At 59.3% G+C, this 90,912-nt stretch carries 80 protein-coding genes, 1 tRNA gene and 1 rRNA gene (2 of these 82 running past the window's edge); 41 read left to right on the top strand and 41 right to left on the bottom strand.

The genetic code is table 11. The annotated features are described in order from the left end of the window. Positions 1–662 (bottom strand): 16S ribosomal RNA (locus tag FHL16_RS02370); it reaches 875 nt to the left of the window's first position. A 552-nt stretch (positions 663–1,214) separates the two neighbouring features. Next, positions 1,215–2,414, bottom strand: coding sequence for a tyrosine--tRNA ligase (tyrS, locus tag FHL16_RS02360; protein ID WP_010467228.1), 1,200 nt, complete (start codon positions 2,412–2,414; stop codon positions 1,215–1,217). 212 nt (positions 2,415–2,626) lie between these two features. Between tyrS and FHL16_RS02350 the strand changes: the two genes are divergently transcribed. Then, positions 2,627–4,048, top strand: a complete 1,422-nt coding sequence (locus FHL16_RS02350; RefSeq protein ID WP_010467226.1) for a peptidoglycan DD-metalloendopeptidase family protein — start codon at positions 2,627–2,629, stop codon at positions 4,046–4,048. Positions 4,049–4,051: 3 nt separating this feature from the next. Further along, on the top strand, positions 4,052–5,143 hold the full coding sequence (locus tag FHL16_RS02345) for an anhydro-N-acetylmuramic acid kinase (RefSeq protein WP_077747325.1): 1,092 nt from the start codon (positions 4,052–4,054) through the stop codon (positions 5,141–5,143). Positions 5,144–5,210: 67 nt separating this feature from the next. Here FHL16_RS02345 and erpA read toward each other — a convergent pair whose 3' ends face one another. Both erpA and argC read right to left on the bottom strand, forming a co-directional pair. Beyond that, positions 5,211–5,561, bottom strand: coding sequence for an iron-sulfur cluster insertion protein ErpA (gene erpA / locus FHL16_RS02340; protein ID WP_007947969.1), 351 nt, complete (start codon positions 5,559–5,561; stop codon positions 5,211–5,213). 168 nt (positions 5,562–5,729) lie between these two features. Further along, complete coding sequence (gene argC / locus FHL16_RS02335) at positions 5,730–6,764, bottom strand: N-acetyl-gamma-glutamyl-phosphate reductase (protein WP_010467224.1); 1,035 nt, start codon at positions 6,762–6,764, stop codon at positions 5,730–5,732. A gap of 296 nt (positions 6,765–7,060) precedes the next feature. Between argC and hemJ the strand changes: the two genes are divergently transcribed. The 6 genes from hemJ to coq7 all read left to right on the top strand — a co-directional run bounded on the left by hemJ (position 7,061) and on the right by coq7 (position 11,582). After that, positions 7,061–7,489, top strand: coding sequence for a protoporphyrinogen oxidase HemJ (gene hemJ / locus FHL16_RS02330; protein ID WP_010467221.1), 429 nt, complete (start codon positions 7,061–7,063; stop codon positions 7,487–7,489). A 27-nt stretch (positions 7,490–7,516) separates the two neighbouring features. Continuing rightward, the gene (locus tag FHL16_RS02325) at positions 7,517–8,485 is read left to right on the top strand and encodes an NAD(P)H-dependent flavin oxidoreductase (protein ID WP_010467219.1); all 969 of its coding nucleotides are present in this window, start codon (positions 7,517–7,519) and stop codon (positions 8,483–8,485) included. 92 nt (positions 8,486–8,577) lie between these two features. Next, complete coding sequence (locus FHL16_RS02320) at positions 8,578–9,522, top strand: DUF805 domain-containing protein (RefSeq protein WP_077747324.1); 945 nt, start codon at positions 8,578–8,580, stop codon at positions 9,520–9,522. 95 nt (positions 9,523–9,617) lie between these two features. Then, the gene (locus FHL16_RS02315; protein WP_010467216.1) at positions 9,618–10,406 is read left to right on the top strand and encodes an SDR family NAD(P)-dependent oxidoreductase; all 789 of its coding nucleotides are present in this window, start codon (positions 9,618–9,620) and stop codon (positions 10,404–10,406) included. Between the two features lie 81 nt (positions 10,407–10,487). After that, a complete protein-coding gene (locus FHL16_RS02310) occupies positions 10,488–10,826 on the top strand; it encodes a histidine triad nucleotide-binding protein (protein WP_010467214.1) in 339 nt (112 codons plus the stop codon). Positions 10,827–10,934: 108 nt separating this feature from the next. Then, complete coding sequence (gene coq7, locus FHL16_RS02305) at positions 10,935–11,582, top strand: 2-polyprenyl-3-methyl-6-methoxy-1,4-benzoquinone monooxygenase (protein WP_010467212.1); 648 nt, start codon at positions 10,935–10,937, stop codon at positions 11,580–11,582. Positions 11,583–11,699: 117 nt separating this feature from the next. Here the strand turns inward: coq7 and speD are convergent, their stop codons facing one another. Then, a complete protein-coding gene (gene speD, locus FHL16_RS02300) occupies positions 11,700–12,494 on the bottom strand; it encodes an adenosylmethionine decarboxylase (RefSeq protein WP_010467209.1) in 795 nt (264 codons plus the stop codon). Positions 12,495–12,733: 239 nt separating this feature from the next. Then, positions 12,734–13,156, bottom strand: coding sequence for an OsmC family protein (locus FHL16_RS02295; protein WP_007941657.1), 423 nt, complete (start codon positions 13,154–13,156; stop codon positions 12,734–12,736). Positions 13,157–13,390: 234 nt separating this feature from the next. Between FHL16_RS02295 and crp the strand changes: the two genes are divergently transcribed. Next, positions 13,391–14,035, top strand: a complete 645-nt coding sequence (gene crp / locus FHL16_RS02290; RefSeq protein WP_008027103.1) for a cAMP-activated global transcriptional regulator CRP — start codon at positions 13,391–13,393, stop codon at positions 14,033–14,035. On the opposite strand, the gene FHL16_RS02285 is transcribed toward crp, so the two are convergent. From FHL16_RS02285 to FHL16_RS02270, 4 genes are all read right to left on the bottom strand, one after another. Beyond that, the gene (locus FHL16_RS02285) at positions 14,032–14,733 is read right to left on the bottom strand and encodes a lipoate--protein ligase family protein (RefSeq protein ID WP_077747323.1); all 702 of its coding nucleotides are present in this window, start codon (positions 14,731–14,733) and stop codon (positions 14,032–14,034) included. The genes crp and FHL16_RS02285 overlap by 4 nt on opposite strands. Before the next feature lie 145 nt (positions 14,734–14,878). After that, complete coding sequence (trpC, locus tag FHL16_RS02280; protein WP_010467200.1) at positions 14,879–15,715, bottom strand: indole-3-glycerol phosphate synthase TrpC; 837 nt, start codon at positions 15,713–15,715, stop codon at positions 14,879–14,881. Then, positions 15,712–16,761: an anthranilate phosphoribosyltransferase gene (trpD, locus tag FHL16_RS02275; protein WP_010467198.1), complete on the bottom strand. Its 1,050-nt coding sequence runs from the start codon at positions 16,759–16,761 to the stop codon at positions 15,712–15,714. The genes trpC and trpD overlap by 4 nt, the downstream gene beginning before the upstream one ends. Positions 16,762–16,770: 9 nt before the next feature. After that, positions 16,771–17,364 carry an aminodeoxychorismate/anthranilate synthase component II gene (locus FHL16_RS02270; RefSeq protein ID WP_077747322.1) on the bottom strand — a complete coding sequence of 198 codons (594 nt, stop codon included), beginning with the start codon at positions 17,362–17,364 and terminating at the stop codon, positions 16,771–16,773. 405 nt (positions 17,365–17,769) lie between these two features. Between FHL16_RS02270 and estP the strand changes: the two genes are divergently transcribed. Beyond that, positions 17,770–19,680: an esterase EstP gene (gene estP / locus FHL16_RS02265; RefSeq protein ID WP_077747321.1), complete on the top strand. Its 1,911-nt coding sequence runs from the start codon at positions 17,770–17,772 to the stop codon at positions 19,678–19,680. Between the two features lie 184 nt (positions 19,681–19,864). On the opposite strand, the gene trpE is transcribed toward estP, so the two are convergent. The 10 genes from trpE to FHL16_RS02205 form a co-directional block, all read right to left on the bottom strand. Continuing rightward, entirely contained in the window at positions 19,865–21,346 is a 1,482-nt protein-coding gene (gene trpE / locus FHL16_RS02255; RefSeq protein ID WP_010467190.1) for an anthranilate synthase component I, read from the bottom strand. A gap of 71 nt (positions 21,347–21,417) precedes the next feature. Beyond that, positions 21,418–22,236 carry a phosphoglycolate phosphatase gene (locus tag FHL16_RS02250; protein WP_077747320.1) on the bottom strand — a complete coding sequence of 273 codons (819 nt, stop codon included), beginning with the start codon at positions 22,234–22,236 and terminating at the stop codon, positions 21,418–21,420. Next, positions 22,233–22,907: a ribulose-phosphate 3-epimerase gene (rpe, locus tag FHL16_RS02245; protein WP_008035979.1), complete on the bottom strand. Its 675-nt coding sequence runs from the start codon at positions 22,905–22,907 to the stop codon at positions 22,233–22,235. The genes FHL16_RS02250 and rpe overlap by 4 nt, the downstream gene beginning before the upstream one ends. 80 nt (positions 22,908–22,987) lie before the next feature. Next, the gene (locus FHL16_RS02240) at positions 22,988–24,136 is read right to left on the bottom strand and encodes an iron-containing alcohol dehydrogenase (protein WP_077747319.1); all 1,149 of its coding nucleotides are present in this window, start codon (positions 24,134–24,136) and stop codon (positions 22,988–22,990) included. A gap of 219 nt (positions 24,137–24,355) precedes the next feature. Continuing rightward, a complete protein-coding gene (locus FHL16_RS02235) occupies positions 24,356–25,180 on the bottom strand; it encodes an ABC transporter permease (protein ID WP_010467184.1) in 825 nt (274 codons plus the stop codon). 12 nt (positions 25,181–25,192) lie between these two features. Further along, positions 25,193–26,440 (bottom strand): ABC transporter permease, encoded by a 1,248-nt coding sequence (locus FHL16_RS02230; protein ID WP_010467183.1) that lies wholly within the window; start codon positions 26,438–26,440, stop codon positions 25,193–25,195. A gap of 281 nt (positions 26,441–26,721) precedes the next feature. Next, positions 26,722–27,765, bottom strand: coding sequence for an ABC transporter substrate-binding protein (locus tag FHL16_RS02225; RefSeq protein ID WP_010467181.1), 1,044 nt, complete (start codon positions 27,763–27,765; stop codon positions 26,722–26,724). 48 nt (positions 27,766–27,813) lie between these two features. Continuing rightward, on the bottom strand, positions 27,814–28,938 hold the full coding sequence (locus tag FHL16_RS02220; protein WP_010467179.1) for an ABC transporter ATP-binding protein: 1,125 nt from the start codon (positions 28,936–28,938) through the stop codon (positions 27,814–27,816). A gap of 326 nt (positions 28,939–29,264) precedes the next feature. After that, complete coding sequence (locus tag FHL16_RS02210; protein WP_154501908.1) at positions 29,265–29,906, bottom strand: response regulator; 642 nt, start codon at positions 29,904–29,906, stop codon at positions 29,265–29,267. A gap of 146 nt (positions 29,907–30,052) precedes the next feature. After that, positions 30,053–32,449 carry a PAS domain-containing sensor histidine kinase gene (locus FHL16_RS02205; protein WP_077747318.1) on the bottom strand — a complete coding sequence of 799 codons (2,397 nt, stop codon included), beginning with the start codon at positions 32,447–32,449 and terminating at the stop codon, positions 30,053–30,055. A 73-nt stretch (positions 32,450–32,522) separates the two neighbouring features. Here FHL16_RS02205 and FHL16_RS02200 point away from each other — a divergent pair, with 73 nt between their 5' ends. Then, a complete protein-coding gene (locus FHL16_RS02200) occupies positions 32,523–33,515 on the top strand; it encodes an alpha/beta hydrolase family protein (RefSeq protein ID WP_077747317.1) in 993 nt (330 codons plus the stop codon). A gap of 125 nt (positions 33,516–33,640) precedes the next feature. Here FHL16_RS02200 and FHL16_RS02195 read toward each other — a convergent pair whose 3' ends face one another. From FHL16_RS02195 to FHL16_RS02185, 3 genes are read right to left on the bottom strand one after another with little or no spacing between them, the layout of a single operon-like run. Then, positions 33,641–34,408 (bottom strand): TerB family tellurite resistance protein, encoded by a 768-nt coding sequence (locus FHL16_RS02195; RefSeq protein WP_077747316.1) that lies wholly within the window; start codon positions 34,406–34,408, stop codon positions 33,641–33,643. Position 34,409: 1 nt separating this feature from the next. After that, positions 34,410–35,081, bottom strand: coding sequence for an N-acetylmuramate alpha-1-phosphate uridylyltransferase MurU (murU, locus tag FHL16_RS02190; RefSeq protein ID WP_077747315.1), 672 nt, complete (start codon positions 35,079–35,081; stop codon positions 34,410–34,412). Next, positions 35,078–36,097, bottom strand: coding sequence for an aminoglycoside phosphotransferase family protein (locus FHL16_RS02185; protein ID WP_077747314.1), 1,020 nt, complete (start codon positions 36,095–36,097; stop codon positions 35,078–35,080). Before FHL16_RS02185 ends, murU begins: the two co-directional genes overlap by 4 nt. Before the next feature lie 130 nt (positions 36,098–36,227). Here FHL16_RS02185 and FHL16_RS02180 point away from each other — a divergent pair, with 130 nt between their 5' ends. The 11 genes from FHL16_RS02180 (at position 36,228) to FHL16_RS02130 (ending at position 50,331) form a co-directional block, all read left to right on the top strand. Further along, positions 36,228–39,026, top strand: a complete 2,799-nt coding sequence (locus FHL16_RS02180; RefSeq protein ID WP_077747313.1) for an LPS-assembly protein LptD — start codon at positions 36,228–36,230, stop codon at positions 39,024–39,026. Next, positions 39,007–40,323 carry a peptidylprolyl isomerase SurA gene (surA, locus tag FHL16_RS02175; RefSeq protein WP_010467166.1) on the top strand — a complete coding sequence of 439 codons (1,317 nt, stop codon included), beginning with the start codon at positions 39,007–39,009 and terminating at the stop codon, positions 40,321–40,323. Before FHL16_RS02180 ends, surA begins: the two co-directional genes overlap by 20 nt. Further along, on the top strand, positions 40,320–41,309 hold the full coding sequence (gene pdxA / locus FHL16_RS02170) for a 4-hydroxythreonine-4-phosphate dehydrogenase PdxA (RefSeq protein ID WP_077747312.1): 990 nt from the start codon (positions 40,320–40,322) through the stop codon (positions 41,307–41,309). The genes surA and pdxA overlap by 4 nt, the downstream gene beginning before the upstream one ends. Then, positions 41,306–42,124: a 16S rRNA (adenine(1518)-N(6)/adenine(1519)-N(6))-dimethyltransferase RsmA gene (gene rsmA / locus FHL16_RS02165; protein WP_010467164.1), complete on the top strand. Its 819-nt coding sequence runs from the start codon at positions 41,306–41,308 to the stop codon at positions 42,122–42,124. Before pdxA ends, rsmA begins: the two co-directional genes overlap by 4 nt. Before the next feature lie 123 nt (positions 42,125–42,247). Then, positions 42,248–42,628, top strand: a complete 381-nt coding sequence (gene apaG / locus FHL16_RS02160; RefSeq protein ID WP_010467163.1) for a Co2+/Mg2+ efflux protein ApaG — start codon at positions 42,248–42,250, stop codon at positions 42,626–42,628. Then, positions 42,628–43,512, top strand: coding sequence for a symmetrical bis(5'-nucleosyl)-tetraphosphatase (locus tag FHL16_RS02155; protein ID WP_077747311.1), 885 nt, complete (start codon positions 42,628–42,630; stop codon positions 43,510–43,512). The genes apaG and FHL16_RS02155 overlap by 1 nt, the downstream gene beginning before the upstream one ends. A 33-nt stretch (positions 43,513–43,545) precedes the next feature. Beyond that, entirely contained in the window at positions 43,546–43,875 is a 330-nt protein-coding gene (glpE, locus tag FHL16_RS02150) for a thiosulfate sulfurtransferase GlpE (RefSeq protein ID WP_077747310.1), read from the top strand. 296 nt (positions 43,876–44,171) lie between these two features. Continuing rightward, positions 44,172–46,094: a PrkA family serine protein kinase gene (locus FHL16_RS02145; protein WP_010467160.1), complete on the top strand. Its 1,923-nt coding sequence runs from the start codon at positions 44,172–44,174 to the stop codon at positions 46,092–46,094. Positions 46,095–46,208: 114 nt separating this feature from the next. Beyond that, a complete protein-coding gene (locus tag FHL16_RS02140) occupies positions 46,209–47,480 on the top strand; it encodes a YeaH/YhbH family protein (RefSeq protein WP_010467159.1) in 1,272 nt (423 codons plus the stop codon). Next, the gene (locus FHL16_RS02135; protein WP_077747309.1) at positions 47,477–49,039 is read left to right on the top strand and encodes a SpoVR family protein; all 1,563 of its coding nucleotides are present in this window, start codon (positions 47,477–47,479) and stop codon (positions 49,037–49,039) included. The genes FHL16_RS02140 and FHL16_RS02135 overlap by 4 nt, the downstream gene beginning before the upstream one ends. A 62-nt stretch (positions 49,040–49,101) precedes the next feature. Continuing rightward, entirely contained in the window at positions 49,102–50,331 is a 1,230-nt protein-coding gene (locus tag FHL16_RS02130) for a multifunctional CCA addition/repair protein (RefSeq protein ID WP_077747308.1), read from the top strand. 108 nt (positions 50,332–50,439) lie between these two features. Here FHL16_RS02130 and folK read toward each other — a convergent pair whose 3' ends face one another. Further along, positions 50,440–50,958, bottom strand: coding sequence for a 2-amino-4-hydroxy-6-hydroxymethyldihydropteridine diphosphokinase (gene folK, locus FHL16_RS02125; RefSeq protein ID WP_010467156.1), 519 nt, complete (start codon positions 50,956–50,958; stop codon positions 50,440–50,442). Beyond that, the gene (gene folB, locus FHL16_RS02120) at positions 50,949–51,305 is read right to left on the bottom strand and encodes a dihydroneopterin aldolase (RefSeq protein WP_008051601.1); all 357 of its coding nucleotides are present in this window, start codon (positions 51,303–51,305) and stop codon (positions 50,949–50,951) included. Before folB ends, folK begins: the two co-directional genes overlap by 10 nt. Before the next feature lie 74 nt (positions 51,306–51,379). Here folB and plsY point away from each other — a divergent pair, with 74 nt between their 5' ends. Further along, positions 51,380–51,949 carry a glycerol-3-phosphate 1-O-acyltransferase PlsY gene (plsY, locus tag FHL16_RS02115; RefSeq protein ID WP_077747307.1) on the top strand — a complete coding sequence of 190 codons (570 nt, stop codon included), beginning with the start codon at positions 51,380–51,382 and terminating at the stop codon, positions 51,947–51,949. A gap of 23 nt (positions 51,950–51,972) precedes the next feature. On the opposite strand, the gene tsaD is transcribed toward plsY, so the two are convergent. Then, positions 51,973–52,998 (bottom strand): tRNA (adenosine(37)-N6)-threonylcarbamoyltransferase complex transferase subunit TsaD, encoded by a 1,026-nt coding sequence (gene tsaD / locus FHL16_RS02110; protein ID WP_010467153.1) that lies wholly within the window; start codon positions 52,996–52,998, stop codon positions 51,973–51,975. A 199-nt stretch (positions 52,999–53,197) separates the two neighbouring features. Here tsaD and rpsU point away from each other — a divergent pair, with 199 nt between their 5' ends. The 5 genes from rpsU (at position 53,198) to FHL16_RS02085 (ending at position 61,753) form a co-directional block, all read left to right on the top strand. Then, the gene (gene rpsU, locus FHL16_RS02105) at positions 53,198–53,413 is read left to right on the top strand and encodes a 30S ribosomal protein S21 (protein WP_002551877.1); all 216 of its coding nucleotides are present in this window, start codon (positions 53,198–53,200) and stop codon (positions 53,411–53,413) included. Between the two features lie 482 nt (positions 53,414–53,895). Next, the gene (dnaG, locus tag FHL16_RS02100) at positions 53,896–55,875 is read left to right on the top strand and encodes a DNA primase (RefSeq protein WP_010467152.1); all 1,980 of its coding nucleotides are present in this window, start codon (positions 53,896–53,898) and stop codon (positions 55,873–55,875) included. 67 nt (positions 55,876–55,942) lie between these two features. Then, positions 55,943–57,793: an RNA polymerase sigma factor RpoD gene (gene rpoD / locus FHL16_RS02095; protein ID WP_077747306.1), complete on the top strand. Its 1,851-nt coding sequence runs from the start codon at positions 55,943–55,945 to the stop codon at positions 57,791–57,793. 121 nt (positions 57,794–57,914) lie between these two features. Then, positions 57,915–61,661 (top strand): EAL domain-containing protein, encoded by a 3,747-nt coding sequence (locus tag FHL16_RS02090; RefSeq protein WP_077747305.1) that lies wholly within the window; start codon positions 57,915–57,917, stop codon positions 61,659–61,661. A gap of 15 nt (positions 61,662–61,676) precedes the next feature. Next, positions 61,677–61,753: transfer RNA gene (locus tag FHL16_RS02085), tRNA-Ile, on the top strand. A 321-nt stretch (positions 61,754–62,074) separates the two neighbouring features. Here FHL16_RS02085 and FHL16_RS02080 read toward each other — a convergent pair. Continuing rightward, a complete protein-coding gene (locus FHL16_RS02080; protein WP_077747304.1) occupies positions 62,075–62,260 on the bottom strand; it encodes a hypothetical protein in 186 nt (61 codons plus the stop codon). A gap of 125 nt (positions 62,261–62,385) precedes the next feature. Next, on the bottom strand, positions 62,386–62,580 hold the full coding sequence (locus tag FHL16_RS02075) for a hypothetical protein (protein WP_010467148.1): 195 nt from the start codon (positions 62,578–62,580) through the stop codon (positions 62,386–62,388). Between the two features lie 448 nt (positions 62,581–63,028). On the opposite strand from FHL16_RS02075, the gene FHL16_RS02070 reads away from it, so the two are divergent. After that, on the top strand, positions 63,029–63,337 hold the full coding sequence (locus FHL16_RS02070; RefSeq protein ID WP_010467147.1) for a DUF3077 domain-containing protein: 309 nt from the start codon (positions 63,029–63,031) through the stop codon (positions 63,335–63,337). A 79-nt stretch (positions 63,338–63,416) separates the two neighbouring features. On the opposite strand, the gene FHL16_RS02065 is transcribed toward FHL16_RS02070, so the two are convergent. Continuing rightward, entirely contained in the window at positions 63,417–64,094 is a 678-nt protein-coding gene (locus tag FHL16_RS02065) for a peptidase M41 (RefSeq protein WP_077747303.1), read from the bottom strand. 156 nt (positions 64,095–64,250) lie between these two features. Between FHL16_RS02065 and FHL16_RS02060 the strand changes: the two genes are divergently transcribed. From FHL16_RS02060 to FHL16_RS02015, 10 genes are all read left to right on the top strand, one after another. After that, the gene (locus FHL16_RS02060) at positions 64,251–64,712 is read left to right on the top strand and encodes an Lrp/AsnC family transcriptional regulator (protein ID WP_010467145.1); all 462 of its coding nucleotides are present in this window, start codon (positions 64,251–64,253) and stop codon (positions 64,710–64,712) included. A gap of 205 nt (positions 64,713–64,917) precedes the next feature. Beyond that, complete coding sequence (locus FHL16_RS02055; RefSeq protein WP_010467144.1) at positions 64,918–66,600, top strand: flavin monoamine oxidase family protein; 1,683 nt, start codon at positions 64,918–64,920, stop codon at positions 66,598–66,600. A 12-nt stretch (positions 66,601–66,612) separates the two neighbouring features. Further along, positions 66,613–67,407, top strand: coding sequence for a carbon-nitrogen hydrolase family protein (locus tag FHL16_RS02050; protein WP_010467143.1), 795 nt, complete (start codon positions 66,613–66,615; stop codon positions 67,405–67,407). 48 nt (positions 67,408–67,455) lie between these two features. Then, complete coding sequence (pqqF, locus tag FHL16_RS02045; RefSeq protein ID WP_077747302.1) at positions 67,456–69,882, top strand: pyrroloquinoline quinone biosynthesis protein PqqF; 2,427 nt, start codon at positions 67,456–67,458, stop codon at positions 69,880–69,882. Positions 69,883–70,037: 155 nt separating this feature from the next. Beyond that, positions 70,038–70,112, top strand: coding sequence for a pyrroloquinoline quinone precursor peptide PqqA (pqqA, locus tag FHL16_RS02040; protein ID WP_009045898.1), 75 nt, complete (start codon positions 70,038–70,040; stop codon positions 70,110–70,112). Positions 70,113–70,188: 76 nt separating this feature from the next. Further along, positions 70,189–71,100: a pyrroloquinoline quinone biosynthesis protein PqqB gene (gene pqqB, locus FHL16_RS02035; protein ID WP_010467139.1), complete on the top strand. Its 912-nt coding sequence runs from the start codon at positions 70,189–70,191 to the stop codon at positions 71,098–71,100. Positions 71,101–71,227: 127 nt separating this feature from the next. Continuing rightward, positions 71,228–71,980: a pyrroloquinoline-quinone synthase PqqC gene (gene pqqC, locus FHL16_RS02030; protein WP_010467138.1), complete on the top strand. Its 753-nt coding sequence runs from the start codon at positions 71,228–71,230 to the stop codon at positions 71,978–71,980. Continuing rightward, entirely contained in the window at positions 71,977–72,252 is a 276-nt protein-coding gene (gene pqqD, locus FHL16_RS02025; RefSeq protein WP_010467137.1) for a pyrroloquinoline quinone biosynthesis peptide chaperone PqqD, read from the top strand. The genes pqqC and pqqD overlap by 4 nt, the downstream gene beginning before the upstream one ends. A gap of 4 nt (positions 72,253–72,256) precedes the next feature. Continuing rightward, on the top strand, positions 72,257–73,399 hold the full coding sequence (pqqE, locus tag FHL16_RS02020; protein ID WP_167362294.1) for a pyrroloquinoline quinone biosynthesis protein PqqE: 1,143 nt from the start codon (positions 72,257–72,259) through the stop codon (positions 73,397–73,399). Next, positions 73,365–75,191: a S9 family peptidase gene (locus FHL16_RS02015; protein ID WP_077747300.1), complete on the top strand. Its 1,827-nt coding sequence runs from the start codon at positions 73,365–73,367 to the stop codon at positions 75,189–75,191. Before pqqE ends, FHL16_RS02015 begins: the two co-directional genes overlap by 35 nt. 105 nt (positions 75,192–75,296) lie before the next feature. On the opposite strand, the gene FHL16_RS02010 is transcribed toward FHL16_RS02015, so the two are convergent. Both FHL16_RS02010 and FHL16_RS02005 read right to left on the bottom strand, forming a co-directional pair. Continuing rightward, complete coding sequence (locus FHL16_RS02010; RefSeq protein WP_007904205.1) at positions 75,297–75,455, bottom strand: YqaE/Pmp3 family membrane protein; 159 nt, start codon at positions 75,453–75,455, stop codon at positions 75,297–75,299. Positions 75,456–75,659: 204 nt separating this feature from the next. After that, positions 75,660–76,901, bottom strand: coding sequence for an aspartate aminotransferase family protein (locus tag FHL16_RS02005; RefSeq protein WP_077747299.1), 1,242 nt, complete (start codon positions 76,899–76,901; stop codon positions 75,660–75,662). A gap of 169 nt (positions 76,902–77,070) precedes the next feature. Between FHL16_RS02005 and FHL16_RS02000 the strand changes: the two genes are divergently transcribed. Next, positions 77,071–78,000, top strand: a complete 930-nt coding sequence (locus FHL16_RS02000; RefSeq protein WP_010467132.1) for a LysR family transcriptional regulator — start codon at positions 77,071–77,073, stop codon at positions 77,998–78,000. A 227-nt stretch (positions 78,001–78,227) separates the two neighbouring features. On the opposite strand, the gene FHL16_RS01995 is transcribed toward FHL16_RS02000, so the two are convergent. The 10 genes from FHL16_RS01995 to bioB all read right to left on the bottom strand — a co-directional run bounded on the left by FHL16_RS01995 (position 78,228) and on the right by bioB (position 90,780). After that, the gene (locus tag FHL16_RS01995) at positions 78,228–80,006 is read right to left on the bottom strand and encodes an acyl-CoA dehydrogenase C-terminal domain-containing protein (protein WP_077747298.1); all 1,779 of its coding nucleotides are present in this window, start codon (positions 80,004–80,006) and stop codon (positions 78,228–78,230) included. A gap of 265 nt (positions 80,007–80,271) precedes the next feature. After that, on the bottom strand, positions 80,272–82,068 hold the full coding sequence (locus tag FHL16_RS01990; RefSeq protein ID WP_077747297.1) for an acyl-CoA dehydrogenase C-terminal domain-containing protein: 1,797 nt from the start codon (positions 82,066–82,068) through the stop codon (positions 80,272–80,274). A 90-nt stretch (positions 82,069–82,158) separates the two neighbouring features. Then, the gene (locus tag FHL16_RS01985) at positions 82,159–83,448 is read right to left on the bottom strand and encodes a GGDEF domain-containing protein (protein ID WP_010467125.1); all 1,290 of its coding nucleotides are present in this window, start codon (positions 83,446–83,448) and stop codon (positions 82,159–82,161) included. A 239-nt stretch (positions 83,449–83,687) separates the two neighbouring features. Further along, entirely contained in the window at positions 83,688–85,493 is a 1,806-nt protein-coding gene (locus FHL16_RS01980; protein ID WP_077747296.1) for a phenylacyl-CoA dehydrogenase, read from the bottom strand. A 276-nt stretch (positions 85,494–85,769) separates the two neighbouring features. Then, positions 85,770–86,066, bottom strand: a complete 297-nt coding sequence (locus tag FHL16_RS01975) for a hypothetical protein (protein WP_010467121.1) — start codon at positions 86,064–86,066, stop codon at positions 85,770–85,772. Positions 86,067–86,173: 107 nt separating this feature from the next. Continuing rightward, positions 86,174–86,854, bottom strand: a complete 681-nt coding sequence (gene bioD / locus FHL16_RS01970; protein ID WP_010467119.1) for a dethiobiotin synthase — start codon at positions 86,852–86,854, stop codon at positions 86,174–86,176. After that, positions 86,851–87,663 (bottom strand): malonyl-ACP O-methyltransferase BioC, encoded by an 813-nt coding sequence (bioC, locus tag FHL16_RS01965; RefSeq protein ID WP_077747295.1) that lies wholly within the window; start codon positions 87,661–87,663, stop codon positions 86,851–86,853. Before bioC ends, bioD begins: the two co-directional genes overlap by 4 nt. Further along, on the bottom strand, positions 87,656–88,387 hold the full coding sequence (locus tag FHL16_RS01960; protein ID WP_010467117.1) for an alpha/beta fold hydrolase: 732 nt from the start codon (positions 88,385–88,387) through the stop codon (positions 87,656–87,658). The genes bioC and FHL16_RS01960 overlap by 8 nt, the downstream gene beginning before the upstream one ends. Further along, the gene (gene bioF, locus FHL16_RS01955; protein WP_010467116.1) at positions 88,380–89,558 is read right to left on the bottom strand and encodes an 8-amino-7-oxononanoate synthase; all 1,179 of its coding nucleotides are present in this window, start codon (positions 89,556–89,558) and stop codon (positions 88,380–88,382) included. Before bioF ends, FHL16_RS01960 begins: the two co-directional genes overlap by 8 nt. 166 nt (positions 89,559–89,724) lie before the next feature. Then, positions 89,725–90,780 (bottom strand): biotin synthase BioB, encoded by a 1,056-nt coding sequence (gene bioB / locus FHL16_RS01950; RefSeq protein WP_010467114.1) that lies wholly within the window; start codon positions 90,778–90,780, stop codon positions 89,725–89,727. Between the two features lie 90 nt (positions 90,781–90,870). Here bioB and FHL16_RS01945 point away from each other — a divergent pair, with 90 nt between their 5' ends. Then, positions 90,871–90,912: the start of a ComF family protein gene (locus FHL16_RS01945; RefSeq protein WP_077747294.1), read on the top strand. Its footprint extends 699 nt past the window's final position; only the first 42 of its 741 coding nucleotides appear in the window; its start codon is at positions 90,871–90,873; the stop codon falls past the right edge of the window.

The raw sequence follows: 90,912 nt of genomic DNA, 5'->3' as shown, positions 1-90,912 counted from the left end.
CCCTCTACCATACTCTAGCTTGTCAGTTTTGAATGCAGTTCCCAGGTTGAGCCCGGGGATTTCACATCCAACTTAACAAACCACCTACGCGCGCTTTACGCCCAGTAATTCCGATTAACGCTTGCACCCTCTGTATTACCGCGGCTGCTGGCACAGAGTTAGCCGGTGCTTATTCTGTCGGTAACGTCAAAACAGCAAAGTATTAATTTACTGCCCTTCCTCCCAACTTAAAGTGCTTTACAATCCGAAGACCTTCTTCACACACGCGGCATGGCTGGATCAGGCTTTCGCCCATTGTCCAATATTCCCCACTGCTGCCTCCCGTAGGAGTCTGGACCGTGTCTCAGTTCCAGTGTGACTGATCATCCTCTCAGACCAGTTACGGATCGTCGCCTTGGTGAGCCATTACCTCACCAACTAGCTAATCCGACCTAGGCTCATCTGATAGCGCAAGGCCCGAAGGTCCCCTGCTTTCTCCCGTAGGACGTATGCGGTATTAGCGTCCGTTTCCGAGCGTTATCCCCCACTACCAGGCAGATTCCTAGGCATTACTCACCCGTCCGCCGCTCTCAAGAGAAGCAAGCTTCTCTCTACCGCTCGACTTGCATGTGTTAGGCCTGCCGCCAGCGTTCAATCTGAGCCATGATCAAACTCTTCAGTTCAAACATCTTTGGGTTTTTAAGAAACCCTAAACTTGGCTCAGCAATCGTTGGTTACATCTTTGATTTCTCGCGGAGTAACTTGTGATGCTGATAATCTTGTTGACTATCAGTCTGACTCCACAAGCACCCACACGAATTGCTTGATTCAGTTGTTAAAGAGCGGTTGGTTAAGATCTTTCGTCTCAACCGAGGCGCGCATTCTACAGCAGCCTCTGTTGCTGTCAAGCGGTTATTTTCAGAAGTTTTCAAAGTTTCCTTTGCAACTTCAACCACTTGCGCTTCCGATCTCTCGTTAGCGGGAGGCGAATTCTACAGCGTTACTCGCTGCTGTCAACACCTCTTTTTCTCCGCTTTCGACCGAGAAGATCGAACCGTCAATCAAGCCAAACAACCCCGCCTGATCAACTCCTTCTGGGCTTCGATGACCTGAAGCAACTCGCTGTCGAAAACTGCGTAACTCTTTGTTTACCAAGGAGTTTTCCGTTTCGACTGCGCCGGAAGTGGGGCGAATTATAGACTTCCAGAATCTGCCGTCAACCCCTAACTTAAGCTTTATTCAGATTTGAGCGTAATACGCGCAAACGCCTTCTTTCCGGCCTGGCAAACATGGGTCGCGCCCAGCACGTATATAAAGGTGCGATCAACAACCTCTCCATCTATACGCACACCGCCGGAGTTCAGCAGATCACGGGCCACCGCCGAGTTCTTCACCAGCCCTGCCTTATTAAGGACAGCAGCAATCGGCATGTCTTCAGTAGCCGTCAGCTCGATCTCCGGCAGATCGTCCGGCAACTCGCCATCCTTCATACGATTGCCCGCTGCACGGTGAGCATTGGCCGCAGCCTCTTCACCATGAAAACGCGCAACGATCTCCTCGGCCAGCTTGATCTTGATGTCACGAGGATTGGCGCCCGCCTCGACATCAGCACGGAATGCGTTGATTTCATCCATGGAGCGGAAGCTGAGCAATTCGAAGTAGCGCCACATCAGCGCATCCGGAATAGAGACCAGCTTGCCATACATGACACCCGGCGCTTCCTGGATACCGACGTAGTTGCCCAAGGACTTGGACATCTTCTTCACACCATCCAGACCTTCGAGCAGCGGCATCGTCAGAATGCATTGAGCCTCCTGACCATAACCGCGCTGCAGTTCACGCCCCATCAGCAGATTGAACTTCTGATCGGTACCGCCCAACTCGACATCCGCGCGCAAAGCGACCGAGTCATACCCTTGAACCAGCGGATAGAGGAACTCGTGAATAGCGATTGGCTGGTTGGTCGTGTAGCGTTTGTCGAAGTCATCGCGCTCAAGCATGCGAGCCACGGTGTACTGCGAAGTCAGACGAATGAAGTCCGCCGGCCCCATCTGGTCCATCCAGGTGGAGTTGAACGCCACCTCGGTTTTGGCCGGATCAAGAATCTTGAAGACTTGAGTCTTGTAGGTCTCGGCATTCTCGAGAACCTGCTCGCGAGTGAGCGGAGGACGCGTTGCGCTCTTGCCGCTCGGATCACCGATCATCCCGGTGAAGTCACCTATAAGGAAGATCACCTGGTGACCCAGTTCCTGGAACTGGCGCAGCTTATTAATAAGCACGGTATGACCCAGGTGCAAATCCGGCGCGGTCGGATCGAAGCCTGCCTTAATACGCAGCGGCTGGCCACGCTTGAGCTTTTCGATCAGCTCGGACTCGACCAACAGTTCTTCCGCACCACGTTTAATCAGCGCTAGCTGCTCTTCAACCGACTTCATAACAGACCCGCAAGGCTCGAATTCAAAGGGGACCAACCATACAAGATCACGCGTCAAATACAAAGTTTGGCCGGCGCAATGACGCCAATCCGCTGGCAGAGTGACCGCGGACTTGCTTCAGAGATGATTTGGTTATATTTTATACAGTTATTTCATCTTCATCATGTCATTCATCTTTTCCAATTCATCTATTTCAAAGTCAAAAATTACCTATGACCAAAGAATCGTCTAAAGCGCCACCGCTTTACCCGAAGACCCACCTGCTCGCAGCAAGTGGCATCGCCGCTCTTCTGAGCCTGGCGCTTCTGGTATTCCCTTCCAGTGATGTAGAAGCCAAAAAGACGACGCTGAGTCTTGAGCTGGAAAGCCCTGCTGAACAACTGACACAAGATCAAGACGCTGCTGAAGCCGTTCAAGCCACAAATGAACCGGCAGCCTCCCCTTTCGCGCAGATCGAAAACAGCGCTGAAGAGCCACAGGAAACCGCCCAGGCCGAGCCTGTACCTGCCCCGGTCACCGAAGAAAAGAAGACCCCAAACCACAGGGAAGTGATCGTTTCCAAAGGCGACACACTTTCCACGCTGTTCGAGAAAGTAGGCCTCCCCGCCACTTCGGTGCATGAAGTCATGGCCAGTGACAAGCAGGCCAAGCAATTCAGCCAGCTCAAACGCGGCCAGAAACTCGAATTCGAACTGACCCCCGACGGCCAGCTGAGCAACCTGCACAGCAAGCTCAGCGACGTCGAAAGTATTACCCTGACCAAGAATGACAAGGGTTATACGTTCAACCGCATTACCGCCAAGCCAACCGTGCGCTCCGCCTACGTTCATGGCGTGATCAACAGCTCGCTATCGCAGTCTGCCGCGCGTGCCGGGCTGTCCCACAGCCTCACCATGGACATGGCCAGCGTGTTTGGCTATGACGTCGACTTCGCCCAGGATATCCGCCAGGGTGACGAGTTCGATGTGATCTACGAGCAGAAAGTCGTCAACGGCAAGGCTGTCGGCAACGGCCCGATCCTGTCCGCACGCTTCACCAACCGCGGCAAGACCTACACCGCCGTGCGTTACACCAACAAGCAAGGCAACAGCAGCTACTACACCGCCGACGGCAACAGCATGCGCAAGGCGTTTATCCGCACGCCCGTGGACTTCGCCCGCATCAGCTCGAAATTCTCCATGGGTCGCAAACACCCGATCCTGAACAAGATCCGCGCTCACAAAGGTGTCGATTACGCCGCTCCACGCGGCACGCCGATCAAAGCGGCCGGTGACGGCAAAGTGTTGTTGGCCGGTCGCCGTGGCGGTTACGGCAATACCGTGATTATCCAGCACGGCAACACCTACCGTACGCTGTACGGCCATATGCAAGGCTTTGCCAAAGGCATCAAGACTGGCGGCAGCGTCAAGCAAGGCCAGGTAATCGGTTATATCGGCACAACCGGGCTCTCCACCGGCCCACACTTGCACTATGAGTTCCAGGTCAATGGCGTGCACGTCGACCCACTGGGCCAGAAAGTCGCGATGGCCGACCCTATTTCCAAAGGGGAACGCGCACGCTTCCTTTCGCAGAGTCAGCCGCTGATGGCGCGCATGGACCAAGAGAAAGCCACCATGCTGGCTTCGAAGCGCTAAATCATGACGCTCTATATCGGTGTGATGTCCGGAACCAGCCTCGATGGCCTGGACATTGCGTTAATCGAGCTGACCCCGGCGATCAACCTGATCGCCACGCACTACACCCCCATGCCTGACTCCCTGCGCGCCGAGCTGCTTGGCTTGTGCGCCAGCGGCGCGGACGAGATTGCCCGCTCCGCCATCGCCCAGCAGAACTGGGTGAAACTGGCGGCTCAGGGCATTAACACTCTCCTCCGCCAACACAACCTGAAACCCGAAGACATTCGCGCGATTGGCAGCCACGGCCAGACCATTCGCCACGAACCGGCGCGCGGCTTCACGGTACAGATCGGCAACCCGGCCCTGCTGACCGAGTTGACCGGCATCACCGTGGTCAGCGACTTCCGCAGCCGTGATGTGGCCGCTGGCGGGCAAGGCGCGCCTTTGGTGCCGGCCTTTCACGAAGCGTTGTTTGATGAACGTGCCGGCAATCGTGCGGTATTGAATGTCGGCGGATTCAGCAACCTCAGCCTGATCGAGCCCGGCAAACCTGTCGCCGGTTTCGACTGCGGCCCGGGCAACGTCCTGCTGGATGCCTGGATTCATCAGCAACGCGGCGACAATTTTGATCGTGACGGCCAATGGGCTGCCAGTGGCAAGGTTGAACCGGTTCTGCTGAATGAATTGCTGAGTGATCCATTCTTCGTAACCAAAGGCCCGAAAAGCACCGGCCGCGAAGTGTTCAACCTGCCATGGCTGACACAGCATCTCTCGAAGCTCCCGCCCTTCGCCGCGGAAGATGTGCAAGCAACCCTGCTCGAACTGACCGCACTGACCATCGTCGAGTCATTGCAGCACGCCCAATCGGACACGCAGGAACTGCTGGTCTGCGGTGGTGGCGCGCACAACGTCACGCTGATGAACCGTTTGGCCGCCCTGCTGCCGAACGCGAGAGTCAGCAGCACTGCCGCTTATGGTGTGGACCCGGACTGGGTCGAAGCCATGGCCTTCGCTTGGCTGGCTCATTGCTGCCTGGAAGGCATCGCCGCCAACCGCCCGAGCGTCACTGGCGCCCGCGGCCTGCGCGTACTCGGCGCCATCTACCCGGCATAAGCGCCGCACAGCAAAACGCCGCAAAGCCCTGAAGCCATGCGGCGCTTGATACTGCGGTGAAGCGCGATCAGATCGAGAACGAAGAGCCGCAACCACACGTGGTGCTCGCGTTCGGATTCTTGATCACAAAACGCGAACCTTCCAGACCTTCCTGATAATCCACCTCGGCACCGGCCAGGTACTGGAAGCTCATCGGGTCTACGACCAGACTCACACCTTCGCGCTCGACAATGGTGTCGTCATCGGCCACTTCTTCATCGAAGGTGAAGCCGTACTGAAAACCTGAACAACCGCCGCCCGTAACGAATACGCGCAGCTTCAAGCGATCATTCCCCTCTTCATCGACCAGGCTCTTCACCTTGTGCGCGGCACCGTGGGTGAATTGCAAAGCGGTGGGGGTGAAGGATTCGACGCTCATGCTGACTATCTCCCGGCGTTACGCCGCCATAATGCGTGATGACGCGCATTATCCGCTTCTCCTAGAAAATCGGTCAACTATTGTTACGGTATAGCAATAAACCCGATTGCCGGTTCGAAATGCAAAAAGGCCCGTCAGACGGGCCTTTTTGCTGAGCGGGATAAAGCCTTACGGCAGCATGCCGGCGTGGGACAGGCCCAGGCGCTCATCCAGCCCGAACAGAATGTTCAGGTTCTGCACCGCTTGACCCGACGCACCCTTGACCAGGTTATCGATTACCGACAGCACCACCACCAGATCGCCGTCCTGCGGACGATGCACGGCGATACGACAAACGTTGGCACCGCGAACACTGCGGGTTTCCGGGTGGCTGCCCGCCGGCATCACGTCGACGAACGGCTCGTTGGCGTAGCGCTTTTCAAACAACGCCTGCAGATCCACCGAGCGATCCACGACGGTCGCATACAGCGTCGAATGAATGCCGCGAATCATTGGTGTCAGGTGCGGAACGAAGGTCAGACCGACGTCCTTGCCCGCTGCACGACGCAGACCCTGGCGGATTTCCGGCAAGTGACGGTGACCTTTGACGGAGTAGGCTTTCATGCTTTCCGACGTCTCGGCGTACAGCGAACCGACCGAAGCGCCACGACCGGCACCGCTGACACCGGACTTGCAGTCAGCAATCAAACGCGTGGTATCGGCCAGGCCGGCTTCCAGCAATGGCAGGAAACCCAATTGCGTCGCCGTTGGATAGCAACCCGGCACCGCGATCAGGCGCGCATCCTTGATTTGCTCGCGATTGACTTCCGGCAAACCGTAGACCGCCTCCTCCAGCAACTCCGGCGCGCCGTGAGGCTGGCCGTACCACTTGGCCCACTCGGCAGCGTCTTGCAGACGGAAGTCAGCCGACAGGTCGATGACCTTGGTCCCCGCCGCGAGCAACTCACCGGCCAGTGCATGAGCAACACCATGAGGCGTGGCGAAGAACACCACATCGCAAGCGCCCAGCGTCTTGATGTCCGGAACACTAAAGGCCAGGCCGTCGTAGTGGCCTCGCAGGTTCGGGTACATGTCGGCCACGGCCAGACCGGCCTCGGATCGGGAAGTGATCACAACCACTTCAGCTTGCGGATGCTGTGCCAACAGACGCAGCAGTTCGACACCGGTGTAACCCGTGCCGCCGACGATACCGACCTTGACCATAAACCTGCCCTCAACGAACCCACTGGAAAGCCGTCGATAATAGGGGCCGCGCGGCCCTGCGACAACCGCTTAGGTGACGTGTGGCGGCTCATGTGTCCCTTCTCGGGCATATCGCCCAACTTTTGGCGAGTGGCTTTTGTGGCCTGGCAAGGCCCCGCGACGAGTCATAGCTCGCTATGGCGAGGAGCGGCAACGCAGTCTGGCCGCAAAAGACGCCGTCAAAATTGAACAGTTATGTCCGAGACGGGACACTTTCTCTACTATTCGGGCTACCGTGAACCTGGGAATAACTAAAAATGCTTTATCTATGGCTCAAAGCGCTTCATATCGTCAGCATGGTCTGCTGGTTTGCCGGCCTGTTTTACCTGCCCCGCCTGTTCGTTTATCACGCCCAAAGCGAAGACACCGTCAGCAAGGAACGCTTCAGCCTCATGGAGCGCAAGCTGTACCGCGGCATCATGGGCCCGGCGATGATCGCTACCCTGATATTCGGCATTGCACTGATCTGGCTTAACCCGAGCCTCTTCAGTCAAGGCGCGTGGATTCACGCCAAGCTGACCCTGGTGGTGATCCTGATCGGCTACCACCACATGTGCGGCGCACAGGTGAAGCGTTTTGCCCGTGGCGAAAACACCCGCAGCCATGTCTTTTATCGCTGGTTCAATGAAGTGCCGGTTCTGATATTGCTGGCTATCGTAATTCTGGTCGTCGTTCGGCCGTTCTAATAAGCACAACTCACCGGGGTACTTCCAATGTCGCTGCCCGCTTTGCTCGAACAACGCTTGCGTCTGCCGGTAGTGGCAGCGCCGATGTTTCTGATTTCCAATCCGCAATTGGTGCTCGCCTGCTGCCGTAACGGCGTCGTCGGCAGCTTTCCTGCGCTGAACCAGCGCGAGAGCAGCGGCTTCAAGGCCTGGCTGGAAGAGATCGAAGCAGGGTTGGCGACACTGGAGAACCCGGCGCCTTACGCGGTCAACCTGATCGTTCACAACACTAACCCACGGCTGCAAGCTGACCTTGCGATCTGCATCGAGCATAAAGTACCGATCGTGATTACCAGTCTCGGTGCAGTGAAAGAAGTAGTCGATGCCGTTCACAGCTATGGCGGACTGGTGTTCCATGACGTGACGACGCGGCGCCATGCCGAGAAAGCTGCCGAGGCCGGTGTGGACGGCTTGATCGCCGTGGCAGCGGGTGCCGGTGGACACGCTGGAACCTGGAGCCCGTTCTCGCTGATTGCCGAGATTCGCCAGTTTTTCGACAAGACCCTATTGCTGGCAGGCTGCCTTAACCACGGCCACGAGATCCTTGCTGCGCAATTGCTCGGCGCTGATCTGGCCTATTTCGGTACGCGATTTATCGGCACCACCGAAAGTCATGCGCCTGACGCCTACAAAGAGATGCTGCTGACGTCCAGAGCCGCGGACATCGTCCATACGCCGGCAGTGTCAGGCGTACCGGCGAGTTTCATGCGTCAAAGCCTGGAGGCTGCCGGTTTCGACATGGCGGCACTGCAAGGCAAGGGCGAAGTCGACTTCGGCTCCAAACTCAAGCCGATCAGCGATGAAGCCAAAGCCTGGAAAACCGTGTGGTCTGCGGGCCAGGGTGTCGGGGAAATCGATGATTTGCCGAGCGTCGATCAATTGGTCGCTCGACTTGACGCGGAATACCGCAAGGCTCTGGAACTGGCGGCCGAGCTGCCCAAACGCTGGCCACGATGAGATGAAAGTTTGGCCAGCCCGCCCCGGCTGGCCTTACAATCCACGCTTGAAACACACCCTATTACAAATTCTCGCGACAAGGATGCCTCGCAATGAGCGACAACCGTTTCAAGATCGTGTTCGACGGCGCTCTGCTGCCAGGCGTTGACGCCGCCAGCGCCAGAGAGAACCTGGCTAAACTCTACAACAGCCAAGTCGCAGCCGTCGAACGGCTATTCACTGGCAAGACGGTTACGCTCAAGAAAGACCTGTCGCACGCCGACGCGCAAACCTACCTTCAAGCGCTGACGAAAACCGGCATCGATGCTCGCATCGAAAGCGAATCGTCCATTGAGCTGAACCTGGACGAAGCCCACGAACACAGGCCTGTCGCCAGCCAACCGGCATTTGCCGACCCCGCATCCCCTTACGCACCACCCCGAGCCACTGTCGGCGAAAGCCTGCCCGCGTATGCTCCACTCAAGCCATTCAGCGTTGAAGGCCGCATCGGTCGTTTGCGCTATCTCGCCTGGACGATGGTCCTGACGCTGGTCACCCTGGCCGTCGGTTCGGTATTGGCCATTTTCGCCTTCGCCATCATCAGCGCCGATTCGACCGCAGGCCTGATACTCGGTGGCCTGGTTGCGTTCATGCTGTTCATTGCCATGGCGGTCGTGAGCATTCAGATCAGTGTCCAGCGCCTGCACGACATCGGCTGGTCCGGCTGGCTCTGGTTGCTGAACCTCGTACCCTTCGTAGGCAGCTTCTTCCCGTTCGTGATCATGATCGCCCCCGGCACCAACATCGCCAATCGCTATGGCGCGCCGCCTCCACCCAACACCACGGCGGTCAAAGTGTTGTCTTCGTTGTGGGTGGTGTTGATCGCCATCGTCTTGGTTGGTGCGCTGGCCGGAGGCCTTACGGCGATCCAGGAAGAGTATGAAACTGCTGCCGAAACCAGCTATGACAGCAGCTCGGTAATCACTGAAGAAGTGGAAGTCGAGCCGGCCGCAGAGGCTGAGCAGGCACCCGATTCTGCAGACGATGAAGCCGAATAAGCCCCGGCCCCTGTAGACTCTGCGAAAGAATGAACAGCGCTCCCCGCCCGTGACACCCGCGTCGCCGGCGCGGAGCTGTTGCGATGGAGAACTGCATGACCCGTTACGCTCTGATCACTGGCGCTTCCAGTGGGATCGGCCTGGCGATGGCCGAAGCGCTGGCCCGCCGAGGCCGCAGCCTGATTCTGGTGGCCCGACAACGTGATCAGCTGGAAAGTATTGCCATTGAACTGACCCAACGCTTTGGCGTGGAAGTGCTGTTCCGCGCCTGTGACCTCGGCGAACCGCTACGGCTGTCCGGGTTCCTGCTGGAACTGGAAGAAGGTGACCGGCAAATCGATTTGCTGGTCAACTGCGCCGGCATCGGCACCTGCGGACCCTTTCTGGCCCAGGACTGGATGACCGAGCAGGACCTGATCGAAGTGAACATCCTGGCCCTCACCCGCTTGTGCCATGCCATCGGGAACAGCATGGCCTTGCAGGGGGGCGGACAAATTCTGAACGTCGCTTCAATGGCGGCATTCCAACCCGGCCCGTGGATGAGCACGTACTACGCCAGCAAAGCCTATGTGCTGCATTTTTCCGAAGGGTTGCGCGTCGAACTGAAGAAATGTGCGGTCAAGGTCTCGGTGCTGTGCCCCGGCCCGACCCGTACCGGGTTCTTCCGTACCGCTCAACTGGACACCGGCAAACTGGCCGACAGCAACATGCTCATGAGTCCCGAAGAGGTTGCGCTGTATACGGTGCGCGCCCTGGAGAAAAATCGAGCGATCATCATTCCCGGTCGAGGCAATCGCTGGCGCGCCCTCCTGCCACGGCTGGGCTCTCGCTGGCTCAATCGGACAATCGCTGGCATGGTCAACAAGGCCTACTGCCCGCGCTGACCCGGCCTCAAGGTAAAAGGCTGGGCTCGGGGATAACCCATGAGTACACTCAAGCCAGCCCAAACAACGGAGAAAACAGCTGTGGATACTCTGTTCACCAAGATCATCAACCGGGAAATCCCGGCGAAGATCATCTACGAGGACGACCAGGTACTGGCCTTCCACGACATCGCCCCACAGGCACCGGTGCATTTTCTGGTCATTCCGAAAAAAGCGGTGCGCACCCTCAACGACCTCACCGAGGAAGACAAGGCTTTGGCCGGACATATTCTGTTCACCGCCCAGCGCCTGGCCCTTGAACTGGGCTGCGAAGAAGGTTTCCGTGTGGTCATGAACTGCAATGAACTGGGCGGGCAGACTGTCTACCACATTCATATGCATGTGCTGGGTCAGCGCCAGATGCACTGGCCGCCGGGCTGATTGCAAAAAGCTTCGAGGGAGTGGCCAGCCACTCCCGTATGACCCAGCGCAAACCTTCCCCGGCCGATTGGGTTAAACTGGCCGCCGAGATTCCTCCCGGAGGTCAGCATGACTACCCAGCGTCACTACTCGCCGATTGACCGTCTTCTGCTGCAAGCCGATGCCGCGATGCGAACGTTGCTGCCTTTCAGTGGCCAGCCATACCGTCCGTCGCCAGCCATCGTGCAGCCGGATGCGCAAATGAGTGACGAAGACACCCGCCACGTTGCTGGCTTGATGCGCATCAACCATACCGGTGAAGTCTGCGCCCAGGCGCTGTATCAGGGTCAGGCCCTGACTGCCAAGCTGCCGCACGTGCGGGCCGCCATGGAACATGCTGCCGAAGAAGAAATCGATCACCTGGTCTGGTGCGAGCAACGCATCCAGCAACTGGGCAGCCACACCAGCATTCTCAACCCGCTGTTCTACGGCATGTCGTTCGGGATTGGCGCAGTGGCCGGATTGATCAGCGACAAGGTCAGCCTGGGTTTTGTCGCCGCCACCGAGCATCAGGTGTGCAAACACTTGAACGAGCACCTCGAGCAATTGCCGGCGGAAGATGAAAAGTCCCGGGCCATTCTCGAGCAAATGCGGATTGATGAAGAACATCATGCCGAGAGTGCGCTGGATGCCGGAGGTTTTCGTTTTCCGGCGCCGGTGAAGTTCGGGATGAGTCTGTTGGCCAAGGTAATGACCAAGAGTACCTACCGGATCTGATCGATACGTTGCCTGACAGGGCCTCTTCGCGAGCAGGCTCGCCCCCACAAGGTTCTGTATTCCAGACATGAAAAAGGCGACTGCCGTGAGGAAGTCGCCTTTTTTGTGCTTGAAATCTTAGTTCGGCATGTTGCGCGCGTAGAAGATTTCCAGCATTTCGTGTTTCACACGGTCAGTCACCTGAGCACGCTGCTCGGAAGACAGGTTGCTGGTGGCATCGCCGAACAGGTAGTTATCCAGTTCGAAGTTCTTCAGCAGCATTTTGGTGTGGAACAGGTTTTCCTGGTACACGTTCACGTCGGTCATCTGGTACGCGCCGCGGGTGTCTTCGGACAGGTAGTTCTGGATCGAGTTGATCTCGTGGTCGATGAAGTGCTTTTTGCCTTCCACGTCACGGGTGAAGCCGCGCACGCGATAATCCACGGTCACGATGTCCGAATCGAACTGGTGAATCAGGAAGTTGAGCGCTTTAAGCGGTGAAATCACGCCACAGGTCGACACGTCAATGTCCACACGGAATGTCGCAATGCCGTCGTCCGGGTGGATTTCCGGGTAGGTGTGCACCGTGATGTGGCTCTTGTCGAGATGGGCCAGGATAATCTCGGGCAACGGGCCCGGCGATTCTTCGATCTGGCTGTCGGTCGGGGTTACCGGCTCTTCAGAGATCAGAATCGTGACGCTGGCGCCCTGGGGTTCATAGTCCTGACTGGCAATGTTCAGGATGTTGGCACCAATGATATCGACAACTTCCGTGAGGATCTGCGTCAGGCGTTTCGCGTTGTACTCTTTATTGATGTACTCGACGTAAGCCTGTTGGTCTTGCGGGGTTTCCGCGTAGCAGATGTCATAGATGTTGAAGCTCAAGGTCTTTGTCAGGTTATTGAACCCGTGGAGCTTGAGTTTGCTTTTCACCGTTAAAAACTCTCTATGTATTGCGGCCCGGGCCGCGTGATCAAGCATGCCCGTCAGATGCGAACAACGCAGCTGCGTAGGACGGTTAACACCTCTTCGCGATGGCGATTTTGGTTGTCTGTTCGGGTTCGCAGCCTGTCGATGACGAGGCCGTTACCCTGAAAAAAGTGGCGCATTATGCAGACGTCAGCTTGGGATCGCCAGAGTCTGCACTGCTTTTATGATAGTTGAATGTCGATTCAACCGAGTTCGATGATTTCGTAGTCGTGGGTAATGGCCACGCCAGCCGCGCCCAGCATGATCGAAGCCGAGCAATACTTCTCCGCCGACAGCTCGATGGCGCGTTTGACCTGGGCTTCTTTCAGCCCCCGGCCCTTGACCACGAAGTGCATGTGGATCTTGGTGAAGACTTTCGGATCCTCGGTCGCGCGCTCGGCTTCGAGAAAGGCTTCACAGCTTTCGACGGCCTGACGGGACTTCTTGAGGATGCTGACCACATCGAAATTGCTGCAACCGCCGACACCCAGCAGAAGCATTTCCATCGGCCGGACACCCAGGTTGCGACCACCTGCATCGGGCGGACCGTCCATGACCACGACGTGTCCACTGCCGGATTCACCGAGGAACATGGCTTCGCCAGCCCATTGGATGCGTGCCTTCATCGCCAGACTCCACTGCATAAAAAAGGGTCGCCAGCTTAGCACAGGGCCCCGGACTGACAGTGCCTTGCATTTGTAGGGCATAACCTTCTGAACCGTAGGTAAATTCTCGAATATTGCAGGAAGTGTCTGTTAAGCTGGCGCCAATTCGCTGGCGCATGGCCAGCCTTTGCGCAGCCGTCGTCTGCGACTCATAAAAAAACCAAACACACCGTGACGTCTTTTCGGGATACAACCATGGTTGCTATTGCCCCAACCCCCAAAATCAAGAACCTCGACAAGCTGTTGATGCATTGCCAGCGCCGTCGTTATGCGGCCAAGAGCAACATCATTTGTGCCGGTGATCGCTCGGAAACGCTGTTCTTCATCATCAAGGGTTCGGTCACGATCCTGATCGAGGATGACGACGGCCGCGAAATGATCATCGCCTACCTGAACTCCGGGGACTTTTTCGGTGAGTTGGGTCTGTTTGAACAAGCGGGGCTTGAGCAGGAACGCAGCGCTTGGGTACGCGCGAAGATCGAGTGTGAAGTCGCAGAAATCAGCTATGCAAAATTCCGCGAGCTGTCCCAGCAAGATCCAGACATTCTTTACGTGCTCAGCGGACAAATCGCACAGCGTCTGCGCAATACCACGCGCAAGGTCGGCGACCTGGCCTTCTTCGACGTAACCGGTCGTGTCGCCCGCTGTCTGCTGGAACTGTGCAAACAGCCGGATGCCATGACCCACCCGGACGGCATGCAGATCAAAGTGACCCGCCAGGAAATCGGCCGGATTGTCGGTTGTTCACGGGAGATGGTCGGTCGCGTGCTCAAGGATCTGGAAGAACGCAACCTGGTGGACGTCAAAGGCAAGACCATGGTGGTCTTCGGTACGCGCTAAGCCTCGAACATGTCTGCCAGCAACTGGCGATAAAGCGCATCAAGCCGCCCGAGCGCATCGGGTGCGGCAAATTTCTCATGCAGGGCAATGTGGCTTTCGGCGCGAACCCGCTGCTCCAGGCCGCAGGCTTCATTGAAGCGATTGACTGCGGCGACCATCGACTCGCGTTCGTTATCCAGCAACAACGCACCGTGTACCAACCCGACCGGACGTGTGCCGCCCTTGCTCTGGCGCCAGCGCTGGGCAGTGCCGACCATCTTGCGGCCGTCGAGGTTCACGTTGAAACGGCCATCGCAGAATGCGCCGTCGACTTCGCCCAAGGACGAAACGCCGCCCAGCTCATCCAGTAACTGACAGATCGGGTCGCAGAGTCGACGGTAAGCGCTTTCGATTCGATTTTGATCGCCTTCGCTACGCGGGGGTGCGTAGACAAGGGCGATATTGATGGTGGAAGCCGATTGCGGCACTGGCTCGCCGCCGGTTTCACGTAACAGCACCGGCCAACCGGCGGCGGCTGAGACTTCGCAGGCCGCTTCGAAGCCGGGTAGACGATTCAGGCGTCGGGGCATGACCAGTGCGCGGTCGCTGGGTTGCCAGAACAGCAGACCAAACTCAACATCACCGGCACAGACAGACGCCAGCAGATCCTGTTCGGCCTGTAAGCCGGCTTCGACAGTCAAAGAGACGATTGAGGTCATAAGGTATTCCGTTGGACATGGAGTCTGTGGTGCTACTTATGCCGCCATCGCGAGCAAGCTCGCTCCCACAAGGAGTTTGCGGACACCGCAGATCCAATGTGGGAGCGAGCTTGCTCGCGATGGGGTCGACTCGGCCTGAGCCTGATCAGTCGAGGGTCGAACCGCTGACCGGACCGCCGCGCTCAGGAAAGAACAGGCGCTGCAGTTCAGTGCCCGGGCTTTCAGCGCGCATGAATGCCTCGCCCACCAGGAACGCGTACACGTCGCTGATTTCCATCAGTTCCACATCCGCCCGGTTGAGAATGCCGCTCTCAGTAATCACCAGGCGATCACGCGGGATGCGTGGCAACAGGTCGAGCGTGGTTTCCAGGCTGACATCGAAGGTGTGCAGGTTGCGGTTGTTCACGCCGACCAGTGGCGTGTCGAGGGTTTTCAAGGCCCGCTCCAGCTCGTTGCCATCATGGACTTCTACCAGCACATCAAGGCCGACGCTTTTGGCCACGGCCGCCAGCTCGGCCATTTTCACGTCGTCCAGTGCGGAGACGATCAACAACACGCAGTCAGCGCCCAAGGCACGGGCTTCGACGATCTGGTACGGGTCGATCATGAAATCCTTGCGGATCACTGGCAGGTTGCACGCTGCCCGCGCCTGCTGCAGATACGCATCGGCACCCTGGAAGTAATCGATATCGGTCAGCACCGACAAGCACGTCGCGCCGCCCTTCTCGTAGCTTTTGGCGATGTCGGCGGGAACGAAGTGCTCGCGGATCACGCCTTTGCTTGGCGACGCTTTCTTGATTTCGGCAATGACGGCCGGTTGTTTCGACTTGGCCTGAGCAATCAATGCCTGGGCAAAACCACGGGGTGCATCGGCCGCCTTGGCCAGACTTTCCAGCTCCGCCAGACTCACACGGGCGCTACGCTCGGCGACTTCCTGGACTTTACGGGCCAGAATGTTTTCCAGAACCGTCGGTACACTCATCCCTCATTCTCCACTTTGAATACCGCGGTAAATGCACCCAACTCCTCAAGTTTTTCCCGTGCGAGGCCTGTGTGCAGCGCATCGTGCGCCAGGGCAACGCCTTCTTTCAAACTGGTCGCCAGGTCGGCGGCGTAAAGCGCCGCACCGGCATTGAGCACAATCATCTCGGCGGCTTTCTGACCGCTCTCGGTCTTGCGCTTGCCCAAAGCATCGCGAATCAGCTCAAGGGACGCCGCCGGACTTTCCACTGCCAGGCCGTGCAGGCTCTGGCTCTTCATGCCCAAGTCTTCTGGCTCGACCCAATATTCGGTGATCTGGTCATTCTTCAGTTCTGCCACATAGGTTGGCGCCGCCAGGCTGAACTCGTCCAGGCCATCCTTCGAGTGCACCACCAGCACGTGCTTGCTGCCCAGACGTTGCAAGACTTCGGCCAGTGGCCGGCACAACGCCTGACTGAACACACCCACCACCTGATGTTTCACGCCGGCCGGATTCGTAAGCGGGCCGAGCATGTTGAACAAGGTACGCAGGCCGAGATCCTTGCGCGGGCCGGCGGCGTGCTTCATGGCACTGTGATGGGTCTGGGCAAACATGAAACCGATGCCGACGTTATCGATGCAGCGAGCCACCTGCACCGGGGTCAGGTTCAGGTAGATCCCGGCCGCCTCCAGCAGATCGGCGCTGCCGCTTTTGCCCGACACCGCACGGTTACCGTGCTTGGCTACGGTGCAACCGGCTGCAGCGACTACGAAGGAGGAAGCCGTCGAGACGTTGAAAATGTTCGCACCATCACCGCCGGTGCCGACCACATCGACGACGCCGTCGAGGGTCTTGAGTTCGACCTTGTCCGCCAACTCGCGCATGACAGAGACCGCGCCGACGATCTCATCGATGCTTTCGCTCTTCATACGCATGGCCATCATGAACGCGCCGATCTGCGCATCCGTGCATTGCCCGGTCATGATTTCGCGCATCACATCGCGCATTTCATCGGTGCTGAGGTCGAGCTGATCGACGATACGGCTCAGGGCTGTCTTGATATTCATGAAAAGTCCTTAGCGCGTGCCGCCGGTTTGTTTGAGGAAGTTTGCGAACAGCTCGTGGCCCTGCTCGGTGAGGATAGACTCGGGGTGGAACTGCACACCCTCGATGTTCAATGTCTTGTGGCGCAAGCCCATGATCTCGTCGACCGAGCCGTCTTCGAGCTGGGTCCAGGCGGTCAGCTCCAGGCAATCGGGCAGGGTTTCGCGCTTGACGATCAGCGAGTGATAACGCGTCACCGTCAGCGGATGATTCAGACCTTCGAACACGCCCTTGTCCTCGTGGAATACCGGGCTAGTCTTACCGTGCATGACTTGGCGGGCGCGGACTACATCACCGCCAAAGGCCTGGCCGATGGACTGGTGGCCGAGGCAGACGCCGAGTATCGCCAGCTTGCCGGCGAAATGCTTGATCACGTCGAGCGAGATGCCGGCTTCGGTCGGTGTGCAAGGACCGGGGGACACGACGATGCGCTCAGGGTTGAGGGCTTCTATGTCGGCAATGGTGAGTTCATCGTTGCGCACGACTTTGACCTGGGAGCCGAGCTCACCGAGGTACTGCACAACGTTGTAAGTAAAAGAGTCGTAGTTATCGATCATCAGCAACATGGCGTTTGGAACCTCTTGAATTCACTGACTTTTAATACAGCCTTCGAATGATTACCCGCAGCGTCCTGCGCTTTTTCAGTCGCCGGGTGCGCCAGCAAAGCGGTATGTCATACGGGTGAAGAAGGCAAAGCGGTACAGGTCCGGCGGGGCCGGCAAAAGAATTCAGGCGCGCCAACGCCAGCGGGCGTGTGCCTTGATGACTTGATCCAGAAGTTTGCTGATGATCAACACGGGGAAGGTCTCATTCATACGTCTCGGCACAGTAACTTAGCTGGGCAGAGCGTGCAATATGGCCGTGGCGACTGGCTGCGAAACAATCGAAGGGTTCGCGACCGATGGCAAAAGGCCGGAAGTTTTTGGTACTGTCGTTTCGTTCACTACAACAATAAATAAACGGACTTGCTCATGATCAAACAGACGTTGTTTGTACCGCTCGCAGGATGCTTGCTCGCCGCAGCCTGCGCCCAGGCGATCGCCGCGCCTAACCCTTACTCCAATTTCGTCGTCTTCGGCGACAGTCTCAACGATGCCGGGACCTTTGCCGACACGGGCGGGCCTGCCGGCTCGACCCAGCGCTATACCAACCGCACGGGGCCGGTTTACCTGGATGGCAACGGTGAAGTCCGCTCGCTCAACTCCACGCAGATCCTGGGGGGGAAACTGGGGTTCTCGGCGGATCAGACCGCCTCATCGTCCTCGGCGGTACGTGCCAGCAATGGCCAGCCCGATGGCAACAACTGGGCCGTCGGCGGTTATCGTACCGACCAGATTCTCGACTCGATCACCAGCACCTCCGCCACGGGTGATCGCACCCGGGCAGGCTACCTGCCGTCGAACAATTTCCGCGCCGACCCGAATGCGCTGTATTACATTTCGGGCGGTGGTAATGACTTCCTTCAGGGGCGCGTGACCAGCCTGCCCCAGGCCAGCGCTGCCGCCGATCGTCTGGTCAGCAGCGTGCAAACCCTGCAACAGGCCGGTGCTCGCTACATCATGGTCTGGTTGCTGCCGGACATCGGCTTTACCCCGGCCTTCAACGGCACCCCGTTGCAAGCGTTCACATCCCAGCTCAGTTCTCAGTTCAACACCGAACTGGTGAGCCAACTGCAAAACGTCAATGCCAACGTCATCCCCCTCAACATTCCGGTGCTGCTCAAAGAGACGTTTTCCAACCCGGCGCAGTTCGGCCTGGCCACCGACCAGAACCTGAGCGCCACCTGTTTCAGCGGCAGCAGCTGTACCGAAAACGCCCGTTACGGCATCAACAGTGCGACGCCGGACCCGACCAAGCTGATCTACAACGACTCGGTGCACCCGACCGAAGCCGGGCAGCGTCTGATTGCCGATTACGCTTACTCGCTGCTGGCCGCGCCGTGGGAAGCCACCCTGTTGCCACAAATGGCCCAGGGTACGCTGCGCTCTCATCAGGATGAGTTGCGCAACCAATGGCTGGCCGATTGGGAAAACTGGCAAGGCGTGGGCCAATGGCGAGCGATTGTCGCCGGCGGCGGCCAGCACCAGGATTTCGACAGCCAGCGCAGTGGTGCCAGTGCTGACGGCAATGGCGCCAACCTCAACATCGGTGGCAGCTACCGGCTGAATGACGCGTGGCGTGTAGGTTTGGCGGCGGGCTTCTACAACCAGAAGCTCGAAGCCGGCGACAACGATTCGGACTACAAGCTCAATACCTACATGGGCACGGCGTTCGCCCAGTACCAGCAGAATCGCTGGTGGGGTGACGCGGCCGTGACGGCCGGGCATCTGGATTACGACAGCCTCAAACGTAAATTCCAGCTGGGGGTCAATGAACGCGGGGAGAAAGGCGATACCGACGGCTATCTGGTGGCTTTCAGCGGTCGCGTGGGGTACGACATCGCGCCGATGGCGAGCAGCCCGTGGCACTTGTCGCCATTCGTGAGCGCTGATTTCGCCAAAGTTGAAGTCGACGGTTACTCGGAGAATGGCGCCGACTCCACTGCGCTGACATTCGACGACCAATCGCGCATTTCCCGGCGTCTCGGCCTTGGCCTCCAGGGTAAGTACCAGATCACCTCGCAAACCCAAGTCTTCGGCGAACTGGCTCACGAGCGTGAGTACAACGACGATACCCAGAATGTGACCATGAACCTCAACAGCCTGCCGAACAACCGCTACACCCTGGCCGGCTATACCCCACAGACCAACCTGAACCGCCTGAACCTGGGCGTGAGCCACAACCTCACCAAGGACCTGGCTTTGCGGGCGAGTTATGACATTCGCAAGGATGATGACTTTACCCAGCAAGGCATTAACGTAGGCGTTGCGCTGGACTTCTAAACATCAGGCAAAAAAAACGCGGCGCCCTCACAGACGCCGCGTTTTTTTATGCTGAGCACTTATTGTGGCGAGCGATCTTGCTCGCGCTCGGCTGCGATGCAGTCGTCGATTGGGCCTGCTTCGCAGGCCAACGGGAGCAAGCTCCCTCGCCACAAAGGCTCACTCCCACAGATGTTGCGTGAACTCAGGCGTCCGGGGTTTGTTCGGCCAAGGCTACGGCGCGGAACATCGCGCGGCGCTTGTTCAGGGTTTCTTCCCATTCCAGCGCCGGCACCGAATCGGCGACGATGCCGCCGCCGGCCTGCACGTGCAGCTCGCCGTCCTTGATCACGGCCGTGCGGATCGCAATGGCAGTGTCCATGTTGCCGTTCCAGGCGAAGTAGCCCACCGCCCCGCCGTAGACGCCACGCTTGACCGGCTCCAGTTCGTCGATGATCTCCATCGCCCGAATCTTCGGCGCGCCCGACAACGTGCCCGCCGGCAGAATCGCCCGCAGCGCGTCCATCGCCGTCAGCCCGGCTTTCAATTGGCCAGTGACGTTGGAGACGATGTGCATCACGTTGGAATAACGCTCGATGACCATCTTCTCGGTGAGTTTCACCGAACCGATTTCCGAGACCCGTCCGGTGTCGTTACGGCCCAGGTCGATCAGCATCAAGTGCTCGGCGATTTCCTTGTCGTCCGACAGCAGGTCTTTTTCCAGCGCCAGATCGGCCTCTTCGTTAGCCCCGCGTGGGCGAGTGCCGGCAATCGGGCGCACGGTGATCAGGTTGTCTTCGACCCGCACCAGCACTTCCGGCGAACTGCCGACGACGTGGAAGTCGCCGAAGTTGAAGAAATACATATAAGGCGTCGGGTTGAAGCAACGCAGCGCCCGGTACAGATCGATCGGCGCAGCCTTGAAGTCGATCGACATGCGCTGGGACGGCACGACCTGCATGCAGTCACCGGCCAGGATGTATTCCTTGATGGTGTCGACGGCTTTTTCGTAATCGTCCTGGGTGAAACTCGAACGGAATACCGGGTCAGCCGACTGTTGCTTGCTGAAATCCAGGCCGCGGCGCGGGGTGATCGGCTGACGGAGTTTTTCCAGCAGCTCTTCCAGTCGCGCCTGGCCTTGCTCGAATGCATCGTCCTGCGACGGATCGGCGAGCACAATGGCGTGCATTTTCCCGGCGAGGTTGTCGAACACCACCACCGCGTCGGAGACCATCAGCAGAATGTCCGGCACGCCCAGCGGATCCGGGTTCGGGCATTTGCCCAGACGTTTCTCCACATAGCGCACGCAGTCGTAACCGAAGTAACCCACCAGACCGCCATTGAAGCGCGGCAGGCCGGGAATGGTTGGCACGTTGTAGCGGGCTTTGAATGCTTCGACGAAGGCCAGCGGATCTTCGGCTTCATGGCTTTCGATCTCGACGCCGTCGTGGGTCACGCTGACGTGATGATCATGAACCCGCAGCACGGTGCGGCACGGCAGGCCAATGATCGAATAACGGCCCCACTTCTCCCCGCCCTGCACCGATTCCAGCAGGTAGGAGTTTGGCTCGTCGGCCAGTTTCAGGTAGATCGACAGCGGCGTGTCGAAGTCGGCCAGGGTTTCGCAGGCCAACGGGATACGGTTATAGCCGGCAGCGGCCAAACGCAGGAATTCTTCGCGGATCATGGGGTAGCCTCGTGGCTTGAGGTGCTAACAGTCAGGTATGCAAACGCGCCGGAAAGCCGGCCAGAATCGAGTCAGGCGCGCCAACGCCAGCGGGCCAGGGCCTTGATGACTTTCATCCAGAGTTTGCGAGTGACCACCACGATGGCGTTTCCAGAAGGGGATTGAGCAACGTCGGGCAACGTTATCTCAGCGGCTGGATCCAGGCAACCGGGAATTAGCTTGCGCAGATCGTCGATCACCAGCGCCGGCGACTCTTCCGAAATCGGCCGACCGTGGTTGTAGCCGTAGCTGAGGGCCACGCACTTGACCCCTGCCGCTTTCGCCGCCAGCACATCGCTGCGTGAGTCGCCTACAAACAGCGACTGCGAGGCCGGGATGTTGGCCATTTTCATCACGAAAAACAGCGCGGCCGGGTCAGGTTTCTTCTGCGGCAAGGTGTCGCCGCCGATGATCCATTTGAAGTAACGGCCGATTTTCATCTGATCCAGCAGTGGCGCGACGAAGCGCTCCGGCTTATTGGTGATCAGCGCCATTTCGACACCCTGCTTGTGCAGCCATTTCAGGGTGTCACGCACGCCGGGATAGACCACGGTCAGATCATGGCTCTCGCTGTAAGCCTCCATGAAGATATCCAGCGCGCCCTCGGCTTCGCCATCGTCGACCGCCGAATGGTCGATGCCGCCGGCCAGCGCACGGCGGACCAGCACCGGCGCGCCATTGCCGACCCATTCACGCACCGACTCGATGCCGGCGGGTTGACGCCCCAGTTTGAGCAGCATGTTATCCACGGCCACAGCGAGGTCCGGGACGGAATCGACCAGCGTGCCATCCAGATCGAACATCACCAGCCGTGGCAGACGCCCCGGAAACAGCTGCTCAAAGCCACTCATGGACGAGCCAACGCCAGTTCGGAACGCATCTTTTCAATCACCTCTTGGTAGTTCGGTGCATTGAAGATCGCCGAACCGGCGACGAAGGTGTCCGCGCCAGCCGCAGCGATTTCACGGATGTTGTTCACGTTGACGCCGCCGTCGATTTCCAGGCGGATGTCACGGCCGGAGGCATCGATCAGCGCGCGTGCTTCACGCAGCTTGTCGAGGGTGCCGGGAATGAACTTCTGCCCGCCAAAGCCCGGGTTGACGCTCATCAGCAGAATCATGTCGACCTTGTCCATCACGTACTTGAGTACGTCCAGCGGCGTTGCCGGGTTGAACACCAGGCCGGACTTGCAGCCGCCCTCGCGGATCAGTTGCAGGGAACGGTCGACGTGCTGCGTGGCTTCGGGGTGGAAGGTGATGTAGGTCGCGCCGGCCTCGATGAAGTCACCGACAATGCGGTCCACCGGGCTGACCATCAGGTGCGCGTCAATCGGCGCGGTCACCCCGTATTTGCGCAGCGCGGCGCAAACCATCGGGCCGATGGTCAGGTTCGGTACGTAGTGGTTGTCCATGACATCGAAGTGCACGAAGTCGGCGCCGGCGGCCAGGACGTTGTCCACTTCTTCACCCAGGCGGGCGAAGTCGGCGGAGAGAATCGACGGAGCAATGACGAAGGGCTGCATGACGCACCTTTTTTGAGCAGAATCACGATGGCGCGCATTGTATACCTCATGCTTTGACGCGCGCGACGTGGCCGCGATGATCAGTACGCCGCTCGGTAGATCTTCTCGATATCGACGGCGCTCAATTTACGTGGATTGTTGCGCATCAGGCGCTCGATCCCCGCCGCTTCCACGGCCATGGCCGGGATCGCATCCTCCGGCACACCGAAACTGCGCAGCCCTGGCGGAATCTCTACCGCCGCGCACAATGCGGTCATTGCCTCCACGGCTTTGTCTGCTGCTTCGTTGGCGCTCAGATGGACAGTCCTCACCCCCATGGCTTCGGCAATATCCTGCATGCGCTCGACGCAGGCCATCTTGTTCCACGTCATGACATACGGCAGCAGCAAGGCGTTGCTGACGCCATGAGCGATGTTGAAACGCCCGCCCAGCGGATACGCCAGCGCATGCACCGCGCCGACCCCGGCATTACCGAAGGCCATGCCGGCCATCAGGCTGGCGGTGGCCATGTCTTCGCGGGCTTGCAGGCTGGACGGGTTGGCGTAGGCCTTGGGCAGCGCTTTGGCGATCAGCTTGATGGCACCGATTGCCAGGGCATCGGTGATCGGCGAGGCGTTGACCGACAGGTAGGATTCGATGGCATGCACCAGCGCGTCGACACCGCTGGCGGCGGTGACGCTGCGTGGGCAGGTCAGGGTCATTTGCGGACTGACCAGCGCCACATCCGGTAATAGGTAGTCGCTGACAATCCCTTTCTTCAATTGCGCAACCTTGTCGGAGAGGATCGCCACATTGGTCACCTCCGAACCGGTGCCGGCCGTGGTCGGGATGGCGATCAGCGGCGGACCTTTGCGCGGCACCTGATCGATGCCGAACAAATCCTCCAGCGCACCGTGGTAACCGGCGTAGGCCGCGACGCTTTTGGCGATGTCGATGGCGCTGCCGCCGCCGAGGCCAATCAGACCGTCATGCCCGCCCTCGCGGTAAACCCGCATGCAGTCTTCGACGATGGCGATTTCCGGGTCTGGCAGCACACGGTCGAAAATTTCGTAGGATCGATCGCCCAACTGCGCCAGCGCCAGCTCGACCGTGCCGGACTTGACCAGCGCCGCGTCGGTGACGATCAGCGGGTTGTCGATATCCAGGCGGGTGAGTTCGGCGGCCAACTGCTCGATGGCACCTGCGCCGGTGATCAGTTTGTGAGCAATCTTGAAAGAGGAAAGACTCATCGTGCGCAGCCTCTTATAAATAGGGGAGCTGGGCACAATAGTAGCTGGGGATTGGGGTTTGTCTGCTATTCAGGTTGTGAATGACCCAACATCCCGAAACACCTTGAACTCCTGTGGGAGCGAGCCTGCTCGCGATAGCGGAGTATCAGTCGACATCAAGATTGAATGTCAGTCCGTCATCGCGAGCAGGCTCGCCCCCACAGGGGATGGTGTGTGGGTTTAGACCTGGGCAGTGCGCAGTTTTTCGCTGCGGCCACGCAGCCACTCGAGGGTCAGCAACAGGATCACCGAGAAGGCGATCAGCAGGGTTGCTGCTGCGGCAATCGTCGGGCTGAGGTTTTCGCGGATACCGCTGAACATCTGCCGAGGCAACGTCGCTTGTTCGGGACCGGCGAGGAACAGCGTCACCACCACTTCATCGAACGACGTCGCGAAGGCAAACAGCGCACCCGAGATCACACCCGGCGCAATCAGCGGCAACGTCACCCGGCGGAACGCCGTCAGCGGCGAAGCTCCCAGACTGGCAGCGGCGCGCACCAGGTTATGGTTGAACCCCTGCAAGGTCGCCGAAACAGTAATGATCACGAACGGCACGCCCAGCACCGCATGCACCACGATCAGCGAGAAGAAGCTGTTGCCCAGGCCCAACGGCGCAAAGAACAGGTAGCTCGCCACACCGATGATCACTACCGGCACCACCATCGGCGAAATCACCAGGGCCATGACCAGCGCCTTGCCCGGGAAATCACCCCGAGTCAGGCCAATCGCCGCCAGCGTTCCGAAGATCATCGCCAGCACCGTCGCCGCCGGAGCGACGATGATGCTGTTCCTCAATGCCCGCATCCATTCCGCCGAGGCGAAGAAGTCCTGGTACCAGTGCAGCGAGAAGCCTTGCAGCGGATAGACCAGGAAACTGCCCGAGTTGAACGACAGCGGAATGATCACCAGCACCGGCAGAATCAGGAACAACAGAATCAAGCCGCAGAGAATCCGCAAGCTGTAGAACCACACCCGCTCAATGGGCGACATATAAGGACTCAGCATTTCATTCTCCCCTTAGCTCAGGCGCAGGCGACTGGCGCCCACCAGCCAGCTGTAAATCAGATAAAGCACCACGGTCGCCAACAGCAGCAGCCCACCGAGTGCGGTCGCCATGCCCCAGTTGATGCTGGTGTTGGTGTAGAAGGCGACGAAGTAGCTGACCATCTGATCGTTCGGGCTGCCCAGCAACGCCGGGGTGATGTAGTAGCCGATGGCGAGGATGAACACCAACAGGCAACCGGCGCCGACACCGGCATAGGTCTGCGGGAAGTACACCCGCCAGAAACTGGCGAACGGGTGGCAGCCGAGGGAAATCGCGGCGCGCATGTAGGTCGGCGAAATGCCTTTCATCACGCTGTAGATCGGCAGAATCATGAACGGCAGCAGGATGTGCACCATGGAGATGTAAACGCCTGTGCGGTTGAACACCAACTCCAGCGGTTTATCGATGATGCCCAGCGCCATCAGGCCGCTGTTGATCAAGCCACCCGATTGCAGTAACACGATCCACGCGGCCACCCGGACCAGGATCGAGGTCCAGAAAGGCAACAACACCAGAATCATCAGCAGATTACTTTGGCGTGACGGCAGGTTCGCCAGCAAGTAAGCCAAGGGATATGCCAGCAACAAGCAGATCACGGTGATGATCAGGCCCATCCAGAACGTGCGGGCGAAGATGTCGAGGTAGATCGCCTGGTCAGGCGTGGCCGGTGCGATTTCGCCGAGGTCGTCGATGCGATGATCGACAGCCGCCAGCAAATAGTACGGTGTGATGTTGCTGGTGTTGCGGCGCACCGCTTGCCAATAGGCCGGGTCGCCCCAGCGTTCGTCGAGGCCTTCCAGCGCTTCTTTATAAGAGGCCGGTTCAGTGGCGAACGGCAAGGCGCGGGCGGTTTTGGTCAGCAGGCTGCGGTAGCCGGCCAACTCCATGTTCAAACGCTTGGACAAGTCGCCCAGGGTCTGATTCTTGCGCGCTTCAGCGAGGTCTTCGCTGGCCGCTTTGTACACCGGCTCGGCGGGCAGGCCGCGGCCGTCCCAACTGGCGATGGCCGCCACAGTGCGCGGCATGCCGCCGACCACTTCTGGGTTACCAACGCTTTTGTAGAGCAGCGCCACGATCGGCACCAGGAACACCAGCAACAGAAACAGCACCAGGGGCGCGATCAAGGCCTGGGCCTTCCAGCGGTTGATCCGCTCGGCGTGCTTGAGCCGCTGCTTCAAGGTGGGGTCAGTGCCCGCGTTCAGGGGAATGGCGGTGGCCATGGCGTACTCCGGAAATCTTTGATCGTTGCAGAGGCAGGCAAGCCACCTCTGTTCCTGATAACTACATATCACCCCTGTAGGAGCGAGGCTTGCCCGCGAAAACGTCGGCACATTCAACATTAATGCTGACTGACACGCCGCCTTCGCGGGCAAGCCTCGCTCCTACAGGGGACTGATCGTTCCCACGCTCTGCGTCACAGGGACGCGGACCATCCCGGGCGGCATTCCCACGCAGAGCGTGGGAACGATCATCCGCAGAACCGTCGTCCTGTGTGACTTGCTTATTTGGCAGCCCAGGAATTGAAGCGCTGCTCCAGTTGCTCGCCGTTGTCAGCCCAGAAGCTGACGTCGATCTGCACCTGGTTGGCGATGTTTTCCGGGGTGGTCGGCATGTCTTTCAGGACATCCTTGGCCAACAACGGTACGGCTTGAATGTTGGCCGGGCCGTAAGCGATGTTTTCCGAGTAGGTCTTCTGCTGCTGCGGCGCCACCGAGAACGCGATGAATTTCTTCGCCGCTTCGGCGCGCTTGGCGTCCAGACCTTTCGGGATAGCCCATGCGTCGAAGTCGTAGATACCGCCGTTCCACACGACTTTTAGGTTGCTTTCTTTCTGCACGGCGGCGATCCGGCCGTTGTAGGCCGAGCTCATGACCACGTCACCGGATGCGAGGTATTGCGGCGGTTGTGCGCCGGCTTCCCACCACTGAATGCTTGGCTTGAGCTCATCAAGTTTCTTGAATGCACGGTCCTGACCGTCTTTGCCGGCCAGCACTTTGTAGACGTCTTTCGGCGCAACGCCGTCGGCCATCAGCGCGAATTCCAGGGTGTACTTGGCGCCTTTACGCAGGCCGCGCTTGCCCGGGAATTTCTTGGTGTCCCAGAAATCCACCCAGCTGGTCGGTGCCGAGGCCAGTTTGTCGGCGTTGTAGGCCAACACGGTCGACCACACGAAGAAACCTACGCCGCAAGGCTGGATCGCGCCCTTGACGTAATCTTCGGATTTGCCGAACAGCGCAGGATCAAGTTGCTCGAACATGTCTTCGTCGCAACCGCGAGACAGTTCTGGCGACTCAACTTCCACCAGGTCCCAGGACACGCTCTTGGTGTCGACCATGGCTTTGACCTTGGCCATCTCACCGTTGTATTCGCCAGCCACGATCTTGCCGTTGCCTGCCGCTTCCCACGGTGCGTAGAAGGCCTTGACCTGCGCCGCCTTGTTCGCCCCGCCAAAGGACACCACGGTCAAATCCGGGCCCGCCGCCATCGCGTGTGCCGCACCGATCATGCCCATGACCAAAGCGGTGAATTTCAGGGATCTCAACATTTATTGTTCTCTCCACGTGCAGGGTTGGTGTTGGTGTAGCCGGGGCGATCAGTTCGCCTCTAGAAGGGGGTCGAGCGCGCGAACGTGTTCGACCTGCCAGCCAAGCGGTACCACGTCGCCGACAGCCAGCGCGGGATCGAGCTCGGCAATCGGTTGTTTCACGAAGAAGTCGGTCTTGCCGCAGACTTCCAGGCGAACCCGGACGTGGTCGCCCAGATAGATGAATTCCGCTACCCGCCCTGAGAAGCGGTTGACGCAGGACTCGCTGGAGCCGTTGAGGCTTACGCGTTCCGGGCGAATCGACAGCGTGACCGGTTCGCCGGTTTTGCCGACGTTGACCGCCAGGGCTTCAACCTTTTCACCGCGGCCGAGCTCGACGATGCAGCGGTCGCCGGTCTGGCTGTGCAAGCGGCCGTTGAGGCGGTTGTTCTCGCCGATGAAATTGGCGACGAAGGTGTTTTTCGGCTCTTCATAGAGGGTGCGCGGCGCAGCGATCTGCTGGATCTCGCCCTGATGGAACACCGCCACGCGGTCGGACATGGTCAGGGCTTCGCCCTGATCGTGAGTCACGTAGACTACGGTCACGCCGAGGCGCTGGTGCAGGTGTTTGATTTCCATCTGCATGTGTTCACGCAGCTGTTTGTCCAGTGCGCCGAGGGGTTCGTCCATCAGCACCAGTTGCGGTTCGAACACCAATGCGCGCGCCAGGGCCACACGCTGTTGCTGACCGCCGGACAGTTGTGCCGGGTAGCGCTGGGCGAAGGCGTCGAGCTGAACCATGCTCAGCACACGCTTGACCCGGTCACTGACATCGCTCTTGTTCAAGCCGCGCACGGTCAGCGGGAACGCCAGGTTCTCGGCGACGGTCATGTGCGGGAACAACGCGTAGTTCTGGAACACCATGCCGATGTCCCGCTTGTGCGGCGGTACATTGTTGATGGAGCGTCCGGCCAGCTGGATTTCGCCGGCGGTGGGTGTTTCGAAACCGGCGAGCATCATCAGGCTGGTGGTCTTGCCGGAGCCGGAAGGCCCAAGCAAGGTGAGGAACTCGCCTTTGCGAATCTCCAGGTTGAGGTCTTTGACGATCAGGTTCTCGCCGTCGTAGCTTTTTTGCACTCCACGAAAGCTGACCAGAATGTCACTGGCCCCTGCGTTTGAATCGACCTGGCTCATACCCACACCTTTTTTGTTGATGACTGCTGTGGACTAAGCCTAGTGGACGCTGCCGACCGCGCAAATCGGGGCGCAGGAGAGAATCGCCTCAGCGGGATGGAAGGTTGGGTGTAGGGATTGCCCTACAAGGATGGCGGGGATGGGCAGGTGCAACGGTGATTTGCAGCTGCAAGCGGCAAAAATGGGCAAAAGCGGGATTTCAGGATGTCGCAAATGGATATGACGACGAGATTCCTGTAGGAGCGAGGCTTGCCCGCGAAGGCGCCCGCGCTGGCGCTAAAAGCTTCGCGGGCAAGCCTCGCGCCTACAGGGGATCGCATTCATATCTAGAGGAGTTTGTGTTCCATCGCGTACTTCACCAGTTCCGCCAGTGAGGTGATGTTGAGCTTTTGCATCAGCCGCGCCTTATGGGTGCTGATGGTTTTGCTGCTCAGGGCCAGTTGCTGGGCGATATCGTTAACGTTGGCGCCCTGGGCCAGACGTTCGAACACCGAGAACTCACGCTCCGAGAGCAATGAGTGCAACGGCCGCGAATCGGTCAGGCCGACTTCGAAGACCATGCGGTCCGCCAGGTCCGGGTCAATGTAGCGACCGCCCGCAGCGACCTTGCGGATCGCTGTCAGCAACAGCGCCGGATCGCTGTCCTTGGTCGCATAACCCGCGGCGCCGACCTTTAATGCCCGGGCAGCCATTTGTGCCTCGTCGTGCATCGACAACACCAGGATGGCCGGCGGATTGTTCAACGCACGAATCCTTGGAATCGCTTCCAGGCCATTGACGCCAGGCATGGAGATGTCCAGCAACACCACTTCGCAGGGCACATGCCGCAAGGTTTCGAGCAACTGCTCGCCATTGCTCGCCTCCCCTACCACCAGCAAGTCCTTGGCCAGGCCAATCAACTGCTTGATGCCTTCACGGACGATGGTGTGGTCTTCGGCTACCAGTACACGGATCACAGTCTTCTCCATTCTTTTTATGTAAGAGCCAAGATCATTCTCGGGCAAGCTCGCTTCTAAAGTGGACTGCGGGGTATATCAGCTATCTGCGCACCTGCCCGAATCCCTGTGGGAGCGAGCCTGCTCGCGATGACGAAAGCAAAGTCACCACGAAGCCTTCAGCCCTCATCCACCGGCACTCGCACACTCAACGTGGTGCCCTCCCCCGGCTCACTCTCCAGCGACAACCGCCCGCCCATGATCAACACCCGCTCACGCATGCCGACCACACCGAAGGACGTTGCCCTGCCCGTGGCGGGGACAAATCCTACGCCATCATCGCTCACCGTCAGACACAACTCGTCACCTTCCAGCGTCAATGTCAGTTCGACAGTATGCGCCTGGGCATGCCGCATGACATTGGTCAGCGCTTCTTGAAGGATTCGGAACAGCCCAATGGCCTTGGCATCACTGAGCACCGGCAGGTTCTCCGGCACCTGCACCAGACATGGAATCTGCGTGCGCGCCTCGAAGCGCCGGGCCTGCCACTCGATCGCCGAGGCGATCCCGGCATCGAGAATCGGTGGTCGCAGCGCGGTCGCCACATCGCGCACCAGCTGGAACAGCTGCGCAATCAGGCGTTTCATGCTGTTCAAGCGCTCGTTCAGACCAGGGTCGAGCTGGGCGTAGGCCAATTCGCACATGGAGGTTTCCAGCTTCAGTACGGTGAGCATCTGACCCAGTTCGTCGTGAACCTCGCGGGCAATGCGCGCTTTTTCCTCTTCGCGCACGCTCTCCAGGTGAGCGGACAGCTCACGCAGTTGCTCACGGGAACTGGCCAGTTCCAGCTCGATGCGCTTGCTCTCGCTGATGTCCCAGACAATCCCGTCCCAAACATAGGCGCCATCTTCGAGCCGACGAGTGATGGCCTTGATCTCGGCCCAGCGCTGCTCGCCCGAACGAGTAAGAATCCGCCCCTGCCACGACCAGTCACTGTCGGTGTCCAGCGCATGGTCCTGAGTCTGGTGATAGCTGGCCTTGTCGTCCGGGTGCACTAGGCTGCGCAGGCCTTTGTCACGGTGGGCCAGGGTCGCTGGCGAATAACCCGACAGGCTCTCGCTGCCTTCGCTGATGTAGGCAAAGTCGATCTGCCCTGTCACCGGCGCCCGCTCAAGGCGGAAGACCAATCCCGGAACGTTGGCCGCAATCCCCTGCAACCGCGCTTCGCTTTCCTGCAACGCCGCCAGAGCGCGACGACGTTCGGTGACATCGTTGAGGTAGACCACCAGGTATTCACCACCACGAAAGCGCATAAAGCTCAACGAAACATCGGTCGGCAGGATGCTGCCATCCGCTCGCACACAGTTGGTTTCGAAACTTTGCGGCCCTTCTTCGCTGGCCCGGGCACGCTTCCACAGGTTCAGCCAGCGGTCCATGTGCAGGCCCGGCTCAAAGTCGATCAGCGGCCGATCCATGATGCCGCCGACCGGATACCCGAGCATGGTTTCGGCCGCGCGGTTGGCGTAGCGCACGTGGCTGTCCCAATTGACCCAGAGTATGCCGACGGTGCTCTGATCGATGGAAAATTGCGTGAGGCGCAACGCCTCTTCGCTGGCCTCGCGCAGGGCGATGTCCGCGCGCGCCTCCAATAGTCGCTGTTCCAGACTGTGTTGTTGGCGGCGCTGCCAGAACACGATGGCCATGCTGCTCAACATCAACACCGCCATCAACAGGCTGAGGTTTTGCCAGAAGCCCGGGGTCTCGGTCAGGCGCGGGTATTTGGGTTGCAGCCATTGGTTGTGCAGTTGCTCCAGGTCCTTGGCCGGGATCGCCCGCAGCGCGCTTTCGACGATGCCGGCCAGTTCCGGTTGATCCCGCCGCGTGGCTACTCGCAGCAATTGCGGCAAGCCGATGTCACCCACCACGACCAGCCCGGCAAATTCAGGCTCGACGGACAGCCGCCCCAATTGCGCTTCATCGACCACGGCATAACCGGCCTGCTGACTCAGCAACAATTGCAATGCCTGGCGCTCGGTCGGTACGCCTTGCAGGTTCAGGTGGGGATAGTTGCCGCGCAGATAGTCAGCCGTCGCACTGGGCATGCGCACAGCGACGCGGGTTTGGCTGTCGAGTTTTTCCAGCTCCACGGCGCCGGTGCTTTTCTGGTCACTGACCACCAGTTGCGGCACCCGCATGTAGGGGTCGGAGAATTGCCAGAACCGCAGGCCGGCGGGGGTTTGGGTCAGCCCGGGAGCGATGTCGATTTCACCCTCGCGCGCGGCGGCTTCCAGTTGCGTAAGGTCGGGGAAATTACGCCAGCTCAGCTCGACCTTGAGCACTTTGGCCAGCCATTTCATCAACTCGACGTTGACCCCCGACAGGCGCTGCAAGCGGCGATCGTATTGCGCGTAAGGCGCCTGCAGCACCAGCCCGACACGCAATTCTCCGTGCGCTGCCAGCCACTGTTGTTGCTGGAGCGACAGGGGCGCGACGTGCGTCGGTGGCGCGGAAGCCGCCCAACTCATCAAGGGAAACCACAAACAGCCGATAACCCACAGGCAGCGAAAACGCATCATCGAAGTCTCACACACTGACAAATACTGACCAACCCATTAGGCTGCCGGAATAACTTCTGGCCTGGAATATCCGATGCCCCCTGTCTACCGCCTGGCATTGCCAGCATTGTGCCTGTCGCTGATCCTGCCTTGCGCCTTTTCCGTCGAGGCCGCCGACCCGGCACCTGCCGCTGCGGAAAAACCCGCAGAAGAAAAACCGGTCGAACGCCAGCCACTGCTTGAGCGTAGTCAGGAAGAAACGACAGCACTTGAGCGAAAAATCCCCGCGCAGGAACAGCAACAGCTGCAAGCCGGCGCCGACACCTTCCTTGCGCTGTGGAAACCGGCCAACACCGCCGAGCCCAAAGGCGCGGTGATTATCATCCCAGGCGCAGGTGAAACCGTTGACTGGCCGCAAGCAATCAGCCCGTTGCGTAACAAATTGCCCGACGCGAAGTGGAGCAGCCTGAGTATCACCTTGCCGGACGTGCAAAGCGACGCCATTGCGCCACGCGTCATGGAAATGCCGCCAACGCTCAAGGCGCCGGAAACCGGCAGCAAGGACTCGACCACGGCCGCTCCCATCGAGCAAGCGGCAGGTGGTGAAGCGGAAGTAGCCGACAAGGCCATCGCCGAAACCACTGAGGAACAGTCAAAGGCCGCCGCCGAACGCATCTTTGCTCGAATTGATGCGGCCATTGCGTATGCCGAACAGCAAAGCGCTCGCAGCATCGTGGTGTTGGGCCATGGCACAGGCGCTTATTGGGCCGCGCGTTATTTGAGCGAGAAGCAGCCGTCGCAAGTGGAAAAATTTGTGATGGTCGCGGCACAGACGCCTGCCGCGGCGAAACCCGAACTGGTCGAACTGACGCCGACACTGAAGCTGCCGACGGCAGATATCTTCTACATGGATAAGCCGCTGGATCGCAACGCAGCACTGGCACGGATGCAGGCCAGCAAGCGCTTGAAGTCTTCAGCGTTCAGCCAGGTGTCGCTCAAGGCGTTGCCCGGTGACGCCAAGGCCGAGCAAGAGCAACTGGTGCGCCGGGTGCGCGGGTGGTTGAATCCGCAGAAGGCGGCGGACTGAAAGACCGCGTCGCCCCCATCGCGAGCAAGCCTAGCTCTTACAGGTTCTGTGTTGTATGACGCGAAACCTGTAGGAGCGAGGCTTGCCTGCGAAGACGGTATCCCTGGCGACACGAATCTTTCCAGCTACCGAAAATCCCGCCGCTCACGAATCAACGTATAAGCCGTATGCAGTTCGCGAGTCTTGTCCGTCGCCTCACGCACCTGCAACGCCGTCGCACCGCTGCCGGCAATCTTGTCCGGATGATGGCGACTGAGCAGGCGTCGATAGGCACGCTTGATCTGCGCTGGCTCGCTGGTCGCCGACACCCCCAACAGCTGCAAGGCATCCTGATAAGTCAGGGTGCTGCTGACCTGCGGGCGCTTGTGCTGATCGTAGTCAGCCGCCAACGCCAGTACTTGTTGCGGCGTCCAGCCCAGCCACTTGCCCCACAGGGCCAGCAATTCACGTTCATTGTTCCCCGCACGCCCATCGGCCCAAACCATGCGCCAACAGGCGCGCAATACGCCTTCCGCGGCGTGGGGCTGAGCACTCAAGCGCCGCAGATACCCGCGCAACCGGTCACGGCCCGACTTGCCGCGATTGAACGCGGCAATGGCACGACGCTGCGCCGATTCGGTCATTTCCAGCGCACGCATTTCCTGGCGAGCCTGCTGGATGTGACCATCCACCACGCGTCCATCGCTCTTGGCCAACCGTCCCAGCAACACGAACAACAGTTCATCGTTGCGCAGCATCGGACGACCGCCGAGCTTTTCACGCAAATGCCCCCAGCTTTGCAGGTGCAAGCGCCGATCCAGCGCCTGTCCCAGCAAAGCACCGAGCATGGCCCCCGGAATGCTGGCTATGGCAAAGCCCGCTCCGGCTCCAATCAGAGTCCCTGGCCACAGCATCTCAGCGTCTCGCTTCTATCAGGGTTTCAACTTCAGCCAGGCGTTCATGCGTGCCGACATCCACCCAGTGTCCGCTCAGGCGTTCGCCGGTAACCTGTCCATCCTCCATCGCTTTGCGCAGCAACGGCGCCAGTTTGAAGGCGCCGGCCGAGCAACCGTCGAACAGTTGCGGATGCAGCACGGCAATGCCGCTGTAGGTCAGGGTGTCGGCGTCGGGCTGACCGTCGCGCACTTGCCCGTCGACCAGCGTGAAATCGCCGGTCGGGTGATGGGCCGGATTGTCCGCCAGCACCAGGTGCGCCAACCCGGCGATGGGTTGATGCAGCACGCTGAAGTCGTAGTCAGTCCAGATGTCACCATTGACCACCAGGAATGCTTCATCGCCTAGCAGAGGCAATGCGCGGAAGATACCGCCGCCGGTTTCCAGTGGCTCCCCTTCCGCTGAGTACTGAATACGCAGGCCGTATTGCGAGCCGTCACCCAAGTAGCTTTCGATCTGCTGACCGAGCCAGGCGTGGTTGATCACAATCTCGGTAAACCCGGCGTTTGCCAGGGCTTTCAAGTGGTACTCGATCAGAGGCACGCCGCCAGCACGAACCAGCGGTTTGGGTGTGGTCAGGGTCAGCGGGCGCATGCGCTCGCCTTTGCCGGCCGCCAGAATCATCGCCTTCATGCAGGGGCTCCAGCACGCAGGCTCAGCAGCAACACATCCAGCTCGGCCAGCTCAGGACGGCGGGCGATCACTGCATCTATATAAGCAAAGAAGCGCGGCACATCGGCCAGGTAGCGCGGCTTGCCGTCGCGATGGCAGATGCGGGCGAAAATGCCGATCACTTTCAGGTGACGCTGCACGCCCATCAGGTCGCTGGCGCGCAGGAAGTCTTCGAAATCAGGCTGCACGGGAATGCCGAGCGCACCCGCTTGCTGCCAGTAATTTTCCAGCCAGGCGTGCACACGCTCCTCGGGCCAACTGAGGAAAGCGTCCTTGAACAGGCAAGTGACGTCATAGGTCACCGGGCCGTAGACCGCGTCCTGGAAATCCAGCACGCCGGGGTTCGGCTCGCTGAGCATCAGGTTGCGAGGCATATAGTCGCGATGCACCAGCACTTTAGGCTGGGCCAGGGCGCTGTCGATCAGCAGCTCAGTCACGTGCTGCCAGAGCATTTGCTGCGCCGAGTCGAATTCGATGCCCAACTCGCGCTTCACGTACCACTCGGGGAACAACTCCAGCTCACGACGCAGCAAAGCCACGTCGTAACTCGGCAACGGCGCGACCATCGGCAATTGCTGGAAAGCCAGCAATGCTTGCAGGGCATCCTTGAACAAATCGTCGGCGTTTTCGCTATCAATCACGTCCAGATAAGTCTTGTTGCCCAGGTCATTGAGCAAAAGAAATCCGCGCTCGAGGTCTTCGGCATAAATTTTCGGCACATTTATTCCGGACTTCGCCAACAAAAAAGCGATATCCACGAAGGGTTTGCAGTTTTCCTGGGGCGGTGGCGCGTCCATCACGACGAAACTTCTGCCTTCGCCTTCCCACCGGAAATAGCGCCGAAAACTCGCGTCACTACTGGCCGCGGTCAATGTGGCCGGGGGTACGACGCCCCAGCCCTGTTCTGCAAAGAGGATAGCCAACTGCTCATCGAGCCAAACTTTCAGGTGTTGCAAACGTACATCTTGGTCAGGCATTGCAAGGGTCTCCGACGGCGCTAGCCGTCAAGCGGGTCATGCTTTATTATCCAGCATCTTTTTCAGACCATCGAGAGGCGTGCGGCCCACACCGCGGGCAGATGGCACGCAGGAAGCCCGGACTAATAAGATGGCATTGAAATCCCCCGCGTTTCGTAAAAAATTTCCGTTGTTGGTTACCGGCAGTCTGCTGGCCCTGCAACCCCTAGCCACTTCTTTCGTGGTCGCCGCGGAACAGTATGACTGCTCAGTCTCTGCTTCGGGTGCTTGGGACTGTGCGCCAAAAGCGCCAGCGGCGGCATTGCCTCCGCGTCCCGTCCATGACGGCAGCGCAGTTTCCGCCACCGGCGAACCTGCGTCCGAAAGTGGCACCAGTGAAGACACTGGCGCCAAGCCTGTGCTGGTTACCGAGTCCAAAGGCCGCGGCCTGAAGTCGCGTAGTGCAGACTACAGTCACCTCGACTGGGTTCCGCGCGAGAACCTCACGGCAGCGCAACTGGCAGAGACCGGTCCTTACTGCTCTGGTTCCTATATCGAACCGATTCGTCCTGGCATGAATGACAAGACGAATAAAAGTGACGCTCCAACCTTTATCGGCGCCAAAGCCTCCCGCTATAAGCAGGAAGAGCAAGTCGCGACCCTGGCCGGTGACGTCGTCATGCGCCAGGGCAGCATGCAGGTTGAAGCCGACGAAGCGAATCTTTACCAGGCCGAGAGCCGTGGCGAACTGAGCGGCAACGTGCGCATTCGCGACAACGGCGCACTGATCGTGGGCGACCACGCCGACGTGCAGCTCGATACCGGTGAAGCCAAGGTCGATAACGCCGAATACGTGATGCACAAATCCCGTATCCGCGGTAACGCGCTGTACGCCAAACGTGCCGAAAACGCGATCATCCGCCTCAAGGATGGTACGTACACCACGTGCGAACCGAACAGCAACGCCTGGCAGCTCAAGGGCAACAACATCACCTTGAACCCGGCCACCGGCTTCGGTACCGCGACCAACGTGACACTGCGGGTCAAGGACATTCCTGTCCTGTACACGCCGTACATCTATTTCCCGATCGATGACCGTCGCCAGTCCGGCTTCCTGCCGCCGACTATCGGCACCGGCAGCGATACCGGCTTCATGCTGGTCACACCGTATTACTTCAACCTGGCACCGAACTACGATGCCACGTTGTACCCGCGCTACATGAGCAAGCACGGCCTGTTGATGGAAGGCGAGTTCCGTTACCTGACCCCGTCCAGCGAAGGTCAGTTCGGCGCTGCGTACCTCAACGACGAAGATACCGATCGCAGCAAGCAGACCGACTACCAGAAAAACCGCTACATGTATAACTGGCAGCACAAGGGTGGTCTGGATTCGCGCGTTCTCACACAGGTCGATTACACCAAGATCAGCGATCCGTATTACTTCCAGGATCTGCAGACTGATCAGATTGGTGTGAAAAGCGCTGATTTCGTCAACCAGCAGGGTTCTGTCACTTACCGTGGCGACAGCTATACCGCTCGCGTGAACGCTCAGGCTTATCAGTTGGCGACTGTTTCGAACATCACGCCGTATGACCGTTTGCCGCAGATTACCTTTGATGGTGCGCTGCCGTATCACCCGGGCGGACTGGATTTCAATTACAACACTGAAATCGTGCGGTTTGATCGTGACTTGGAAAACGGCTCCTTCACTGATGAAGACGGCAATGTGTCCCCACGCCTGGACACAAACGTTTTCGGGCTGGCTCGCGCAAACGGTGATCGCCTGAATGTCGCCCCGGTTGTCAGCTATCCGATAAATGCCAGCTATGGTTTCCTGAAGCCATCCTTGAAATACCAGTACACGCAGTACCAACTGGATTTGGACAGCAAGGGTAAAGCCGACATTGCTTCGCAGAATGCGGAACAAGACAAGCTCAACGGTACCTTCGGCACTAACCAGAGCCGTGGCGTGCCGATAGCAAGCATCGACAGCGGCTTGTATTTTGATCGCAACACCCAATGGTTCGGCAAAAACTATCGCCAGACGCTTGAGCCGCGCCTGTACTACCTCTATGTCCCGGAGAAGGATCAGGAAGACATTCCTGTCTTCGACACCGGGGAAAATACCTTCAACTATGCGTCGCTGTTCCGCGACAACCGGTTCTCGGGTTCCGACCGCGTCGGCGACGAAAACAAGCTTTCGCTGGGTATAACCAACCGCTGGATCGAAGACAACGGTTTCGAACGTCAACGCATCAGTGTCGGCCAGGCCTTGTACTTCAAGGACCGCGAAGTTCAGTTGCCGGGTATCGATGCAAAGACCCGCGACGATGCGCACTCCAACGTGTCGCCTTATGCGCTGGAATACGAGTACCGCTGGAACCGCGATTGGCGCACCACGGCCGACTACAACTGGGACCCGGACAGCCGCAGCCCTCGCTCGGGCAGCGCGATGTTCCACTACCAGCCTGAAGACAACCCGAACAAGGTCATCAACGCCGGCTATCGCTATCGCAACGACCAGGTTCGTTACGACCAGAACACCGGTAAATGGTCGGTAGGCGGCGGTGACTACGGCACCCCTGGCCAGCCTAACTACGTGAAGGACTACTACAAAATCCAACAGCACGACTTCTCGGTGATCTGGCCGGTCGTGCCGCAATGGAACGTCATCAGTCGCTGGCAGTATGACTACAACCGCAACCGTACCCTGGAAGCCTTCGGTGGTTTCGAGTACGACAACTGCTGCTGGAAACTGCGCCTGATCAATCGTTACTGGGTTTCCTATGACGAATTCAGTCAGAACGCCCCGGAAAACGAAAAAGGCGACCACGGCGTCTTCCTACAAATCGTTCTGAAAGGTCTCGGCGGCCTCACCGGCGCCAAAGTAGAGAGCTTCCTCGACAAAGGCATCCAAGGTTATCGTGAACGTGAAGACCAAGCTTTCTGATTGTCTGCGCCCGCTAGTGCTGGGCGCGCTGTTCCTGGGTACTGCGGCCAACGCCGCGGTACAGTCCATCGATAAAGTGGTGGCCATTGTCGACAACGACGTGGTCATGCAGAGCCAACTGGACCAGCGTGTTCACGAAGTTCAGCAAACCATCGCCAAACGCGGTTCTGCGGTTCCGCCGGCCGGCGTGCTGGATCAGCAGGTGCTTGAGCGTCTGATCGTCGAAAACCTGCAATTGCAGATCGGCGAGCGTTCCGGCATCCGCATTACCGATGAAGAACTGAACCAGGCTGTCGGCACCATTGCCCAGCGCAATAACATGTCAATTGATCAGTTCCGTGCTGCCCTGACTCGCGACGGCCTCTCTTATGAGGACGCACGGGACCAGATTCGTCGCGAAATGATCATCAGCCGTGTGCGCCAGCGTCGTGTGGCCGAGCGCATTCAGGTGTCTGAACAGGAAGTGAAGAACTTCCTCGCTTCCGACCTTGGCAAAATGCAGCTGTCCGAAGAATTTCGCCTAGCCAACATCCTGATTCCTACGCCGGAAAGCGCCAATTCCGATGCGATTCAGAATGCAGCCAAGCAAGCGGACGCGGTTTACCAGCAACTCAAGCAAGGCGCTGACTTCGGTCAGTTGGCAATCGCCAAATCCGCCAGCGAAACCGCACTGGAAGGCGGTGATATGGGCTGGCGTAAAGCCGCTCAATTGCCACCTCCGTTCGATCGCATGCTGAGCACCATGACCGTTGGCGATATTACCCAGCCAATGCGCACGCCGGGCGGCTTCATCATCCTGAAGATCCTCGACAAGCGTGGCGGTGAGACCCAGACCCGTGACGAAGTGCACGTGCGTCACATCCTGGTCAAACCTAGCCCGATTCGTGACGAAGCAAAAACCAAAGCCCTGGCTGAATCGCTCTATACCCGAATCGAAGCGGGCGAAGATTTCGGCGAACTGGCGAAAAGCTTCTCGGAAGACCCGGGTTCCGCCCTCAACGGTGGCGACCTGAACTGGATCGACCCGAACGCATTGGTGCCCGAGTTCCGCGAAGTGATGGCCAAGACCCCGCAAGGTCAACTGTCCAAGCCGTTCCAGACTCAATACGGCTGGCACGTTCTGGAAGTCCTTGGCCGCCGCGCCACCGACAGCACGACCCAGGCCCGTGAGCAGCAGGCGATGACCGTACTGCGTAACCGCAAATACGACGAAGAGCTGCAAACCTGGCTGCGTCAGATCCGTGACGAAGCGTATGTAGAGATCAAACTCCCTGGTGCAGACCAGGCAGCGCAGTGAAACCCAAGCGTTTCGCGCTGACACCCGGCGAACCGGCCGGCATAGGTCCTGACCTGTGCCTGCTGCTCGCCTCGCAAGCCCAGCCACATCCCCTGATTGCCATAACCAGCCGCGACCTGCTCCTTGAGCGGGCCGCGCAGCTGGGTGTGGTCGTCGATTTGCTGCCGGTAACACCGGACAGTTGGCCGGATGCCCCGGCACCCGCCAACAGCCTGTATGTCTGGGATACCCCGCTCAATGCACCGGTCATCGCCGGGCAACTGGACAAGGCCAATGCGGCTTTCGTTCTGGAAACCCTGACCCGTGCGGGCCAAGGCTGCCTCGACGGGCATTTCGCCGGCATGATCACCGCCCCCGTGCACAAGGGCGTGATCAATGAATCGGGCATTGCCTTCTCCGGGCACACCGAATTTCTCGCTGACCTGACCCATACCGCACAAGTGGTGATGATGCTTGCCACCCGCGGCTTGCGCGTGGCGCTGGTCACCACTCACCTGCCCCTTCGGGAGATTGCCGATGCAATCACCCCGGAGCGTCTGGAACGGGTCACGCGGATTCTGTACACCGACCTGCAACAAAAGTTCGGCATCGCCCGGCCACGCATCCTGGTCTGCGGGCTAAACCCGCACGCCGGTGAAGGCGGACATCTGGGCCATGAAGAAATCGACATCATCGAACCTACATTAGAGCGCCTGCGCGGCGAGGGCATGGACCTTCGCGGCCCCCTGCCCGCCGACACTCTGTTTACCCCCAAATATCTGGAGCACTGCGACGCGGTGCTGGCGATGTACCACGACCAGGGCCTGCCTGTGCTGAAATACAAAGGCTTCGGCGCGGCAGTCAACGTGACCCTGGGCTTGCCGATCATCCGCACATCGGTCGACCACGGCACTGCCCTGGATCTGGCCGGTAGCGGCAACATCGACACCGGCAGCCTGCAAGTCGCCCTGGAAACCGCCTACCAGATGGCCGAGACCCGTTTATGACCGAACATTACCAACACCGGGCGCGCAAGCGTTTTGGCCAGAACTTCCTGCACGATGCCGGCGTTATCGACCGCATCCTGCGCTCCATCCACGCCAAGCCTGAGGACCGCCTGCTGGAAATCGGCCCGGGCCAGGGTGCACTGACCCAGGGCCTGCTGGGCAGCGGCGCGCAACTGGACGTGGTGGAACTGGACAAAGACCTGATCCCGATCCTCAATCAGCAGTTCGCTGGCAAGAGCAACTTCAATCTGCATCAGGGCGACGCACTGAAGTTTGACTTCAACAGCCTGAACGCAGCCCCGGGCAGCCTTCGGGTCGTCGGCAACCTGCCGTACAACATCTCTACGCCGCTGATTTTTCACTTGCTGCACAACGCCAGCCTGATTCGCGACATGCACTTCATGCTGCAAAAGGAAGTGGTCCAGCGTATGGCGGCGGGCCCTGGTGGCGGTGACTGGGGCCGTCTGTCGATCATGGTTCAGTATCACTGCCGGGTTGAGCATCTGTTCAACGTTGGCCCCGGTGCGTTCAATCCGCCACCGAAAGTCGATTCAGCCATCGTGCGCCTGGTGCCTCACGCGGTGCTGCCGCACCCGGCCAAGGATCACAAGCTGCTGGAGCGTGTTGTGCGCGAAGCCTTCAACCAGCGCCGCAAAACCCTGCGCAATACCCTCAAGCTGCTGCTGAGCAACGACGAAATCACGGCAGCCGGCGTCGACGGCAGCCTTCGTCCAGAGCAGCTCGACCTTGCCGCCTTCGTGCGCCTTGCCGACAAGCTCAGCGAACAAGTCCTGGCTACTCCCGCCGTCGACTGACAGCCGACGAGCGTTATCGGGTAGGACACCAGCGCCCATGTCTGGTTTACTACCCGATACTTGGCCTAGACTGAGCTCCATCAGCTACGCCCCGCGTCCCGCTTCGCTTTTAAGGCCTCTTGCATGTCCGATCCTCGTTATCAGGTCGACGTCAGCGTCGTCACCCGCTATCTGGCAGAACAATCGCAACCCGAGCACAACCGCTTCGCCTTTGCCTACACCATTACCGTGCACAACAATGGCGAGCTACCGGCCAAACTGCTGTCTCGGCACTGGGTCATCACCGATGGCGACGGGCATGTCGAAGAGGTTCGCGGTGCGGGCGTTGTCGGCCAACAACCGTTGATCGAACCAGGCAAGAGCCATACCTACAGCAGCGGCACCGTCATGACCTCCAAGGTCGGTACGATGCAGGGTACTTATGAAATGATCGCCGACGACGGCAAACACTTTGACGCCGTTATCGCGCCATTCCGCCTGGCGGTGCCCGGAGCCCTGCACTGATGGCGACGTATGCCGTCGGTGACCTTCAAGGCTGCCTTGAAGCCCTGCAATGCCTGCTCAAAAAAGTCGCGTTCGACCCGACAAAGGATCGTCTGTGGCTGGTGGGCGATCTGGTCAACCGTGGCCCGCAGTCGCTGGAAACCCTGCGTTTTCTCTACAGCATCCGCGAATCGCTGGTGTGCGTGCTCGGCAACCATGACCTGCACCTGCTGGCCGCCGGTAAGAACATCGAACGCCTGAAGAAAACCGATACCCTACGCGAAATTATCGAAGCCCCCGATTGCGCCGAGCTGCTGGAATGGCTACGCCAGCAAAAACTCATGCATTACGACGAACAACGTAACGTTGCGCTGGTGCATGCCGGTATTCCCCCGCAATGGTCGCTGCGCAAAGCACTGAAGTACGCCGCCGAGGTCGAGACGGCGCTACGCGACGACAATCTGCTGCCGCCCTACCTCGACGGCATGTACGGCAACGATCCGGCGAAATGGGACAGCGACCTCAGAGGCGTCACGCGCCTTCGGGTGATCACCAACTATTTCACCCGCATGCGTTTCTGTACGGCCGAAGGCAAGCTGGACCTCAAGAGCAAGGAAGGCCTGGGCACTGCGCCACCCGGCTACAAACCCTGGTTCCAGCACAAGGAACGCAAGACCAAAGGCGTGAAAATCATTTTCGGGCACTGGGCCGCGCTTGAAGGCCAGTGCAACGAACCGGGCATCTCTGCGCTCGACACGGGTTGCGTCTGGGGCGGTGCCCTGACGATGATGAACGTCGACAGCGGCGAACGCCTGTCCTGCAAATGCGACGAGCATGGCCATGCCGCCGCGCCGCCAGTCGCCCCACGAACTAGCGAACAAACGCCAGCCAGCGCCCAGCGCTAGACTGCGCTTTCAGCCGAGCCACAGGAGCCCGCCATGAGCGAATTCAAACGTATCCCCCCAGAACAGGCACAGGCCCTGCGCGCACAAGGCGCCGTGGTGGTCGATGTCCGTGACCCCGCGACCTATGCCGCCCTGCACATCAGCGGCTCGAAGCATCTGGACAATCATTCCCTGCATGCCTTCATTCAGGCGGCCGATCTGGACGCACCGACCGTGGTGGTCTGCTATCACGGCAATTCCAGCCAGGGCGCCGCCGCATACCTGATCAGCCAGGGCTTTTCCGACGTGTACAGCATGGATGGCGGTTTTGAGCTGTGGCGTACGACTTATCCTGCGGAAACGGCGCAAGGCACTTCCGAATAATTTTTTTGTAACGTGCAAGCCCCGTCCCCTGTGGGCTCGCACGGTGGCAGACGAACGGTCTGCCACAACTAATTACGTATCTCGCCTTTACCTCCTGAATAAGCAACTATCCTTAAGCGCAGGCCATCCAAAACAGGGGAGAGCCGGTACACCGGCGCGCGGGTCATCGGGAGTAGCTTTCGAGGTCGTCAGCTTCGAAAGAGTTCTGGGGGGTAAACAGCGACTGCATATCCGGTTGCTGCCAGCATCGACTGAATGATCCGGCGTCGGCTCCACGTATCGAGCGAGGTGACGTCATGAGTATCTTTAGCCACTTCCAACAACGCTTCGAGTCCACACGCCAGGAAGAACTCTCGCTGCAAGAGTATCTTGAGCTGTGCAAACAGGACCGCAGCGCCTACGCCTCCGCCGCCGAGCGTCTATTGCTGGCCATCGGAGAACCGGAGCTGCTCGACACCTCGACCAACTCGAGACTGTCGCGAATCTTTTCCAACAAGGTGATCCGCCGCTATCCGGCCTTTGAAGACTTCCACGGGATGGAAGAATGCATAGACCAGATCGTGTCGTATTTCCGCCATGCAGCTCAGGGCCTGGAAGAGAAGAAACAAATCCTCTATCTGCTCGGCCCCGTCGGTGGCGGTAAATCGTCCCTGGCCGAGAAGCTCAAACAACTGATCGAGAAAGTGCCCTTCTACGCCATCAAGGGCTCGCCGGTATTCGAGTCGCCGCTGGGCCTGTTCAACGCCACTGAAGATGGTGCGATCCTCGAAGAAGACTTCGGCATTCCGCGGCGCTACCTCAATACCATCATGTCTCCATGGGCCACCAAGCGCCTGGCCGAATTCGGCGGCGACATCAGCCAGTTCCGCGTGGTGAAACTCTATCCGTCGATCCTCAACCAGATCGCGGTGGCCAAAACCGAACCGGGCGATGAAAACAACCAGGACATCTCGGCGCTGGTGGGCAAGGTCGACATCCGCAAACTGGAGGAATACCCACAGAACGACGCTGATGCCTACAGCTATTCAGGCGCGCTGTGCCGGGCCAACCAGGGCCTGATGGAATTCGTCGAAATGTTCAAGGCGCCAATCAAGGTGCTGCACCCATTGCTGACCGCCACCCAGGAAGGCAACTACAACAGTACCGAAGGCCTCGGGGCGATTCCGTTTACCGGGATCCTGCTGGCTCACTCCAACGAATCGGAATGGCACACCTTCCGCAACAACAAGAACAACGAAGCCTTCATCGACCGGATCTATATCGTCAAAGTGCCGTATTGCCTGCGGGTCAGCGACGAGGTGAAGATCTACGACAAGCTTCTGTTCAACAGCTCTCTGGCCAAGGCCCATTGCGCACCCGACACCCTGAAAATGCTCGCCCAGTTCACCGTGCTCTCACGCCTCAAGGAGCCGGAAAACTCCAACATCTATTCCAAGATGCGCGTGTATGACGGCGAGAACCTCAAAGACACGGATCCGAAAGCCAAGTCGATCCAGGAATACCGCGACAACGCCGGTGTCGACGAAGGCATGAACGGTCTGTCGACCCGGTTTGCGTTCAAGATCCTGTCCAAGGTCTTCAACTTTGATCCGCACGAAATCGCCGCCAACCCGGTGCATTTGCTCTATGTGCTGGAACAACAGATCGAACAGGAACAATTCCAGGCCGAGACCCGTGAACGCTATCTGCGCTTCCTCAAGGAGTACCTGGCACCGCGTTATATCGAATTCATCGGCAAGGAGATCCAGACTGCCTACCTCGAGTCTTACAGCGAGTACGGCCAGAACATCTTCGATCGCTACGTGCTGTACGCAGACTTCTGGATCCAGGACCAGGAATACCGAGATCCGGAAACCGGCGAAATCCTCAACCGCGTCGCGCTGAACGAAGAGCTTGAGAAAATAGAAAAACCGGCCGGCATCAGCAATCCGAAGGATTTCCGCAACGAAATCGTCAACTTCGTCTTGCGCGCCCGGGCCAACAACAATGGCAAGAACCCGACCTGGCTCAGCTACGAAAAACTGCGGGTGGTTATCGAGAAGAAAATGTTCTCCAACACCGAGGACCTCCTGCCTGTCATCAGCTTCAATGCCAAGGCCAGCAAAGAGGACCAGCAGAAGCACAACGACTTCGTCACACGGATGGTCGAGCGGGGCTACACCGACAAACAGGTACGACTGCTGTCCGAGTGGTACCTGCGGGTCCGGAAATCGCAATGACGCAGCGGCAAGCCATAAGCTACAAGCGGCAAGAAAAAGCGCGTAAGCCCTGATATCCGGGCAGCTTCTACTTGCAGCTTGTAGCTCACAACTTGAAGCCGCCCGGAGGGGCCTATGAGCTATGTGATCGACCGACGTCTCAATGGCAAGAACAAGAGCACGGTGAACCGTCAGCGGTTTCTGCGGCGTTATCGTGATCACATCAAAAAGGCCGTCGAAGAGGCGGTCAGTCGGCGTTCCATTACCGATATGGAACACGGCGAACAGATCAGCATCCCCGGCCGCGACATCGACGAGCCGGTGCTTCACCATGGACGTGGTGGCAAGCAGACCGTCGTGCACCCCGGCAACAAGGAATTCACCAGCGGCGAACACATTGCCCGTCCGCCAGGCGGTGGTGGCGGCAGAGGCCCAGGCAAGGCTGGTAACTCGGGCGAAGGGATGGACGAGTTTGTCTTCCAGATCACCCAGGAGGAATTCCTCGAATTCATGTTCGAGGACCTCGAACTGCCGAACCTGGTCAAGCGCAACCTGACCGGCACCGACACCTTCAAGACCGTGCGCGCGGGTATCAGCAACGAAGGTAACCCGTCGCGAATCAACATCATCCGTACCCTGCGCTCGGCCCATGCCCGGCGAATCGCCCTGTCTGGCAGCAGCCGGGCAAAGTTACGGGAAGCCAAAGAAGAACTGCTGCGACTCAAGCGGGATGAACCGGATAACTTCGGCGATATTCAGGAGATCGAAGCAGAAATCGAAAAACTCAGTGCGCGCATCCATCGCGTTCCCTTTCTCGATACCTTCGACCTCAAGTACAACTTGCTCATCAAGCAGCCGAACCCCAGCTCCAAGGCGGTGATGTTCTGCCTGATGGACGTGTCCGGCTCAATGACCCAGGCGACCAAAGACATCGCCAAGCGCTTTTTCATCCTGCTGTACCTGTTTCTCAAGCGTAACTACGACAAGATCGACGTCGTCTTCATTCGCCACCACACCAGCGCCCGCGAAGTGGATGAGGAAGAGTTCTTCTACTCCCGGGAAACCGGCGGCACCATCGTCTCCAGCGCCTTGAAACTGATGCAGGAAATCATGGCCGAGCGTTATCCGAGCAATGAGTGGAACATCTACGCGGCCCAAGCCTCCGACGGTGACAACTGGAACGACGATTCGCCGATCTGCCGCGACATTCTGATCAACCAGATCATGCCGTTCGTGCAGTACTACACTTACGTTGAGATTACCCCGCGCGAACACCAGGCTTTGTGGTTCGAATACGAACGCATCGCTGAAGCCTTCTCTGACACTTTTGCCCAGCAGCAACTGGTCTCGGCCGGGGATATCTACCCGGTCTTCCGTGAACTCTTCCAGCGCAGGTTAGTGACATGACCGCCAAAGAGCAGAAGCGCCAACCCATTTCCACCGGCTCAGAATGGACATTCGAGCTGATCCAGGCCTATGACAAAGAAATCAGTCGCCTGGCGGCTCGTTATGCCCTGGATACGTACCCTAACCAGATCGAAGTGATCACCGCCGAGCAGATGATGGACGCCTACGCCTCCGTCGGCATGCCACTGGGTTATCACCATTGGTCCTATGGCAAACACTTCCTCAGCACCGAGAAGTCTTACAGCCGTGGGCAGATGGGGCTGGCCTACGAGATTGTGATTAACTCAGACCCATGCATCGCCTATCTGATGGAAGAAAACACCATCTGTATGCAGGCCCTGGTGGTCGCTCATGCCTGCTATGGCCACAACAGCTTCTTCAAGGGCAATTACCTGTTCCGCACCTGGACCGACGCCAGCTCGATCATCGATTACCTGGTTTTCGCCAAGCAGTACATCATGCAATGCGAAGAACGCCACGGCATCGATGCAGTGGAGGACCTGCTGGATTCCTGCCATGCGCTGATGAACTACGGGGTCGACCGCTACAAACGCCCGTATCCGATCTCGGCTGAAGAAGAACGCCGCCGGCAGAAGGATCGGGAAGAGCACTTGCAGAAACAGATCAACGATTTGTGGCGGACCATTCCAAAAGGGGCCGACAAGTACAGCGACAAGGACAACGCGCGCTTCCCCGCCGAACCTCAGGAAAACATCCTGTACTTCATCGAAAAACACGCGCCGCTGCTGGAGCCCTGGCAGCGGGAAATCGTGCGCATCGTGCGCAAGATCGCCCAATATTTCTACCCGCAACGCCAGACCCAGGTCATGAACGAAGGCTGGGCCACGTTCTGGCACTACACGCTGATGAACGACCTGTATGACGAAGGCCTCGTTACCGACGGCTTCATGATGGAGTTTCTGACGTCCCACACCAGCGTGGTCTACCAACCCGGCTTCGACAGCCCCTACTACAACGGTATCAACCCCTACACCTTGGGTTTTGCCATGTACCGGGACATCCGCCGCATGTGTGAACACCCTACCGAGGAGGATTACCGCTGGTTCCCTGAGATAGCCGGTACCGACTGGCTGTCGAGCATCAAGTTCGCCATGAGCAGCTTCAAGGACGAAAGCTTCATCCTGCAGTACCTGTCACCGCAGGTGATCCGCGACCTGAAGTTGTTCAGCATTCTCGATGACGACCAAAAGGACGACCTGCTGGTCCCGGCCATTCACGATGAAGGTGGCTACCGCACCATTCGCGAAACACTGGCCGCGCAGTACAACCTGGGTAATCGAGAGCCCAATATTCAGATCTACAGCATCGACCGGCGTGGCGACCGCTCCCTGACCTTGCGTCACCAGCAGCACGACCGCAAACCGCTGGGCGAGTCCACCGAGGAAGTGCTCAAGCACCTGCACCGGCTGTGGGGCTTCGACATTCATCTGGAAACGCTGCAAGGCGACCAGGTCATGAAAGTTCACCATGTCCCGCCCAGAAGCGAGCACAGCGAGGGGGATTACGGCCGGCTGGACCTGGCCGTCATTCATCTTTGATCCTGTTTCTGCCTCCGGAAGTTCGACGCAAAGGTTATTCTGTCGAGCTAACGGAGGTTTTTATGCGGATTTATAAAGTCGGCGGCGCGGTACGCGATCGCCTGCTGGGCGAACCTGTCACCGATATCGATTGGGTCGTGGTCGGTGCCACCACTGAAGAAATGCTCGCCCAGGGTTATCGCCCCGTGGGTGCTGACTTTCCGGTATTTCTTCACCCCAAGAGCGGTGAGGAATACGCCCTCGCCCGTACCGAACGCAAAAGCGGACGTGGTTACGGCGGTTTCACCTTTCATGCCAGCCCCGAAGTCACCCTCGAAGAAGACCTGATCCGTCGCGACCTGACAATCAACGCCATGGCCGAAGATGATCAGCAGAATCTGACCGACCCTTACCACGGCCAGCGCGATCTCGAAGCCCGAGTGCTTCGTCACGTTTCCCCCGCGTTCGCCGAAGATCCGCTCCGTGTCCTGCGCGTTGCCCGCTTCGCAGCCCGATACGCAGGACTGGGTTTCACCGTTGCGCCTGAAACTTTGGAGCTGATGCGCCAACTCAGCGAATCAGGTGAATTGAAGGCGTTGACGGCGGAACGCAGCTGGAAAGAGATTTCCCGTGCACTGATGGAAGATCAGCCACGGGTGTTCATTGAGGTGCTGCGTGAATGTGGCGCGCTCAAAGTGTTAATGCCGGAAGTTGATGCTCTGTTCGGCGTGCCGCAACCGGCAGCCCATCACCCTGAGATCGACACGGGGGTGCACACCCTGAGCGTCCTTGAGCAAGCGGCGCAGCACAAACAGCCGCTGACCGTGCGCTGGGCATGCCTGCTGCATGATCTGGGCAAAGGGCTCACGCCCGTGGAAGAATGGCCACGCCACATTGCCCATGAGCACACGGGCCTGAAGCTGATCAAAGCGGTGAATGAACGGTTCAAGGCACCGAAAGATTGTCAGGAATTGGCATTGCTGGTGGGTCAGTACCACACCCACGGCCACCGCGCCCTGGAGCTGAAACCCTCGACGTTACTGGACCTGCTGCAGAGTTTTGACGTTTACCGTCGGCCGCAGCGGTTTGAAGAGTTCATTGCGGCGTGCGAGATGGACGCCCGCGGCCGCAAAGGGCTGGAGCAGAGAAGTTACCCACAGGCGGATTATTTACGCGGAGCGGCGACTGCGGCGCGGAACGTGGCGGTACAGCCGTTGCTGGAGAAGGGATTCAAGGGGCCGGAGCTGGGTGAGGCGATCAAGCGTGAGCGACTAAAAGCGCTGAAGGCCTACAAAGAGGCGGCGTCTGCCTGAAAAGCTTCGCGGGCAAGCCTCGCGCCTGCAAGATCCAAGTCGTTTGCGATGGGGCGAACGACGCAAAACTTGCAGGAGCGAGGCTTGCCCGCGAAGGCATCATCCGCCTCACAACAAATTCGAAGGTGTCAGCTGTTCACCGCGCCACTCAAACGCCACCGGCGCCAACACCTGATCAATCTGCGCCTCACGCCACAACGTCGCAAAGCTTTTGCCTACCCCCGGATGCACTCTGTCCGGCGCAATCAGGGACAACGGCCATAGCACAAAGGCATTTTTCAGAATCTCTGCCCGCGGCAGGATCAATCCATCGAAATTGCCCACCAGATCGCCGAACAGCAGCACGTCGATATCCAGCGGCAAACCCTTGCGGTCGGGCGCGTACCGGCCATTGTCCGCCTCGATGAATTTCAATCGACGGTCCAGCTCCATCAGCGGCAAATCGGTGTAAGCCGACACCACGAAATTGAAGAACGGGCCGCTCTTGATCCCCACTGGCTGGCTTTCGAACACCGCCGAGCAACGGATATCCACCAGGAAGCCTGCCAGGGCTTCCAGGCCCGCCTGCAAATGGGTTTCGCGCTCGATATTGCTACCGAGCCCGAGATACACCTGAGTCAGCGACATCCGCGCTCGATCTCCACGCCCACACCACCAGTGGCCGCCGGGACGGCGCCAGGCTTGGTCAGTTTGAGGCGCATCCAGGTGATCTTGAATTCGCTCATTAATACTTCAACCAGACGCTCGGCAAAGGTCTCGACCAGTTGGAACTGTGCCTGCTCGGCAAAGGCCTGGATGCGCGACGAAACACTCGCGTAATCGAGCGCCAGGGTCAGGTCATCGCCTGCCGCTGCCGGGCGATTGTCCCAGGCGAAGCTCAGATCAAGTCGCAGGCACTGTCGGATGCCTCGTTCCCAGTCGTAGGCACCAATCACGGTGTCGACTTCCAGGCCCTCGATAAACACTCTGTCCAAGCACTTTTCTCCGCTGCACGACAAGGGCGCAATGCGCCGTTAGAATCAGGGCGTCCTCGCCCGGAATAGTTAGCATGTTTTGGTTACTGGCGACCCTCGCCTACCTGCTCGGCTCTCTGTCCTTCGCCATTTTGCTCAGCCGCCTGACCGGTAACCCCGATCCGCGAATGAGTGGCTCGGGCAATGCCGGCGCCACCAACATGTTGCGCCTGGCCGGCAAGAAACTCGCCATCCTGACCCTAATCGGCGACCTCTGCAAAGGCCTGTTGCCGGTATTGATCGCCGGTGTTGCGGGTCTTTCGCTGCAAGAACAGGCCTGGATCGGCGTCTGTGCCGTCATCGGCCACCTGTTCCCGCTGTACTTTCGCTTTCGCGGTGGCAAGGGTGTCGCCACCGCGGCAGGAATGCTCCTGGGCCTGTATCCGCCAGCTGCATTGCTGGCGGTTTGCGCCTGGTTGCTGACGTTCTACCTGACCCGCACCAGCTCCCTCGCCGCATTGATCGCCACGCCGCTGACCCTACCGCTGCTGGCCTGGCAAGCACCTGCGGCATTGCTACCCATGAGCGCACTCACGGGGCTGATCGTCTGGCGTCATCGCGGCAATCTACGCGACCTGTTTGCCGGGCGCGAACGGCATTTTTAAATACTGGACATGAGCCCCGCTCATCACAGCGCCGACAGTTGCTCCATCGGCCAGCGCGCCTGCACGCTGATCGCCAGGCTTTCATGCTGGCCGGCCTGCAAGCGCTGGCAACCGGCAAACGCAATCATCGCGCCGTTGTCGGTGCAGAACTCCGGACGGGCATAAAACACGTCACCCTTCATGTCGCCGAGCATCTTTTCCAGGGAGGTGCGCAGCGCCTTGTTGGCGCTGACGCCCCCAGCGATCACCAGACGCTTCATGCCCGCTTGTTTCAGGGCGCGCTTGCACTTGATGGTCAAAGTCTCCACCACGGCCTGCTGGAACGCCAGCGAGATGTCGCAACGGGCTTGCTCGCTGTCGTCCCCGGCGCTGACGCTCTGCTGCCAAGTGTTCAGGGCGAAGGTTTTCAAGCCACTGAAGCTGAACGCCAGGCCCGGGCGGTCGCACATGGGACGCGGAAAAGTGAAACGTCCTGAAACGCCCCGCTCCGCCAGCTTGGCGATTTCCGGACCGCCCGGATAATTAAGGCCCATCATCTTCGCGGTCTTATCGAACGCTTCACCGGCGGCGTCATCGAGGGTCTCGCCCAAGAGCGTGTAGTGACCGATACCGTCGACCTGAACCAGCTGCGTATGACCACCCGACACCAACAAAGCGACGAACGGGAATTGTGGCGGCTGCGGCTCCAGCATCGGCGCCAGCAAGTGACCTTCCATGTGGTGCACACCCAAGGCCGGAATGCCCCAGGCAAAGGCCAGCGCCTGAGCGCAAGAGGCGCCCACCAGCAAGGCACCGACCAGGCCAGGACCCGCGGTATAAGCGATGGCATCGATCTCGGTCGGCACACAGTCAGCTTCGGCCAACACCTGACGAATCAAGGGCAGCATGCGCTTGACGTGGTCGCGCGAGGCCAGCTCCGGCACTACACCGCCATAGGCGCGGTGCAGGTCGATCTGACTGAACAGCGCGTCGGCCAGCAGGCCGCGCTCACTGTCATATAATGCGACACCGGTTTCGTCGCAGGAGGTTTCTAATCCCAGTACTAGCATGGGTTTGCGCCTTGTTTAGGCTGAATTCGAAGGCGCGCATAATAGTCGCCATGGGATGCCCCGACTAGCGGTTTTCGATCAGAGGCTTTGCATTCCGGTCGATGAGGAGTTAACATCCGCAACCCTTAAAAACCGACGTCTTCAAGTGCTCTTTTGCCGCGAGGATGTTGACCCCGGTAATGAATGAAGGTAGCTCTGGATGCCAGCCGTCAAAGTAAAAGAGAACGAACCCTTCGACGTAGCTCTGCGTCGTTTCAAGCGCTCCTGCGAAAAAGCCGGTGTACTGGCTGAAGTTCGTAGCCGCGAATTCTACGAGAAGCCTACTTCTGAGCGTAAGCGCAAAGCAGCAGCCGCTGTTAAGCGTCACGCGAAGAAAGTTCAGCGCGAACAGCGCCGCGCCGTTCGTCTGTACTAATACACAGACGTTCGTAGCAAGCTTCTGCCAAGCCCGGCCCTCAGCCGGGCTAATGGCATTTGCGGAAAACGCTTGATGCTTCACCGTCAAAGCCGCAGACGCGACCGAGACAAACCTGCTTCGCAGCGTCAGACCTGGCTCTTTTGCCAGCGGTGCACGTCTTTTCTGACGAGCCTTCCAAGGCTACTGACGAGCACACCCACTGATTCCTCTTACGACGATCAGCCCAAGGCACCTTCTTGCGTGCCCGCTTATGAGCTATCCGAGGCCCTCGACTGGCCGCAGCGGATTTCAGCGAAATACTTTCGTATAGTCGAATACTGATTGGTACTAACGTCAGTGGATTTTCGGCAGATACACTTCCCGACAGCGATTACGCAGACGACACCGGTCGAGCCGCACATTTTGCGCGCCTCAAACAACGACCCGCGTTCGGCCGCTCATCGTTTTGGGTCCATTTCAGCGCAGATGACGAGAACGCCATGGCCGGGCTAATTCCCCAGAGCTTCATTGACGACCTTCTGAACCGCACCGACATCGTCGATGTGGTCAGCTCGCGCCTGCAAATGAAAAAGGCCGGTAAAAACTACACCGCCTGCTGCCCTTTTCATAAAGAAAAAACCCCGTCCTTCAGCGTCAGCCCCGACAAGCAGTTCTATTACTGCTTCGGCTGCGGCGCGGGCGGCAACGCCCTCGGCTTCATGATGGACCACGACAACCTGGATTTCGTCCAGGCTGTCGAAGAACTGGCCAAAGCCGCGGGCATGGAAATCCCCCGCGAAGAAAGCGGTCGGCCACACAAACCGCGGCAACCGACTGATTCGCCGCTGTACCCGCTGCTGACTGCAGCCGCCGACTTCTACCGGCAAGCCCTGAAAAGCCATCCATCGCGCAAAGCGGCTGTGGATTACTTGAAAGGTCGCGGGCTGACCGGCGAAATCGCCCGGGACTTCGGCCTCGGCTTCGCGCCGCCCGGTTGGGACAATCTGTTCAAGCACTTGAGCAGCGACACCCTGCAACAAAAAGCCATGGTCGACGCCGGCCTGCTGATCGAGAACGCCGAAACCGGCAAACGCTATGACCGCTTTCGCGATCGCGTAATGTTCCCGATCCGCGACAGCCGCGGACGCATCATTGCTTTCGGCGGCAGGGTATTGGGCGACGACAAGCCGAAATACCTGAACTCACCGGAAACCCCCGTATTCCATAAAGGCCAGGAACTCTACGGCCTTTATGAAGCACGCAAGAACAACCGCAACCTCGACGAAATCATCGTCGTCGAAGGCTACATGGACGTCATTGCCCTCGCCCAACAAGGCTTGCGCAATGCCGTCGCGACCCTGGGCACCGCCACCAGCGAAGAGCACTTGAAGCGGCTGTTTCGCGTCGTGCCTAACGTGCTTTTTTGCTTCGACGGCGACCAGGCCGGCCGCAACGCTGCTTGGCGCGCACTGGAAGCTGCCCTGCCGTGCCTGCAAGACGGGCGGCGCGCGCGCTTTCTGTTCCTGCCCGAAGGTGAAGATCCCGACACGCTGGTCCGCTCCGAAGGCACTGACGCTTTCCGCGCGCGAATCAACCAGCACGCCCAGCCGTTGGCGGATTATTTCTTTCAGCAACTGACCGAGGAATCGGACCCGCGCTCGCTCGAAGGCAAGGCCCACATGGCCACCCTCGCCGCGCCGCTGATCGACAAGGTCCCTGGCGCCAACCTGCGCATCTTGATGCGTCAGCGCCTGACCGAAATTACCGGCCTCAGCGGTGAAGCCGTGAGCCAACTGGTTCAAAGCGCACCTCAAGATGCGCCGCCGGCATACGACCCGGGCGTCGATTACGACGCCATGCCGGATTACAGCGACTACCATCAGCCGCAGGCACAAGAGATGTATGTGCCGCAGCAGGAATGGACGCCGAAGAAACCCGGAGCGGGCGGCAAGAAGTGGGACAAGAAGCCCTGGGACAAAAACGGCAAGCGAGGCGGTGATCGCGATCAACCTAGCGCCCCGCGCACACCGATTGCTGTGGAAGCCCCAACCCTGATCGCACTTCGCACGCTCATTCATCACCCCGATCTGGCTAGCAAGGTCGAAACCGCCAACCACTTCGCCAATGAGAGCAATACCTACGCTCAGTTGCTGGTAGCGCTGATCGAGGCCGTGCAAAAAAATCCTAAGCTAAACTCTATTCAGTTGATGGCCCGCTGGCACGGGACTGAACAGGGGCGTCTGCTCAAGGCTTTGGCGGAAAAGGAATGGCTGATTGACGGCGATAACCTTGAACAACAGTTTTTAGACACCATTACTAGGCTATCGGCAAGTCAACACACGGATAGCCTGGAAGTACTTATCAGGAAAGCAAGGCAGCCAGGATTGACCGCGGAGGAAGCAAATCAGATCGCAAATCAGATGCGCGACCTATTAAAACGCAATATGGCTGTATCAACCCCGACCTCAACTGGCGCGTGAGGTCATAGCTCAGGTATAATCCTCGGCTTGTTTTTTGCCCGCCAAGACCTTCAGTGGATAGGGTGTTATGTCCGGAAAAGCGCAACAGCAGTCTCGTATCAAAGAGTTGATCACACTTGGTCGTGAGCAGGGTTACCTGACTTACGCGGAGGTCAACGACCACCTGCCGGAGGATATTTCAGATCCGGAACAGGTGGAAGACATCATCCGCATGATTAACGACATGGGGATCAACGTATTCGAGGTTGCGCCAGATAAGGATTCCCTTATGCTGGCCGACGCCGATACTGACGAAGCCGCGGCCGAAGAGGCAGCAGCAGCGTTGGCAGCGGTCGAGACCGACATTGGTCGTACCACCGACCCAGTGCGCATGTACATGCGCGAAATGGGTACGGTAGAGCTCCTCACTCGTGAAGGCGAAATCGAAATCGCCAAACGTATTGAAGAGGGTATCCGTGAAGTGATGGGCGCAATCGCGCACTTCCCTGGTACGGTTGACCACATTCTCTCCGAGTACACTCGCGTTACCACCGAAGGTGGCCGCCTATCCGACGTCCTGAGCGGTTATATCGACCCGGACGACGGCATTGCGCCGCCTGCTGCCGAAGTGCCGCCGCCTGTCGATCCGAAAGCCGTTAAAGCGGACGACGATACCGACGACGAAGAAGCTGAAGCCAGCACCGACGACGAAGAAGAAGCCGAAAGCGGTCCGGATCCGGTCATCGCAGCACAGCGTTTTGGCGCTGTCTCCGATCAGATGGAAATCACCCGCAAGGCGCTGAAAAAGCACGGTCGTGGCAACAAGCTGGCAATCGCCGAGCTGGTGCTGCTGGCTGAGTTGTTCATGCCGATCAAACTGGTTCCGAAGCAATTCGAAGGCCTGGTCGAGCGTGTTCGCAGTGCCCTGGATCGTCTGCGTCAGCAAGAGCGCGCGATCATGCAACTTTGCGTTCGTGATGCCCGCATGCCGCGTGCCGACTTCCTGCGCCAGTTCCCGGGCAACGAAGTTGACGAAAGCTGGACCGATGCACTGGCCAAAGGCAAAAGCAAATACGCTGAAGCCATTGGCCGCCTGCAACCGGACATCATTCGTTGCCAGCAAAAGCTGACCGCGCTGCAAACCGAAACCGGTTTGACGATCGCCGAGATCAAGGACATCAACCGTCGCATGTCGATCGGTGAGGCCAAGGCCCGCCGAGCGAAGAAAGAGATGGTTGAAGCGAACTTGCGTCTGGTGATCTCCATCGCCAAGAAGTACACCAACCGTGGCCTGCAATTCCTCGATCTGATCCAGGAAGGCAACATCGGTTTGATGAAAGCGGTAGACAAGTTCGAATACCGCCGCGGCTACAAATTCTCGACTTATGCCACCTGGTGGATCCGTCAGGCGATCACTCGCTCGATCGCCGACCAGGCCCGCACCATCCGTATTCCGGTGCACATGATCGAGACGATCAACAAGCTCAACCGTATTTCCCGGCAGATGTTGCAGGAAATGGGTCGCGAACCGACCCCGGAAGAGCTGGGCGAACGCATGGAAATGCCTGAGGACAAGATCCGCAAGGTATTGAAGATCGCTAAAGAGCCGATCTCCATGGAAACCCCGATCGGTGATGACGAAGACTCCCATCTGGGTGACTTCATCGAAGACTCGACCATGCAGTCGCCAATCGATGTCGCCACTGTTGAGAGCCTTAAAGAAGCGACTCGCGAAGTGCTGTCCGGCCTCACTGCCCGTGAAGCCAAGGTTCTGCGCATGCGCTTCGGTATCGACATGAATACCGACCACACCCTTGAGGAGGTTGGTAAGCAGTTCGACGTGACCCGTGAACGGATTCGTCAGATCGAAGCCAAGGCGCTGCGCAAGCTGCGCCACCCGACGAGAAGCGAGCATTTGCGCTCCTTCCTCGACGAGTGATCACAGAACCCCCGGCCCAGGCCGGGGGTTTTGCTTTCTACAGATAAAATCCCCCGTACCTCCCCCCCGCCGAATTGCCCGTCTACACTCGAAACATTCCCCGAGCCATAACGAGACCGTTATGCCCAGACTGCCGACCGTGCTTTTTTTGCTGTCGCTGATGACCTGGACCGCAACGGCTGGCGCGCTGACTCTGACCGACGAAGAACGTAGCTGGCTGGCGGCTCACCCGGACTTGCGCCTGGGTGTCGACGCGTCCTGGCCGCCGTTCGAATTTCGTGACGACCAGGGCCGCTATCAGGGCCTGGCGGCGGACTACATCAACGTGATCCGTCAACGGCTGGCCGTCAAACTGACGCCCATCGAACCGATCAGCTGGACCGAAGTCCTGCAACAGGCCAAGCAAGGCAAGCTGGACGTCTTGCCGGGCATCATGTCGACCCCGGAGCGCCAGTCGTACCTGTCATTCACTCGTCCCTACCTGGACTTTCCGATTGTCATCCTCGCCCATGTCGGAGGCCCCCAACCGCGCAAGCTCGAAGAGCTCTACGGGCTGAAGATCGCTGTGGTGGAAAACTATGCGCCCCATGAGCTGTTGCGCACTCACCACCCCGACCTGAATCTGGTGGCGATGCCCAATGTCAGCTCAGCCTTGCAGGCGTTGGCCACCGATGAAGTGGATGCGGTCGTGGGCGATCTCGCCTCCAGCGTCTGGAGCCTGCGTCAGCTCAAGCTCGACGGCCTGTATGTCAGCGGCGAAACGCCCTATCGCTATCAATTGGCGATGGCCGTGCCCCCCGACAACAAGATACTGGTCGGGATTCTGGACAAAGTCCTGGCGGACATGACTTCAAGTGAAATCAGCGCCATTCAGGAACACTGGGTGGGCAATGTACTGGATCACCGAACCTTCTGGTCCGACTTGCTGGTTTACGGCCTGCCCGGATTGCTGTTTCTGATGATCACGCTGGCCGTGGTCATCCGGATTAACCGCCGGTTGAGTTCGGAAATCGCCCGGCGGGTCGACCTCGAACAAGAGCTGCGCAGCAGTGAATACCATTACCGCGGGCTGGTGGAGAGCCTTTCCGCAATTGCCTGGGAAGCACGGATCAGCGATTTCACCTACAGCTACGTGTCTCCGCATGCCGAAGAACTGCTTGGCTATCCCCTGTCCCATTGGCTCATTCCGGGGTTCTGGCGCAACATCATCCACCCTGCGGACCTGACCCGGGCCCAGACATTCTGCGATCACGAAGTGCTGGCCGGGCGCGATCATAGCGTCGATTACCGCGTTATCACCGCCGACGGCCGCTGCCTGTGGGTGCGCGATATCGTCAGTCTTATCGAGCATGGCCATGAGCCGGTTATGCGCGGATTGATGATCGACATCAGCGACGCCAAGCGCACGGAAGAAGCGTTGAGACTCTCCGAGCAAAAATTCGCCTCCGTGTTTCAGCAATGCCCGGACATCCTGGTGATTGCGCGGCTGTCCGACGGCTGCCTGCTCGAAGTCAACAAAGCGTTCGAAGAACAAATTGGTCTCAAGGCCGAAGATGTCATTGGCCAGACCGCCACCGACCTCAACATCTGGGGCATCCCCGGCGTCGGGCCGGGCCTGCTGCAGCGCCTGCAAGCCGGCAGCATCCGCAACCTGGAGATGCCTTTTCGACGCAGCAATGGCCAGGTGTTTACCGGTCTGATTTCCGCCGAGCCCTTCGACCTCGATACGACCCCTGCGCTGGTCGTCGTGGTGCGCGATATCAGTCAGCTCAAGGAAACCCAGCAGCAACTGCAAACCTCCGAAGAAAAATTCGCCAAGGCCTTCCACGCCTCACCGGACGGCTTGTTGCTGTCGCGGCAGAGCGACGGGTTGCTAATGGAGGTCAACGAGGGTTTCAGCCGCATCACAGGCTTCAACAGCGCGATGTCCGTGGATCGCTCAGCCCTGGAGCTGGGGATATGGGTCAATCTCAATGAACGCAAACAGATGCTCGACTTGCTGCACCGGGATGGCTTCGTCCGCGACTTCAGTTGCCACATCCGCCGCAGTGACGGGCAGATCCGCCTTTGCGAGGTTTCAAGCCGTCCGCTGCCGATCGGCGACGAAGACTGCATGCTGACCATCGCCCGGGACATCACCGAGCGGCACCTGATGCAGGAGAAACTGCAACAGGCCGCCACAGTGTTCGAGAGCACCGCCGAGGGCGTGTTGATCACCGACACCCAACAGCACATCAGCGCGGTCAACCGAGCGTTCACCGAGATCACCGGTTACAGCGAGAGCGAAGCACTCGGCCACACCCCTCGCTTGCTCGCCTCGGGGCTTCACGACAGCGCGTTCTATGCGGCGATGTGGCATCAGCTGACGGACGAAGGTCACTGGCAAGGCGAGATTTCCAACCGACGCAAGAATGGCGAGCTCTACCCGAGCTGGCTGACCATCAGCGCCGTGCGTAACCGGGAAAAATTCATCACCCACTTCGTGGCGGTGTTCGCGGACATTTCCAGCCTCAAACACGCGCAGGCCAAACTCGACTACCAGGCGCACCACGATCCGCTGACCGGCCTGCCAAACCGCACGCTGTTCGAGAGCCGACTGTTGACCGCACTCAATACCCAACAGGAAAACGGTGGCCAGGGCGCGGTGCTGTTCCTCGACCTGGATCGCTTTAAACACATCAACGACAGCCTTGGCCATCCGGTGGGCGACCTGCTGCTCAAAGGCATTGCCGTGCGCCTCAAAGAGCAGCTGCGCGACATCGATACCGTCGCGCGCCTGGGGGGCGACGAATTCATCATCCTGCTGCCCGGCCTGCAACAATCCAGCGATGCCGACAACATTGCCACCAAGCTGCTCAATTGCTTCGCGGCCCCTTTTCAGGCCGGCGAGCACGAGTTTTTCATCAGCGCCAGCATCGGCACCAGCCTGTACCCCAAGGACGGCTGCGATGTCGCCACGCTGGTCAAAAACGCCGATGCGGCGATGTATCGCTCCAAGGCCAAGGGCCGCAACCGGGTGGAAAGCTACACCCGCGACCTCACCGCCCAGGCCAGCGAACGCGTGGCGCTGGAACATGAATTGCGCCGCGCCATCGAGCGCAATGAGCTGTTTCTCTATTACCAACCGAAAATCAGCCTCGCCGACCATCGACTCGTCGGCGCCGAAGCGCTCATCCGCTGGCAACATCCGACCTTCGGCTCGGTGCCGCCGGAACACTTCATTCCCTTGGCGGAAGAAAACGGCATGATCCTGCAGATCGGCGACTGGGTGCTGGAGACAGCCTGCCGACAGATGAACGAGTGGAATCAGGTCTACGAGTGCCTCGGTCCCCTCTCCGTCAATCTCGCAGGTGCTCAATTGCGTCAGCCGAACCTGCTCGGACGGATCGAGCAACTGCTCAAAGACAACGGCCTGGCGCCCGGTTTACTGCAACTGGAAATTACCGAAAACTTCATCATGAGCCAGGCCGAAGAAGCGCTGGCAGTGCTGCACCAACTCAAACACCTGGGCGTGCAATTGGCCATCGACGACTTCGGGACCGGCTACTCGTCTCTGAGCTACCTCAAGCGCCTGCCACTGGACATCCTCAAGATCGACCAGTCCTTCGTCCGCGGCCTGCCTGACGATCCCCACGATGCAGCGATTGTTCGCGCCATCATTGCCCTGGGGCGCAGCATGCAATTCACCGTCATTGCGGAGGGCGTCGAGACCCTCGCACAGCAACAATTCCTCGCCGAAGAAGGCTGTGAACAGATCCAGGGCTACATCGTCAGCCTGCCGCTTCCCCCCGACGAATTCGCCGCGACGTTTCTTCGTATAGCCGTATCGGATTTTTCGGATAGCACAGCCGAGAAACCATCGCTATAATCCGCGGCCTACTGAGGGCCTATAGCTCAGTTGGTTAGAGCAGAGGACTCATAATCCTTTGGTCCACGGTTCAAATCCGTGTGGGCCCACCAAACAAGAAAGCCGCGCTGATGCGCGGCTTTCTTTTGATTTAACGAATCACGTCAATAGTGCTATCGAAGCGACTGACCGGATGAGATTGAGCGCTTCCCAGCCGCGAAAGCCGTAACTGCGCAACGCGGTTCGCAAGTGGTGTCCGGATCTGCTTTACCAAATCGAAGAAGACGCCTATGGCGTCTTTTTTCGTTTCTGCCCTAGCAATACAGCCCTGCTCATAATCCTTTGGTCCACGATTCCTCCGTGTGGACCCACCAAACACGAAAGCCGCGCAAATGCGCGGCTTTTTTTCTGCGACTAACGTTTGGCCTAAGAGATCAGACCAGCCGAACCACCAAGGCAACAGCAACAATAGTCACGAGCGCCAGCGCGGCACCGAGTCCAAACGGCAGTAGGATTGCTCGGGTCGCAATGGGGGATGGGCTACGCATGTCTTCGGCCAAGGCGGCCACGTCACGGTGTAACTGTTCAATGCTGGCTTGAATCGTAGGAGGTGTGGACATACTGCGTCTTCCTGCAGGGATCACGAGTCACGCCTAATGCGCTAACCCTTGTTAGATAAGGTGGGCTGCTAAGCGGTAAAACTCAAGCACCTCCGATCATTGGTCGCTTCCGTGTGTTAGCGATTTTAAAGCTTGAACCACAATCCGACGGCGGCGACAACGGCGGTCACTAGACCGGCGCCTACTGCGAACGGATACCAAAAAGCCTCCTGCCTAAGCTTGCTTTCTTCCGCCATAAACTTGCGGGTTTCAGCAATGAATCTCCGGATTTCGACTTGAAGCTTATCGAGCTCCAGATTTTTGCGGTCATTTTGTAGCATCAGTCATCCTGTCGGGGCTCGGGTCGCGTCCTGTGCGCTGCTCCGCGGCGGGACATGCGTTTTTTCCTGTCTGCCGTCTAGGTTATATTTTGCGCTGACGTGAGGTTATCGGATGACGTCTGCCAAGGTTGTAGGCAAACTCCGAGAATTGCGTAATGGGTGCGTTTGGGCACTTTGCCGCCTTGTTGGCGTTCTCTTCGACGGGCTACTCTCCGGACGTCGCTGCAAATGCAGCGATCGGGTGTGGTAACCCGGTGAACCAGCGCAACAGTGCACTCATCACGAAGATAGGCAGTTTTTTATGCCTGTGATCTCGATATGGCAGCTGTGCGTGGGACGCCTTCGGGCGTGCCGGTTTCCTTGGTTCCCGGTTTACCACCCTGCGTACAGCTGCCACCCTTTCGTGTGGTAACGAAAGTGGCAGCTCCTCGAACCTAGGAGTTATATCGTGAATAAAATAAATCCATCCGCAATTTCAGACCTGAAAACCATCGGTTTCACCCCACTCATCTACTGCTCGGATCAGGCGTTGTTCAACGTCCGCGCCGGTGTCCCCATCGTTGATGCATTGTCACAAGCCTCCGATCTGCTGTTCCTCGCAAAATCATTTGCCGAGGACGCTGCCTACGCAAGAGACACTGACCGCCACGCCTGGGCCGCGCACTATCTGACGGCGATGGGTAAGGCGGTGATTGATGATGTGGTGAAGGTGCTAACGCCGAGACCGGCTCGGACCGCGACGGAATCAGAGGAGTAGCGCGCACTATCCCACTGAAAGACGCCCCGATTATTCGGGGCTTCCAGTCGTGACCGAGCGTGCAATGCGCGCCCGGAAGTTACTCCCTGTGCGAATCGGCACCATCGTTGCCAGCCCCAACGCGCAACCCCGGAATCGCCCGCACCAACCCCATCCGCTCAAGCCCCTCCCTCGTCAAAACACCCTCATACGTATCCGCCGACCGCCCCCATTGCTCCACGATACCCATGCCATCTACCAACGCTTCGCCCAACCCAATAATCGTATCGGCCAACTGCTCAACGATTGTTTGAGTCCGTAACCACAGACGATCCGTAATCTCTTTCAGCTCGGCCGTTACGCGTTCAGACGAAGCCGGATCCGTCTCGGGATAGGTGATGTTGCGCAGCAAGTGCCGTAACTCCCTGATTTTTGCGTAGTCCTGTTCTGCCCCAAGTTCTCCCCTCAGGATGGCGGCCGCTTTCGGCTTATCGACGCGTTTGCCGGGCGAACGCTTTGAAGCCAATGACTGCGCCATGGCGCCCGCAAAGAGAACCATCATTCGGGCTTGCAGATGCTCCTTCATTGCCTCAATCGTCGTAATTGAACGCGCCAAGGTAATGGAAGCGCCCGCTTGATGCCTCAAGTCCATGGTCACTGTCAGGCTCACATCACCCGTTTCAAACCCCAAGACTCGGGCAACGACGTAGTGACCCATTTCGTGATTGGCAATCTGCACTGCGTGATCCCGGACAGCGGGAGGCATGTTCTTTGTCATTTTGATCACCTCGCATCCCTCGATTTCTCATTCGACTATGACTGACAGCTGGTGTCCATCCTGTCTTCCGCGCGGCGTCTGACGTTCTCTGACATCCGCCGTGCCAGCCGTGCTGTAACATGCCAGCCCACTGATTTGTGTTGCCGGAGACGACCCTTGCCTGATACCCGACCGCCCGTTCTTGACGAAATCGACCGCCAACTGATCGCGGCCTTGCAGATCAACGCCCGTGAAAGCGTGGCCATGCTCGCTCGCCAGTTGGGGGTCGCACGGACCACGGTGACTTCACGTCTGGCACGGCTGGAAAAGGCCAAAGTCATCACCGGTTACGGCGTGCGTCTGGGTCAACGGGTGGTGGATGGCGGCTTGCAGGCGTATGTCGGGATCACGGTGCAACCGCGCTCGGGCAAGGAAGTGCTGCGCCGGCTCAGTGCCATGGCCCAGGTGCAGCAGTTGTGTGCGGTGAGTGGCGAATTTGACTACGTGGCGTGGCTGCGCACGGAATCGCCGGAGCAGCTGGATCAGTTGCTGGATCAGATTGGCAGTGTGGATGGGGTGGAGAAGACGACGACGTCGATCATCTTGAGCAGCAAGATTGATCGGGGGCAGCCGGTTTGATTTGCAGCGTCTTGAGGGCCTCATCGCGAGCAGGCTCGCTCACACATTGGTCAGTGTGTAGTAGCTTGTCGTCATAGTGACCAAAAAATTAGCAAAACGACGACACATTGCGTCTTATTAACGTGTTCTACGCTCTCTAGAATGGCTGCCATCTTTTCCTATACTCAGATGCGCATTCCGCGTCGGGTCGCCAGTAAGGTCAGTCATGAACAAGAACAATCGCCATCCTGCAGACGGTAAAAAACCAGTCACCATTTTCGGCCCGGACTTTCCTTTCGGCTTTGACGACTGGATCGAACACCCGGCCGGCCTGGGCAGCATTCCGGCACACAATCATGGTGCCGAAGTGGCGATTGTTGGCGCAGGTATCGCCGGTCTGGTGGCAGCTTATGAGTTGATGAAACTGGGCCTCAAACCCGTCGTCTACGAAGCTTCGAAAATGGGTGGCCGTCTGCGTTCCCAAGCGTTCAACGGGACCGATGGCATCGTCGCCGAACTGGGCGGCATGCGCTTTCCGGTGTCGTCCACGGCGTTTTACCACTATGTCGACAAGCTCGGTCTCGAGACCAAACCCTTTCCCAATCCGCTGACGCCTGCCTCTGGCAGCACCGTGATCGACCTGGAAGGCAAAACCCATTACGCACAGAAACTGGCAGATCTTCCTGCACTATTCCAGGAAGTGGCTGACGCTTGGGCAGATGCACTGGAGGCTGGCTCGCAGTTCGCCGATATCCAGCAAGCGATCCGCGACCGCGATGTGCCACGCCTCAAAGAGCTGTGGAACACCCTGGTTCCGCTGTGGGATGACCGAACCTTCTACGACTTCGTCGCTACCTCCGAAGCCTTCGCCAAGCTCTCATTCCATCACCGCGAAGTGTTCGGCCAGGTCGGTTTCGGTACCGGCGGCTGGGATTCGGACTTCCCGAACTCGATGCTGGAAATCTTCCGCGTCGTGATGACCAACTGCGACGATCACCAACATCTGGTCGTCGGCGGCGTCGAACAAGTGCCGCAAGGCATCTGGCGTCATGTGCCGGAACGTTGCGTGCACTGGCCCGAAGGCACCAGCCTCAAGTCGCTGCACAGAGGCGCGCCACGCTCCGGGGTTAAAAAAATCGCTCATGCCCCGGACGGCCGTTTTGCGGTCACCGATAACAACGGCGACACCCGCGAATACGCGGCGGTACTGACCACCTGCCAGAGCTGGCTGCTGACCACCCAGATCGAATGCGACGAAACCCTGTTCTCGCAAAAGATGTGGATGGCCCTCGACCGCACCCGCTACATGCAATCGTCGAAAACCTTCGTGATGGTCGACCGGCCATTCTGGAAGGACAAGGATCCGGAAACCGGCCGCGACCTGATGAGCATGACCCTCACCGATCGCCTGACCCGCGGCACCTACCTCTTCGACAACGGCGACGACAAGCCGGGTGTGATTTGCCTGTCGTACTCGTGGATGAGCGACGCACTGAAAATGCTGCCGCACCCGGTGGAAAAACGCGTGAAGCTGGCGTTGGACGCATTGAAAAAGATCTACCCGAAAGTCGACATTGCCGCGCGCATCATCGGCGATCCGATCACCGTGTCGTGGGAAGCCGACCCGCACTTCCTCGGTGCTTTCAAAGGCGCCCTGCCCGGCCACTATCGCTACAACCAGCGGATGTATGCGCACTTCATGCAGGACGACATGCCGGCCGAGCAACGCGGGATCTTCATCGCGGGCGACGACGTTTCATGGACGCCGGCGTGGGTGGAAGGCGCGGTACAGACTTCGCTCAACGCGGTCTGGGGCATCATGAAACACTTCGGCGGTGAAACTCACGCCGAGAACCCGGGTCCAGGTGATGTGTTCAACGAGATCGGTCCGATCGCCCTGCCCGAGTAAAAGGAGTTCCAAATGCGCGTAGCCCTTTACCAATGTCCACCGCTGCCCCTGGATGTCGCCGGCAATCTGCAGCGCCTGCATCAACTGGCGCTGGAGGCCAAGGGCGCTGACTTGCTGGTGCTGCCGGAGATGTTCCTGACCGGCTACAACATCGGCATCGATGCCGTCAGCGTGCTGGCGGAGGTGCACAACGGTGAATCGGCGCAGCAGATCGCGCGCATTGCCAAGACCGCCGGGATCGCCATTTTGTACGGCTATCCCGAGCGCACCGAGGACGGGCAGATCTACAACGCCGTGCAGTTGATCGACGCCAACGGCGAGCGCCTGTGCAACTACCGCAAGACTCACCTGTTCGGCGACCTCGATCACTCGATGTTCAGCGCCGGGCAGGATGATTTCCCCTTGGTGGAACTCAACGGCTGGAAGCTCGGCTTTTTGATCTGTTACGACCTGGAGTTCCCGGAAAACGCCCGTCGCCTGGCCTTGGCCGGTGCCGAGTTGATCCTGGTGCCGACGGCGAACATGGTTCCCTTTGACTTCGTTGCCGATGTCACCGTCCGCGCCCGCGCCTTCGAAAACCAGTGTTATGTGGCATATGCCAACTATTGCGGGCAGGAAGGTGAGATCAACTATTGCGGCCAGAGCAGCATCGCTGCACCGGATGGCAGCCGCATCGCCCAGGCGGGCCTGGATGAAGCACTGATTGTCGGTGAGCTGGATCGTCAGTTAATGGTCGAATCCCGTGCCGCCAATCGCTACTTGGTCGATCGCCGTCCTGAGCTTTACGGCGACCTTAACAAGCGCTGATCCATCGTAATCCGCTAGCATTAGCGCTTCTCTGTCCTGGAAGTGCTCATGCCTGCGCTGAATCATCCCCGCCCCCACACTGAAACCCTGGCCAATGGCCTGCGGGTGACGCTGCGTCATGCTCCCGATTTGAAGCGCTGCGCCGCGGCGTTGCGGGTTTTCGCAGGCAGTCATGACGTGCCGCTGGCATGGCCCGGCCTCGCGCACTTTCTCGAGCATTTGTTGTTTCTGGGGACGGAGCGCTTTCCCGCAGGGCAAGGGCTGATGGCCTACGTGCAAGGTCATGGCGGCCAGGTCAACGCACGCACCAGCGAACGCACCACCGACTTCTTTTTCGAACTGCCGCCTCAGGCGTTTAGCGGTGGGCTGGAGCGTCTGTCAGACATGCTCGCTCATCCGCGTATGAATCTGGACGATCAGCGGCGGGAACGGGAAGTGCTGCACGCCGAATTTGTCGCCTGGTCCCGGGATGCCAAGGCTCAACAGCATTTCGCGCTGTTTGACGGGCTGTCGACGGCTCACCCGCTACGGGCGTTTCATGCGGGCAACCGTTACAGCCTGCCGGTGCCGCAGCCGGAGTTTCAGCAAGCGTTGAGGGATTTCTATCAGCGGTTTTATCGGACCGGGCAGATGACGTTGAGCCTGGCCGGACCGCAGAGTCTCGATGAGTTGAGGGCAATGGCTCAGCACTTTGGCGATCTTCTCGCCGTAGGGGAAAAGGTTGCGCAAGAAGCACCTGCACCGCTTATGGACTCTTCCGACAATAGTTATCAACAGGCTGGCGAACGTCGGCTCGATCTACTGTTCGCGTTCGAAGCGTTGCCCGACTCATCCCGCGAGGCATTAGCGTTCCTGTGCCATTGGCTGAACGCCGCTAAACCTGGCGGTCTGCTGGCTGAATTGCGCGAGCAAGGGCTGGCGGACAGCCTGAAAGCCGCGCCGCTGTATCAGTTCGCCGGCCAAGCCTTGCTGCACATTGAATTCACCACAACTAAACCGGGGAACGCGATCCGCGAACGGCTTGTGGATTGGCTGGGCTTTTTTGCCTCTCACCAGAACTGGACCGAGTTGCGCCAAGAGTACGCCGCCCTGCTCGACCGTCAGCAACACGTCAGCGGTGCCCTGCAACTGGCGCGACTGGACAGTGAGCAGCTTGAAGCCGGTTTATCCGAACAAGGCGTCATAGCGCTCAAGGACATCCTGAAAAAAATCGGCGCTGTGGATAACTTCTCCGGCGAATGGCAATTACCAGCGCCAAACCCGTTTTTACGCACAGAAGCACCAGCGACCAATGCCGGATTGATTCGCGGCCAGACCAGCAAACACCGCGGCCTGCGGACGTTTGCCCAGGATCGCTCGCGCAGCCGTCGCGAAAACTCGCCGATGCAGTTCAGTCAGGCGTTGCCGGACAACACGGATGAGGGCGCGATTTATCTGCGCTGGCGACTGCAGGCCAAACCTCATCCCCGTGTTCAATCGAACCTGGAAAATCGCCTGCAACCCTCGCGTGAAGATGCCCGCCAGGCGGGGGTCGAGTTTTCCTTCAGTGCATCAGGCAATGAATGGCTGCTGAAGATGACAGGCCTGCAGGAGCCCATGCCGACCGTCCTCGAACATGTGCTGAAAGAGCTGACAAAACCCGATGTCGGTTTCCCACAGGAAGAACCGCCAAGCATGCCGTTGATACCGATCAGACAGCTGCTGAAAATGCTTCCCGAGCATTCACTTGAGCGCACCGCTGAAAGTGATGACGTGCAGCAGCTCTGGGCGAGCGCACGCTGGCAAGGTCTGGCGATGGGCCTGTCGGCGCAGACGCAAGCAGCGATGGGCCTGGCACTTAGCCGCGTGCCCGGTGCTGCGGACGATCAGCCGTCGCCGCCCGCCTCGATAAACGCGCTGCATCTGTGGAGCGCGCTCGACACCGGTTCCAGCGAACACGCGCTATTGCTGTTTTGCCCGCCGGCCACGCAAGACATCACCGACGAAGCCGCGTGGCGTTTGCTCGCTCACCTGTGCCAGACGCCGTTCTATCAGCGCCTGCGGGTTGAACTGCAATTGGGTTATGCCGTGTTCAGCGGCCTGCGTCAGTTTCATGGGCAGACCGGGCTGCTGTTCGGCGTTCAATCACCGAGCGTTGCCCCTCAGGATCTGCTGGAACACATAGAGCGCTTCTTGAACGAAATGCCCGCACTGATTGAAGGCGTCGATGATGCGACCTTCATTGCCCAGCGCCAGGCCTTGGCCGACCAATTCCACGCCACCGCACTGCCCCACGCTCAGTCGGCCGAACTGCTCTGGCAGGGCAAACTGGCGGGCCACTCGTCGGATTATCTGGAGCGATTGCCTGAAGCGATCCTGCTGATCGACCGCAACGCATTGAAAGAAGCAGCCCGACGACTGAATCAGGCCGAAGGTGGCTGGCGCTGCTTGGCCAGCAGCGCCTGCGCGACAGCACCTTGGCAAGCGGCAAAATGATCATTACCGACGCTGCAATTAGCTTTCTCAAAGATTCGCGGCCAATCGCGCTGTAATTTTGAGTAACATAGCCACCTAACTATCTGAACATCTCCGACTGGAGGTGGACTATATGTATAGGTCTCAACTGTCTCATCACCTGAAGGAGCGCTCCCATGTCCTGGTCCAAACCTGCTTACACCGACCTGCGTATCGGCTTTGAAGTCACCATGTACTTCGCAAGCCGCTAAGGTCTGCCGTTGTAATGATGTGCAACGCCTCGGTTTACCGGGGCGTTTTTATTTTCAGCGTTGAAATGGAGCGCCCATGTTTGTCCAGATTCTAGGTTCCGCCGCCGGCGGCGGTTTCCCCCAGTGGAACTGCAACTGCGTGAACTGCGCCGGTTTTCGCAACGGCAGCCTGAACGCCAAGGCGCGTACCCAGTCGTCCATCGCGATTTCCGATGACGGCGTGAACTGGATCCTGTGCAACGCTTCGCCGGACATCCGCGTCCAGCTGCAAGGCTTCACCCCGCTGCAACCGGGCCGCGCCCTGCGCGATACCGGCATCAGCGCAATCATCCTGATGGACAGCCAGATCGATCACACCACCGGTCTGCTCAGCCTGCGCGAAGGTTGCCCGCACCAGGTCTGGTGCACCGACATGGTCCATGAAGACTTGAGCACCGGTTTCCCCCTGTTCACCATGCTCAAGCATTGGAATGGCGGGCTGAACTGGAACCGCATTGAACTCGACCGCAGCTTTACCATCCCGGCCTGCCCAAGCCTGCTCTTCACCCCGCTGCCCCTGCGCAGCGCCGCGCCGCCCTACTCGCCGCACCGCTTCGACCCGCACCCGGGCGACAACATTGGCCTGATCGTCGAAGACCTGAACACCGGCGGCAAACTGTTCTACGCGCCGGGCCTGGGCAAAGTCGATGCGCCGCTGCTGGACATCATGGCCGCCAGCGATTGCCTGCTGGTGGACGGCACGATGTGGGACGACGACGAAATGCAGCGCCGTGGCGTCGGTACGCGCACTGGACGGGAGATGGGCCATCTGGCGCAAAATGGCCCCGGCGGCATGCTCGAAGTGCTGGAGCAATTGCCCAAGCAGCGCAAAGTGCTTATCCACATCAACAACACCAATCCGATTCTCGATGAAGATTCGCCAGAGCGTGCCGAGTTGGCTCGGCGCAAGGTTGAAGTGGCGTATGACGGCATGAGTATTGTGTTGTAGCGGATGGCCTCTTCGCGGGCAAGCCTCGCTCCTACAGTGATCGCGTGCCCCTGTAGGAGCGAGGCTTGCCCGCGAAAGCGTCGGACCAGACACCAGAGAATCCACCGGTCATCCCCGGAGAACCGCAATGACTGACACCCCAATGTCCCCCGCCGAATTCGAAGCAGCCTTGCGCGCCAAGGGCGCCTATTACCACATCTATCACCCGTACCACGTGGCGATGTATGAAGGCCGGGCGACCCGCGAGCAGATCCAGGGTTGGGTCGCCAATCGCTTCTACTATCAGGTGAACATCCCCCTGAAGGACGCTGCGATCCTCGCCAACTGCCCGGATCGCGAGATCCGTCGCGAGTGGATTCAGCGTCTGCTCGACCATGACGGCGCCCCCGGCGAAGACGGCGGCATCGAAGCGTGGCTGCGTCTGGGCCAGGCCGTCGGCCTCGACCCGGATCAGCTGCGCTCGCAGGAACTGGTCTTGCCCGGCGTACGTTTCGCCGTGGACGCCTACGTAAACTTCGCCCGCCGGGCCAGTTGGCAGGAAGCCGCCAGCAGCTCGCTGACCGAGTTGTTCGCGCCGCAGATCCACCAATCGCGCCTCGACAGCTGGCCGCAGCATTATCCGTGGATCGACCCGACGGGCTACGAGTATTTCCGCACCCGTCTCGGCCAGGCACGCCGTGACGTGGAACACGGTCTGGCGATCACTTTGCAGCACTACACGACGCGTGAAGGCCAAGAGCGCATGCTGCAAATTCTCCAGTTCAAACTGGACATCCTTTGGAGCATGCTCGATGCCATGAGCATGGCCTACGAACTGAACCGCCCGCCGTATCACAGCGTGACCGACCAGCGGGTCTGGCATAAAGGAATCACCTTATGAGTTTCGATCGCAGCAAGACCCCGACGTGGCGTCAGGGCTACCGCTATCAGTACGAACCGGCGCAGAAAGGCCATGTCCTGCTGTACCCGGAAGGCATGATCAAACTCAACGACAGCGCTGCGCTGATTGGCGGTTTGATTGATGGCCAGCGTGACGTAGCGGCGATCATCGCCGAACTGGACGCGAAGTTCCCCGACGTGCCCGAGCTCGCTGAGGACATCGAGCAGTTCATGGAGGTTGCCCGTGCTCAGCACTGGATCGAACTTGCCTGATTCCGTGTCAGGCACGTTACCGCCAAAACCTGAAATCGGCCTGCCGCTGTGGCTGCTGGCCGAGCTGACGTACCGCTGTCCGCTGCAATGTCCATACTGCTCAAACCCGCTGGACTTCGCCGAACAAGGCAAAGAACTGAGCACCGAGCAGTGGATCAAAGTGTTCCGCGAAGCCCGGGAAATGGGTGCCGCACAGCTGGGCTTTTCCGGCGGTGAGCCGCTGGTGCGCCAGGACCTTGCCGAGCTGATCGCCGAGGCGCGCAAGTTGGGTTTCTACACCAACCTCATCACGTCCGGCATTGGCCTCACCGAGCAGAAAATCAGCGACTTCAAGAAAGCCGGCCTTGATCACATCCAGATCAGTTTCCAGGCCAGCGACGAACAAGTGAATAACTTGTTGGCTGGTTCGAAAAAGGCCTTCGCGCAGAAGCTGGAAATGGCTCGTGCGGTGAAAGCCCACGGCTACCCGATGGTGCTGAACTTCGTGACCCATCGGCACAACATCGACAAGATCGACCGGATCATCGAGCTGTGCATCGCCCTTGAAGCGGACTTTGTCGAACTCGCCACCTGCCAGTTTTACGGTTGGGCACAGCTCAATCGGGTCGGCCTGTTGCCGACCAAAGAACAATTGGTTCGCGCCGAACGCATCACCAACGAATACCGCGCCAAACTGGAAGCCGAAGGTCATCCGTGCAAGCTGATTTTCGTCACGCCGGACTACTACGAAGAACGCCCGAAAGCCTGCATGAACGGCTGGGGCAGCATTTTTCTTACAGTCACGCCGGACGGAACCGCACTGCCGTGTCACGGTGCCCGACAGATGCCGGTGCAATTTCCGAACGTGCGCGATCACAGCATGCAGCACATCTGGTACGACTCGTTCGGCTTCAACCGCTTCCGTGGTTACGACTGGATGCCCGAGCCATGCCGCTCCTGCGACGAGAAAGAAAAAGACTTCGGCGGCTGTCGCTGCCAGGCGTTCATGCTCACGGGTGACGCCAGCAATGCCGACCCGGTGTGCAGCAAGTCGGAGCATCATGGCGTGATTCTCAAGGCCCGCGAAGAAGCCGAACACGCGACCCAGACCATTGAACAACTGGCCTTTCGCAATGAACGAAACTCACGCCTCATCGCTAAAAGCTGAACCCTTCAGCGCTTCCCGGGCCGTCGCGGCCGGTATCGACTTCGCCGAGCTGTTAGTCGGCCAGCATGGCCTGTTCTGGAACGAATACCGCCCCGAGGATGCCGCCTGCAGGATCTGGCATTGGCGCGACAGCCAGGCCCGTTGCCTGACTTCGGCAGGCTTCAGCGTGCGCAGTCGGGTGTACGAATATGGCGGTGGCGCGTTTTGTCTGACGGATGACGGGATTGTTTTCGTCAACGAAGCAGACCAGCAACTCTACCGGCAATCGCTGGCGGGCGAGACGCCTGAGGTGCTGACCTCCGGGGAATGCCGTTACGGCGATCTGCAGTTTGCCAACGGACAGGTTTTGGCGGTTGAAGAGAACCGGGATCGGCATCGTCTGGTGGCGATTGATGTGGCTGACGGCCAGCGTCATCTGCTGGCCGAAGGCGCCGATTTCTATGCCGCGCCGACGCTGAGTCCGGACTCGCAACGATTGGCGTGGATTGAATGGAGCCGCCCGGATCAGCCGTGGACCGCCACTCGCTTGATGGTTGCCGAGCGCCAGAATGATGGGGGCTTCGCTCAACCACGTTGTGTGGCGGGCGATGGTGCGCAGGAGTCACTGCAACAACCGCGTTTCGACAGCGACGGCCACCTGTTTTGCCTGACGGATCGCGGCGGCTACTGGCAGCCTTGGGCGGAATCCGCAGACGGCCTGAGCCTGCTGCCGAGTGCCGCCGCTGACCATGGGCCGGCACCGTGGCAACTGGGGGGCAGCACCTGGTTGCCGCTGGGCGAAAGCCGCTACTTGGCCAGCTGGACCGAAGGCGGGTTCGGCAAACTGGGAATCTGCGGTGACGCCGCTGAAGATTTCACCGGTGATTACAGCCGTTTTCGTCATCTCGCACTGGATGAGCAATTCATCTATTGCATCGCGGCATCGCCGGTCAGTTCGTCGGCGGTGATCGCAATCGAGCGCGATACCCGCCAGGTCAAAATCATCGCCGGCGGGATCGCACCGTTGCCCGCCGAGCGCATCAGCGTCCCGCGAACCTTGCGCTACCCGAGCGGTTCGGGCGAGGCCCACGGCTTCTTCTATCCGCCGATGACCGGCGAGGCGAAACCGCCGCTGGTGGTCTTCATCCACGGCGGCCCGACCTCGGCCTGCTACCCGATGCTTGATCCACGCATTCAGTACTGGGCGCAACGCGGCTTCGCCGTGGCCGATCTCAACTACAGCGGCAGCAGTGGCTATGGCCGGGCGTATCGCCAGGCGCTGCATTTGAGTTGGGGTGACGTGGATGTCGAAGATGCCTGCGCGGTGGTCGCTTATCTTGCCGATCGCGGCTTGATCGACGGCGACAAGGCGTTTATTCGCGGCGGCAGTGCTGGCGGTTACACCACGCTGTGTGCGTTGGCCTTTCACAACGTCTTCCGCGCAGGCGCCAGCCTTTACGGTGTCAGCGATCCCGTGGCACTGGGCCGCGCGACCCACAAGTTCGAAGGCGATTATCTGGATTGGCTGATTGGCGATCCGGTTGAGGATGCCGAACGATACGCCGCGCGTACTCCGCTGCTGCATGCGAACAACATCAGTGTTCCGATGATTTTCTTTCAGGGCGAACTGGACGCCGTGGTGGTGCCGCAACAGACCCGCGACATGGTCAAGGCGCTACAAGACAACGGCATTCTGGTTGAAGCGCATTACTACGCGGACGAACGGCATGGCTTTCGCAAGGCGGGGAACCAGGCCCATGCGCTGGAGCAGGAGTGGTTGTTTTATCGGCGGGTGATCGAACTCGCAAGCTGAAACCGCGTCGCGCCCTTCGCGGGCAAGCTTCGCTCCTACAGGTACGGTGTTGTCCCGTAGGAGCGAGGCTTGCCCGCGTAAGCGATCTATCTGACGCCGCAGAACTCAGCGCTTGGCGATGATGTACACCGCATGCACGATCCCCGGAATGTAACCGCACAACGTCAGCAAAATATTCAGCCAGAAAGCGCCGGCGAAACCGACTTGTAGAAACACGCCCAGTGGTGGCAACAGAATGGCAATGATGATGCGAATGAAATCCATGGGGCAGCTCCTGATGTGAAGTGAACTCGTGTGAGCCCTACTGCTAATCGACACGCGCCGTTCGTCAGGGTTCAGTAGGAACCTGGCGCAATAGCGAAACCTCATGAATCGCAGGCAAAAAAACGCCCCACGCGAAAGAATCAAACGTGGGGCGATGCGTTATTACCGCGAGACGGTTCTGGAATTCGTGCGGGAAAAGTCTGATCAGACCGCAATCCCCTTGCGGCACTGCAGTTGTGCGGTGCGTACGCGGGAAAAGGCGCGGGACAGGCGCAGGATCATTTCGTCGATGTTGGCGTTGCTGACCGTGAGCGCCGGGGTAAAGCGCAGGCAATCGGGTTGTGGGGCGTTGATCACCAAGCCTTCGGACAACGCGGCTTTGACCACGGCTTCAGCTGAATCATCGGACAGGGTCAGTCCCCAGAGCAGCCCTTGCCCGCGCAACTCGCCGTGACCATAGCGATAGGACAAACGACTCAAGGCTTCGCGCAGGTGCTGACCGGTTTCAACCACATGATCGAGAAAAACCTTGTCCTGAATCGTGTTCAACACCGCAAGACCGGCAGCGGTCATCAGCGCATTGCCATGATGAGCGCCCGACAGGTCGCCCACCTCGAAACAACAGGCCTTGCCCCGCGCCAACAACGCAGCCAATGGCACACCACCGCCAAGCCCTTCGCCGAGGACGACGATATCTGCCCGAACACCGTGGACCTGTTCGGCAAGCAACGTGCCGCAGCGACCGAGGCCGGTGTGCACGTCGTCGAGGATCAACAAAATGCCCAGCTCCCGACACAGGCGTTCGACACCCTTGAGGTAATGCGCAGTGGCCGGAATCACCCCGGCTTCGTTTTGGATCGGTTCGAGCAGGATGGCCACGGTCCGGGCATCGACCGCCGCGTGCATCGCCGCCAGATCATTGAAGGGAACGGGGTGAAAGTCCGACGGTGAAATCGCCCCGGGACTACGGCCATGGCAGCCGTTGCTGGCCACGATGATCCGTGAGGCCCCGCTGCGATGCAGTCGACCCCATTGACGTGCCAGTTGAATCGCGGCCTCACAGGCTTCGGTGCCGCTGTTGAGCAGGTACGCCTGATCACTGCCGGTGCTATTGCAGAGCCGCTCGGCAAGGTTGAGCATGCCGCGGTTATGCAGTGCGAAACCCGGGTTGATCAGCGATTGAGCCTGTTCTGATATCGCATTGACCAGCACCGAAGGGCTGTGGCCCAGGCTGTTGGCGCCGCCACCCTGCGAGAAATCCAGGTAAGCGCGGTCATCGCTGTCCCACAGCCAGGAGCCTTGGCCGCGGACAAAAATCTGCTTCGGCCGCTCGACACTGGGCATCAGGCACTCGCGGGAAAGGTTGTCGCGTCTGGACGCTTGGGAAGTGTCTACGACCAAGTCGTCGAGGCTCGGTGGAGTGCGACGCAAGTTGAACAGATTCATCCGCAAAAGCCTCGCTTGAGGTTTTTTGCCTTACCTATGTAAACACCATCAACGTAAACGGTATTCATCGTGCGCTCTGGCCCTGTAAGCCTTGTGAATGCGGTTAGACTAGGCCCAGACAAGGCGTTGAGCCATTTCGATTTCCCAGCATTTTCGATAAGCGCACCTTATGGATTTCAAGCAACTGCGTTATTTCGTCGCGGTCTATGAAGAAGGCCACGTCGGCCGGGCGGCCGAGCGACTGTCAATCTCCCAGCCGGCGCTGTCCCAGCAGATCCGCCAACTCGAACAAAACCTTGATGTAAGCCTGTTCGAACGCAGCAGCAAGCGCCTGCTACCCACTCTGGCCGCCCATACTTTGTACAACCACGCCCTACCCTTGCTCGATGGCCTGCAACGGGCCCGCGAGGCATTGGGCAACTTCAAGGGTCAGGCGCTGCGCACCTTGGCCATTGGCGTGTTGCAGACGGTTCACACCAGTCTGGTGCCGCAGATGCTCGAACGCGTGCGCAAGGCGCAACCGCATCTGGTGGTGCAGATCTATGAATTGACTGGCCTGGAAATCGAGCGGCGGCTGCTCAATGGTTCCCTCGACATCGGCATCAGCTACCTGCCGCCCCGACAGCCGGGGTTGCACGGCGTCATGCTGTACGAAGATGAACTGACCCTGGTGATCCCGGCGGACCACCCGTTGCGCGAGTTCAAGAAAGTCTCGATGAGTCAGGCCGCCGAGTTGCCCATGCTGTTGCTGGGTGAAGAGTTTCAAGTGCGGCAGATCTGGCAGACACAACTGGCCAATCTGGGACGACGGCCGCAGGTGCAGGCGGAACTGAACAACATGGCGGGGATTCTCGACAGTCTGCCCCACACCCGGCTGGCCACCGTGCTGCCCGGGCGCTCGCAAAAGGCGCTCGGCAACAATGAATTGCTCTGGAAACCGCTGACCGAGCCACGAGTGCCGCTGAAAGTCGGATTGGTGTGTCGGGATGTGCAGCGGCAACAAGCCTCGCTGGCCCTATTGCGCACGCTGCTGGAAGAAGTGATGAACGGGCCCGACGACCGTTTGAACAGCTCGACTGCGCTCGACGGGCCGCGCTGAATACTTTTCTGCGGGCAAAAGAAAACCCCGCCGAAGCGGGGCTTTGCAGACTGTTTCCCTGACATCCATTTCACTCCGCCGTCCTGGCAGAATCCTACGTGTCCGTGTTGTTGCTTTGCGCTTCCTGCGCGACGTCCATGTGAAGTAGATTAGCTCTGGATCCAATCTTCGCCTATGGGAGAACAGCAGCACGTCATGTAAGAGAATGCTTACATGACGCTATCGGGTCAGAACTGTCCGGCGTCCAGCAGGAACAGCGACTCGCTCCCCGCCTTCACCGACGCACTCAACGAGTGAATACGCGGCAGCAGACGGGCGAAATAGAACCGCGCCGTGCCCAGCTTGCTCGCGTAGAAATCATCCTGCGCTTCTTTGCCGAAGGCCGCCTTGGCCATCAGGGCCCACATGTAGGCGTAAGCCACGTAACCGAAGGTTTGCAGGTACTCGACCGACGCCGCGCCGATTTCGTTCGGGTTGTTTTTCGCCCGGTCCAGCAACCACGAAGTCAGCTCGTCGAGGGTGGTGACGGCATCGTTCAGCGGCTTGGTGAACTCCGCGAGATCAGCGCTGGCGGTGGCGGTGAAATGACGAATCTCATCCGCGAACAGGTTGTAGAACGCCCCGCCCGTGCCGACGATCTTGCGTCCTACGAGGTCAAGCGCCTGAATGCCGTTGGTGCCTTCGTAGATCTGGGTGATGCGCACGTCGCGAACCAGTTGTTCCTGACCCCACTCACGGATGTAACCGTGGCCGCCAAAAACCTGCTGGCCGTGCACGGTGGTTTCCAGACCGAGGTCGGTCAGGAACGCCTTGGCTACTGGCGTCAGCAGTGCGACCAGATCTTCCGCGCGTTTGCGGACGGTCGCGTCTTCGCTGAACTTGGCCGTGTCCAGTTGCATGGCCACGTAAGTGGAGAACGCACGACCGCCTTCGTTCGAGGCTTTCATGGTCAGCAGCATGCGACGCACGTCCGGATGGACGATGATCGGGTCAGCGACCTTGTCCTTGTTCTGCGCGCCGGTCGGCGAACGGCTTTGCAGGCGGTCGCGGGCGTATTCGACGGCGTTCTGGTAGGAGCGTTCGCCGGTGGCCAGGCCCTGGATACCGACGCCCAGACGCTCGTAGTTCATCATGGTGAACATCGCCGCCAAGCCTTTGTTCGGCTCGCCGACCAGGTAACCCACGGCTTCGTCGAAGTTCATCACGCACGTCGCGGAGGCCTGGATGCCCATCTTGTGTTCGATCGAACCGCAGTTCGCCGGGTTACGCGCGCCCAGGCTGCCATCGGCATTGACCATGAACTTCGGTACCAGGAACAGCGAAATGCCTTTCGGCCCCGCTGGGGCGTCCGGCAGTTTGGCCAGCACCAGGTGAATGATGTTCTCGGTCAGGTCGTGCTCGCCACCGGTGATGAAGATCTTGGTGCCGCTGACCTTGTAGGAACCGTCGGCCTGAGGCTCGGCCTTGGTGCGGATAATCCCCAGGTCTGTACCGGCGTGCGGTTCGGTCAGGCACATGGAACCGGCCCAGACGCCGGCATACATGTTCGGCAGGTACGCAGCTTTCAGTTCTTCACTGGCGTGGGCGTTGATCGACAGGCAGGCACCGGCGGTCAGCATCGGGTACAGACCAAACGACAGGCTGGCGGAGTTGACCATTTCTTCGACTTGCGCCGACACGGCCTTGGGCATGCCCATGCCGCCGTAGGTCGGATCGCCACCGACACCGACCCAACCGCCTTCAGCGTAAGTCTGATAAGCCTGTGGGAAACCGGCCGGCGTGGTGACGGCACCGTCCGCCCAATGGCAACCTTCTTCGTCAGCTGCGCGGCTCAGGGGCGCGATGCTTTTGCTGGTGACCTTGCCGGCTTCTTCGAGAATGGCTTCGACGGTTTCAGCATCAACGGTTTCGGCCAGCGCAGGCAGCTGCGCCCAGAGTTTGGCGACCTCGAAGACTTCATTGAGGACGAAGCGCATATCGCGCAGGGGCGCTTTGTAGTCAGCCATGGCAAACCTCGCAAGATCTAAACAGGTGATTCGTGGGAATGATGTTTTCGTTGGGCTCGAGTGTAACCCAACAACTTTTGCGACACATAGGGTCAGGCCGTGACCGTTTTGTAATTTTTAGTCAGCAGCATTTCAGCTGAGCAGTTCTCGTCTGGCAGGACGCATTCGCGGGCAAGCCTCGCTCCTACAGGTCGGGGTCACGCATATCCCGTGAACGACACTGACCTGTAGGAGCGAGGCTTGCCCGCGAAGCTTTTAACAATCGTCAGAGCGCAAACAACTCCGCCGGCAACTTCATCAAACAATCACTCCCCGCTTCGATAGCCGCCCGATGAGCGGCAGTACGCGGCAGCAAACGCTTGAAGTAGAACTCGCTGGTTGCCAGTTTGCCTCGGCAGTAATCCGCATCACCGCTGCCAGCGTCGAGTTGCGTCTGGGCCACCAGCGCCATGCGCAACCACAGATAGCCGAGGATGATGTAACCGCTGTACATCAAGTAATCCACCGACGCCGCACCGACTTCGTCCGGATTCTTCATTGCGGCCATGCCAACCTTGGCGGTCAACTCGCCCCACTGTTGATTCAGTCCATTGAGTTGCGCCACATAGCTGGCCAGTTGTGGATGCTCGGCATTCGCCGCGCAGAATTTGTGCACGATTTTGGTGAAGCCACGCAGCAATTTGCCCTGACTGCCGAGCACTTTGCGCCCGAGTAGATCCAGCGCCTGAATGCCGTTGGTGCCTTCGTAGATCGGCGCGATCCGGCAGTCGCGAACCAACTGTTCCATGCCCCATTCACGGATAAAGCCGTGACCGCCAAACACCTGCATACCGTGGTTGGTGACCTCCAGACCGGTGTCAGTCATGAAGGCTTTGCAGATCGGCGTCAGGAAGGCCAACAGGTCTTCGGCGTCCTGACGCGCCGTTTCATCCGGGCTCAGGTGCGCGACGTCCAGCAGCTGCGCGGTGAAATAGGTCAGCGCGCGGTTGCCTTCGTTGAAGGCTTTCATGGTCAGCAACATCCGGCGCACGTCAGGATGAACGATGATCGGATCAGCGGCTTTGTCCGGTGCTTTCGCGCCAGTCAGCGCGCGCATTTGCAGGCGATCGTTGGCGTACTTGATGGCACCCTGGAAACTCGCCTCACCCAGACACAACCCCTGCATGCCAGTGCCGAGCCGTGCGTGGTTCATCATGGTGAACATGCAGTTCAGGCCCTTGTTCGGCTCGCCGATCAAGAAGCCCTTGGCTTCGTCGAAGTTCAGCACGCAGGTCGCCGAGGCCTTGATGCCCATTTTGTGTTCGATCGAGCCGCAGGAGACGCCGTTGCGCTCGCCGGCTTCACCCTCGGCATCGGGTAGGAATTTGGGAACGATGAACAGGGAAATACCCTTGGTGCCTGCCGGAGCATCCGGCAGTTTCGCCAACACCAGATGAATGATGTTGTCGCTCATGTCGTGTTCGCCGGCCGAGATGAAGATCTTGCTGCCGGAAATCGCGTAGCTGCCGTCGGCTGAAGGCACGGCGCGGGTTTTGATGATGCCCAGGTCAGTGCCGCAATGCGCCTCGGTCAGGCACATGGTGCCGGTCCATTGGCCGGCCGTCAGTTTACTCAGGTAGGTGTTCTTCTGATCTTCGGTGCCGTGGGCGTGGATGGCCGACATCGCCCCGTGGGTCAGGCCGGGGTACATGCCCCACGAGGTATTGCTGGAGCCGACCATCTCACTGATGACCAGGCCCAGAGAACTTGGCAAACCCTGGCCACCATACGCCGGATCAGCTGCCAGACCGTGCCAGCCACCTTCCACGTACTGTGCGAAAGCCTGCTTGAAGCCTGTAGGCGTTGTCACCACACCGTTGTCGAAATGGCAGCCTTCTTCGTCACCGCTGCGATTCAACGGTGCGAGAACGTTCTCACAGAATTTCGCGCCTTCTTCGAGGATCGCATTGACCATGTCCGGGCTCGCGTCGGTGGCGCCCAGCGCGGCGTAGTTGATGTGGAAGTCGAAGACGTGGTCGATCAGAAAGCGCATGTCGCGCAGGGGAGCTTTGTATTCGGGCATGGTCGTTTCTCCGTCAGCAGATCGTTCAAACCTACTGCCGCCCACCCGGCCTCACAATCACAGTCCAGACGCTGAATGCGCCATCATCACTCAACCCGCAGCGGCGTCCATACGCACCGCGCCACGGCGAGTCTGACCGAATGCCACCACGCAATTTCGCCCGGCGCCCTTGGCGCTGTAGAGCGCTTCGTCCGCGGACTTGAGTACTTTTTCGGGGGTGCGCTGCTCTTGTCGTTCGGCCACGCCAATGCTGACAGTGACCGACACACTGGTAGCGCCCGAACCTGCACGTTTCTGACGACCTTGCTGGTCGTCCTGAGGACGGCTGTCCTGATTGCGCAACTGAATGTTGTAGGTGGCGATGGATTCGCGGATGACTTCCAGGTGCGGCATGCACTCTTCGAGAGTCTTGCCCGCGAACACCAGGGCAAATTCCTCACCGCCGTAGCGATATGCCCTACCGCCTCCTCCGATTTTCGACAGCTTACTGGCGACCAGTCTCAAGACCTGATCGCCGACATCGTGACCATGGGTGTCGTTGAATTTCTTGAAGTGATCGACGTCGCTCATGGCCAGCACGTAATTGCGCCCCAGCCGCTGCATCCGCTCGTTCAAGGCGCGACGACCCGGCAGGCCAGTGAGCTCGTCGCGGAAGGCCATTTGATAGGCCTCGTGGGCGACCGCGGCGGCAATCATTAACATCACCTGACTGCACATGATGTTCAGGGTGAACGGCAGGATGAAAGTTTTCGGCAACGCCCAGAACAACCCGACCAACCCCACCAGTTGTGCAGCGTGCAAGGGTCTGGGGTTACGCCAGTATTGCCAGCTCAGCAGCAGGAACGAGGCGATGAACACGGGATAGGACAACTGGATCAAGCTCATCCAGGCGCCATGCAGCGCTGGCCAGCGGATTTCCGACAGCCACATCAACAAGGCCTGGGGATAACTTTGCTCCAACCCGAGCGCGACACTGCCAACAGCGAGCAATACCGCGAAGCGCGCCACCATGTCCTGAAACAAGTGGGTGCGTTCCTGCCATGCGGCGAACACGCCGAACAACAGCGGCAGCAATAGGCAACACAGGTGGAACACCACTGCTGCATCTTCACGGACCTTGCCGTTGTCGCGGTAATAGTCGGTCTGGGTGTCGAGCAGAAAGTAGGCGATGTACACCGTCACCATCAGAAACAGTTCGCGCTGACGTCGGTAAACCGCGCAATACGCACCACCGAGTAACAGCACCAGGGTCGGCAGCACGTTGAACAGCGAAGTGAAAAAGACGTTGAGGTCCTTGATGTAAGCGGCCGCAAGCCCCGCAAGCAAAAGCAGTAACGACGGTAGGAAATGGCTGATACGTACAGCGGAAGAACGCGGCAAGGGTAAAGCTCCGACCGTCATGACAATAGATGGCATTGTGCCCACCTACTGTAACGGCAGAAATGCCGACTTACTGAGTCAATTGTCAGGTTTTTTTAGCGGGTGTTTCAGTGGCCGCAGACCGAATTGGCAGTGACTGGCTCCCATCAAAGATCGCGGGCGAGCTTTTACTTTCACCAGGAACAAAAAAGCCGCTACCCCGGAAGGGATAGCGGCTTTATGAAGAACTGCGTTGAGGCTTAGTAGCCCAGTGCGAAGTCTTCTTCTTTCATGTCCATCAAGTTGTTGGCACCCGACAGCATGGTTGCAACATGAGTGCGGGTACGCGGCAAGATGCGCTGGAAGTAGAAGCGCGCAGTCTGCAGCTTGGCGGTGTAGAACGCCTCTTCGGAAGTGCCGGCAGCCAGTTTCTCGGCAGCCAGACGCGCCATGTCAGCCCAGAAGTAGGCCAGGCAGGCGTAACCGGAGTACATCAGGTAGTCCACCGACGCCGCGCCGACTTCTTCGCGGTCCTTCATGGCAGCCATACCGACCTTCATGGTCAGCTCGCCCCATTCTTTGTTCAGTGCAGCCAATGGCTCGACGAACTCTTTGACCGCTTCGTTGCCTTCGTTGGTCTGGCAGAACTTGTGGACGATCTTGGTGAAGCCTTTGAGGGCTTCGCCTTGAGTCATCAGCACTTTACGACCCAGCAGGTCGAGTGCCTGGATACCGGTGGTGCCTTCGTACAGCATCGAAATGCGGCTGTCGCGAACGTTCTGCTCCATGCCCCACTCGGCGATGAAGCCGTGGCCACCATAGATTTGCACGCCGTGGTTGGCAGACTCAAAACCGACTTCAGTCATGAAGGCTTTGGCGATTGGCGTCATGAACGCCAGCAGTGCGTCGGCTTTCTTCTTCTCTTCTTCGTCTACGCCGTATTTGACGATGTCGACTTGCTTGGCGGTGAAGTAAACCATCGCGCGGTTGCCTTCGGCGAACGCTTTCATGGTCAACAACATGCGACGTACATCAGGGTGAACGATGATCGGATCAGCGGCTTTTTCCGGCGCTTTCGGGCCAGTCAGCGAGCGCATTTGCAGACGATCGCGAGCGTATTTCAGACCGCCCTGGAAGCCGATCTCGGCGTGGGCCAGGCCTTGCAGCGCGGTGCCCAGACGAGCGGTGTTCATAAAGGTGAACATGCAGTTCAGGCCTTTGTTCGCCGGGCCGATCAGGTAACCGGTGGCTGCGTCGAAGTTCATCACGCAAGTGGCGTTGCCGTGGATACCCATCTTGTGTTCCAGGGAACCACAGGTCACGGCGTTGCGGGCACCGATCGTACCGTCTGCGTTCGGCATGAACTTCGGCACGATGAACAGCGAAATGCCTTTGGTGCCAGCCGGCGCATCCGGCAGGCGAGCCAGCACGATGTGGACGATGTTGTCGGCCATGTCGTGTTCACCGGCCGAGATGAAGATTTTGGTGCCGGAGACTTTGTAGGAACCGTCGGCTTGAGGTTCGGCCTTGGTGCGCAGCATGCCCAGGTCGGTGCCGCAGTGCGGTTCGGTCAGGCACATGGTGCCGGTCCATTCGCCGGACACCAGTTTGGTCAGGTAAGCCTCTTGCTGCTCAGGCGTACCGTGCTCGGAAATGGTGTTCATCGCGCCGTGCGACAGGCCTGGGTACATGCCCCACGACCAGTTGGCTTCGCCAACCATTTCGCTGACGGCCAGACCCAGAGACTCCGGCAGGCCCTGGCCGCCGTGTTCTACGTCGTGGGCCAGGCTTGGCCAGCCGCCTTCAACGAATTGCTTGTAGGCTTCTTTGAAGCCAGTCGGGGTTTTAACGCCGGACTCGCTCCAGGTGCAGCCTTCGGTGTCACCCACGCGGTTCAGCGGAGCCAGCACCTGCTCACAAAACTTGGCGCCTTCTTCGAGAATGGCGCTAACCATGTCTGGAGTTGCGTCTGCGCAAGCCGGAAGGCTCTGATAGTGCGCTTCGTAGCCGAGCAGTTCGTCACGAACGAAGCGAATATCACGCAAGGGGGCCTTGTAGTCAGGCATAGCGATAAACCTCTGCTGATGTAACCGGGAATGAACGACCGTGTTGATTTGTTGTGACGGTCAAACAGTTGTTTGAAACATACGTTTACGCCCAAATCTTGTCAAGCGCCGATCTTTTGCCGTTCGTCATCACGCGCACAAATGCCGGACCGCAGCCGCGCCGCCGCCGTTGACAACGCAACAAGCCATGCAGGAAAGATTAGTTGAGGGAGAAGGACTTACGCACAAAAACGCCGCGAATAGTCGCGGCGTTGGCAGGACGGGTTCAGCGAGGGGTCAAGCGTAGGTATCAATCAACGTTCCAAGCATTTCGTCGGACGCCTTGGCGACTTTCACGCCGGCCTCCACCTGAAACTTGCCCTGGGCCATCTCGACCATATTGCTGGCCAGGTCCGATTGCTGGCTGCGGTCAACCGAACGCAGGCGGTCTACCTGAACCTCGGAAGACTGGCTCGTCACCGAACGCTCGAGGGTACTGCTGGCAATCTGGCCGGAAGCCTGATCGACACGGTTCTGCCCTGTCTGAATAGTGCTCAGACCGGCATAAAAAGCGGTGTTTCCTGAGATTTCCATGGGAGAACTCGTCCTAAATAGGAACAACAGCGGCCATTGAAACAGACCTGATGGCAAAAGGCCCGACAAAAACACTAATGGCACAGTGCCTTGTCATAGGCAAAATCTCAATCCAGCAGATCCAGTTGCAGGTGTTCCGCCACCGCTTCTGCGGTGACCGATTTGAGTTTTGGCACTCGTCCAAGACAAGGCGCGGGAATGCGCTCGGCGAGGGTCGCGAGGTTCTCTTCCAGGCGCGAGGTCTTCGGATCGATGATATTGGCCACCCACCCCGCCAGCTGCAAACCGTCCTGGGCAATCGCCTCGGCGGTCAGCAGCGCATGATTGATGCAACCCAGGCGCACGCCGACCACCAGGATCACCGGCAGGCCCAGCGCCATTGCCAGATCCGACAGATTGTCCTGATCCGCCAACGGCACGCGCCAGCCGCCGGCGCCTTCGATCAAGGTGAAATCGGCCTGCATGTCGAGAATCGCGAGCATCGGCGTCAACAGTGATTGCACCGTGAGCGCCACGCCCGCCTCCCGCGCGGCCAGGTGCGGAGCAATCGGCGGTTCGAACGCCACCGGGTTGACCTGTGCATAAGTCAGCGGCAACGAGCACTCGGCCAGCAACGCCAGCGCATCGGAATTACGCAAACCCTTGGGCGTCACATCACAGCCGGAAGCGACCGGCTTGCCCGCCGCCGTACTCATGCCCGCCGACCGCGCAGCATGCAACAGGCCGGCAGCAATGGTGGTCTTGCCGACATCAGTGTCCGTGCCGGTAATGAAATAAGCAGCGCTCATATGGGTTTCTCCAACACGGCGTAGACCACTTGATAAGTCGCCGGCAATCCTTCGGCCTGACGAAACTGCTCATAAGCCTCGACCAAGCCAAGGATCCGCGCCCGACCGGTCAAACCGCCCGGCCGACCGGGGTTCAAGTTGTGTGCGCCCAACGCCTTGAGTTCATGCGTCAGGCTGCGCACGTCCGGGTAATGCAACACATGAGGACGGGTCTCCAGACTGACAATCCGCAAGCCACTGGTCGCGCACAGCTGTTGATAAATACCGAACTCGCGGAAGCGATTGACGTGCACCATGCCATCCACTTGACGCCAGCTGTCACGCAACTCAAACAGCGTCCCTACACAAAGACTAGCAAACGCGAATACCCCGCCCGGCTTGAGTGCCCGAAACGCCTCACTGAGCACCGATTCGAAATCCGCGCACCACTGCACCGCCAGGCTGGAGAAGATCAGATCACAGGTCGAATCCTGCAACGGCAACCGTTCTGCATCCCCGGCGATGAAATGGGTGGCGCCGCCTAATGGCCGGGCGTGTTTGAGCATGCCCTCGGCGATGTCCATTGCCAGTCCGTTGCCCGAAAAAAAGCGCTCGCCCAATGCCCGGCTGAAATGCCCGGTACCGCAGCCCAGATCCAGCCAGACACCCGGCACAAAATCACCGGGCAAACGGCTCAACAACTGGCTGCCGACATCGCGCTGCAATTCGGCCACGCTGTCGTAGCTCGACGCCGCGCGGGAGAAGGAGGCCGCCACCTGGCGCTTGTCAGGCAAGCCGCCGGGTAGATTGGGGAAAGATAAATCAGTCATCACCGGACTCGTGCAAAAAGGCCTGGATCGCCCCCGCCACACCGTGGGGGTCTTCCAGTAGAAACGCATGGCTGGCCTGTTCGATCAGGCCGATTTCGACATCCGGCAGCAAGGCCAGCAACTCGCTCGCTGCCTCGGCCGGGACCAGACCGTCGAGACCGGCGAACAAATGCAGTTGCGGACCACGAAATGCCTGCAAGGCTTGACGGGTATCTAGTTGGGCGAGCACTTCCAGACCGCTCATCAGCACTGCTTCAGAGGTGTGCGGCGCCCCACCGAGCAACAACCGCGACAGCCCGCGAGGATCTTCCGAGCCTTGGGCGCAAAGGAGTGAAAAGCGCTTCAACGTCATTCGCGGATCGGCCTTGCAACCGGCGAGAAACGCGTCGAAGGTTTCGCCAGCCATCGCGCTCGGCCATTGCTCATGGGCGACAAAAGAAGGATTGCTCGCCAGGGTCAGCAAGCCACAGCAACGATCACCACGACGCGCCGCCAGCTCAGACGCAAGCATGCCACCGAGGGACCAGCCACCGAGCCAGGTGTCTTGCGGGATCGTCGAATCCAGTTCATCGAGCCACTCTTCAATATCGCTCGATTCCAGTTCCGGCAACGGCTCGATCTCTACCCGCAGATGCTCATCCAGCCCCTGCAAGGCGGCCGCTAAAGGCTCCAGCGGTGAAATTCCGAGGCCCCAGCCGGGCAGCAGAATCAGTCGATCACGCATGGCTTGGCTCCGGTCCCAGTAATTGAAAACAATCGGCCAGTCCATTCAACAATAGCTGCACCTGCGCTTCGCTGTGGGCGGCGGTCAGGGTCACGCGCAGACGGGCGCTGCCGGCGGGCACGGTGGGCGGACGAATCGCCGTGACCATCAGTCCGCGCTCGCGCAGCATCTGCGACAGTCGCATCGCACGCCCGGCATCGCCGATCATGATCGGCTGGATCGGCGTGAAGCTGTCCATCAACTCCAGGCCGATCTGCTCGGCGCCATGGCGGAACTGGCGGATCAGCGTCTTCAGATGCTCGCGTCGCCAATGTTCAGTGCGCAGCAGCTCAAGGCTTTTCAGCGTCGCGCAAGCCAGGGCCGGTGGCTGGCTGGTGGTGTAGATATAGGGGCGGGCGAACTGGATCAGGCTTTCGATCAGTTCTTCGCTGCCGGCCACAAAGGCTCCTGCCGTGCCGAATGCCTTGCCGAGGGTGCCGACCAGCACCGGCACGTCTTCCTGACTCAGGCCGAAATGCTCGACAATCCCGCCGCCGTTGGCGCCCAGCGGGCCGAAGCCATGGGCGTCATCGACCATCAGCCACGCGCCCTTAGCCTTGGCTTCCCGGGCCAACGCCGGCAAGTCGGCAATATCGCCGTCCATACTGAACACGCCGTCGGTGACCACCAGTGTATTGCCGGTAGCCTTCTCCAGCCGCTTGGCCAGGCTGACCGCGTCGTTATGCAGATAGCGATTGAAACGCGCGCCGGACAACAAACCGGCATCCAGCAGCGAGGCATGATTGAGGCGGTCTTCCAGCACCGTATCACCCTGCCCGATCAACGCGGTGACCGCGCCGAGGTTGGCCATGTAACCGGTGGTGAACAGCAGCGCACGCGGGCGACCGGTCAGGTCGGCCAACGCTTCCTCCAGCTCATGATGCGGCGTGCTGTGGCCAATGACCAAATGCGACGCCCCGCCACCGACACCCCAACGAGCAGCGCCAGCGCGCCAGGCTTCGATCACTTGCGGATGATTGGCCAGGCCCAGGTAATCGTTGTTGCAGAACGCCAGCAATGGCTGACCGTCGACCACCACTTCCGGGCCTTGAGGGCTTTCGAGCAGGGGGCGCTGGCGGTAGAGGTTTTCGGCACGACGGGCAGCAAGGCGTGCGGCGAGATCGAAAGACATGCAGGCCTCGTGGATCAGAATTCAGTAGCGATCGCAGTACCTGTGGGAGCGAGCCTGCTCGCGAAAGCCATCGAACAACCAACATTTATGTTGAGTGTGAATGCCTCTTCGCGAGCTGGCTTGCTCCTACAGGGTTTTGCATTCCTTCAGAAGGATCAGTGGAGCGTCAAACAGCCGCGTTATAGAACTGCTCGCTGCTCTTCTGCTCAACCAACGCTTGTTCGATCGCGGCCTGATGCACTTCGTCCGCGTGCTCTTCGCGCGCTTCCGGCAGGATCCCCAGGCGCGAGAACAGTTGCATGTCCTTGTCGGCCTGCGGGTTGGCGGTGGTCAGCAGTTTTTCGCCGTAGAAAATCGAGTTGGCACCGGCGAAGAACGCCAGGGCCTGCATCTGCTCGTTCATCGCTTCGCGGCCAGCGGACAGGCGCACGTGGGATTGCGGCATCAGGATGCGCGCGACGGCGAGCATGCGGATGAAGTCGAACGGGTCGATGTCCTCGGCGTTTTCCAGCGGCGTACCGGCGACTTTCACCAGCATGTTGATTGGCACCGACTCTGGATGCTCGGGCAGGTTGGCCAGCTGGATCAGCAGATTGGCGCGGTCATCGAGGGACTCGCCCATGCCGAGGATGCCGCCGGAGCAGATCTTCATCCCCGATTCACGCACGTAAGCCAGGGTTTGCAGGCGCTCGCTGTAAGTGCGGGTGGTGATGATGCTGCCGTAGAACTCCGGCGAGGTGTCGAGGTTGTGGTTGTAGTAATCGAGGCCGGCGTCGGCCAGCGCAACGGTCTGGTCCTGATCCAGGCGACCCAGGGTCATGCAGGTTTCCAGGCCCATGGCTTTCACGCCTTTGACCATTTCCAGCACGTAAGGCATGTCTTTGGCCGACGGGTGTTTCCACGCCGCGCCCATGCAGAAACGGGTCGAACCGATGGCCTTGGCGCGAGCGGCCTCTTCGAGGACCTTCTGCACTTCCATCAGCTTTTCTTTTTCCAGGCCCGTGTTGTAGTGACCGGACTGCGGACAATATTTGCAATCTTCCGGGCAGGCGCCGGTCTTGATCGACAGCAGGGTGGAAACCTGGACGCGGTTGGCGTCGAAATGCGCGCGGTGCACCGTTTGCGCCTGGAACAACAGGTCGTTGAATGGCTGAACGAAGAGTGCTTTGACTTCGGCCAAAGACCAGTCATGACGCAGGGTGGCAGAGGTGCTGGCGCTCATGGGCGTTTCCTTGTTTATGCTTGGCAAGCGACTGGGGAAGGGAATACCCACAGACGCGACACGGATGTTCGGCATATTTAAGGAAGAGTGATGCGCTGTCAACCACGATACGTAGGACCGGTTTACATCTGG

Source organism: Pseudomonas sp. FSL W5-0299, from assembly GCF_005930655.1.
Taxonomy (GTDB): Bacteria; Pseudomonadota; Gammaproteobacteria; order Pseudomonadales; family Pseudomonadaceae; genus Aquipseudomonas; species Aquipseudomonas mandelii.
Note: the sequence above shows the minus strand (reverse complement) of the source record. Positions and strands in the feature narration are given on the sequence as shown.

Bases quoted from the DNA above. Each gene is read 5' to 3' on its own strand.
- tyrS (WP_010467228.1), bottom strand. From the start codon at position 2,414: ATGAAGTCGGTTGAAGAGCAGCTAGCGCTGATTAAACGTGGTGCGGAA.
- FHL16_RS02350 (WP_010467226.1), top strand. From the start codon at position 2,627: ATGACCAAAGAATCGTCTAAAGCGCCACCGCTTTACCCGAAGACCCAC.
- FHL16_RS02345 (WP_077747325.1), top strand. From the start codon at position 4,052: ATGACGCTCTATATCGGTGTGATGTCCGGAACCAGCCTCGATGGCCTG.
- erpA (WP_007947969.1), bottom strand. From the start codon at position 5,561: ATGAGCGTCGAATCCTTCACCCCCACCGCTTTGCAATTCACCCACGGT.
- argC (WP_010467224.1), bottom strand. From the start codon at position 6,764: ATGGTCAAGGTCGGTATCGTCGGCGGCACGGGTTACACCGGTGTCGAA.
- hemJ (WP_010467221.1), top strand. From the start codon at position 7,061: ATGCTTTATCTATGGCTCAAAGCGCTTCATATCGTCAGCATGGTCTGC.
- FHL16_RS02325 (WP_010467219.1), top strand. From the start codon at position 7,517: ATGTCGCTGCCCGCTTTGCTCGAACAACGCTTGCGTCTGCCGGTAGTG.
- FHL16_RS02320 (WP_077747324.1), top strand. From the start codon at position 8,578: ATGAGCGACAACCGTTTCAAGATCGTGTTCGACGGCGCTCTGCTGCCA.
- FHL16_RS02315 (WP_010467216.1), top strand. From the start codon at position 9,618: ATGACCCGTTACGCTCTGATCACTGGCGCTTCCAGTGGGATCGGCCTG.
- coq7 (WP_010467212.1), top strand. From the start codon at position 10,935: ATGACTACCCAGCGTCACTACTCGCCGATTGACCGTCTTCTGCTGCAA.
- FHL16_RS02295 (WP_007941657.1), bottom strand. From the start codon at position 13,156: ATGAAGGCACGCATCCAATGGGCTGGCGAAGCCATGTTCCTCGGTGAA.
- crp (WP_008027103.1), top strand. From the start codon at position 13,391: ATGGTTGCTATTGCCCCAACCCCCAAAATCAAGAACCTCGACAAGCTG.
- FHL16_RS02285 (WP_077747323.1), bottom strand. From the start codon at position 14,733: ATGACCTCAATCGTCTCTTTGACTGTCGAAGCCGGCTTACAGGCCGAA.
- trpC (WP_010467200.1), bottom strand. From the start codon at position 15,715: ATGAGTGTACCGACGGTTCTGGAAAACATTCTGGCCCGTAAAGTCCAG.
- trpD (WP_010467198.1), bottom strand. From the start codon at position 16,761: ATGAATATCAAGACAGCCCTGAGCCGTATCGTCGATCAGCTCGACCTC.
- FHL16_RS02270 (WP_077747322.1), bottom strand. From the start codon at position 17,364: ATGTTGCTGATGATCGATAACTACGACTCTTTTACTTACAACGTTGTG.
- estP (WP_077747321.1), top strand. From the start codon at position 17,770: ATGATCAAACAGACGTTGTTTGTACCGCTCGCAGGATGCTTGCTCGCC.
- trpE (WP_010467190.1), bottom strand. From the start codon at position 21,346: ATGATCCGCGAAGAATTCCTGCGTTTGGCCGCTGCCGGCTATAACCGT.
- FHL16_RS02250 (WP_077747320.1), bottom strand. From the start codon at position 22,236: ATGAGTGGCTTTGAGCAGCTGTTTCCGGGGCGTCTGCCACGGCTGGTG.
- rpe (WP_008035979.1), bottom strand. From the start codon at position 22,907: ATGCAGCCCTTCGTCATTGCTCCGTCGATTCTCTCCGCCGACTTCGCC.
- FHL16_RS02240 (WP_077747319.1), bottom strand. From the start codon at position 24,136: ATGAGTCTTTCCTCTTTCAAGATTGCTCACAAACTGATCACCGGCGCA.
- FHL16_RS02235 (WP_010467184.1), bottom strand. From the start codon at position 25,180: ATGCTGAGTCCTTATATGTCGCCCATTGAGCGGGTGTGGTTCTACAGC.
- FHL16_RS02230 (WP_010467183.1), bottom strand. From the start codon at position 26,440: ATGGCCACCGCCATTCCCCTGAACGCGGGCACTGACCCCACCTTGAAG.
- FHL16_RS02225 (WP_010467181.1), bottom strand. From the start codon at position 27,765: ATGTTGAGATCCCTGAAATTCACCGCTTTGGTCATGGGCATGATCGGT.
- FHL16_RS02220 (WP_010467179.1), bottom strand. From the start codon at position 28,938: ATGAGCCAGGTCGATTCAAACGCAGGGGCCAGTGACATTCTGGTCAGC.
- FHL16_RS02210 (WP_154501908.1), bottom strand. From the start codon at position 29,906: ATGGAGAAGACTGTGATCCGTGTACTGGTAGCCGAAGACCACACCATC.
- FHL16_RS02205 (WP_077747318.1), bottom strand. From the start codon at position 32,449: ATGATGCGTTTTCGCTGCCTGTGGGTTATCGGCTGTTTGTGGTTTCCC.
- FHL16_RS02200 (WP_077747317.1), top strand. From the start codon at position 32,523: ATGCCCCCTGTCTACCGCCTGGCATTGCCAGCATTGTGCCTGTCGCTG.
- FHL16_RS02195 (WP_077747316.1), bottom strand. From the start codon at position 34,408: ATGCTGTGGCCAGGGACTCTGATTGGAGCCGGAGCGGGCTTTGCCATA.
- murU (WP_077747315.1), bottom strand. From the start codon at position 35,081: ATGAAGGCGATGATTCTGGCGGCCGGCAAAGGCGAGCGCATGCGCCCG.
- FHL16_RS02185 (WP_077747314.1), bottom strand. From the start codon at position 36,097: ATGCCTGACCAAGATGTACGTTTGCAACACCTGAAAGTTTGGCTCGAT.
- FHL16_RS02180 (WP_077747313.1), top strand. From the start codon at position 36,228: ATGGCATTGAAATCCCCCGCGTTTCGTAAAAAATTTCCGTTGTTGGTT.
- rsmA (WP_010467164.1), top strand. From the start codon at position 41,306: ATGACCGAACATTACCAACACCGGGCGCGCAAGCGTTTTGGCCAGAAC.
- apaG (WP_010467163.1), top strand. From the start codon at position 42,248: ATGTCCGATCCTCGTTATCAGGTCGACGTCAGCGTCGTCACCCGCTAT.
- FHL16_RS02155 (WP_077747311.1), top strand. From the start codon at position 42,628: ATGGCGACGTATGCCGTCGGTGACCTTCAAGGCTGCCTTGAAGCCCTG.
- glpE (WP_077747310.1), top strand. From the start codon at position 43,546: ATGAGCGAATTCAAACGTATCCCCCCAGAACAGGCACAGGCCCTGCGC.
- FHL16_RS02145 (WP_010467160.1), top strand. From the start codon at position 44,172: ATGAGTATCTTTAGCCACTTCCAACAACGCTTCGAGTCCACACGCCAG.
- FHL16_RS02140 (WP_010467159.1), top strand. From the start codon at position 46,209: ATGAGCTATGTGATCGACCGACGTCTCAATGGCAAGAACAAGAGCACG.
- FHL16_RS02135 (WP_077747309.1), top strand. From the start codon at position 47,477: ATGACCGCCAAAGAGCAGAAGCGCCAACCCATTTCCACCGGCTCAGAA.
- FHL16_RS02130 (WP_077747308.1), top strand. From the start codon at position 49,102: ATGCGGATTTATAAAGTCGGCGGCGCGGTACGCGATCGCCTGCTGGGC.
- folK (WP_010467156.1), bottom strand. From the start codon at position 50,958: ATGTCGCTGACTCAGGTGTATCTCGGGCTCGGTAGCAATATCGAGCGC.
- plsY (WP_077747307.1), top strand. From the start codon at position 51,380: ATGTTTTGGTTACTGGCGACCCTCGCCTACCTGCTCGGCTCTCTGTCC.
- tsaD (WP_010467153.1), bottom strand. From the start codon at position 52,998: ATGCTAGTACTGGGATTAGAAACCTCCTGCGACGAAACCGGTGTCGCA.
- rpsU (WP_002551877.1), top strand. From the start codon at position 53,198: ATGCCAGCCGTCAAAGTAAAAGAGAACGAACCCTTCGACGTAGCTCTG.
- dnaG (WP_010467152.1), top strand. From the start codon at position 53,896: ATGGCCGGGCTAATTCCCCAGAGCTTCATTGACGACCTTCTGAACCGC.
- rpoD (WP_077747306.1), top strand. From the start codon at position 55,943: ATGTCCGGAAAAGCGCAACAGCAGTCTCGTATCAAAGAGTTGATCACA.
- FHL16_RS02090 (WP_077747305.1), top strand. From the start codon at position 57,915: ATGCCCAGACTGCCGACCGTGCTTTTTTTGCTGTCGCTGATGACCTGG.
- FHL16_RS02080 (WP_077747304.1), bottom strand. From the start codon at position 62,260: ATGTCCACACCTCCTACGATTCAAGCCAGCATTGAACAGTTACACCGT.
- FHL16_RS02075 (WP_010467148.1), bottom strand. From the start codon at position 62,580: ATGCTACAAAATGACCGCAAAAATCTGGAGCTCGATAAGCTTCAAGTC.
- FHL16_RS02065 (WP_077747303.1), bottom strand. From the start codon at position 64,094: ATGACAAAGAACATGCCTCCCGCTGTCCGGGATCACGCAGTGCAGATT.
- FHL16_RS02055 (WP_010467144.1), top strand. From the start codon at position 64,918: ATGAACAAGAACAATCGCCATCCTGCAGACGGTAAAAAACCAGTCACC.
- FHL16_RS02050 (WP_010467143.1), top strand. From the start codon at position 66,613: ATGCGCGTAGCCCTTTACCAATGTCCACCGCTGCCCCTGGATGTCGCC.
- pqqF (WP_077747302.1), top strand. From the start codon at position 67,456: ATGCCTGCGCTGAATCATCCCCGCCCCCACACTGAAACCCTGGCCAAT.
- pqqB (WP_010467139.1), top strand. From the start codon at position 70,189: ATGTTTGTCCAGATTCTAGGTTCCGCCGCCGGCGGCGGTTTCCCCCAG.
- pqqC (WP_010467138.1), top strand. From the start codon at position 71,228: ATGACTGACACCCCAATGTCCCCCGCCGAATTCGAAGCAGCCTTGCGC.
- pqqD (WP_010467137.1), top strand. From the start codon at position 71,977: ATGAGTTTCGATCGCAGCAAGACCCCGACGTGGCGTCAGGGCTACCGC.
- FHL16_RS02015 (WP_077747300.1), top strand. From the start codon at position 73,365: ATGAACGAAACTCACGCCTCATCGCTAAAAGCTGAACCCTTCAGCGCT.
- FHL16_RS02010 (WP_007904205.1), bottom strand. From the start codon at position 75,455: ATGGATTTCATTCGCATCATCATTGCCATTCTGTTGCCACCACTGGGC.
- FHL16_RS02005 (WP_077747299.1), bottom strand. From the start codon at position 76,901: ATGAATCTGTTCAACTTGCGTCGCACTCCACCGAGCCTCGACGACTTG.
- FHL16_RS02000 (WP_010467132.1), top strand. From the start codon at position 77,071: ATGGATTTCAAGCAACTGCGTTATTTCGTCGCGGTCTATGAAGAAGGC.
- FHL16_RS01995 (WP_077747298.1), bottom strand. From the start codon at position 80,006: ATGGCTGACTACAAAGCGCCCCTGCGCGATATGCGCTTCGTCCTCAAT.
- FHL16_RS01990 (WP_077747297.1), bottom strand. From the start codon at position 82,068: ATGCCCGAATACAAAGCTCCCCTGCGCGACATGCGCTTTCTGATCGAC.
- FHL16_RS01980 (WP_077747296.1), bottom strand. From the start codon at position 85,493: ATGCCTGACTACAAGGCCCCCTTGCGTGATATTCGCTTCGTTCGTGAC.
- FHL16_RS01975 (WP_010467121.1), bottom strand. From the start codon at position 86,066: ATGGAAATCTCAGGAAACACCGCTTTTTATGCCGGTCTGAGCACTATT.
- bioD (WP_010467119.1), bottom strand. From the start codon at position 86,854: ATGAGCGCTGCTTATTTCATTACCGGCACGGACACTGATGTCGGCAAG.
- bioC (WP_077747295.1), bottom strand. From the start codon at position 87,663: ATGACTGATTTATCTTTCCCCAATCTACCCGGCGGCTTGCCTGACAAG.
- FHL16_RS01960 (WP_010467117.1), bottom strand. From the start codon at position 88,387: ATGCGTGATCGACTGATTCTGCTGCCCGGCTGGGGCCTCGGAATTTCA.
- bioF (WP_010467116.1), bottom strand. From the start codon at position 89,558: ATGTCTTTCGATCTCGCCGCACGCCTTGCTGCCCGTCGTGCCGAAAAC.
- bioB (WP_010467114.1), bottom strand. From the start codon at position 90,780: ATGAGCGCCAGCACCTCTGCCACCCTGCGTCATGACTGGTCTTTGGCC.